Annotated in this window: 70 protein-coding genes and 1 tRNA gene; 46 read left to right on the top strand and 25 right to left on the bottom strand. The window is 66.0% G+C overall.

All coding sequences use genetic code 11. The features are described from left to right. Positions 1–262 precede the first annotated feature (262 nt). The 13 genes from E6K76_02695 to E6K76_02635 all read left to right on the top strand — a co-directional run bounded on the left by E6K76_02695 (position 263) and on the right by E6K76_02635 (position 15486). On the top strand, positions 263–871 hold the full coding sequence (locus E6K76_02695) for a sugar transferase (protein TMQ60251.1): 609 nt from the start codon (positions 263–265) through the stop codon (positions 869–871). A 41-nt stretch (positions 872–912) separates the two neighbouring features. Continuing rightward, positions 913–1983, top strand: coding sequence for a mannose-1-phosphate guanylyltransferase (locus E6K76_02690; protein TMQ60250.1), 1071 nt, complete (start codon positions 913–915; stop codon positions 1981–1983). Continuing rightward, positions 1970–2647, top strand: coding sequence for an SPOR domain-containing protein (locus E6K76_02685; GenBank protein TMQ60249.1), 678 nt, complete (start codon positions 1970–1972; stop codon positions 2645–2647). Before E6K76_02690 ends, E6K76_02685 begins: the two co-directional genes overlap by 14 nt. A gap of 67 nt (positions 2648–2714) precedes the next feature. Then, positions 2715–3716, top strand: coding sequence for a galactose-1-phosphate uridylyltransferase (galT, locus tag E6K76_02680; protein ID TMQ60248.1), 1002 nt, complete (start codon positions 2715–2717; stop codon positions 3714–3716). 25 nt (positions 3717–3741) lie between these two features. Continuing rightward, positions 3742–5289 (top strand): glycogen synthase, encoded by a 1548-nt coding sequence (locus E6K76_02675; GenBank protein TMQ60247.1) that lies wholly within the window; start codon positions 3742–3744, stop codon positions 5287–5289. A 67-nt stretch (positions 5290–5356) separates the two neighbouring features. Continuing rightward, positions 5357–5433, top strand: a tRNA-Gly gene (locus E6K76_02670). A gap of 31 nt (positions 5434–5464) precedes the next feature. Beyond that, a complete protein-coding gene (locus tag E6K76_02665) occupies positions 5465–5848 on the top strand; it encodes a hypothetical protein (GenBank protein ID TMQ60246.1) in 384 nt (127 codons plus the stop codon). Positions 5849–5999: 151 nt separating this feature from the next. After that, entirely contained in the window at positions 6000–8240 is a 2241-nt protein-coding gene (locus E6K76_02660) for a hypothetical protein (GenBank protein ID TMQ60245.1), read from the top strand. Beyond that, entirely contained in the window at positions 8000–10483 is a 2484-nt protein-coding gene (locus E6K76_02655; protein TMQ60244.1) for a hypothetical protein, read from the top strand. The genes E6K76_02660 and E6K76_02655 overlap by 241 nt, the downstream gene beginning before the upstream one ends. Further along, positions 10480–11289 carry a glycosyltransferase family 2 protein gene (locus E6K76_02650; GenBank protein ID TMQ60243.1) on the top strand — a complete coding sequence of 270 codons (810 nt, stop codon included), beginning with the start codon at positions 10480–10482 and terminating at the stop codon, positions 11287–11289. Before E6K76_02655 ends, E6K76_02650 begins: the two co-directional genes overlap by 4 nt. A gap of 114 nt (positions 11290–11403) precedes the next feature. After that, positions 11404–12990 carry a hypothetical protein gene (locus tag E6K76_02645; GenBank protein ID TMQ60242.1) on the top strand — a complete coding sequence of 529 codons (1587 nt, stop codon included), beginning with the start codon at positions 11404–11406 and terminating at the stop codon, positions 12988–12990. Between the two features lie 48 nt (positions 12991–13038). Further along, entirely contained in the window at positions 13039–14727 is a 1689-nt protein-coding gene (locus E6K76_02640) for a tetratricopeptide repeat protein (GenBank protein ID TMQ60241.1), read from the top strand. A gap of 267 nt (positions 14728–14994) precedes the next feature. Further along, the gene (locus E6K76_02635; GenBank protein ID TMQ60255.1) at positions 14995–15486 is read left to right on the top strand and encodes a DUF1579 domain-containing protein; all 492 of its coding nucleotides are present in this window, start codon (positions 14995–14997) and stop codon (positions 15484–15486) included. A gap of 4 nt (positions 15487–15490) precedes the next feature. Here E6K76_02635 and E6K76_02630 read toward each other — a convergent pair whose 3' ends face one another. The 5 genes from E6K76_02630 to E6K76_02610 are packed head-to-tail and all read right to left on the bottom strand — an operon-like array spanning position 15491 to position 20685. Beyond that, positions 15491–16690: a glycosyltransferase gene (locus tag E6K76_02630; GenBank protein TMQ60254.1), complete on the bottom strand. Its 1200-nt coding sequence runs from the start codon at positions 16688–16690 to the stop codon at positions 15491–15493. Positions 16691–16749: 59 nt separating this feature from the next. Further along, positions 16750–17508, bottom strand: a complete 759-nt coding sequence (locus E6K76_02625) for a hypothetical protein (GenBank protein ID TMQ60240.1) — start codon at positions 17506–17508, stop codon at positions 16750–16752. Next, entirely contained in the window at positions 17505–18206 is a 702-nt protein-coding gene (locus tag E6K76_02620; GenBank protein ID TMQ60239.1) for a hypothetical protein, read from the bottom strand. Before E6K76_02620 ends, E6K76_02625 begins: the two co-directional genes overlap by 4 nt. A 17-nt stretch (positions 18207–18223) precedes the next feature. Then, positions 18224–19087, bottom strand: a complete 864-nt coding sequence (otsB, locus tag E6K76_02615) for a trehalose-phosphatase (protein ID TMQ60238.1) — start codon at positions 19085–19087, stop codon at positions 18224–18226. Then, positions 19009–20685, bottom strand: a complete 1677-nt coding sequence (locus tag E6K76_02610; protein ID TMQ60237.1) for a trehalose-6-phosphate synthase — start codon at positions 20683–20685, stop codon at positions 19009–19011. Before E6K76_02610 ends, otsB begins: the two co-directional genes overlap by 79 nt. Between E6K76_02610 and E6K76_02605 the strand changes: the two genes are divergently transcribed. After that, positions 20654–22837, top strand: a complete 2184-nt coding sequence (locus E6K76_02605; GenBank protein TMQ60236.1) for an amylo-alpha-1,6-glucosidase — start codon at positions 20654–20656, stop codon at positions 22835–22837. The two genes, E6K76_02610 and E6K76_02605, sit on opposite strands and share 32 nt — an antisense overlap. On the opposite strand, the gene E6K76_02600 is transcribed toward E6K76_02605, so the two are convergent. Beyond that, positions 22619–25867 carry a glycosyl transferase family 51 gene (locus tag E6K76_02600; protein ID TMQ60235.1) on the bottom strand — a complete coding sequence of 1083 codons (3249 nt, stop codon included), beginning with the start codon at positions 25865–25867 and terminating at the stop codon, positions 22619–22621. The genes E6K76_02605 and E6K76_02600 overlap by 219 nt on opposite strands. Before the next feature lie 191 nt (positions 25868–26058). Between E6K76_02600 and E6K76_02595 the strand changes: the two genes are divergently transcribed. The 7 genes from E6K76_02595 to E6K76_02565 all read left to right on the top strand — a co-directional run bounded on the left by E6K76_02595 (position 26059) and on the right by E6K76_02565 (position 32957). Continuing rightward, the gene (locus tag E6K76_02595; protein ID TMQ60234.1) at positions 26059–26448 is read left to right on the top strand and encodes an ATP-binding protein; all 390 of its coding nucleotides are present in this window, start codon (positions 26059–26061) and stop codon (positions 26446–26448) included. After that, positions 26448–26732 (top strand): STAS domain-containing protein, encoded by a 285-nt coding sequence (locus tag E6K76_02590; GenBank protein ID TMQ60233.1) that lies wholly within the window; start codon positions 26448–26450, stop codon positions 26730–26732. Before E6K76_02595 ends, E6K76_02590 begins: the two co-directional genes overlap by 1 nt. Positions 26733–26816: 84 nt before the next feature. Next, a complete protein-coding gene (locus E6K76_02585; GenBank protein ID TMQ60232.1) occupies positions 26817–27362 on the top strand; it encodes a sigma-70 family RNA polymerase sigma factor in 546 nt (181 codons plus the stop codon). After that, positions 27359–28165, top strand: a complete 807-nt coding sequence (locus E6K76_02580) for a hypothetical protein (protein TMQ60231.1) — start codon at positions 27359–27361, stop codon at positions 28163–28165. Before E6K76_02585 ends, E6K76_02580 begins: the two co-directional genes overlap by 4 nt. A 126-nt stretch (positions 28166–28291) precedes the next feature. Continuing rightward, complete coding sequence (locus E6K76_02575; GenBank protein TMQ60230.1) at positions 28292–28885, top strand: hypothetical protein; 594 nt, start codon at positions 28292–28294, stop codon at positions 28883–28885. 84 nt (positions 28886–28969) lie between these two features. Continuing rightward, entirely contained in the window at positions 28970–31945 is a 2976-nt protein-coding gene (locus E6K76_02570; protein TMQ60229.1) for a hypothetical protein, read from the top strand. Positions 31946–31955: 10 nt separating this feature from the next. Next, positions 31956–32957: a PrsW family intramembrane metalloprotease gene (locus E6K76_02565; protein TMQ60228.1), complete on the top strand. Its 1002-nt coding sequence runs from the start codon at positions 31956–31958 to the stop codon at positions 32955–32957. 52 nt (positions 32958–33009) lie between these two features. Here the strand turns inward: E6K76_02565 and E6K76_02560 are convergent, their stop codons facing one another. After that, positions 33010–33471 (bottom strand): NUDIX domain-containing protein, encoded by a 462-nt coding sequence (locus tag E6K76_02560; protein TMQ60227.1) that lies wholly within the window; start codon positions 33469–33471, stop codon positions 33010–33012. A 114-nt stretch (positions 33472–33585) separates the two neighbouring features. On the opposite strand from E6K76_02560, the gene E6K76_02555 reads away from it, so the two are divergent. Further along, the gene (locus tag E6K76_02555; protein ID TMQ60226.1) at positions 33586–35475 is read left to right on the top strand and encodes a DUF393 domain-containing protein; all 1890 of its coding nucleotides are present in this window, start codon (positions 33586–33588) and stop codon (positions 35473–35475) included. Continuing rightward, positions 35472–36731, top strand: a complete 1260-nt coding sequence (locus E6K76_02550) for an FAD-dependent oxidoreductase (protein TMQ60225.1) — start codon at positions 35472–35474, stop codon at positions 36729–36731. Before E6K76_02555 ends, E6K76_02550 begins: the two co-directional genes overlap by 4 nt. Positions 36732–36753: 22 nt before the next feature. On the opposite strand, the gene E6K76_02545 is transcribed toward E6K76_02550, so the two are convergent. Together E6K76_02545 and E6K76_02540 are read right to left on the bottom strand one after the other, a co-directional pair. Next, complete coding sequence (locus E6K76_02545) at positions 36754–37281, bottom strand: SgcJ/EcaC family oxidoreductase (GenBank protein ID TMQ60224.1); 528 nt, start codon at positions 37279–37281, stop codon at positions 36754–36756. A 32-nt stretch (positions 37282–37313) separates the two neighbouring features. Beyond that, the gene (locus E6K76_02540) at positions 37314–38660 is read right to left on the bottom strand and encodes a DEAD/DEAH box helicase (protein ID TMQ60223.1); all 1347 of its coding nucleotides are present in this window, start codon (positions 38658–38660) and stop codon (positions 37314–37316) included. Positions 38661–38801: 141 nt separating this feature from the next. On the opposite strand from E6K76_02540, the gene E6K76_02535 reads away from it, so the two are divergent. Both E6K76_02535 and E6K76_02530 read left to right on the top strand, forming a co-directional pair. Continuing rightward, positions 38802–39962, top strand: a complete 1161-nt coding sequence (locus E6K76_02535; GenBank protein TMQ60253.1) for an aminotransferase class V-fold PLP-dependent enzyme — start codon at positions 38802–38804, stop codon at positions 39960–39962. Positions 39963–40076: 114 nt separating this feature from the next. After that, positions 40077–40688: a fatty acid hydroxylase gene (locus E6K76_02530; protein ID TMQ60222.1), complete on the top strand. Its 612-nt coding sequence runs from the start codon at positions 40077–40079 to the stop codon at positions 40686–40688. Between the two features lie 74 nt (positions 40689–40762). Here E6K76_02530 and E6K76_02525 read toward each other — a convergent pair whose 3' ends face one another. Continuing rightward, positions 40763–41182, bottom strand: coding sequence for a CBS domain-containing protein (locus E6K76_02525; protein ID TMQ60221.1), 420 nt, complete (start codon positions 41180–41182; stop codon positions 40763–40765). Between the two features lie 412 nt (positions 41183–41594). Here E6K76_02525 and E6K76_02520 point away from each other — a divergent pair, with 412 nt between their 5' ends. Beyond that, positions 41595–42230 carry a hypothetical protein gene (locus E6K76_02520; GenBank protein ID TMQ60220.1) on the top strand — a complete coding sequence of 212 codons (636 nt, stop codon included), beginning with the start codon at positions 41595–41597 and terminating at the stop codon, positions 42228–42230. A 197-nt stretch (positions 42231–42427) separates the two neighbouring features. On the opposite strand, the gene E6K76_02515 is transcribed toward E6K76_02520, so the two are convergent. Continuing rightward, on the bottom strand, positions 42428–42748 hold the full coding sequence (locus tag E6K76_02515) for a YtxH domain-containing protein (protein ID TMQ60219.1): 321 nt from the start codon (positions 42746–42748) through the stop codon (positions 42428–42430). A 369-nt stretch (positions 42749–43117) separates the two neighbouring features. Here E6K76_02515 and E6K76_02510 point away from each other — a divergent pair, with 369 nt between their 5' ends. After that, a complete protein-coding gene (locus E6K76_02510) occupies positions 43118–43909 on the top strand; it encodes a HAMP domain-containing histidine kinase (GenBank protein TMQ60218.1) in 792 nt (263 codons plus the stop codon). A gap of 8 nt (positions 43910–43917) precedes the next feature. Next, positions 43918–45267 carry a sigma-54-dependent Fis family transcriptional regulator gene (locus E6K76_02505; protein TMQ60217.1) on the top strand — a complete coding sequence of 450 codons (1350 nt, stop codon included), beginning with the start codon at positions 43918–43920 and terminating at the stop codon, positions 45265–45267. Positions 45268–45277: 10 nt separating this feature from the next. On the opposite strand, the gene E6K76_02500 is transcribed toward E6K76_02505, so the two are convergent. Together E6K76_02500 and E6K76_02495 are read right to left on the bottom strand one after the other, a co-directional pair. Continuing rightward, entirely contained in the window at positions 45278–46462 is a 1185-nt protein-coding gene (locus E6K76_02500; GenBank protein TMQ60216.1) for a glycosyltransferase family 4 protein, read from the bottom strand. A 587-nt stretch (positions 46463–47049) separates the two neighbouring features. Then, positions 47050–47484, bottom strand: coding sequence for a hypothetical protein (locus E6K76_02495; GenBank protein TMQ60215.1), 435 nt, complete (start codon positions 47482–47484; stop codon positions 47050–47052). A 396-nt stretch (positions 47485–47880) separates the two neighbouring features. Between E6K76_02495 and E6K76_02490 the strand changes: the two genes are divergently transcribed. After that, positions 47881–50487, top strand: a complete 2607-nt coding sequence (locus E6K76_02490) for a response regulator (protein ID TMQ60214.1) — start codon at positions 47881–47883, stop codon at positions 50485–50487. On the opposite strand, the gene E6K76_02485 is transcribed toward E6K76_02490, so the two are convergent. From E6K76_02485 to E6K76_02475, 3 genes are read right to left on the bottom strand one after another with little or no spacing between them, the layout of a single operon-like run. Beyond that, positions 50478–51701, bottom strand: a complete 1224-nt coding sequence (locus tag E6K76_02485; protein TMQ60213.1) for an FtsX-like permease family protein — start codon at positions 51699–51701, stop codon at positions 50478–50480. The two genes, E6K76_02490 and E6K76_02485, sit on opposite strands and share 10 nt — an antisense overlap. A gap of 1 nt (position 51702) precedes the next feature. Next, positions 51703–53136 carry an efflux RND transporter periplasmic adaptor subunit gene (locus tag E6K76_02480; protein ID TMQ60212.1) on the bottom strand — a complete coding sequence of 478 codons (1434 nt, stop codon included), beginning with the start codon at positions 53134–53136 and terminating at the stop codon, positions 51703–51705. A gap of 3 nt (positions 53137–53139) precedes the next feature. After that, positions 53140–54453: a hypothetical protein gene (locus tag E6K76_02475; protein ID TMQ60211.1), complete on the bottom strand. Its 1314-nt coding sequence runs from the start codon at positions 54451–54453 to the stop codon at positions 53140–53142. A gap of 232 nt (positions 54454–54685) precedes the next feature. Between E6K76_02475 and E6K76_02470 the strand changes: the two genes are divergently transcribed. The 8 genes from E6K76_02470 (at position 54686) to E6K76_02435 (ending at position 69869) form a co-directional block, all read left to right on the top strand. Then, on the top strand, positions 54686–55417 hold the full coding sequence (locus tag E6K76_02470; protein ID TMQ60210.1) for a response regulator transcription factor: 732 nt from the start codon (positions 54686–54688) through the stop codon (positions 55415–55417). Then, complete coding sequence (locus E6K76_02465) at positions 55414–56880, top strand: HAMP domain-containing histidine kinase (GenBank protein ID TMQ60209.1); 1467 nt, start codon at positions 55414–55416, stop codon at positions 56878–56880. Before E6K76_02470 ends, E6K76_02465 begins: the two co-directional genes overlap by 4 nt. 44 nt (positions 56881–56924) lie before the next feature. Then, positions 56925–59210: a heavy metal translocating P-type ATPase gene (locus E6K76_02460; GenBank protein ID TMQ60252.1), complete on the top strand. Its 2286-nt coding sequence runs from the start codon at positions 56925–56927 to the stop codon at positions 59208–59210. Positions 59211–59212: 2 nt separating this feature from the next. Further along, positions 59213–60328 carry an efflux RND transporter periplasmic adaptor subunit gene (locus tag E6K76_02455; GenBank protein ID TMQ60208.1) on the top strand — a complete coding sequence of 372 codons (1116 nt, stop codon included), beginning with the start codon at positions 59213–59215 and terminating at the stop codon, positions 60326–60328. Beyond that, the gene (locus tag E6K76_02450; protein ID TMQ60207.1) at positions 60325–63453 is read left to right on the top strand and encodes an efflux RND transporter permease subunit; all 3129 of its coding nucleotides are present in this window, start codon (positions 60325–60327) and stop codon (positions 63451–63453) included. The genes E6K76_02455 and E6K76_02450 overlap by 4 nt, the downstream gene beginning before the upstream one ends. A 123-nt stretch (positions 63454–63576) precedes the next feature. Continuing rightward, complete coding sequence (locus E6K76_02445; GenBank protein ID TMQ60206.1) at positions 63577–67515, top strand: tetratricopeptide repeat protein; 3939 nt, start codon at positions 63577–63579, stop codon at positions 67513–67515. A gap of 199 nt (positions 67516–67714) precedes the next feature. Further along, a complete protein-coding gene (locus E6K76_02440) occupies positions 67715–69079 on the top strand; it encodes a M20/M25/M40 family metallo-hydrolase (protein TMQ60205.1) in 1365 nt (454 codons plus the stop codon). A gap of 7 nt (positions 69080–69086) precedes the next feature. Next, positions 69087–69869 (top strand): FkbM family methyltransferase, encoded by a 783-nt coding sequence (locus tag E6K76_02435; GenBank protein ID TMQ60204.1) that lies wholly within the window; start codon positions 69087–69089, stop codon positions 69867–69869. Between the two features lie 6 nt (positions 69870–69875). On the opposite strand, the gene E6K76_02430 is transcribed toward E6K76_02435, so the two are convergent. Further along, positions 69876–73895 carry a DEAD/DEAH box helicase gene (locus tag E6K76_02430; protein ID TMQ60203.1) on the bottom strand — a complete coding sequence of 1340 codons (4020 nt, stop codon included), beginning with the start codon at positions 73893–73895 and terminating at the stop codon, positions 69876–69878. On the opposite strand from E6K76_02430, the gene E6K76_02425 reads away from it, so the two are divergent. The 3 genes from E6K76_02425 to E6K76_02415 all read left to right on the top strand — a co-directional run bounded on the left by E6K76_02425 (position 73777) and on the right by E6K76_02415 (position 80212). Continuing rightward, positions 73777–75312 (top strand): MFS transporter, encoded by a 1536-nt coding sequence (locus E6K76_02425; protein ID TMQ60202.1) that lies wholly within the window; start codon positions 73777–73779, stop codon positions 75310–75312. The genes E6K76_02430 and E6K76_02425 overlap by 119 nt on opposite strands. A gap of 308 nt (positions 75313–75620) precedes the next feature. Then, positions 75621–76583 (top strand): ATP-binding cassette domain-containing protein, encoded by a 963-nt coding sequence (locus tag E6K76_02420; protein TMQ60201.1) that lies wholly within the window; start codon positions 75621–75623, stop codon positions 76581–76583. Then, positions 76580–80212, top strand: a complete 3633-nt coding sequence (locus E6K76_02415) for a hypothetical protein (GenBank protein ID TMQ60200.1) — start codon at positions 76580–76582, stop codon at positions 80210–80212. The genes E6K76_02420 and E6K76_02415 overlap by 4 nt, the downstream gene beginning before the upstream one ends. A gap of 12 nt (positions 80213–80224) precedes the next feature. Here the strand turns inward: E6K76_02415 and E6K76_02410 are convergent, their stop codons facing one another. From E6K76_02410 to E6K76_02395, 4 genes are all read right to left on the bottom strand, one after another. Beyond that, positions 80225–80878 carry a peroxiredoxin gene (locus E6K76_02410; protein ID TMQ60199.1) on the bottom strand — a complete coding sequence of 218 codons (654 nt, stop codon included), beginning with the start codon at positions 80876–80878 and terminating at the stop codon, positions 80225–80227. A gap of 92 nt (positions 80879–80970) precedes the next feature. Continuing rightward, on the bottom strand, positions 80971–82311 hold the full coding sequence (locus E6K76_02405) for a sigma-54-dependent Fis family transcriptional regulator (GenBank protein ID TMQ60198.1): 1341 nt from the start codon (positions 82309–82311) through the stop codon (positions 80971–80973). Beyond that, positions 82308–84014 (bottom strand): HAMP domain-containing protein, encoded by a 1707-nt coding sequence (locus tag E6K76_02400; GenBank protein TMQ60197.1) that lies wholly within the window; start codon positions 84012–84014, stop codon positions 82308–82310. The genes E6K76_02405 and E6K76_02400 overlap by 4 nt, the downstream gene beginning before the upstream one ends. After that, positions 84011–85210 carry a hypothetical protein gene (locus E6K76_02395; protein ID TMQ60196.1) on the bottom strand — a complete coding sequence of 400 codons (1200 nt, stop codon included), beginning with the start codon at positions 85208–85210 and terminating at the stop codon, positions 84011–84013. The genes E6K76_02400 and E6K76_02395 overlap by 4 nt, the downstream gene beginning before the upstream one ends. A gap of 319 nt (positions 85211–85529) precedes the next feature. Between E6K76_02395 and E6K76_02390 the strand changes: the two genes are divergently transcribed. Continuing rightward, positions 85530–86075: a hypothetical protein gene (locus E6K76_02390; protein ID TMQ60195.1), complete on the top strand. Its 546-nt coding sequence runs from the start codon at positions 85530–85532 to the stop codon at positions 86073–86075. Between the two features lie 56 nt (positions 86076–86131). Here the strand turns inward: E6K76_02390 and E6K76_02385 are convergent, their stop codons facing one another. Beyond that, positions 86132–86572, bottom strand: coding sequence for a septal ring lytic transglycosylase RlpA family protein (locus tag E6K76_02385; protein TMQ60194.1), 441 nt, complete (start codon positions 86570–86572; stop codon positions 86132–86134). Between the two features lie 336 nt (positions 86573–86908). On the opposite strand from E6K76_02385, the gene rsgA reads away from it, so the two are divergent. From rsgA to lysA, 3 genes are all read left to right on the top strand, one after another. Continuing rightward, complete coding sequence (rsgA, locus tag E6K76_02380) at positions 86909–87991, top strand: ribosome small subunit-dependent GTPase A (protein TMQ60193.1); 1083 nt, start codon at positions 86909–86911, stop codon at positions 87989–87991. A gap of 75 nt (positions 87992–88066) precedes the next feature. Next, positions 88067–88717: a hypothetical protein gene (locus tag E6K76_02375; GenBank protein ID TMQ60192.1), complete on the top strand. Its 651-nt coding sequence runs from the start codon at positions 88067–88069 to the stop codon at positions 88715–88717. Next, positions 88659–90083 carry a diaminopimelate decarboxylase gene (gene lysA / locus E6K76_02370; protein ID TMQ60191.1) on the top strand — a complete coding sequence of 475 codons (1425 nt, stop codon included), beginning with the start codon at positions 88659–88661 and terminating at the stop codon, positions 90081–90083. The genes E6K76_02375 and lysA overlap by 59 nt, the downstream gene beginning before the upstream one ends. A 56-nt stretch (positions 90084–90139) precedes the next feature. On the opposite strand, the gene E6K76_02365 is transcribed toward lysA, so the two are convergent. Beyond that, the gene (locus E6K76_02365) at positions 90140–90616 is read right to left on the bottom strand and encodes a hypothetical protein (GenBank protein TMQ60190.1); all 477 of its coding nucleotides are present in this window, start codon (positions 90614–90616) and stop codon (positions 90140–90142) included. A 184-nt stretch (positions 90617–90800) separates the two neighbouring features. Here E6K76_02365 and E6K76_02360 point away from each other — a divergent pair, with 184 nt between their 5' ends. Further along, the gene (locus tag E6K76_02360; GenBank protein ID TMQ60189.1) at positions 90801–91520 is read left to right on the top strand and encodes a Crp/Fnr family transcriptional regulator; all 720 of its coding nucleotides are present in this window, start codon (positions 90801–90803) and stop codon (positions 91518–91520) included. Between the two features lie 214 nt (positions 91521–91734). On the opposite strand, the gene E6K76_02355 is transcribed toward E6K76_02360, so the two are convergent. Continuing rightward, on the bottom strand, positions 91735–94434 hold the full coding sequence (locus tag E6K76_02355) for a hypothetical protein (protein TMQ60188.1): 2700 nt from the start codon (positions 94432–94434) through the stop codon (positions 91735–91737). 235 nt (positions 94435–94669) lie between these two features. Then, positions 94670–95941: a hypothetical protein gene (locus E6K76_02350; protein ID TMQ60187.1), complete on the bottom strand. Its 1272-nt coding sequence runs from the start codon at positions 95939–95941 to the stop codon at positions 94670–94672. A gap of 405 nt (positions 95942–96346) precedes the next feature. On the opposite strand from E6K76_02350, the gene E6K76_02345 reads away from it, so the two are divergent. Next, a partial coding sequence (locus E6K76_02345; GenBank protein ID TMQ60186.1) for a bifunctional YncE family protein/alkaline phosphatase family protein occupies positions 96347–98196 on the top strand: 1850 nt, incomplete at its 3' end.

Genomic DNA, 98196 nt, shown 5'->3' with positions numbered 1-98196 from the left:
TGGTTCGGTCGATTCTCGATCCGGCCTACATGGCGGCGGGGTACCACGACGTGAGGATCGACGGCCGTGGCCAGAGCGGTGAGAGGCTGGCTTCCGGGGTCTACTTCGTGCGTGGGGTGACACCGGATGGGATCTTCAAGAATACGATCACGATCTTGAAGTAATCCCGCAGAGAGCAGCACGCAGCAGGGCCGACGGGGCCGCGGTGGAAACGCCGCGGCCCCGAGCCTTTTCCTCGACATGTGTGTGATACATTGGCGCGATGTCGCTCTACACACGCTTCGGGAAGCGCGCTCTGGATCTCGCGTTGGGCTCGATCGCATGCATGCCCGCGCTGCCCGTGATCGCGCTCGCGGCCGTCGCGATCAAGCTCGAGTCGAGGGGGCCGGTGTTCCACCGCGCGGTCCGGGTCGGAAGAGGCGGGCGGAAATTCACCTTCCTGAAGCTGCGCTCGATGCAGGTGGGGGCCGAGGAGCTGCGGGGGCTCCTGCTTCACCTGAACCAGGCTCGGGGCCCCGCGTTCAAGCTCCACAACGATCCGCGCGTGACGCGGGTCGGCCGGTGGCTGCGCAAGCTTAGTCTCGATGAGCTACCCCAACTCCTCCATGTGCTCCAAGGGCACATGAGTCTCGTGGGCCCGAGACCCCCGTTTCCGGAGGAGGTGGAGCGCTATGAGCCGTGGATGCTCCGCCGCCTCGCCGTGCGCCCGGGGCTGACATGCCTCTGGCAGGTACGAGGCCGCAGCAATTTGAGCTTCGAGGAGTGGATGCGGCTCGACATCGAATATGTGGACCGGCTCTCCTTTTGGCTGGACCTCAAGATCCTGGTCCTCACGCTGCCGGCGGTGGTCTCCGCGCGGGGCGCCTATTGACGGTTGCCGCACCCGATCCCGTGTGGTACCGCTAGCAGCCCATGCGCCTACATGCGGTCATCCTGGCCGGAGGACGGGGCGAGCGGTTCTGGCCCCTCTCGCGCCGGTCGAGGCCCAAACAGTTCCTGCCGCTCCTGGACGACCGCCCGATGCTGGCGCACACGCTCGCGCGGATTCGGGGCCTCATGGATCCGGGCGACGTTTGGATCATCACCGCGAAGGATCTGAAACGCGAAGCTGAGTCGATCGCGCCGGGCGTGCCGAACGCCCAGGTGATCGGCGAGCCGGTCGGAAAAAACACGGCGCCCGCGATCGCGCTCGCGGCGTGGTGGATCAAGGAAGCGGGGAGCGACTCGGTCCTCGCGGTGCTCCCATCGGATCATCGGATCGAGCCTGCCGAGCGCTTCCGCGATGAGCTCGCGCGCGCCGGGAGAATCGCGCTGGAGCGTGGCGCGATCGTTCTGTTTGGAATCCCCCCGACGCGCCCCGAGACGGGATATGGCTACATCGAGTCAGGCGACCCCATCGAGCCGGGCTCTCCCTTTCACCGGGTGAAGGGGTTTCGCGAAAAGCCGGACCATCGGGCCGCGGCGCGCTACCTCTCCCAGGGGCGTTTTCTATGGAACGCGGGGATGTTCGTTTTTCCGCCCGGGGCCATGCTGGAGGAGATCCACGCGCACCAGCCGGATATCGCGGCTTTGCTCGCGGATATGCCCGGGCCCCCAAGGGGAGGAACCGAGGACGCACTCCGGCGGTTTTACGGCGCGGCGCCTTCGATCTCGATTGACTATGCGATCATGGAGCATTCGGGGAAAACCCTCGTGGCCCGGGCGGGATTCTCGTGGGATGACCTGGGATCCTGGGACGCGATCGCCCCGCCCGAATCGCGCGATTCCCTCGGAAACGCCACCCGCGGCTCGGCGCTTCTACACGACTGCAAGAACGTCATCGCGTTCGCCCAGGGGGGCCTGGTTGCGGGCCTCGGGGTCGAAGACCTGGTGATCGTGCGAACGCCCGACGTGACGCTTGTTTGCCGGAGCGGGCGGGCGCAGGAGGTCCGTGCCATCGTCGAACAGCTGAAGGCGCGAAAGGATCTCGATGGCTATCTCTAGCGTGCCCCGTAAGCGTCCGCGGCCGCGCGCCGCGCTCCTCCTGCCGGCCGCCTTGGCGTTCGCCTTTGCGGCCGCGGCTGGCTGCGCGAGGCTCGCCCCGAGGCCTCCGGAGCCTCCCGCCCCGCGCAGGACGGTGACGGCGGCAGGGGTGGGGGCGCAGGCCCCCTCGGCCGGATCGACCGTCTCGGGGCCACCGACCGGCTCCGAAGTCCCAACGCCGTATCCGGCTGAGCAATCCCCCGGCCGCGACCCGAGCGAGGAGATCACTCCGGAGGAGCTGGCGGCCATTTCCGAGCCGGTTTCCCCCCCGGGAGGGGTCTCGCCCCGGGTCAAGGCGAAAACCCCGGCTGCGGGGTCGGGGAGGGGCTCCCAAGCGGGCTCTGCGCGGGCCGAAGCGGTGCGGCCAGGGTCGTCGTTTCTCTGGCGGGTGCAGGTCTTCGTGACTCAGGATCGTGCCCTGGCGGACCGAAAGGCGAGGGAGGCGGTTGAGCGACTCCAAGCGAGGGCGCATGTGGCCCACGAGGCGCCTTACTACAAGGTACGATTGGGGGACTACGCTTCGGAAGAGGAGGCCCAGCCGCTCCGCCTAAAGGCGCTTTTTTCGGGTTACCCAGGGGCGTTCAGGGTGCGCTGCTATTCGGACACAACTTATCAAACGGATTGAAGTTACGGTTTCATCAAGGCCGGCCCCGGATTGACCCGGGCAGGAATTCCCCATAAAATGGAGAGCTATGCCTGAGCTACGTAAAGACCCGGTCGTCGGCCGATGGGTCATCATCTCGACGGAGCGTGGCCGACGTCCCTCTGATTTTAACGGCTCCGTCCCGCCCCCGCCGAACGCCAAAGCCTGCCCCTTCTGCGTCGGGAACGAGGACAAGACCCCGGCCGAGATCCTGGCCTACCGCGAGCCGGGGACCCCGCCCAACACGCCGGGATGGACCACGCGCGTCGTGCCGAACAAATTCCCGGCGCTGCAGATCGAGGGGGGTCTCGATCGTCGCGGGGAAGGGCTCTACGACAAAATGAACGGCATCGGCGCACACGAGGTCATCATCGAGACGACCGACCACACCAAAGAGCTGAGCGAGCTGAGCGAGGCGCAGATCGAGAACGTCCTCTGGGCGTTCCGCGACCGCGTCGTCGATCTCAAGAACGACAACCGATTTCGATACATCCTCATCTTCAAGAATCACGGCGAGGCCGCCGGAGCCTCCCTGGAGCACAGCCACACGCAGCTCATCGCCACGCCGATCATTCCCAAGGTCGTGACGGAGGAGCTGGACGGGAGCCTCCAGCATTACAGGCTCAAGGAGAGGTGCGTCTTCTGCGACATGATCGAGCAGGAGCTTCGCGAGGGAAAGCGCATCGTCTCGAAAAACGAGCACTTCGTATCCTTCGAACCGTTCGCGCCACGCTTTCCGTTCGAGACCTGGGTCCTCCCTCGAAGCCACGTGTCCGCGTTCGAGGATTCCCAGAAGAGCGAGTTCGCGTCGCTCGCTCAGTCGCTCAAGGACACGCTTGGCCGGATCAACAAGGCGCTCAACCGACCGCACTACAACTTCATCGTCCACAGCGCCCCCTGTCGCGACCCGCGGCTCGATCATTATCACTGGCATATCGAAATCATGCCCAAGCTGACGAAAGTCGCCGGCTTCGAGTGGGGAACGGGCTTTTACATCAACCCAACGTCGCCCGAAGAGGCGGCCCAGTACCTCCGCGACATCGAGCTCTGATCCCGCGTTCCCACCGGAGAACCGCATGACCCAGCGTTTTCGCGTCGCGCTCCTCAGTGCCGAATCGGTTCCTTTCGCCAAGGTGGGGGGGCTCGCCGACGTCGTCGGCGCGCTGTCGAAATCGATCGCCGATCTCGGATGTGCGGTCGCGGTCTTCCTGCCGCGCTACGCCGGGCTGACGCTCCCCGAGGGGTCCTCGCTCGAGCTGGCCGCCGAGATCGAGGTCCCGGTGCGCGGGGAGGACACCCCCGCGCTCATCTACACGCTCCGGAGCGCGGAGCTACCACCGCACCTCTCCTATTATTTCATCGCCAACGACCGCTATTTCGGCCGTCCCGGGATCTACAACGATCCCGCGACCGGTGAGGCCTATCCCGACAACGCAGAGCGGTTCGCGTTCTATTCGCGCTCGTGTTTGGAGGCCATGCGCGCGCTCGCGTTCACCCCGGAGGTGATCCACGCGAACGATCACCAGACCGCCCTCGTCCCGGCCTTTTTGAAAACAACCTACGCCGAGGATCCCTTTTTCCAGATGACCGCGACGATCCTCTCCATCCACAACATGGGTTATCAAGGCGTCTACGATCCGGATTCCATAGCGATCGCGGGCTTCCCGCCCGAGTATTTCTATCCGCTCTCGCCGTTTGAGTTCTGGGGAAAGGTGAATTTTCTGAAGGCGGGGATCCATTTCGCGGACGTCATCACCACCGTGAGCGAACGTTACGCCGAGGAGATCCAATCGGGGGAGGAATTCGGGTTCGGGCTACAGGGCGTCCTGAATGCGCGTCACGAAGACTTGGTCGGCGTTCTGAATGGGATCGACGTTCGCATCTGGAATCCGCGAACCGATCGGGCGATCGCGGCTCGCTACGATGCGGAGAGCCTGGAGCTGAAGGGCGTCTGCAAGTCGGCGCTCCTCGATGAAATGGGGCTCCCATCCCAGCCGGACCAGCCTTTGTTCGGAATCATTTCGCGCTTGGCCGAGCAGAAGGGCTTCGATCTGATCGAGTCTGCGGCCCCGCAGCTGTTCTCGTTTCCCGCCAAGTGGGTCCTTCTCGGCAGCGGATCGAAACGCTACGAGGAGCTCTTCGCGGCACTGGAGAGGCGCTTCCCGGACCGGCTCCGATTCCGCAAAGGTTTTGACGATCCGCTGGCTCACCGGATCGAGGCGGGCAGTGATTTCTTTCTCATGCCCTCCCGCTACGAGCCGTGCGGTCTCAATCAGATGATGAGCATGCGGTACGGAACCGTGCCTGTCGTTCGCTGGACCGGGGGCCTCGCCGATACCGTCGAGCCGTATTCGCCGGGATCGGAAGGGGGCACGGGGATCGTCTTCGCGCCGTACACGCCCGAGGCGCTCGTGGGCGCGGTGGAGGCGGCGGTCCACCTTTACGGGGAGCCGCGCGCCCTCTTGCGCCTGCGGCGGAACGGCATGGCTCGCGATTTCTCTTGGGAAGCGTCGGCCCGGAAATATCTCCAGCTCTACCGGCAGGCGAACGCCTCCCGGCGGATGGGAACGGGATTTCACAAGTGGCTGGAGACGGTCCAGGAAACGGGGCCCGGGCGCGCCTAGGGTTGCTTGACGGGTCCCGGACCGGGGATTAAGATTCCCCGGTCCCATCGGACAATTTACCTCCAGAGCGGAAGTAGCTCAGCCCGGTAGAGCTCCACCTTGCCAAGGTGGCTGTCGCGGGTTCAAATCCCGTCTTCCGCTCCATTTTTTTTGCTGTTTTTGGGCCGGTTTACCTATGAAATATTGCCCTCTTCCCTCGCACGTGCTAGTTATTCCCCTCGGTGCCGACGGGTCCGGATCGGCGAGACGCTCACGAAAGGAGAGGTGCATGCCTGCCAAAAGCGCGAAGAAAAAGGTAGCGAAGAAGCGTCGTCCCAGCGCAGCGTTCATGAAGCCCATGCAGCCATCCGCCACCCTCTCCGAGGTGGTCGGATCGAAGGCGATCCCGAGGACCGAGGTGACGAAGAAGCTTTGGGCCTATATCAAGAGAAACAAGCTGCAGGACAAGAACAAGCGAACGATGATCAACGCAGACGAGAAGCTCCGCGCGGTTTTCGGCGGGAAACGCCAGGTGAGCATGTTCGAGATGACAAAGCTCGTCTCGAAGCATCTCAAGTAGACTCGATACACTTCGAAGTTCCTCCATCGGGACACCCCGTCGCCACCTCGCGATGGGGTGTCTCGCTCTCGGATCGCATGGGTACCCTCAAGGGAGTCGAAGCCCCCATCGCCACCATGCCCCCCGCCAGGACGGCCGCAAGGCCCTCTCGATGAAGCGAGGGTCCTCAGGAGTCCATTTCGAGGAGACCCTTCTTCTCGGCTTGCTCGCGCTCGTTCCAGTCGTTTTCTCGCGGCTGACGGCCGAGTGCTTCGAGATTCCCCAGACCGCGCTTCTCACCACCGGGATTCTGTGGCTCGCCTGGCGTGTTCTCGCGCGCGAGCTGGACGCGCTTCGAGCATCAGACCTCGGGGTCCGACTGGGCTCTCTGGGCCGGCGAGCCGGTTCGGCGCTCCGACAGGACCCGCTCGGCGCCTCGATCATCCTCTTCCTCCTCTCGGCGGCTGCCTCCACGCTGACTTCCTCCAATCCGGCCAAGAGCCTCCACGGCGCGCCGGATAGCACCGCCGGGCTGGTCGTCGCGTGCTCCACCGCGATCGTTTACTTCGTGTCGCGTTCCGTCTCCCGCGGACGCGCCGCCCTGTTGGTGCGCTACGCCCGGGCCGCGGGCTTTGCGAGCAGCATCGCCTCGTGTTACGCGCTCATCCAGCTGGCCGGCCTCGACCCGTTGTCCTGGGGCCGTACCGCGACTTTCGGCGGCGACGTGCGCATCTTCGGCACGCTCGGGCATCCCAACATGCTCGGCGCGTATCTGGGCATGACGGTCCCTCTCGTGTTGTGGCTGGCCATCCGCGCCCGAAGCGGAGCGGAGCGGGCGCTGTGGGCGTTTGTCGGGACGATTTCCGTCGTGGTCATCGCGGCCACGCTATCCCGGGGGGCGTGGCTCGGCCTCGGGGCGGGGATGATCGCGTGGGGGCTCTTGCGTCTCCGTGGGAGAAACGGCGGCTCCGCCGCCGGCGCCCGCGCAACGCGCGGAATGGCAAGGATCCCCGCCGCGGTCCTGGCGTCGCTCCTCGTGCTGGCCGCGGCCGCGTTTTTCATGGCGCGCTCCCCCATGGGTGCGAATCTGGCGACGCGGGTTCGCCAGATCACGAGCCTCAATGCGCCCACCACCCAGTCGCGGATTCACATCTGGCGCGCCGGGCTCCGCATGGCCCACGACCACCCGGTGCTCGGCGTGGGGCTCGACTCGTTCGGGACCGTATTCCCGAGATACCGCACCGCGGCGTACTGGCGGATCGAGTGGGGCAGCACCCCCAACAAGGCTCACAACGAGGCGATCCAGATCCTCGCCACCCAGGGGGTCGCCGGCGGCATCGCGGCCTTGCTGGTCCTGCTCTTCGCCGCGCGGGCGATATGGCGTGCCGCGGGTCGAAGCGACCCCGCAGGGCGCGCCGGGGCGGCCGCGGCCGGGGGAGCCCTGGTGGGATTCGCGGTGCAGGATTTGGCGAGCTTCACCGTCGTCGCGCTGGGGAGCCTCGCGGCGGCCCTCGCAGGGTGGCTTTCCGTCGGCGGCTCGGAGCCGGTTCCGGAACGAGGCGAGGCGGGATCGCGCCCTCGCCGGGGCGGCACGGCCGGCTGGGCGATTCTGGCCGCGGGCGTCCCCATTGCGATTCTGTTCGCGAACGTGGTCGTCGCCCCGATACGAGCCCAGGTGTATGAGAAGGCGGCGTCTCGGGCGCCCCAGGGCAGCCCGGACCGGGCCCGGTCGCTCGAGCGCGCCGCCGCGCTCGCTCGGTGGGACTCTCGGTACGAGAACTCCTTTGGGTCTTCGCTCCTGGAACAGGCCCTCCGTGAAGCTTCCGCGGCGGCGCGGCGCGAGGACTTGCGGCGCGCCCGGTCCGCAGAAGAACGGGCGATTCGGATCGAGCCCGAGAACGGCTACTATTACGCCGGATTGGGAAGGGTCCAGACCGCCCAGGCGAAACTTGGACCTCCCGAAGCTTCGGTCCAGGACGTCCGCGCGGCTTTTGCCGAAGCGATGGCGCGCGACACCGTGAACGCACAAATCATGGATCAGGCAAGCAACGCGCTCCTCGAGCTGGGGGAACGGGTCGAGGCACGATCGATCGCGCTCCATTCGGCCGCGCTCTACCCCGAGCTGGCGCAGCCTTTGGCGTTCCTCGGATACATGGGGCTGCTCGAAGGCCGATGGCAGCCCGCGGCCGACACGCTGGGGATCGCCTTGAGGCGCGAATGGTGGGGCGAGAAGACCGCGCGGGCGGCGGCGTGGAGCAATTTGTCCGCTGGATACCTGGCGTTGGGGCGCAACGAGGATGCGCGCCGCGCGGCGGAAGAGGCGCTCGAGCTCGACGCCTTGAACCGCGACGCAGAGGAAAACCGGAAGCTCGCGATTGCGCGAATCGGCGCAGGCTCGGTCCAGCACCCATGAAGCCAAGGGTCTCCCGAATTTCCTTCGAGGAGATCGTGCTTGTGGGTCTGCTCGCGCTCTCCCCGGTGGTCTTCTCGCGGAGGACGGCGGAAGTGTTCGAGGTTCCCAAAGCGGCGGTTCTCCTGACGGCGGCGCTGATCCTCCTCTGGCGAGGCCTCGCATCGCAGCTCGAGACCATTCGACGCCTGACCCCGGTCGCCTGGCTTCGAACCATGCCGTCGCGGGTCGTGTCCATGGCCCGCGGTGATCCGCTCGGCGCCTCGGTCGGGATCTTCCTGGCGTCCGCTGTGGCCTCCACCTTCGCCTCCCCGAACCCGGTTCAAAGCTTCTACGGAGCGCCGGACAGTTTCGCCGGGCTCAGCGTCGGGGTCGCGACCGCCATCGTCTACTTCGCCTCCCGCGCGGCTTCCGCGGGACGGCCCGATTCCCTGGTGCGGTTCGCGACGGCGGCGGGGCTCGCCGGCGCTGTCGCCGCGACCTATGGGCTCCTTCAGATCGCCGGGCTCGATCCGATGGCATGGAGTAGGACGGCTACGTTCGGTCGAGAAATGCGGATCTTCGCGACCCTCGGCCACCCCAACCATCTCGGGGCGTATCTGAGCATGACGATCCCCCTGATGATCTGGCTCGCCGCACGGGCGCGAGGTGGTTTGCGGAGGTGGGCCTGGATCCTCGTGGCGATGTCCTCCGTGATCGTGCTCGCGGCGACGCTCTCCCGTGGTGCGTGGATCGGGATCGCCGCGGCGGGAACCGCTTGGATTTTCCTCCACCTGCTGAGCCGGCGTCGGAGCCAAAGCCCCCCCAGGGGACGCCACCCTTCGCGCTCCGTTCGGATCGCCGCCCTAGCTGCCGTCGCGCTTCTCGTCTTCGGTGCTTCCGCGGTCCTTCTCCGACACTCTCCGATCGGAACGAATTTGCTGACGCGGGTGCGTCAAATCGCGAGCCTCCGCGCCCCGACCACCCAGTCACGAATCCTCATCTGGCAGGCGGGAATGCGCATGGCCCGGGATCACCCGGTCCGGGGCGTCGGTCTGGATGCTTTCGGCATCGCCTTCCCCCGATATCGGCCCTTGGAATACTGGAAGGTGGAGTGGGGATTCACGCCGACCAAAGCCCACAATGAGGCCATCCAGATTCTCGCCACCCAGGGTGTCCCAGGCGCCGTCGCAGGGCTCCTTGTCGTTCTTTGTGCCGGCTACGTCGTTTGGCGGTGCGTGCGTCGCGGGGAAGCCTCCGTGCGAGCCGCCGCTATTCCAGCGGGTGCGTCGCTGGTCGCATTCCTCATCCAGGACCTCACCAGCTTCACGGTCGCCGCTTTGGGCGCCCTCGCGGCGGCGCTCGCCGGGTGGCTGTCGGCTGCGAGTCCGCGGCTGCAGCCGGCGTTGGCCGAACCGCGGGTCCTCAAATCTGGTAGGAAGCCCTGGGCTCTTGGTATCGCCGGAATCCCCGTCCTGGTTCTATTCGCACAGGTCGTGATCGTCCCGATCCGTGCGCAAATCGCCGAGGCCGTCGCGTTGCATACACGCTCGGAGGGTGCCGCGCATTTCCAGGCGCTGCGGCGCGCGGCGTCCCTTGCCCCTTGGAATTCCACATACCAAAATTCCCTGGGCTTATCGCTCTTGACGCAGGCACTCGCCGAGCGGAATCAGACATTTCGGCGCGGCCTCTTGCGCGATGCCCGTGCCGCGGGGGAGCGGGCCATACAAATGGAACCTGAGAACGGCTACTACCGTTCCAACCTCGGGCAAATCGAGGCGGGCCAGGCAGCGTTGACGCCTCCGGACGCGTCCACCCAGGACGTTCGAGCTGCGTTCGCCCAGGCCGTGGCGCGGGACAGCGTCAATGCGGAGATTCTGGACCAGGCGGGTCAGACGCTCATCCAGCTGGGCTCGGTGGGCGAGGGCCGCGGCTTGATCCTCCGTTCCGCGCGTCTCTATCCAGGGCTTGCCCAACCCCTTGCCATCCTCGGCTCGCTCGCGCTGGCTCAGAATCGGTGGTCGGATGCGGCGGACACGCTGACCCTCGCGATTCGCGGCTTGTGGTGGGGTGACGACGCCGCACGGGCGGTCACGGCCACCAATCTCTCCGTGGCCAGCCTCGCGCTCGGCCGGAACGAGGAGGCGCGCCGCGCAGCGGAGATGGCGCTCGAAATCGAACCCGCGAACCGGGATGCCCAAGAGAATCTCAGGCTGGCGCTCGCCCGACTCCGCGATGGCGCCGGGTCGGCACGGGGGACGCCATGATCCACGGGAAACGGGTCGTCGTGGTGCTCCCGGCGTACAACGCGTCCAAGACCCTGCAACGTACGCACGAGGAGCTGCCGCACGAGATCGTGGATCGCGTGATTCTCGTTGACGACGCGAGCCAGGATGAAACCTCCGACCTCGCGCGCCGGCTGGGCATCACGACCTTCGTCCATTCCCAAAATCTTGGATACGGCGGGAATCAGAAGACCTGCTACCGGGAAGCGCTCCGAGCCGGGGCCGACGTGGTGATCATGGTCCACCCCGATTATCAGTACACTCCCGCCCTGGTCACCGCGATGGCGTCCATGGTGGGGAAGGGGATCTACGATGCGGTGCTCGGATCACGCATGCTGGGGAAGAGCGCCCTCAAGGGGGGGATGCCTCGGTACAAGTACGTCGCGAACCGGATTCTCACGCTGATCGAGAACGTGGCCCTCCAGCGAAAGCTCTCCGAGTACCACACAGGATATCGGGCCTTCAGCCGGCAGGTCCTGGAGACATTGCCCCTCGAGGAAAATTCGGACGACTTCGTCTTCGATAACGAGATGCTGGCTCAGATCGTCGCCTTCGGCTACAGCATCGGGGAGGTCAGCTGCCCGACGCGTTACTTCGGAGAGGCTTCCAGCATCTCCTTCACGCGATCCGTTCACTACGGCTTGGGCGTGCTCGGCGTTTGCGTCAAATTCCGCCTTCACATGTGGGGGCTCCGCCGGTCTCCGCTCTTCGATCGTGAGGGCCGCAAGCTCGGTGTGGATCTCCCGACCGTGGCGAGCCCCGCGGCCCCCCCGCGCGCGGACGGCTGATCGGGCCGGCGCGCTCGAGACGGCTTGAAAACCGCGACCTCCCGTACGCAGCGACGAACGCAACGCCGCAGGGAGAGCTCTCCCCCCCGGGCTTCTCTCGTCGTTCCCCGCCCCTTGATTCTCCTCCTCCTGGCGCTTGTTCTGGTATTCGCGGCCCTGATCCGCATCCGGATGCTGGGTTATCCCCTCGAGCGTGACGAAGGGGAGTATGCATACGCGGGGCAACTGATCTTGCAAGGCGTTCCTCCGTATCAATTGGCGTACAACATGAAGCTCCCCGGAATCTACGCGGCCTACGCCCTCATTCTGGCGGTGTTCGGCCAGTCCCCAGGCGGAATTCATTGGGGACTTCTCCTTGTGAACGCGGGAGCCATCGTGCTCGTGTTCGCGTTGGCCCGGCGGCTGTTCGGACCTGTCGCCGGCATCGCGGCCGCGGCGACGTATGCCCTCCTTTCGGCGAGTCAGTCGGTCCTGGGCACCGCCGCTCACGCCACCCACTTCGTCGTGCTTCCGGCCCTGGCCGGCCTGCTGCTCCTCCTCCAGGCGGACGAGACGCGGGCCCTCTGGGCGTATTTCTGGAGCGGCGTCCTTCTTGGCGTCGCGTTCTTGATGAAACAGCACGGAGCCGTATTCGTGTTGTTCGGCTTCGCCTTCTTGTTCTCCAGACTCCTTCGCCGGGGCCCCGAGCCCTCGACCGGCCACCTCGCGCGAACCTTCCTCTTTTGCGCCGGCGTGATTCTGCCTGTAGGGGTCACGTGCATTCTTCTCCTCCGAGCGGGTGTGTTCGACAAATTCTGGTTCTGGACCTTTTCCTACGCTCGGCAATATGCCGCCGAGGCTTCCCCTGCCGACGGGTGGAGGAATCTCGGCTTCGAGCTTCCGCACGTCCTCGCTTATTCCAAGCCGCTATGGGCGCTCGCGGGAGTCGGACTGCTCGCGGCGTGGTCGAGGAAAGAGCAGCGGGCAAGAGCGCTTTATGTCACGGGCTTTCTCGTCGCCTCGGTCCTCGGCGTCTGCCCGGGGCTCTACTTTCGGGGGCATTACTTCATTCTTCTCCTGCCGGCAATCGCGATCCTGGCCGGAGCTCCGGTAGGGTTGGCCATGAGGTTTCTGATCGAGAAGAGATCCCCTGCCGCGCTCTGCTACGTCCTGCCTGCGCTCCTCTTCGCGATACCTTGGGGACGGTGTCTCGCCCGCCAAGCGGAGGTCTTCTTCGAGCTCGCGCCCGCTCAGGTTTGCAAGCTCACCTATGGCGCCAATCCCTTTGTCGAGGCGCCGGCGATCGCGCGCTACATTGCAGCGCACTCAGGCTCGGACGAACGGGTGGCCATCCTGGGATCGGAGCCCGAGATCTACTTCTATTCGCGCCGCCGCTCCGCTTCGGGCCACATCTACATGTATGGGCTCATGGAGAAGCAGCCGTATGCGAAGCGAATGCAGCAGGAGATGATCCGCGAGATCGAGGCGGCGCGCCCTACGTTCCTCCTGGTCGTCGCCATTCCCACCTCCTGGCTCGCGCGTGAGGAGTCCGAAAAACTTCTATTCCACTGGTACCCGCGCTACCTGGCGGAGCATTATCGCCTCACCGGGCTCATCGATATCCCGCAGTCGGGCGAGGCCGTCTATCGCTGGGACGACGAAGCCGCCACCTATTCGCCTCGATCCCCGTACGTGGTCTACGTCCATCGAAGAAAGGCCTAGAAGACCGGTGCCGCGGACCCCGCGGCTGCCCGAGAGAGGCGGCACGCGATGAACCCGAGCGGACGGCGTCATTCCCGTCGGGTCCCCGACCTTGAAGCGGCTCCGCCCTCGAAACAGAGGACGGACCCCGAGCCTCCGAAAGCCGGGACCATCCTGGTCACCGCCGCGGTTTTTGCGACCGCTGTCCTGGTCTACTGGCCGACCCGCTTGCACGAATTTCTGAACTGGGACGACCCGATCTACGTCGTCAAGAATCCCTGGATTCGGGAGCTGTCCTGGCAAAACATCTCCTTCATCTTTTCCCATTCCTACTTCGCAAACTACCTGCCTGTCCATCTGCTTTCGTACCTCCTCGACCATTGCATTTGGGGCCTGAGCTCCTTCGGGTTCCATCTGGATTCGGTGCTCCTGCACGGAATCAACGCCGCGCTCTGCCTCGCCGTGGTGCGCCGAATCACGGGGAGCTTCCCGGTCGCGGCGATTTCGGCCCTTCTCTTCGCCGTCCACCCCTCGCACGTGGAATCGGTGGCTTGGGTCTCGAGTCGCAAGGATTTACTCTCCATGGCCTTTCTGCTCCTTTCGGTCGATGCGTACTTGCGCGCGGGAAGAGGCAAGGCTCCGCGATGGGTTCCATACGCCGCATCGGTTGCTTGGTTCACGCTGGGGCTCCTTTCCAAGGTCGCGATCGTCGTGCTGCCGGCATTCCTGCTCCTTCTCGACCGCTATCCCGACCCCCGCGCGCCTCGCGCGGCGCCGCTCCCCTGGGGCCGCGCCCTCGCGAGCAAGGTGCCCTTCGCGCTCGTGGGTGCGGTCTTGATGGCGGTGAACTCCCGCGTACAGGTCAAGGCCCAGGCTGCCTACGCGCATCATCCGCTTAGCTATCTCATGGTCAAGGGGCACGCGGTCTGGAACTACATCGCCCTGACAGCAGGTCTTCGAGCCGGAAATCCCGATTATGATTTGCCCAGGATGGGTCGTGGGTTTTTGGAGATCGCCTGGAACGTCGGGGGGCTCGTCGTGTTGCCGGCTCTGGCATGCCTCTTCTTCCGGTGGAGGCGCCGGACCGAGTTCCTCGGGGTCGCGTGGTTTTTTATCACGCTCCTTCCCGCGCTCCTCTTTCCGCTCGTGACGTACATGGCGGATCGATACCTCTACGCCCCCTCGCTGGGCTTTTGCTGGGTCGTCGCTGCCGCCGCCGTGGAGTGGAGCGGGATCCGCCATGGGCGGATGGCGTGGGTCCGGTTCGGGGCGGCGGTCGCGGTCCTCCTGATTCTGGTCGCAGGGTACACCATCCAAACATGGCGTTATTCCGGCGTGTGGAAGAACTCCGAGTCGCTCTGGACCTACGCGATCACGAAGAGCGGCGACTATCGAGTGTTCAATAACCTGGCCGACGTGAGGATGAGTCAGAAGCGATGGGAGGAGGCCGAAAGGTTGCTGAAGATCGGAGCCCAGTACGAGAACGTGACCTCCTACCAGAGTCTGGGGGTTCTCTATTACGACCGTCAACGGTTCGATGAAGCGTTGAGAGCGACCGACCGCGCCCTCGAAATCCTGTCGAAGAAAGGCCGCGACCCGGCCGTGTCGGCGGAGCTTCATTTCAATCGGGGGGCGATCCTCTGGTCGCAGGGAGACACCGCCCGCGCGGTCGCCGAGTGGGAGGCAGCGCTCCGAGAGAATCCGGCGCACGCGCAGGCGAGGGAGTGGCTCGCGGTCGCGAGACGACCGGCGCGCTAGATCCGCGGTCCCCGGACGGCACCCTTTCTCGCCGCGATCCGGTTGTGCTAGGCTCCAGCCCCTCGAAACGCGGCAGACGAACCGACGTCCATTTCCACGGGGGGGATCGAAATCATGAAACGACGCTTCACAGTGGTCGCGCTATCGGCCGTGCTCCTGCTGGGCTTGGGCTCCGGATCGGCATCGTTCGCGCTGGAGAAGGACGCCAAGGCCAAAGACGCTCCCAAGGCCAAGGACACATCCAAGACAGATTCGACCCATGACCAGATGATGGCCGAGATGCAGAAGTACGCCACGCCCGGCCCGATGCATGATCTTCTCAAGCCGATGGTGGGCACCTGGAAAGCCGTCACCAAGGCATGGATGTCTCCCGGGGATCCGACGGTGAATGCGGGGACGTGCGAGAACACGTGGATCCTCGGCGGACGGTTCTTGCAAACGACCTACAAGGGTGAATTCGGGGGGATGCCGTTCGAGGGGTTCGGTATCATGGGCTACGACAATCAGAAGAAGGAATTCGTCAGCACCTGGGCCGACAACATGGGAACCGGGATCGCGTTCAGCAACGGGACGGCCGACGCGTCCGGAAAGGTGCTGACGCTGAGCTCGACGATGACCGATCCGATGACCGGAAAGCCCGTGAATTACAAGATGGTCACGAAGGTCACGGACGAGAACCAGCACGCGATGTCGATGATCACCATGAAGGACGGCAAAGAGCACACGGACTTTGAGATCAGCTACACGCGGGTGAAGTGATCGGTCACAGCAGGGATGTGAACACCGCCAGGTAGTCGCGCACCTCCCGCGTGTGGAGGAAATTGTCGCGGACGTGCGCATGCCCCTCGGCGCCGAGCTCGTGTCGCAGGTCCGAATTGTCGAGAAGGCGGATCGTCTGGAGCGCGGCCCCTTCGATCGAGCGCGCGAGCAGCCCCGTGCGCTCATGCAGCACTTGCAGCGGGATGCCGCCGACCGCGCTCGCCACGACGGCGCGCCGCTTCCAGAGCGCTTCGGAGACCGTGAGCGCGAAGCCTTCCCGGAGCGATTTCTGCATCACGACGGTCGAGGCCCGCTGAAGCGCGTTGACCTCGACGTCCGACCCGGGCGGGAGCTCCAGCACGGTCACGTCCTTGGCCTTCTCCGCCCGCTCCCGCACTTCCGCGAGCACCTGGACGCCTTCCGGATCGTCGCTTGCGCCTCCCCCAGCGAGGAGGAGCCGGGCGCGCCGCCTCGCGCGGACCATCCGAAACGCCTCGATCACCCCGATCGGATCCTTGATGCGGTCGAACCGGGATATCTGGGTGACCCAGGGACCTCGCCGGGGCAGATCGAGGCGCTCCATGATGGACGAGACTTCCTCCTGCTCCATCTCGCGGTTTTTCGCGGAGAACGGATCGATGGACGGCGGCACGAGGTAGGTGGGGATCGGGAGCGGGGGGACAAACTCGATGGCGGAGAAAATCGACGCGTCGTACTGGCATACGGAAGGCCGCAGGAATTCCCAGTGGTCTGGATCGCGCGAGGATAGATCGATGTGGCACCGCCAGACCCAGCGCTGGCCGGGAGCGCGACGGAGCGATACGAGCCCCGCGGGCTGTGGGTCGTGAATCAGAATGAGGTCCCCGTCGAGCTCGAGCCGCCGCGCCTCATGGCGCGTCCGCTCCTCATAGATCTCGCGATCCTCCGCGGTGAGCGTCTCGGAGTGCCCGTGCAGCGCGTTGTGGATTTTCTTCGTCACGCCGAAGAAGAGGTCGTCCCCCTCCATCACCTCCCATGTGGTGGGGACGCCCAGCTCGTTCAGGATGACCACCAGGCGGTGCAGGATTTCCGCAACGCCGCCCCCCGTCTTGGTTGTATTCACCATGACGATACGATGCCCTTGGAGCCGACGCGCGATGGCTTCGAGCGCCCGGAGCGTGTCCGAACCAACGACCCGCTCGTAGCGATGGAGCCACCCGCTCATCGTGGGAAGGGTGGAATCGGGTTCGGGGAGGGCCGGCTCCACGCTCGGGACGGTTTCGTTCATCGCTTAGAATCCTGGGGAGTCTTGCGGAGGCGTCCCGCGAACCGCGCCACGACGGCGCGAGCCTCCTGAAGCCGCACCGATTCCGGCTCCTCGGTTCGCTGCACGAGGCGCGCCGGGATGAGCGCCCGGCGCCAGCGTGTGCCGATCTCGCGGTGCAGGCGTAAGAGCGGCATGCCTCCCATCGTCAGCGATTCGGCGACCGACGCCAGCCGGTGCCCGCCGCGGAGCTCGAGCCAAAGCGCCAGATCGTCCTCCCCGGGACCGAGCACCCTCGCTTCGATCAAGTGATAGAAGGCCGCGTAGCTGTCCACTCGCCCCCAGAGCTCACAGACCTGTTCCGGCTCCTCCGCCTCCAAGCCGAGCGGAGCCTTCACGCTGCGCGCGGTCACGAAATGGAAGGCGGCGGCCTGCGTGGCCCCGGCGTCCGTCCGTTTCCGGCTCGCGACGTCGTCGAGGATACGGAGCAGGGAGGCGCGCAGCTCTTCCATCGGAACGAGCGGTTGCGTTCCGGCGAAGGCGAGGCGCTCCGCGGTCTCCGGGTCTTGCAACGCCACCCCGGTCCACCGCGCGAAGTCATTGGGCGGGAGATCGCGCGCGCGCGGGTGGCGCACGACCATCCGGGTGATGTGGTGGAAGAGCGACTCGGGCGGAACTGCGGCGATCCCCTCCCGGAGGGTCGCGAGATCGGTCGCGACGGGACCGGCGGGATATTCGAGGTGCGCGACCGTTGAGAATCGGAAGCTGGTTTCCGTCATGGGCGATGTGTGGGAGCCTCGCTCTCGGTGGCGCGCAGGTACTCGACCACGAGATCGCGCGCCAAATCGCGGCATCCGAGGCCGAAAGCGAGCGCCAAGGCGAGACCCGCCGCGCCGACCGCGGCGATCCCGACCGCCATGACGAGCTGCGCAGCGAGCCCGAGCTGTTCCAGGGCCAGGAGCACCATGAAGACGACCAGCAAGGTCACGATCGCCTGGGAACGCAGCCGCCCCAACCGCACGCCGGTCGAGGACAGGAGGGTTCCGATGATCCGCCCGGCACCGGCGGCGATCGGAATTCCCAGTAGGAGGACGAGCGCGGACGTCAATACGCGGGGCACCACGTCCTGGAGCCTGGCCGTGATCGAAGGCGCCAGATCCATGCCCATGATCCGGAGCGAGACCATGATGGAGGCCAGGATGATGGACCAGAAGGTGATGTAGCCCGCGAACCGGCTCGGGGGGAACTCAGGAGCCGGACCGCCTGCCTCCCTCAGCCGCGCATAGGACACGTCGATACCGACCCACGAGACGAGCACCTGAACCAGGCGGGAGAGAAGCGTCGCGAGGAGATAGCCCAGCAGGAACACGCCGGCCGAGATCAGAAACAGGATCGCCCCTTCCGAGACGCTCGTCAGGATCAACTGAAGCTGCGTCCCGAAATCGGGGGGAAGGATGGAGCTCATTTCAACTCGCACGGTTCCACCTCCTTCGGTCACGCCGGGCCGGCCCGACACACCGCCACGGCATCCAGAAAACGGGTGACCCCCGCGAGGCCCGTCACCCGATATCGCGCGCGGGTTCTGCTGCGCCCGACCCGAACCGGAAAATCGGGGTGGCCGAGCACGGCAAACGCGGGCTCGTCCCCGAGGCTGTCGCCGAAATAGAACACGGACTCGGGTCTCAGCTTCGACTTGAGCGCGCGGAGCGCACGCCCTTTGTCGTGATCCCGCGGCACGAAATCCACCACGTGCGGCCCGGACACGGGGACGAAACCTTCGCGCCTCGCCTCCGTCAAGGCGAACCGACGCAGCCCTCGACGGAGCTCCCGGCGCCGCCCTGGGTCGCGGACGTTCCTGTCGTGCACCGCCACCGTGAGTCCCTTGTCCTCGAGCAGGGCGCCGCGGAACGGCGCGACGAGCGGTTTCAGGCCCCGGGTCACGCGTGCGCACGCGCGCCGCCGGCCCCTCAGCGCCTCCGCGGGCGGTCCCACCGGACCTTCGAGTCCGTATTGGCCGAGGAGCAGCACGTTTCGCACCGGCACCAGCCGCTTCATGTCCTTGAGCGGGCGCGCGCTCAGGATCGCGATCCGGACCGCCTCGGATCGCGCGCCGCGCGAGAGCGACCGAAGCGTTCGCCGGGGCACTCGCGCCCTATCGGGCCGCGGCCTGAAGGGAGCGATGGTACCGTCCAGGTCGAGCGCGATGAGCACCCGGCACCCCGGTTCGTCCAGGATCCGCCGGGCTCTCCGCCAAGCTGGGCCCTCGAAGAGCGGCCGCGTCAACGTGACGCGCCGGGGCGCGGGGCCCCCGACACGAGGTGCAGGCGCCGCGCGTCCCGGAGGATCTTGCGCGCCCAATCATAGATGTTCTGTCCGGCGACGACCTCGCGCATGGCCCGCATCCTTCGCGCCCGCTCCGCCGTGTCGAGGGTGAGCGCGCGGCCGATCGCGGCGGCGAGGGCTTCGGTGTCGTAGGGGCTCGCCTGGATGGCCTGATCCAGCTCCCGGGCAGCTCCTGTGAAAGGGCTCAGGACCAGCGCACCATCCAGCTGGACCTTCGCCGCGACGTACTCCTTCGCGACCAAATTCATTCCGTCGTGAAGCGCGCTCACGACCGCCACGTCGGCCAGCACGTAGTAGGGAATGAGATCGCGAAATCCCAAGTTCCGCGTGATGAGATGGATCGCGGGGCGATCCGCCGAACCGAACCGTCGGTTGAGCCGCGCGGTCAGCTCCTCGACCGTGACCGCCAGGGACTGATACTCGGGCAGGTCCACCCGGGAAGGAACCGCGATCTGGATGAACGCGACGCGCCCGCGCAGCTCGGGGTGGTTCTCGAGCAGATGCTCGTAGGCCGCGATCCGCTCCGGGATCCCCTTCGTGTAGTCGAGGCGGTCCACGCCAAGCACTACCTGCGCGTCTCCCAAGCGGAGTTGCTCGCGGACTTGCTCCGCGCCCCGCGCGGCCCACGGCTCGGAAGCCGCGAGCGAGATCTCGGCGGCGTCCGGGCTGATGGGGTAGGTCCGCACGAACGTCTTGCGGCCCCGGCGCCGGATTGCGAATCGCTCGTGGTCGATGTGCGACTCAAGCTCCTGGGCCACCGTATCCAGGAAATTGGTGGCGTGGTATTGAATGTGAAACCCCACCAGGTCGCAGGCGAGGAGACCTTCGAGAAGCTCCCGCCGCCAAGGGAAGGTTCGGAACACTTCCCGGTTGGGCCATGGGATGTGCCAGAACATCACGATCGAGAGATCGGGGCGCCGGGCCCGGAGGGCGGACGCGCAGAGCCCTAGATGATAATCTTGTAAAAGCACAAGCCCCGGTCTCGCTCCCAGCGAAGAGAGAATCGCCTCGGCGAACTGTTCGTTCACCTCCTGATAGGCGCGCCACCTGGGAGCCACGAAGTGGGGTCTCACGTAGACGATGTGACAGAGGGGCCAGAGGCAGCCGTTGCAGAACCGGCGATACTCGAGCGCGCGGGTCTCGGGCTCGAGCCAGAGCCGCTTGAGCGTGTAGCGCTCATTCCCCGGCGGGACCCGCACCCTTCCTTCTTCATCACACACGAGGCGGTCGGCGTCCGCGGCCCCCTGCGCGATCCAGGTGGCGCCGGTCGCGCGCGCCACGGAGTCGAGCGCGGAGGCAAGCCCTCCGGGACTCCGGACGACCTCGATCCCAGACGGTGTCTGGACGTGCTGGTAGGGCTCCCGGTTCGACGCGATCAAGATCTGCGCGTCACCCAAATAGCCGCGCGCGGCCCGTGCGAGGTCATCCGAAGTGGTCTGGTCCGAGACCTCGCTTCCCAGGGCTTGGCGGTTGGCCATCCGGGTGAGCGCCTGCCGCACTCGTCTTGCCACGTCGGTCTTTGCGGTACCCATAAGCTTTGAATTGTAAGAAGGACCCGCGGTTCCGGAAAGGAGATTCGGAATGCGATATGATGGTGCCATCATGGACATCATCCGGTTGCAGGACCAGTTTTATATCCTCGCGACCTCCTCACGCATCGATGACCGCACGCGTGTGTTGAAACACGGCGACACGTTCGCCGTGTTCGACCGTTTCGGCGATATGGCGCCCGTCGGAATGGGGGAGCTGGGCCTCTATCACGAGGGCACGCGGTTTCTGTCGCGCCTCGGCCTCTTCCTCGACCAGGACCGTCTCCTCCTGCTCAGCTCCCGAGTGAGCGACGACAACTCCGTCCTCTCGGTGGATCTGACCAACGCGGATGTGCGTTCCGACGGGCAGCTCGCGATTTCCCGCGGCACCATCCACGTCGCGAGGGAGCAGCTTCTGTGGGACGGGGTTTGCTACGAGCGCATCCGGGTCTCGAACTACGGGCTCGCGCCGATCCATGTGACCCTCCGGTGCCGGTGGGACGTCGACTACGCCGACATTTTCGAGGTCCGAGGAACGCGCCGCGAAGCCACGGGCCGAAAACTCGAGCCGGTCGTTCGAGAGTCCAGCGTGACGCTCTCGTACAAGGGTTTGGACGGCGTTGTGCGTCGGACCCGCATTTCGTGCGCGCCCACGCCAGCGGGAGCCTCGGAATCGGAGTTCGAGTTCGACATCGCGCTCCGGAGCCGCGAAGCGACGTCCTACGTCGTTACGTTCGCGTGCGAGGTTGGGCGCGGTGCCAAGGAACCGCTCCGTTACGAGGAGGCACACCGCGCGGCGTCGGAAGCGCTCGAGCGCGATCAGGCCGATCACTGTGTCGTGGGCTCCTCCAACGAGCAATTCAACGATTGGATGAACCGCTCGAGCGCCGACTTGCACATGATGCTGACCGAGACCGGATGTGGACCCTATCCCTACGCCGGCGTCCCCTGGTTCAGCACTCCCTTCGGGCGGGACGGAATCATCACCGCCCTGGAAGTTCTCTGGATGAATCCTGGCCTGGCGAAGGGCGTGCTCCGCTTCCTGGCAGAGACCCAGGCGCAAGAGCAGAACTCCGAGCGCGACGCGGAGCCCGGAAAGATTCTCCACGAGACGCGCCAGGGGGAGATGGCCGCATTGGGGGAGGTCCCGTTCCGCCGCTACTACGGGAGCGTGGACGCGACGCCGCTCTTCGTCATGCTGGCAGGCGCTTACGCGCGGACCACGGGGGATCTGAGCCTGATCCGCAGCATATGGCCGAGCATCGAGCTAGCGCTCGCCTGGATGGAGGCGTACGGGGACCGCGATCACGACGGGCTCATCGAATATTTCCGCCTCTCCCCGAAGGGCCTCGTCAATCAGGGGTGGAAGGATTCCGGCGACGCGATCTTCCACGAGGACGGGGAGCTTGCGACGGGCCCGATCGCGCTTTGCGAGGTGCAGGGCTACGCATACGCCGCCCGAAAGGAGGCGTCGGCGCTCGCCGCAACGCTCGGGTTGGGCGAGCTTGCGGGCCGCCTGAGAAACCAAGCGGAGGCCATCCAGGAGCGATTCGAGGAGACCTTCTGGTGTGACGAGCTCGAGAGCTATGCGCTCGCGCTCGACGGCAAGAAGCGCGCGTGCCGGGTGCTTGCCTCCAACGCGGGGCATTGCCTCTGGACCGGCATCGCCGATCGGTCCAGGGCGGAGCGTGTGGCGCGGCGCTTCGAGCGGGAGGATTTCCATAGCGGATGGGGGATTCGGACGCTCGCCGCGGGGCAGGTCCGCTACAACCCGATGTCCTACCACAACGGATCGGTTTGGCCGCACGACAACGCCATCATCGCGGCCGGGCTCGCCCGGTACGGCTTCAAGGAATCGGCGATTCGGATTCTCTCCGGGCTCTTCGACGCCACCCTGTTCCTCGATATGAGCCGATTGCCGGAGCTTTTCTGCGGTTTCGAGCGGGGCCCGGGCGCGGGACCGACGCCCTATCCTGTCGCGTGCGCGCCCCAGTCGTGGTCCTCGGGCTCCGTGTACCTACTCTTGCAATCGTGCCTCGGGCTCAGCGTGGATGGGATCCAGTCCCGAGTTTCCTTTGATCATCCGGCCCTGCCGCAGAGCCTGGAGGAGATCACGATCCGGAGGCTCCGGGTCGGGCAGGGCACTGTGGACCTCATCATTCGGCGCTACGAGCGTGACGTCGGGATCGACGTTCTGGACCGGGTGGGCAGCGTCCAGGTCGAGGTGCTCAAGTGAGGCCATCGGGTAGGGTGGGGGCGGCGGTCCGCCCAGGTGCCGCTCGAGGGAAGGAGCGAGAAGCTCCAAGACGCGAAGCGGCAGCGCGCTCGTAAACCGGTACCGACCCGCCTGGCGTCCGAACACCGATGCCGTCACGACACCGTAGTAGCGATCCCCGATGAAGAAGGTGAAGGCGGCCGTCCGGCTCACGACCTCCGAGGATACGAGCCTTCCCCCGGACGCGTAGGTGTCGAAGCGATTGTCGCCCGTTCCGGTCTTGCCGCCGACCGGAATCGGTTTGCCGCTCGCGTCGCGGAACAGATCCTTGATCCGGCGGGCGGTCCCGGTCTCGCTCTCCACGACTTGGGTGAGCACGCTCCGGGCCGTGCCGGCGACCGCGGGGGAGAGGAGGCGGCTGCTCGGCGGGGCCTCGGCCTCGAGCGCGGTGTGGTACGGCGTCCACGGCGCGAACACGACGCGATTGATCCGCTGCGCCGGACGGTCGAGTCCTTCGTTCACGATGATTCCCATGAGCTCTGCGAGGGCCGCGGGCCGATCCGCAGAGCTTCCGATGGCGGTTGCGTAGGATGGCACCAGCCGCTCGAACGGGAAGCCGAGCCGCCGCCAATACGGTGTCATTCGGGCGAACGCATCGCGCTCGATCCGGGCCCTGAGCCTCAGGTCCTGCGCGCGGCGATTCCTCGTGCGGAACAGCCACGCGGAGGCTTGGCGCCGTACCTCACGGCTCGCTCGGATCAGCCCCTCGCGTGAAATCCCGGGATCGCGTGCGAGGGTGCCCGCGCACCAGACTTCGAGCGGGTCCTTGCCGAGCCGGCGTGGCGACCGAGTTCCCGTGCCCCGGAGTCGGTCCAGCGATTCGCGGGGCGCGAGGCCCTGATAGTCGCGGTAGATCCGCGTGATGGCGGCCTCCGATTCGTCGTCCGCGATTTCGGTCAGCATGCTTTGACGCGTCAAGGAATCCTCGCCCGAGAGCACCTTCTCCGCGTCGTAGGGCAGGCGTGCCATGTGGTAGCGGACGATATCGCGCATCAATCGGACGAATACCAGGTTGGTTGAGTGGGCCGCCGCGGCGCGAATCGTGAGCTTCTTGCCGTTATCGCTCGGGTCGAAATTGACGAAGGTGTGGACCCCGCCTCCGGTATAAAAGAGCTCGGCGGGGCTTGCGGAATAGGTCCGGTCGACCGCGCGGGACAGAAAAGCCTCTGCGGGCATGGACGGATTTTCCCGCAGCGTCTGGCAGGCCCATCGTGTCAGGGGGTCGCGCGCCTGGCGCTCGTAGTCGCCGATCGCGAGGGGACCCCGGCCCGAGATCTCCTGATGAAGCTTTTCCATGATCTGCAGGTAATGGACGAGCGTGCGCACCTTCGCCGTGCTCCCGAGCGCCATCTTCATTCCTTCATTCACATCGAAGGGGCGGCGGAGGTTGTCGGCGTGCACCCGAATCTCGTTCCGCGCGGGGGTCCGCTCGCACAGTAGGACGCTGTAGATCACACGCTTGGGATCCCCCCGGGACAGCAGGTGTCCTCCCATGAGCCCGTGTCGGGCCAGGAACGTGGGGTCGGCGAGGCGGCCCATGAGCTCTTCGGTCTCGCGCTGCAGCCCGGCGTCGATCGTGGACTCCACGTCGAGGTGAAGTCGGTTCAAATCGTAGAGTCCGCCGACCGCGAGCGCCTGCTCGAGGTCGATCCGGATCCGGGTCGCGGCCTTGCTTGCCGGGGAGATCCGGTGGTTGCGGCGCGGGGCGGAGGCCGTTTCGGGCGCGAACGAGAGGGGGACGGCACGGACGCGCTCCGCGAAATCCGGATCGAAGACACCTTCGCGTGCCAGGAGCGAGGTGTACGCGTCGGCGCGCCGTTCCAGCGCGGCGGGGTCTTCGATGAGGTAACGGCTAGGCGCCCGGACCGCGCAGAGAAGCGCCAGGACATGTTTCATGGCGCGCGCTCGCTGGCCCACGGTCTTGCCGGTGCGGATCCGGGCCATCACTCGAGACGGCTCGAGTCCGAACCACGCCCGCAATCCCTGTTTCAAACCGAAGACCTCGCCGTGGCTCGGGGTGGCTCCAAGCGGAACGCTGTTCAGATAGTCGAGGATGATTTGTTGTCTTTCCTTGCGTGTGTCCGGGCCTTCCTGGTAGACACGCAGGCTCGCCGTCAGCACCTGGCGGAGCTTATCGACCGGTGAGGCCGTCCTGCCGTCTTCGGAGTGGCGGTATTTCTCGACCTGGACCGCGAGCGTGCTTCCACCCTCTACCCGGACGGGAAGGCCGAAGCGATTCGCGGCGTAAAAGAAAACCGCTTTCGCCCAGCGGCCCCAGTCGACGGCGGGATTGCTCCAGGGGCTCGTGTTCCTTTCGAGCTCACGGTTTTCTATGTACAGGAGCGATCTGAGGACGACCGGCGGGATGTCCTCGTACCGGGCGATGCCCTCCGTTCGATCCGGAGCCTCGAAGAGATCTCCACCATCCACCCCTTCGATCGAAAGTCCGGCCACGGCCGGCTCGCGATAGGGAGGCGAGATTCCGAGTCGGGCGGCTGCCACGAGCGCTGGGGAGAAACGGGCTTGCTCCGCGATCCGGAACCCGCGGGCCTCCAGACTCCGTGTGAATTCGGGGATACGGGTATAGCCGCGGCGGACATCCGCGGGGCCCCCCTTGGGAAAGACCACGCCGTTCGCAGGGCCGGGTTTAATGTAATACGTCAGGCCCTTCGCCCACTGCGCGAAGAGGCGTGATTCCAAAGTCCCGGTGTGGGTTTCCCAGTGCAGGGTGATGAGGAGCAGGGCCAGCCCCGACAGGGCCCACGCCCAACCGGGAAGCCTGCGGATTTGTCCCAGGATCCCGACCGCGTACGGCCAACCGATTCGAAGCCTCGGCACGTGGGTCAGGGCCCACGCGACGGCTTTGATCTCACGTCTCATTTTCTCTCTTACACACAAGTGCACCGGAAGGTGCGGCCCCAAGACCCGGAATCTCAATGTTCCCGGCACACGATCCGGGCATCCAGTCTGGCATCCGGCCGTGTAACACATTGCCTCCACTATCGTTACGCGCTAAACTCGGATGGTCGGATATCCGGCTTCATCCCATTCAAATTGCGCGCCAACCTTGAAACCCCGGCGGATAGGGAATAGATTGCAAACTCTGAGCCGATTCCAGCGGGAAGCGATCGGCACGCGCGTGTTGTCCGTCTGGAGACGCTTCCAATGAGGAGCGACCCCGCATGGTGGAGCGGCGCTTCCCCCGAGAGCTCGGTTCGCTCGAGCCGATGACCAGGTTCGTCGCCGCCTACCTCGACTCCAGGGGACTCGACCCTGAGCATGCCTTCACGGTGGATCTCCTCATCGAGGAGTTGTTCACGAACATGCTGAAGCACGGCAAAGGGGGCGGTCCTGAGGTGAGCCTTTGCCTCGCCGGAGAAGTGGCGGAGCTGTCCATCACGCTTCGCGATTTCGACGTTGAATCCTTTGACCCTACCTCCGCGCCGCCTGAGCCCACGCGCGGAGACCGCGGCCTGGGACTTCGACTCGTGAGGCAGCTTTCGGATTCCATTCGCTACGAGTACAAGGAACGGAGCGCCGTCATCACCGTCACCAAGAAGGTCGCCCTCTGATGTTCGATATCCAGATTCAGGACGGCGGCGTGATCAAGCTCTCGGGGCGCTTCGACGCTGCGCAGGCCGATCACGCCAAAGCGATGCTCCAATCGGTGAACCGGTCGGCCACGATCGATCTCACCGAGCTGGACTATGTCTCGAGCGCGGGCCTGGGCGTGCTCGTTCAGACCTATAAACGGCTCCATGATTCAGGTTACAGCTTGAGGCTCACGAACCTGAAACCCCGAATCCGGAGCGTTTTCGTCTACGCCGGGCTCGATAAGGTTCTGCAGCTTGAGTAGGCGAACCGCAGGAGCCGGAGCGCGCGGCTCCGGGAACGCGCAGACGGGACTCCCGACCAACCTTTATCCGGGATCATTGTAGTTATGGTTGAGCACGAGGAAGACGGCCTGCTGGATCGATGCCTCGCAGGAGATGGGGGGGCGTACGGGCAGCTCATCGACCGCTATCAGCGGGCCCTATTCAATGTGTCGCTTCGAATGGTGGGCAACCGGGAGGATGCGCGCGACATAACGCAAACGGTTTTCCTGAAAGCCTACGAGAACCTCGGCAAGTTCGACCGGAGGCACAGGTTCTTCAGCTGGGTGTATCGGATCATGATCAACGAATCTCTGAATCATCTGAGCCGAGCCAGGCGGACGGAGCCGCTGGATGAGACGATGGCATCCGGGCAAAGGGGTCCCGACGAGGATTGCGCCCGGCACCGGCTCCACGATTCGATCCAGTCGGCGCTCATGGACCTGTCGCCGGATTACCGGCAGGTGGTCGTACTCAGGCATTTCGCCCAGCTCTCCTATCACGAGATGAGCAGCGTGCTGGATGTGCCCGAGAAAACCGTGAAGTCGCGACTCCACACGGCGCGGCAGCTCCTGGGTGGAATCCTCACCAGGAGAGGGATCGTGCACTCATGAATGATAGAAAGTTGCAACGGCTCATGAATGACCAGCTGGACGGGATCGCAACACCCGCGGAATCCGAGCGACTTCGGCGAGAGCTCGCCTCCAGTGAGGACGCGCGAATCGAGTACAGGAACCTCGGCGGCGTTTTCGATGTTCTGAACCGCGCAGAAATGGAGGACCCGCCTCCGGATCTAAAACAGAACGTGATGCAGGCGATTCGTCACCGGGCGGTGACGGTGCCAGTGCCAGTGCGGAGGAGCTGGCTTGAATCGATCAAGGCCGCCTTCCGCACCAGGCCCGCGTTTGGGTACGCCTATTCGTTCGCGGCCGGTGCCGCCCTCGCGATCCTGACGTTCACCCTGCTGAGCGGGAACCTGCTCACGAAGTCGGGGGTGGAGTCGGGGCCGTTCACGGGAACGATGCTCCCGGCCTCGGGTCTGAGTCACCTTCGGCGAACCGACAGCCGGGAGTTCACCTTCCGGGGCGGACGGGTCCTTGCGGAGATGCTATCGGGCCGGGATGGGCTGGTCGCCCGGATCACCGCCAGGGCGCCCCAGGGGACCGAAGTTGAAGTCTCCTTTGATCCTGGCCAGCTCGACGCGGTGGCGCTGCGGCAGCACCCGGTGGCCCCGAACGATGTATTGCTTGGTTCCGGCCGCCTTTCCGTTAGGATTCGGCACATCGGCGAGAGCCAGTACCTCCTGTACTTGGCGCGGAGGGGACCGGCCGGGTCCCCGCTCCGAATCGCCATCCACTCCCCGGATGGTCTTGTCCAAGGCGAGCTCGAGACTCGGGCTCCCGGTTCCGGCAGCTAGGAGGGTTGGAAATCGGTGGGTGGGTCACCAACCTTTATCGGGTAGCGCGGTATTTCCGACAGGGCGGATGGCGGTGCACCAAGGGTCGTCAAGGGCCTGGGTAGTTTGTAGGCAAAGGAGGTTGCGATGAAGAAGTCGAGAATCATTGTGGGGTTGGTCGTGGTGGCGGTCGCGGGTATCGCGGTGGCGCGCTACGCGGGGGTCTTTCCGCCGAAATTCGGGTTCGAGGGCACGATCGGCGCCGCGAAGCGTTATCAGGCGACCCAAATCACCGACAAGGACGTTGTGCTTCAGGATCCTCAAATCCAGGCTCTGCTCCAAAGTGATCTGTTCCACAAAGTAATCGCGACACCGGAATTCAAAAAGCTTTCCCAGAGCGACGAGTTCTGGCAGCTGGTGACTACGGCTGACTTCAAGAAGATCATCCTGCTCCCGAACCCGGACGGTGCGCGTGAGACCAGGCTCCCGAACCCGGACGGTGCGCGTGAGACCAAGCTCCCGAACCCGGATGGTGCGCGTGAGACCAGGCTCCCGAACCCGGAGAGCCTGAGCCGGTTTGGGAAGGAGCACCCGGAATTCCACAAGCTCATCACCAATCATGACTTCTTGAATCTTGTCCAGAACACGAATTTTCTCCAGCTGGTAGCCAACGATCAATTCCAAAGGCTGGCGGGCGTGTCGGACGTTCAGAAAGTCGTGAGCGAGGCTTCTGGAGAGTAAAGTCAACTCGAGACATTACGAAGCCAAGGAGACCCCGGCGCGATCGCGTGGGGTCTCCTTGGCGTTCCAACGACGATCTCAACGGTGAACTTCGTTCCCTTGCGGCGGGTCGTATGCGTGGTTGGGCTCCTCCTCCTCTCCCTGCCGCGCCTCACCACCGCTCAACTCGCGACCATCGAGACGCGTGACCTCCGACTCGTCTACAACGGAGGCATGCTGTCTTTTCTCGCGCCTTACGCCGCCCAATGCTTCGAGAATTCACTGCGCTTCCACGAGCGCATATTCCACTACGCGCCGAGTGAAAAGGTGAACGTCATCCTCGACGACTTCTCGGATTTCGGCAACGCGGGCGTTTGGGTGAATCCAAGAAACAGCATGGTGATCCACATCGCCCCGGTGAATTTTGTGTACGAGACCGGGCCTTCGAACGAGCGGATCAATTTCACAATGAACCACGAAGTGGTCCACGTCGCGGCCCTCGATCAGGCCGCGGGAATGGACAAGTTTTTCCGCGGACTGTTCCACGGTAAGGTGCGCGAGACGAATGAGCATCCCGAGTCGATCGTGTATAGCTATCTCTGCGTGCCGCGCCGTGCCGCGCCGCGGTGGTATCACGAGGGCATCGCGGTCTTTCTCGAGACATGGATGGCCGGCGGACTCGGCCGGGCTCAAGGGCCCTACGATGAGATGGTGTTCCGCTCGATGGTGCGGGATGGGAGCAGGTTCTACGATCCGCTCGGACTTGAATCCGAGGGTACCAAGGTCGACTTTCAGGTCGGCGCGATTTCCTATTTGTACGGAACGCGCTTCCTCAGCTACCTGGCGTACCAGTACACGCCGGAGACTCTCATCCAATGGGTGTCGCGCGCACCGGAGAGCAGGCGCTACTTCGCGTCTCAATTCCGCCGCGTCTATGGCCTCTCTCTGGGCGAGGCGTGGCGAAATTGGGTCCAATGGGAACATCGGTTCCAGCAGGCGAACCTCGATTCCATCCGCCTCCATCAGACGACGCGGTATCACGACCTGTCCGAAAAGGCTCTGGGTTCCGTATCCCGCGCGATCTTCGATTCCGAGACGAGGACGATCTACGCCGCCGTCGATTATCCCGGCGCGGTGGCGTTCATTGCGGCCATCCCGCTCGACGGGGGTCCCATCCGCAATGTGCACGAAGTGAAGGGGCCGGCGCTCTATTTCGTCTCCTCACTTGCGTACGATCCCAAATCCAAGACTCTTTTCTACACCACCGACAACAACGAGTGGCGTGACGTCTGCGCGCTCGATCCCGTCTCCGGGAAATCACGCGTGCTCATCAAGGACGCGCGGATTGGGGACCTCGCCTTCAATCGGCAGGACCGCTCCCTCTGGGGAGTAAGGCACTTCAACGGGATCTCGACGCTGGTGCGCATGCCCTATCCCTACAACGATTGGGACCAGGTCTTCTCGTGGCCGTTCGGGCGCGATATATACGACATCGATATCTCTCCGGACGGGCAGCTCCTCTCCGGTTCGCTCGCCGAGATCAGCGGACGGCAGTCACTCCGGACGTGGAAGACCGGGGCGCTGCTTCAAGGGGACACGACGTCCACGACGCTCCACGATTTCGGAAGCTCGATTCCATCGAGCTTCGTCTTCACACCGGACGGAAAGAGTCTCTACGGAAGCTCCTACTATACGGGGGTTTCGAACGTCTTCCGCTGGGACTTCGACGCCGATTCCATGAGCATTGTGACAAACGGCGAGACCGGATTCTTCAGGCCCCTGCCGGTGTCCCAGGAATCCCTCATCGTTTTTCGGTACGCGGGGCAGGGCTTCGTGCCGGCCATCGTCGATCCCAAGCCGATTTCGGACGTCAGCGCGATCACGTTTCTCGGTCAGGTGATCGCGGAGAAGCACCCGATCGTGAAGGATTGGATCATGCCCTCGCCGCTCGGAGTGAACATCGATTCCCTCACGACGTATCGCGGTGCCTATCGAGGAGTCCGAGCGCTGGGGCTCGCTTCGATGTATCCGATTGTCCAGGGATACAAGGGCGCGACCGCTCTAGGAATGCGCATCGACTTCTCCGACCCCGTCTCCACAAACACCGTCGGTCTCTCCGCGACGTATTCGCCGTCCCGAGCCCTCGGCGGGGACGAGCGCGTTCACTTGAGCGCGGGCTATCAGCACTCCGATTGGAGCGTTCAGGCAAAGTGGAACAGCGCGAGCTTCTACGACCTCGTGGGTCCCACCAAGGTGGGGCGCAAGGGTTACTCCGCCGGCGCAACGTACAAGCATTCTCTGGTATACGACCCGCCCCGGAATCTGGATCTCACCGCGGGGGTCACCGGCTACGGCGGGCTCGAGCTTCTACCAGATGCGCAAAATGTCTCGACGTCGTCCGGTTTCGACAAGCTCGTGACTTGGACCGGACAACTGAGCTTTCGAAATGTGCGCGCGTCGCTGGGGGCTGTGGAAGTGGAGAAGGGATACAAGTGGCAGCTCCTGACCAGCACGAATGCCGTGCGTTTCAAGCACTCCGGGCATACGGCGTGGCGGGGATTTCCGTTGGGCGTCGGCACCGTCGACCTGGGCGCACCCCTTCCGGTCCGCCACTCCTCGCTCTGGCTGCGTTCTTCGGCAGGATTCTCGCCCGGCCGGAGGGAAGAGCCTTTCTCGAACTTCTACTTCGGCGGATTCGGGAACAACTGGGTGGACTACCAGGATCCGAAGCGCTACCGCGAGTACTCGAGCTTCCCCGGGGTGGATCTGGATGAAATCGGAGGAACGAACTTCGCGAAAGCGCTGCTCGACTGGAACCTTCCGCCCCTTCGGTTTCGACGGGTGGGGAAGCCGGCGTTCTACGCGACTTGGCTTCGCGCCTCACTCTTCGGCGGCGGCATCGTCACCAACATGGACGACCCCTCGGAACGGACCACGTTCGGAAACGCCGGGGCCCAAGCGGATCTGAGGCTCACGATGCTCGTTCAGCAGCCGCTCACGCTTTCGTGGGGTTATGCGAGGGCCTTCGGGCGCCACCGGCGCATGAGCGACGAGTGGATGGTCTCGCTCAAGATCCTGTGACGGGCGTCGGATGAGCGCGCTCAGCCTCCTCCTGGGCCTCCTCCCAGTCGTCCTCTTTCTTGCGGCGCTCATCCTGATGGACAGCTACAAGCTCGTGACGCGGAAATCGATTCTCGCCGGTCTCGCGATCGGCGCCGCGGCCGCCTTCATCTGCTTCCTCGCGAACCAACTCCTCATCGTGAGCTTTCGGCTGGACGAGAACGTGCTGCGCCGCTTTGTGGCTCCGGTCCTCGAGGAGAGCGTGAAGGCGACTTACCTCGTGTACCTGATCCGTTCGGCGCGGGTGGGGTTCCTGGTCGACGCCGGCATCCAGGGATTCGCGGTCGGCACCGGCTTCGCCCTCATGGAGAATCTCTACTACGCCGGCGCGATGCAGGAGCAAGGGCTGGGTCTCTGGATCGTCCGAGGATTGGGTACCGCCGTCATGCATGGCTCCACGACGGCGGTCGTCGGAATTCTGTCCAAATCGCTCACCGAACGACGGGGGTCCGGGTCGCTAAAACTCTTCCTGCCGGGAGTCGCGCTCGCCGCACTCGCCCATTCGCTTTTCAATCAGTTCCTCTTGAGCCCTCTCGTCTCCACCGCGGCCATGCTGATTACGATGCCCCCTCTCGTGGGGTTCGTGTACGAGTGGAGCGAGAAGTCCACGCGCGATTGGCTGGGGGCCGGGTTGGACAGCGATGTCGAGCTGCTCGAGCTGATCCAGGGAGGCGCGATCGCGGAGACGCCTGTGGGAGCCTATCTCTCCTCGCTGAACCGTCTCCCCGGTCCCGTCGTGGCGGACATGCTCTGCCTGCTGCGCATCCATCTCGAGCTATCGCTTCGGGCGAAGGGCATGCTGATCGCCCGCTCGGCCGGCGTTCACCTTCCTCTCGACGATCAGGTGCGCGCGAACTTCGAAGAGATGAAATACCTCGAGCGATCGATTGGAAAGACAGGGAAGATCGCGATCCTGCCCTTCATGCGGACCAGCGCCCGCGACCTGTGGCAGCTCTACGCCCTTAGGAAATGATGGAGAATCATGTACCGCAGATTGCCCAGGGAAGTCTCCTCCGGGGCTTTTTTCATGCGCTCGGCAGAGAGCGCTCGAGCGCCGTCAAGAACCCCCGTTGTCCCTTGATGATCCGCCGATGCGCCTCCTCGATGCCGAACCATCCAGCGCGATCGATCTCGGGAAAGTCCTGCCGGCGTCCCGAGCGGGGGGGCCACTCCATCGTGAATGTATTGCTCCGGACCGCATCCGGATCGCAATCTCCGGGCACCGCCCACGCTTCGATGATTTTCCCGCTGGGTTGTGGAAGCGCGCCCAGCGCCGTATAGGGCCCCTCCGGAGGGACGCAGCCCGTCTCCTCCCCAAACTCACGCTTCGCCGCGTCGAGGGGATCCTCCTCCGACCCGAATTCGCCCTTGGGGATCGACCACGCTCCGAGGTCCTTACCGACCCAGTAGGGACCGCCTGGATGGACCAGGAACACCTGACGCGCGCCATCGCGGGCGCGATAGAGCAATAATCCCGCGCTTCTCATCGATCCTCGGGACCCGCCCTCGAACGCGAAATCCTTCGTCTTCGGGACCCCGCATATTATCGTACCGCTTCCTGTGAGCCCGGGTGTTGTTCCGGCCGTGCGAGGGGGGAGACAGTGGAATCAGGAGATGGGAAACCGGCGAGGCCCGTTCTCATTTTCGACGGGGACTGCGGCTTTTGCCGGCGCTGGATCCAGCGATGGAAACGGGCCATCGGCGACCGTGTCGAGTTCGTCTCGTTTCAGGAAGCCGGGACGCGCTTCCCGCAAATTCCGAAGGCCGCGTTCGCGGAGTCCGTTCATCTCGTCGAGCCGGACGGGCGCTCGTCCCACGGTGCGGAAGCCGTCTTCCGCGCCCTCGCCCATGCGCCCGGCCGCGGGGGATGGCTGTGGGCGTACCGGCGCATTCCCGGGTTCGCCGTCGTGAGCGAATGGTGTTACGGGCTCGTCGCGAGGCACCGGTCCGCTTTCTCGCGCCTTACCGATCTGATCTGGGGGGAGCACCTGCTCCCACCCGGGGAGGGGCTCACGTGCTGGTTATTCATCCGGCTGCTCGCGATCGTCTACGGGGTCGCGATCATCTCGCTTTGGACGCAGATCCAGGGCCTGGTCGGGAGCGGGGGAATCCTGCCCGCAGGCACGTTCATGCGCGCTCTCGCTCAGGCGGAAAGCCTCGGAGCCAGCCGATACTTGCTGGCTCCGACCCTGTGTTGGCTCAGCTCGAGCGATGGGTTTCTGACCGCTCTCTGCGCGGGGGGCGTCGCGCTTGCCGCCGGGCTCGGGCTCGGGTTCGCCCCGATACCCTGCCTGTTGGGGCTTTGGGCGATCTATTTGTCGCTCGCCACGGTGTGCCGCGAGTTCCTGTGGTTCCAGTGGGACGGATTGCTGCTCGAGATCGGGTTCATCTCGATGTTCCTCGTCCCTCGCGCGTGGTGGTCGCGTCCGCGAATCGATCCGCCGCCCGAGCGAGGCGCCCTTCGGCTTTCGCGCTGGTTGCTCTTCCGGCTGCTCTTTGCATCCGCGGCCGTGAAACTTGCGAGCGGCGATCCGGCGTGGAGGAATCTCACCGCATTGGCCTACCACTACGAGACGCAGCCTTTGCCCCCATGGACCGCTTGGTACGCGCACCACCTGCCGCTCGGGGTCCAGCGCGCGACGACCGGTGCGACGCTCCTCGTGGAGGGGGTCGTGGCGTTTCTGATTTTCGCGCCGCGGAGGATTCGCATCGCCGGCGCGGCGCTGATCGCGGGGCACCAGCTTCTGATCGCCCTGACCGGGAACTACGGCTTCTTCAATGGGCTCGTGTTGGCACTCTGTATCCTTCTCCTCGACGACGGGGTCTGGCCCCGGGCCTTGACCGCACGGCTCGTGCCGGCTCCAGGCTCGGTACCGCGCGCCGGCCGCTGGCCCCGGTGGATTCTCCGGCCCGCGCTCGCGGGATTATTCCTTCTGAGCCTCGTGCCGCTGCTTGATTCCATAGGCGCCCCCACCGCCTGGCTCGGGCCCCTGCCGCGGGCGTACGAGGCGGTCGCGCCGTTTCGCACCGTGAATCATTACGGCCTCTTCGCAATCATGACGAAGGAGCGTCCCGAAATTCTGATCGAGGGGAGCGTCGACGGAGCGGATTGGAAGGTGTATGAATTCCGATACAAGCCGGGGGAGCCGACGAGGACGCCGGCGTTCGTCGCGCCCCACCAGCCCCGCTTGGATTGGCAGATGTGGTTCGCCGCCCTGAGCGACTTTCAGCATCAGGGGTGGCTCCTGAGCCTGTGTGACCGATTGCTACGGAATTCGGCGCCGGTCTTGAAGCTGTTCGCGGGAAATCCGTTCCCGGGCGCGCCGCCACGCTACATTCGCGCCGTGGTTTACCGATACCACTTCACGGATCCGGCCACCCGCCGATCCACCGGCGCCTGGTGGCGACGCGAACGTCTCGGCCTCTACTGTCCCGTTCTGACCCTTGAAGCCGGGCAACTCGTCGCGGCTCCTCCCGAGCTTCAGCGATGACGCGCGGACGGAACGTGGTGATTTGCGGCGCCGGCATCATCGGTCTCTCCTCGGCCTACTACCTGCTCGGCCAGGGTCACCGGGTGACGATTCTCGAGCGCGGAGCGCCTGAGCATGACTGCTGCTCGCTCGGGAACGCCGGCTTCATCTCCCCGAGCCACTTCCTGCCGTTGGCCGCTCCCGGGATGGTGCGGAAGGCGCTCCAGTGGATGTGGGATCCGGAGAGCCCGTTCTACGTTCATCCCCGCCTCGATCCGGGTCTGGTTGCATGGGGGGTTCGATTCTGGCGCGCGTCCAGAAGGAGCCGTGCGCACCGCGCGGGGCCGCTTCTGCGCGATCTGAACCTGGCCAGCCGCTCGCTCTACGAGGATCTGGCCGGGCGCAGCGACAACGAGTTCGGGCTCCGGTGCCAGGGCCTGCTCGTGCTGGTCCGCTCGCGGGGCGGGCTTGAGGAGGAGACCGAGCTCGCTTCGAGATCGCGCGAGCTCGGCATGCCCGCCGAGGTGCTCGGCGCTGGGGAGATCGCAGCGCTCGAACCCGGAGTCACGTTCGACGTCCTCGGCGGGGTCTTCTATCCCCTCGACGCCCACCTCGTGCCTCAGCGGTTGGCGGCGATGCTGACGCGACTGGTCGCGGAGCGGGGCGGCACCTTCCTATGGAAGGCGGAGGTGCGCGGCTGGCGGCGCCGAGGCGACGCCCTGAACGCCGCGGTTACCGAGGCGGGCGATATCGGGGGGGACGAGTTCGTTCTGTCGGCCGGCGCCTGGACGCCCCTTCTCGCGCGCGAGCTAGGCTTGGGAATCCCGATGCAGCCGGGCAAGGGCTACAGCCTGACCCTGGACTCGCCCCGCCAGCTGCCGCAGCGCTCCTTCATCCTGCAAGAGGCGAGGGTGGCGGTCACGCCGATGGGATCGTCGCTCCGTGTCGGGGGGACCATGGAGCTGGCGGGCTACGATCTTCGAATCAATCCGCCGCGTATTCGCGGCATGACCCGCTCGCTCTCGAGATACCTTCCCGCGTTTCTGCCCGAAGACTTCGTTCCCTGCCGGCCGTGGTGCGGGCTCCGTCCGTGCACGCCGGACGGCCTCCCCTATATCGGGCGTACGCGACGGTGGCGAAACCTGATCGTGGCCGCGGGCCACGCCATGATGGGCGTCAGCATGGGGCCGATCACGGGGAAGCTCGTTGCCGATATCGTCTCTGGACATGCGCCGACGGTCGAGATCGCGGCCCTGAAACCCGACCGGTGCGGCTGAGACACGAAGGCTCTGGTCACGCTCAACGCTTGGCGGGACGCTCCGCGGACGGCCCTCCAGGCGCGGGCGCCTGGGGTGGGCTGTTGGAGCTCCACATGTCCCGGTAGATTTTCCAACCGGCATCATCGTGCTTCCATACGACGATGTACTTTCCGGCGTCCATGGTGCTCCCGTCCTTTGCGATCAAGGTGTAGCGGCCGGTCTCCCACGCGGTGGACGGGTTGCCGTCGACCTCGACCGTCTCCAGCTGAACCCGCGCAACCGGAGAACCCAGCACCTCTTTCCAAAGCTCCTGGATCGCGATCCGACCCGCAACCGGAGCGGCGCCCGGCGGGAGCGCCTGAGCGTCCTCGGCGTAGAGCTGTCCGATCGCGGCGGGATCCCGATGCGAAAAAGCTTCGGAGAATCGCGCGTTCAGGGCCTCGATCGCCGATTTCAGAGGCGCGGGATCTTCCCGTTTCTCGGAAGCGCAACTGCTCGTGATGCCCATCAGCGTGAGAAGAGCAGCCGCCTGCAGGCTGAGTGTCCGGGTGACCCAATCTCGTGGCACGGCAATCCTCCCCTCTCTTCCGGCGGACCGGTTCAGATACGTCCCCGGTTGCGTCGATCCATCCCGTGGGATTTCCTGGGCCGTCTGCCATGGCTGGTTCGCTGCTCAGCCCCGGTCGGCCGCGGCGCAGGCTGAGGACGCGTCTGGGTCGCGCTTGCTGAGGCTCCATGCGGGCGCCCCCTTGGGTGAGGACCGTCCGACCGGGAGTTTCGCCCGTGTGGATGGGCGGGGGCGGGTCTCCGTTCTGCAGGACGCCGCTTGTAATCGAAATCGGGGAGGATCACTCGAGGCACGGAGCGCCCTAGGAAGCGCTCGATCGCGGTCAGCTGCTTCTGCTCCTCGGGCGCGATGAGCGTGAAGGCATCCCCGACCGCGTCGACGCGCCCCGTCCGTCCGATTCGGTGAACGTAATCCTCGGGCGCGTGCGGCACGTCGTAGTTGATGACATGGGTGATCCCCTCGACGTCGATGCCGCGGGATGCGATGTCGGTCGCGACCAGGACCTGCACCCGCCCGCGCCTCAAGTCTCCGAGGGCGCGCTCGCGCTGGCTCTGGCTCCGGTTTCCGTGGAGCGTGGCCACGGAATGGCCGCGACGTTGAAGGTCCCTCGCGAGCTTGTCGGCCCCGTGCTTCGTTCTCGCGAACACGATCACGCTGCTCAGCTCTGAACGCGACAACATGGAGTCGAGGAGGTCGGTCTTCAAGTGCCGCGGCACCGGATAGACCGCCTGCGTGATTCCCGCGGCCGGCCTCGTGGGCGGCGCCAGGTCGACGCGGGCCGGATGGCGGAGCGCCTCCTGCGCGACCCGGTTCAGGTCCGGCGGCATCGTGGCGGAGAACATGAGGGTCTGGCGTTCGCGGGGCATGAGGCGGAGGATCCGCTTCAGGTCGGGGGCGAAGCCCATGTCCACCATCCGGTCCGCCTCGTCGAGCACCAGCACTTCGATGTAGTCGAGGCGGAGCGCGAGGCGGTCGTGAAGGTCCAGGAGCCTCCCGGGCGTGGCGACGAGAAAGTCCACACCGCTCTGCTTCAGCAGCCTCTCCTGGGGCGGGATCGGAACACCGCCGTACACGACCCCGACTCGAAGATCCGTGAATCGCGCGTAATCGCGCGCGTTCGTTTCCACCTGAGCCGCGAGCTCCCTCGTCGGCGTCAGCACGAGCGCCCGGAGGCGCCGGGGGCCGCCGAGCAGTCGCGTCAGGATGGGGAGGACGAACGCGGCCGTCTTTCCGGTTCCGGTTTGGGCCGCGCCGATCACGTCCTTGCCCTCGAGAATGATCGGGATGGCCTTGCTCTGAATCGGCGTGGGCTCGATGTATCCCGCCGCCCGCACCCCTTTGACGACGAGCGGCGAGAGCCCGAGCGAGGCGAATGGCATGCCGGGGAGAATACGCGACTTCGGTCGACGCCGCTGCTAGAATCGGCGGCCTGAGACCCCGCTCGATCGACCGTGCAGCCGCACCGAGGGACCGGTTCCATCCACCTCCCGGTACATGACGTGACCCGGTTCGGCCATGCGATGGCGGATCACTGGTCCCTGGACCCCGACATCACGTACCTGAATCACGGGACGGTCGGAGCGCCGCCGCGCCGGGTGCTCGCGGCACAGCAGGCCATCCGGGACGAGATCGAAAAACAGCCCTCGCGGTTTCTTCTACGCGAGCTCTCCGCGGTGGCGGTCGGCGTGCCACGAGCGGCTGAGCCGCGGATGCGGGCGGCCGCGGATCGGGTGGCCGCGTTTCTGGGGGCGCGCGGGAACGATCTTGTCTTCGTGGACAACGCGACGACCGGGGTCAACGCGGTGCTCCGTTCGTTCCCCTTCGGGAAAGGGGACGAGATCGTCATCACCGACCACGCCTACGGGGCCATCGCGAATGCCGTCGCGTTCCACGCGAACGAGCGGCGTGCGCTCGTGCGCACGGTCGAGCTGCCGGATCCGTCGCACGGCCCGAACGCGTTCATCGAGTCCATGCTTCGGGCGATCGGCTCCCGGACGCGCCTGGCCATCGTCGACCACATCACGTCGGAGAGCGCGCTGGTCCTGCCGATCACGGAGATTGTCGCGCGTTGCCACAACAAGGGGGTGGCCGTCCTGATCGACGGCGCCCACGCGCCCGGCATGCTTCCCCTCGACCTCCCGGCCATCGGTGCGGACTGGTACGTGGGCAATCTCCACAAGTGGGCCTACGCTCCCCGCAGCTGCGCGTTTCTATGGGCGGCCCCCGGACTTCAGGAGGGCCTTCATCCGACGGTAATCTCCTGGGGTCTCGGGAGAGGGTTCGCGACCGAGTTCGATTGGGTCGGGACCCGGGACCCTTCCGCCTATCTCGCCGCCCCCGAGGGGATCGCATTCATGCGGGAGTTGGGCATCGAAGCGGTTCGATCCTACAACCACCGCCTCGCCTGGGAGGGCGCGCGCCTCTTGAGCGAGCGCCTGCGGACGAGCTTCGATCCAATCGAGTCGATGATCGGCTCGATGGCAACGGTCCCTCTTCCCGAGCGCATGGGACACACGAAGGAGGACGCCGCCCGGCTTCGCGACGCGCTCCTCTTCGAGGACCGGATCGAGGTACAGCTCCACGCATGGCGTGGCAGGCTATGGGTGCGGCTTTCCGCCCAGATCTACAATGAAGTCGCCGATGTGGAACGGCTCGCAACGGCCATCGCGACCCGAGGTTGAGCCACGCGGGCTCGCATTTTGCCCGGCCCTCAGAAATGCTCGAAATCGTTTGAGTTTCCCCCCAGCAGGGCCGATAGTCCGGGTAACAGTTCCCATCTCACCCGAGGGTTCCATTTGTTCGCCATCGCGATTCTCACCGGCTGTCTCGTCTCCGTCGTTCAATCCAGCTTTTTCGAGTGGGCGTTTCATCGCTATTGGCTGCACCGTCCTTGGCTCCCGAAGGGCTGCTTCACGACGCATACGCTCATTCACCATCAGTTATGCAAGTTCGACGATACGTTTCACGTGGTGGAGGAAGAGCAGGAAGAAGCTCTTCACTTCCAGTGGTGGGGAGGTCCCATCCTCATCGCGATCAACACCGCTCCCTGGGTGCTGGCGGCCTGGGCGCTCGCGGCCCTGGGTGTCCGGCTGCCCTACGCGGCGTTTCTCGTGTCGTTCGGGGTGACCCTCGCGACCTACTACGCCGGGTACGAGAGCCTTCACTATTTCATGCACAAGCCGCGTCTCCAATTCATCGAACGATCGAGATACTTTCAGTTCCTGAAGCGACACCACCGCATTCACCACGTCCACATGAACCGCAATCTCAATGTGCTGCTCCCGCTCGCGGATCTCCTGCTGGGAACCCTCGTCACAAAAATGCCGGCCCCGGTCCCGACGCCTCCATCGGCGCGCATGGTGGCGCGCCGGCACAGCCACTTCGGGAAGCGCGCGCAGGACCGCTGAAGCGCACGCGCGGCCGGGTGGGCCGGCGCGGTGTGGGCCGGCGCCGTGTGGGACTCATTCTGAACTAGAGAATCTTAGAACCGATGCTGGGGGGCGTTGCGTTCGCCGGGAATGTCCTTGAGGGCCAGGACACCCACCACCCTCTTGCTCCGGCTGAGCACGGGCAGCAGCGGAACTCGATTTTCCTTCATCAACTTCGCCGCCTCGGTCACCTCGGTGGTCTCAAAGCAGAACAGGATATCGGGCGCGATCAGGTCGGAAACCCGGATGGGCTCGGTGCGACGCCTCTCAGGGGCGGCCCGCACCGCGATTTCCCGGTGGCTGATCAGACCGACCAGGAGCCCGTCCTTGCACACCGGTAGGGGATCGATGCCGCTGGATTCCATCTTGCGAGCGACCTCCTCGAGCGATGCGTCTGCGTGGATGACTTCGAATTTGCGTTTCATAAGCTCACGAGCGGTCATGGGCGTTCCCCTCAAGGCGGGCCGGTGCATTCTGCGGGGCCGAGAACGATAGGCACAGACCTCCACCTAAAACCCACTTGCCCCAACAAGTCTCATGCCAGGAGATTACGGAGTTTGTCTGGGGTCTCCCTTAATCCTCGAGCGCATCGAGAATTGCGGGCGGCGCGTGCGCCGGAGCTTGACAGCATGCGGGCTCACCGACGCGTGCTCCCGCCCGGACCATGAAGAAAAGGGAGCCTCGACTTGTAATTACTTCCCGGCGCGAGGCGGGCGAACGTCCCGGGCGCGACCCGAACCCCCTTGATTTCGGTCGGAAGCGCCGCACCGACCCGAGCTGGCGCGCCCTCTGCTCGTGGCGCGGAAGGGTCCTGTCCGTTTCCCGAGAATGGAGTTCCGATCCATGCGAGGCCGCATGTCGGTCGAGAAAGAGAGCGCCTAGGCCGTGTCGCTCGGTGCCTACCGGCGCAAGCGGGATTTCCGCCTCACACCGGAACCACGCGGCGGCTCCGCCAGGCCCTCACCAAGGCCTCTGTTCGTCATCCAGAAGCACGAGGCGTCCCGGCTGCATTACGATTTCCGCCTGGAATTGGACGGTGTGCTGAAGAGTTGGGCTGTCCCCAAGGGCCCGAGCCTCGATCCGGGGGAAAAGCGGCTCGCCGTTCAGGTGGAGGACCATCCGCTCGAATACGGCTCCTTCGAGGGGACGATTCCGAAGGGGCAATACGGCGCCGGATCCGTGCACATCTGGGATCGCGGTGCGTGGACGCCGGTGGGCGACCCGCACGAGGGGCTCAAGCGCGGGCACCTCGTCTTCGACCTCCGCGGCGAGAAGCTCGGCGGGAGGTGGGCCCTGATCAGGATCCGCGGTCGGGCCGACAAGAGCGGCGGGAAGAACTGGCTGCTCATCAAGGAGCATGATCCCCAGGTCAAGGCAGAGTCCGGAAGGGAGTCCCTCGCCCAGCCGGAGGGCTGGGGCGGGCGAGGCTCAAAAAATCGGCGACCGGGGACGGGCAACTCTGCGGATCCCCGCGAGCCGCGTGATCACCCGCCATCCGGTCGCCATTCTCACCGAGCTTGACCGCAGAGGGCCAGCGCGAGGCGCCCCCGCGCCTGCGACGGCCGGGGTCTCCTCCATATGGCCCACGCCGGCGGTCGACGGTGGGGGCAGGGGAGTCGGAACCCTCGCCTTCCCGGACCGGCGCCTCTCTTGGGCCGGTCACAAGAGCGACCCTGCCCCTCCCCGGGTGGCTCGCAGCATCGCAATGCCGGCCGCATTCAGGGGCCCGGCGAGTGAGAGGTACGCGCGCCCTGGTCCTCTTGGGTCATTCGGCTGCGCAGGTACTCCTCGCGTCCCGTGTCGATCGCCGACCGCGCATCCTTCTTGAGCTCGTTCAGACTGTCCCGTGTCCGCTTCACCGCCTGGCGAGCCCCGTCGCTCCAGCGGCGAACCGTGGAGCCGACACGCCGTCGCGTGTCTCTCCCCAGGGCGGGCGCCAAGAGCAAGGCGATTCCGGCTCCCACCACGACCCCGAGAACGAAGGGCGCGATGTTCGTCGCGTCGCGCCCGTCCTCGTTGATGTTGGGATACACTTCCATGGATCGACTCCCTGTTGCGCCTTGCGGTGTGAACCTAGGCGAACGCGTCGAACCCCAATTGTTACAATCACAGCTCCACGTCCCGGAGCCCCTTGACCCCGCTGACGGATGAAGCCGCCGTTACTTGGAGAGGCCGATAGGTCCCGGCCTCGAACCGGCAGCCGGTCATCGTGAGGTACATCTAGCAATATCAAGGCCTGGCAATATCAAGGCTTGCAACGGCTGGGGGGGACCTTCACAATGTACGTAGTGTTACGGTGAGTTTGCGGTCCGTTCTTTTCCTAGGCCGGCTGCGCATGGATCGCGCTCTGGAGCGTACACGGCCCCCGGCCTGCATCTCGGCGCATCGAACCCGATAGCCACTGACCCATGGATCCTGGCATGCTAGAAGGTTCCCCGTTCGTCTTGGATCCGGACTTGGTGGCCGACGACGAGACGACGCGGGCGCTCGAAGCCGATTTGCGCCTCGCCGCCCACCTGCGCGCCCTGTCTCGGGTGTCGGCGGTGACCGCCCACGACATTCGAACTCCTCTTCACACGGTCATCCTCTACTTGGAGCTCCTGCGCAACACCATCGAGGGTAAATCCAAGGATGATGCGTCCCTTCGCCAGGAGCGCTACGTGGAGGTCATCGGCTCGGAAATTCGGCGGCTCGAGCGGATGCTGGATGGCCTGCTGGGCCAGACGCGGGTAACCGAGGATTCGAGGGAGCGGTTCGACCTTGCCGATACCGCCCGCGACCTGCATTCGTTTCTCGACCCCTATTGCCGCCGCTCGAGAGTGCAGGTCCTTCTCAGCCTGCCCGAGGCGCCGGTCGTAGTCGACGGCAATCGAGACTCGATCAAGCACGCTCTGATCCACATTCTCCTCACGGCGCTCGAAGGACTTCCGGACGGCGGGGAATTGGGCATATCCCTCGCCGCCGGCCGCGGGAAGGCGCTGTTCACGCTGACAGGCGCGGCGCCGGGAGCGCAACCGGCGATTCTCGACAGCTCGGGCGGCCCGCCCCAGCCGGGCCGTGCCCTCGGCGTCGAGCGGGGTCTCTATGCGGCGCGGCGCGCGGTGGAACGTCACGGCGGCAGCATCAAAGTGAGATCCCGCGGCCGGCGGGGCCCCGCGGGCTTGGAAATCCAGCTCCCTCTGGCCCCGGCCGGGGCCTGAGCACCGTCATGCCTATCGCGCTGATCGTCGACGATGAAGCCAACAGCCTCTCGGCGATGATGGAGCTCGTGGAGAAGGAGGGCTTCTCCACGCTGTCCGCCGCGACTCTCGCGGAAGCCCGCGATCGGCTCGCGCAGACGCGGCCCGATGTCGTGCTCGCCGATCTGATGCTCCCGGACGGAAAAGGGCTCGAGCTGCTCCCAGACATGAACTCGACGCCCCGCCCGGAGTTCATCTTGATTACCGGATACGCGTCGGTGGACTCCGCCGTGGCGGCGCTCCGCGTAGGGGTGCTCGATTACCTCACCAAGCCGGTCGATATTCGTCGGCTCAAGACCGCGCTGGCGAACGTCTCGCGCACGCTGGCGCTCAAGCAAGAGATCGGCTGCTTGCGCGAGGAGCTGCGCGAGCTGGGACGCTTTGGCCGGCTGATCGGGAACTCCCCGATCATGCAGAAGGTCTACGACCTGGTCGTCAAGGTCGCCCCGACGGACGCAACGGTGCTCCTCGTTGGCGAGAGCGGCACTGGAAAGGAAGAAGTGGCGGCCACCATCCACGAGCTCGGACGCCGCCGCAGCCAGCCTTTCCTTCCCGTCAATTGCGGCGCGGTCCCGGCCAACCTCATTGAGAGCGAGCTGTTCGGCCACGAGCGGGGCAGCTTCACCGGGGCGACACAGCTCCATCGGGGATACTTCGAGCGCGTGTCGCGCGGGACGCTTTTCCTCGACGAAATCACGGAGATGCCGATCGAGCTCCAGGTGAAGCTCCTGCGCGTCCTGGAAACCGGGACCCTGATTCGCGTCGGCGGGGATGAGCCGATCGCGGTGGACGTTCGCGTGATCGCCGCGAGCAACCGGCCCCCCGAGATCGCCGTCAAGGAAGGCAAGTTCCGCGAGGACCTTCTCTACCGGCTGAATGTTTTTCCGATCGTGCTGCCGCCTTTGCGCGACCGGAGCGACGACGTCGTTCTCCTGGCGGAGCACTTTCTGGCTCAGATCAACCGCGAGGAGGGCGCCTCCAAGAAATTCAGCGCCGCCGCTCTCCAGAGGCTTGCCGCCTACAGCTGGCCGGGGAATGTGCGGGAGCTCAAGAACATGATCCGGCGGGCGTTCATCCTGAGCGAGGATGTTATCGAGATGGATGCCCTCCCGATCGGCCCCGCCGCGCCGGCACCCCAGGCGGCGGCTTCCACCCACGACGCGATGCGCGTGGGGATGTCGCTCGCGGAGATCGAGCGGCATTTCATCCTCGCCACCCTCGAGCATTTCGGAGGTGACAAGAGGAAGGCCGCCGAGATCCTGGGCATCAGCCTGAAGACAATCTATAACCGCCTGAACAACTACTCCGCGACGGTGTAGAGGCTCGCCGCTAGGCCGCCCGGCTGCTCTCGACCGAGCGAGGCGCCGGCCCCGAGGCGCGACCGACCGCCCGGCGGATCAGCGACCGATAGGTCTTCACGTAGTCTTGGGCCATTCGCTTCGAAGTAAACCGCCGCTCGAAAACGGAGCGGCAGGCAGCGCCGCTCAGGCCGCCGATTCGCTGCACCGCCCTCACAGCCTCGCCGATGGATCCCACAACGTACCCGGTCACGCCGTCGTCGATCACCTCGGGAACGGAGCCGCGTCGGTAGGCGATCACCGGGGTTCCGCACGCCATGGCCTCGATCATCACAAGTCCGAACGGCTCGGGCCAGTCGATCGGGAAAAGCAGGGCATAGGCCTCGCTCAGGAACGGGATCTTCTCGTTTTCTCCTATTTCACCCAGGAATTCGACCCTCCGGTCGGTGAGGAGCGGTCGGATCACCTCGTCGAAATAGACGCGGTCCGCCGCATCGACCTTGGCGGCAATCTTGATCTCCATGCCGGTCCGCCGGGCGATCTCGATCGCGCGATCGACCCGCTTTTCGGGGGAGATTCGTCCCAGAAAGGCGAGGTAGGTCCCGGGCTTGGATGGAGCGGCGCCGAAGCTTGAAGGAAGACCGTGGTGAATCGTGGCCTGCCAATTCGCCCATGGAAGCGGTGTCCGCTGAGCGTCCGAAACGGACACGAGAGGCGCGTCCGAGTACTCGCGATAGACAGGAACCAGGTCCGCAAGATCCAGACGGCCGTGGAGAGTCGTGAGGCTGGGAACGGGGAGCCGCCGCGAGAGCGGGAAATGAAGATAGTCGCAGTGGAAGTGGATGATGTCGAACCGACGCGACTCCTGCACGACCCGTTCGAGCATGAGCAGATGGTGAGCGAGCGGATCCGCGCGGTGCTCGTCAAGCCGCAGGGACCGAGGGCGGACGGGGACCAGCCTCGCCTTGGTCCTCGAATCGCCGCTCGCGAAGAGCGTCACATCATGCCCCGCCGATACCAACTCCTCCGTCAGGTACGAGACGATCCGTTCGGTGCCGCCATAAAGTTTCGGAGGGACGGACTCGTAGAGGGGAGCCACTTGGGCAATCGCGAGCGACCCTTCCCGCTCTGGAAGCGAAGGGTGTGAGCCGGCTCCGCCATTGTCGAAGGCCTTCGTTGCGGCAGAGCTCCCTTCCAAATCGACAATGGTTTCCATGGCCGTATCTCTCTTTTCTTCCGGGTCCCCGGGAACGGCCAGTTTACACCAAATAGACGGTGTGTTCGGCTCTCATGATCGGAACCGATGCGGGCTCATTCCAAGGGCTCGCGTTGCGCCGGAAACGTTCGAGGCCGGGCGTCTCCTTGTAGCTTCTACAAGCGCGTAGGAATCCGTACATAGCTCCTGATGCCTGTGACGACACGTGAGGCACTGCAAATAGCGGAGTTACGTCTCAACGCCGGTGGCACGATTGCTGCGTAACTTGCCGGCAGATGATGCGGTCGAGCGTGGCGAGCGCTCATGAGGTTTCGAGCGAGCAGGTGCTGGGGGTCCGGACGTCAAAGACCTGGACCTAGACCGAAAAGGCAGAGTCTTCGGTCCGATCCTCCGGCCTTGCTCGCGTGAAAATGTATCCAGGGGCCCTCCACTGGCCTTCCGACCGGGACCGGGCGGTTCCCCACCCAACCCTCTCCCCTTAATGGAGGGCCCCTTTTCTTTCTTCAGCTCTCCTGGCCCCGATGTTGCTCAATGCGAGCCGTGCACCGGGAGGGCGCGCGGCTTCGCTCCTCAAGTGCAGGAGCCCATCAGGTAAGTCGGGGCAAACGATGTCGACGGTTCTCCAGATTTGCTTTGTAATTGTAACAATTGCGGTGGTTGCCATCGCGATTACGGTCATTCGGGAGATGCGGCATTTTCGAAGGACCTCGGACGAATTCTTCAAGCTCGCCGAGGAAACCCGACAGTGGATCGATCAGCTCGGGAACGTTGCGCGCGATGCGGGCGAGCTCGTGCGATCCATTCGTGATGTCGTCCCACGGCTGCGACGCGCGGTGGATCGCTTCGAATCGATCGGAGAGCGCACGGCTTGCCTTTCGGACACCTTGCTTGACGAGGTGGAAGTTCCGGTCCGGGCCGCTGTGGCGTTGGCGCGAGGTGTCAGACTCGGGACGCAGCGATTCCTCGATGGCTTGGCTCGACGACTCACCAGTCGCCCCTCGAGCAACGGAGGAGCGAATCATGAATGACCGTTCGGACCTCAAGGGTGCGGCGTGTTCAGGGTCCCCGGGGCCGAGCGCCACCCGAATCTCCCGCCAACCCGCCAGAGCATCACGGAAACGAGTTCCCCGGTGGGGCAGCGCACACCCGAGGCGCAGTATTCGCCCGGCTCGGAGCGGCCTCTGGACCTGAATCGACACCTCGCGCGCCGCATTCCCGGGCTATAGAGGGGTCACACGGGCGCTGCCCGCCGGGGTCTATAATTCGCAGGGTCACGGTCCCACCGTTTCCGTAGTCACACGCCGCGGCGCGCCCTTCGGCGCCTGGAATTCCGGCGGCGATGTTGCGCCAGACCCGGTTCTTCCATAAGCTCCCCCTCCGCGCACCCCCTCGATCTCGTTCCGGAGCCCCTGCGTCCAATGCCGAATCCCCGATTGCTCAAGGGCGTCGTGGCCAGCCTCGCGGTCGCCGTGGTTTACCTGATCGCGGGAAAGATCGGGTTGAGCCTCGCGTTCGTGAACGCGAGCGCTACGGCGGTTTGGCCCCCCACCGGCATCGCGCTCGCGGCGTTCCTCATCCTGGGTTACCGCGTCTGGCCCGGCGTCCTGCTCGGGGCTTTCTTGGCCAACCTTACGACCGCGGGGAACGCGGCGACATCGGCCGGCATCGGCGTCGGGAACACGCTGGAAGGGCTTCTCGGGAGCTATCTCGTTCAGCGATTCGCCGGTGGTCGGCGCGTCTTCGAGCAACCAAATAATATCTTCAAGTTCGCGGGCCTGGCGGGGATCGTGAGCACCGCGGTGAGCGCTACGATCGGCGTCACGACGCTTTCTCTGGGAGGATTCGCGCCATGGAAGGACTTCGGGGTGATCTGGTGGACTTGGTGGCTTGGAGACGCGTCGGGGGCGCTCGTGGTAGCGCCCCTCGCGGTGCTGTGGTGGCTCAAGCCTAAGGCGCTCTGGTCACGGCGGCAGATCGTGGAAGCGGGCTTGCTCTTGTTCACGCTGGCCGCGCTCGCGCTGTTCGTGTTCCATGGCATGACCCCCTTCGAAGATACGCGTTACCCCCTGCAATATTTCTGTCTCCCGCCTTTGGTTTGGGTCGCCTTTCGGTTCGGACCGCGTGAGTCCACGACGGCCATCGCCCTGCTCTCCACGATCGCCACCCTAGGCACGCTCCAAGGGTTCGGGCCCTTCTCCGGCAGACCTCCGAACGAGTCGCTCCTCCTGCTCCAGGGTTTCATGGCCGTCGTCTCGATCATGATCCTCGCGATGAGCGCTGCGGTCACCGGCCGCCGGCGGATCGAGAATTCCGTGCGCCGCCTCAACGAAGAGCTGGAGCAGCGGGTTCTGGAGCGGACGGGGCAGCTCTGGATCTCCAATCAGGAGCTTCATAGCCAGGTCGCCAAGCGTGCGCGGGCCCAGGAGAAACTGGAGAAGAGCGAGGCGCGTCTTCGCGAAGCTCAGAGGGCCGCGCGGATGGGGAGTTGGGAATGGGACATCGACCGGAACGTCGTCTGGTGGTCGGATGAGCTCTGCTCGATCTACGGGCTCGACCCGACCACCTTCGGCGCTACCTATGAAGGATTTCTCGAGCGGGTCCATCCCGACGATCGCGAGCACGCCCGCACCGTGGTATCCACCGCCGTCCGCGAGAAACACGCCTTCAGCTTCGAGCACCGGATCGTTCGGCCGGACGGCAGCGTCCGGGTCCTCCTGGATCAGGGAGGCGTCCTCACGGACGGGCGTGGGAAACCCATACGGATGATCGGGACCGGCCAGGACATCACCGAGCACAAGAGGGCGGAGAACGCGCGGGCTTCGCTGGCTCGGGAGCAGGCCGCTCGTCGCGAGGCCGAGGAGGCGAACCGCCTCAAGGACGAGTTCCTCGCCACGCTCTCGCATGAGCTCCGCACCCCGCTCAACGCCATCGCCGGCTGGGCGAACTTACTGCGGGAAGGGCAGCTCGATCCGGCGACGACGGCGCGGGCCGTGGAAACGATCAACCGAAATGTGAGGATCCAGAGCCACCTGATCTCGGACATCCTGGATATTTCCCGAATGGCCGTCGGCCGGCTGGAGCTCAAAGTCCATGCGGTCAACCTGGTCACGGTCGTCGAGGGCGCGATCGACACGATGAGGCCGATGGCTCAGACCAAGAACGTCGTCTTGAGTCTGGAGCTTGTGCACCCGACCAAACCGGTCCTAGGAGATCCGGATCGGCTTCACCAGGTTGCCTCGAATCTGCTTTCAAACGCGATCAAGTTCAGCCCCGAAGGCGGACGCGTCACCGTCTTCCTCGAGCAAGAGCGTTTCTTCGCGTCCATCCGAGTGGAGGACGACGGTCCCGGCATCGATCCGGAATTCCTCCCTTACGTATTCGACCGTTTCCGCCAGAGGGACTCCTCGGGCACCCGCAAGCACGGAGGTCTCGGGTTGGGCCTCGCGATCGTGAGGCACATCGTGGATCTCCATCGAGGGACCGTCTCGGCTTCGAATCGAGTGGAGGAGGGCGGGGCCGTTTTCGTTGTGACGTTGCCGCTCGCTGAGGTGCCCGCGCTACGCGGGATCGAGGGTCGGACGAATTCCGGGAGCTTGGAGCCGGCGGGGAAAGGCGACGACCACTCCATTCAATCGCTCGGTGGAACGCGGATTCTCCTGGTTGAGGACGATCCCGACTCGAGGGAGCTGCTCGCGATGGTTCTCTCGCGCTGCGGAGCCGACATTGTCACTGTGAGCTCCTGCCGCGACGCGTTGTCGGCGGTCGCCTCCCGGCGTCCCGACTTGCTGATCAGCGACATCGCGATGCCCGGCGAAAGCGGGTATGACCTGATCGGCAAACTGCGCTCGCTTTCCGCCGAGCATGGCGGAACGACGCCCGCGGTCGCCCTCAGCGCCTACGCAGGCGCGGAGGATGCCAGCCGGGCTCTGCGGGCCGGCTTCGACGTGCACGTCGCGAAACCGGTCGAAATGGCGGACCTGGTACGGATTGTGAAAGAGCTCATGGGCGACCGGGATCATTCGTAGCGCAGCGACTCCATCGCGTCCAACGAAGCCGCACGTCGGGCCGGCCAGACCCCGAAGAGAATGCCCACGGCGGCCGCGAACACGAACGCGATCACGACCGACGAGGCCCCCACCGATGTGCTCCATTGAAACGCGCTCCGCGCGATCATCGCGGAGCCCGCTCCGAGGATGATTCCGATCGTGCCGCCCAGGAGGCAGAGGACCACCGCCTCGATCAGGAACTGGAGGAGGATGGTTCTTTGTGTGGCGCCGAGCGCTTTTCGGATGCCGATCTCGCGGGTCCGCTCCGTCACCGAAACGAGCATGATGTTCATGATTCCGATTCCGCCCACGAGCAGACTCACCGCCGCGATCCCCGCGAGCAAATATGTGAACACGCGGGTGGTTTCGCCCAGGGTGGTCAGGAAATCGGCCTGGTTGCGGATCACGAAGTCGTCATCCTGGCCCGGCCTCAGGCGGTGCTCGCGCCGAAGGATCCTCTGGACCTCCGCCATCGTCACCGGGATGTCGTCCTCCGAGGGGGCCAGGACGCTGATGGAGCGAAGCCGGTCGTTCCCGATCAGCCGGTAGCGTGCCGTCTGGATCGGGACCAAGACCTGGTCGTCGGGGTTCGCGAACCCCCCGCCCTGGCCTTTCGGCGCGAGCACGCCGATGACTTCGAATTGAATTCCGTTGATCCGGACCTCCGCGCCGACCAGCGCCTCGCCTGATCCCAGCCCCAGATCGGTGAGAACCTGCTGCCCGAGCACCGCGACCCGCCTGCGCGCCGCGTCCTCGGCGCCCCTGAACATGCGCCCGGATTCGATCGCGAACTTCCTGACCTCGAGATAGTTCGCGGTCGTTCCGACAATCGAAGTATTCACGTTCCGGTTCTCGTACTGCACCTGGAGCGAGCGCGACATCTCCGGTTGGACCGCCGCCACCAGCGTGGACCGGTCCTCGATCGCTTTGGCGTCGTCGATCGCGAGCGGCGCGCGCTCGCTGGAGGAGGCGACGCCGCCCGCGCCGCGCGCCTGTGCCGGGAACACGCTCAGGAGCGTGGTTCCAAGGGAGGCGATGCGGTCCCGAACCGATTGCTGCGCCCCCCGACCGAGCGCCACCATGGCGATCACCGCCCCCACCCCGATCACGATGCCGAGCATGGTCAGAAACGAGCGCAGCTTGTTCGCGCGGAGCGCTTCGAGCGCGACGGTGATGGTCTCGCCGATCCGCATCCTAAGGCCCCCCGCCGGGGCCGCCCCGGCCTCCGCCGGGACCGCCGCCGCGGGCGCTCCCGCCGCCTGTCCCCGGGACGCCCGGCACTCCACTCCCGAGCCGCTGGCGGATCCGGTTTTGGGTTTCGGCCCTAGACGCCTGGGCTTCGGCGACCCCCAGGAGGACGACCTGTTCTCCTGCTTCGACCCCGTCCAGGACCTCGGCGTAATCAAAATCGCTCAGCCCGAGCCGCACGACACGGGGCTCAAGCCCGGCCGCGGTCTTCACGAACGCAACCTGCGCCCGGCTGGCGCGCCCCGCGCCGCCCGCGCGCGTGCCCTGCGCGGCCGCCCGGAACCCGCGTCCGGGGCTCGAGTCCGAGGCGCCGGAACGTGTCGCCCGCCCGGCCGCCCGCGGCCTCAACTGCTCGTCGACCTGCGCCCGAACGCGGGCGGCATCCAAGCCGAGCGCGGCCGCGACGACCGGCATCTCGCGCGCGCCGCGGACGGCGTCGACCGGGATCGCCGGGACGTTTTCCCGCTGGTCGACGAGCATCGACACCTCGCCGTTCATCCCGGGCAGAAGCAGACGGCTCTCGTTCGAGACGGAGATGAGCACCGGGAACATGGTGACCGATTGCTGTACGACCGCCTGGGGCTCGATTTTTTCGACCCGGCCCGTGAAGGTGCGTTGTGGGAAAGCGTCGACGGTAACCGTGGCGGTTTGCCCCGGTCGCACGCTTCCGATGTCGGTCTCCCCGACCAACGCGCGCAGGCGTATCTTGGCCAAGTCGGCCATATGGAGAAGCGTGGTTCCGCCACTGGCGGAAGAGGTGGCCGACGAGATCACCTGTCCGGAGGAGACGGCTTGGTCCAGGATGGTTCCTCCGATGGGGGCGCGCACGGTCGCATCTTCCCGGCGCTGTTTCGCGAGATCGAGGTCCGCCGCCGCCTTCACGAGCGCGGCCTGGGCGTTCGCGTAATCGAGGATGGCGCTCTCGTGCTCCTCGGCGGTGATGACCTGTGTCGCGAAGAGATCGTCCGAACGCTTCTTCTGCGTCCCTGAGATTTCCGCCTTGGCTCGGGCCGCGTCGAGGGCCGCCAGGGACTGGCTGTACTGATTCTGGACGTCCCGGGGATCGATCTGCGCCAGCAAATCGCCTCTGCGGACGGTGGAGCCGACCTGCACGGGCATCCGGACGATCTGTCCGGAGGCTTTCGATTTCACCTCAACGAGATCGATCGGCTCGACGGCCCCGGTCGCTTCGATCGTGACCGCGATGTCGCGTCGCTCGACGGGAACGGCCAGGACCTCCTGCGCGCCGGACCGGTGCCGCGCTCCGCGGACCAGGAGGATCGCGGCGATCGAGGCCAGCGCGACGAGCGCCAGGACCAGGGGACGCTGGGCGGCCCGGCGCAAACCCACGGGTTTTTCGGCGCGGCCCACGCTCGCCATGGCTTACAGCTCCCTTCCCACCAACGCCTCGAGCTCCGCCTTCGCGACGCGCTGGTCGTAACGCGCCCGGATGAGGTCCCGGCGCGCCTCGTTCAGCTGCGTCTGGGAAGTCAGGACGTCGAGCAGGGTCGATCCGCCGACGGCGTATCGCTGTTGCTGCACGCGGAGATCTTCTTCGGCGGCCGCCACCGAAGCGGCCTGCGACGCCACGCGTTCCCCGGCCGACCGGAACGCGCCGAGCTGCCGCGTCAAGGTCTCGACCGCGGCGAGGCGCGCGTCGCGCAGGGCCGCCTCGGCGTTCTCCTGCGCGACCTTGGCCTGGGTGATCCGCTCCTCGCGCTGCCATTGATTGAAGAGCGGGAGGGATGCCGAGAATCGGAGCGCGCCCGAATAGCTGAAATCATTTCCCGCGAGAACCGGTGCGTTTCCGGTACCGCTTCCGGTGCGCGAGTAGCTCGCGGCGAGGGAGGGGAGGTAATCGGTCCAAGCGCTACGCTGCGCGGCCTTCGCGGCGTCCAGCCCGGCTTTTGCCTGCCGCACGGCCGGACCGTTCTCCGCCAGCTGGCGCAGCGACGTCTCGTCGATTGCCAAGCCGGGGTGCTCGAGAGAGTCGACCTGCACGGCGGTGACCGGCTGCGGAGACCCCACGACCCGCGCCAAGGAGGCGTTCGCCGATTCGAGCCCGTTCTGCGCGTCGGTCACCGCGAGCTGCGCGGTCCGATACTGGATCTCCGCCCGAAGCGAATCCGAGCGGGTCGCCACCCTGGCCAGGGTCCGTGCGATGGCGCTCTTCCTTTGCTGCTCGGCCTGCTCGAGCTGGGCGGCCGCCGCTCCTTGCGACTCACGAGCAGCGAGCACGTTGAAGAACTGTTGCTTCGCGGCGAGGGCCGCGTCGTATTGCTGCATCGTCTCGTTCCCTTCGGCGGCGATCTGAATCGCCTGGGCCTGCCGCAAATCAAAGAAGCGCTGGCCCCCCGTGAATAGATCCACGTTCGCTCCGAGGCCGACGCTCGAGGACCACGGGTCCGATGGGAGCGTGATCACTTGCCCGTTTTCAATCCGCGTTCGGCCGCCGGAGACGAACTGGCGCGTGGCTCCGGCCGTGAGGCTCACGCTCGGGAGGAACGCGGAGTAGGCCGCGCGGACTCCGGCCGCGGCGCTGCGCGACTGACCCCGTGCCTGGACCGCTTGCGGCGCGTTGCGCTGCGCGAGCGCGACCGCCTCTTCGAGTGAGATGGGACGCGGCTCCGCGGCCGCCCCACCGAACGCAGAACCGAGCGCGATCACAAGCAAGGGACCCATGATCCGGCGAACCATTTGAACCTCCGTGCCGCCAAAGCTGTTAGGACAGAGACCCGCGCATCCGGCTCCGCGTTTCGCGCGACCTGGAACCTCCCGGGCCACGGGCCGCTCATCTACGGAGAAGATACGCCGGGGTTATGGCAGAGATGTGGCGCTCGATTGGCATTTTCTCGGACAACCCGAGGCCATAAATGGGCACGCTCGCGCCACATCTCTGCAAAACTTTACGCGTACAGTAGGATGTGCGATGCCCACGGCGTCCGGACCCGAAGCCCCTGGAGCGAAGACGGTGGCGAATCCAAGAATCCTCGTCGTCGAAGACGACGCCCGAATCGCGGACCTGATCGCGAAGAATCTCGAAGCGGCAGGCTACGAGTGTCACCAGGCCGCCGACGGTGGTCGGGCGCTCGCGGAGTTCGCGCGCCTGAAGCCGGCGCTCGTGGTCCTGGATCTGGGCCTGGCCGGCATGGACGGGCTCGAGGTGACCCGGCGGATCCGAAAGGACAGCGACGTCCCGATCCTCATGGTCACCGCGCGCTCGGGCGAGGGGGACAAACTTCTCGGGCTCGAGCTCGGCGCGGACGATTACGTTACGAAGCCGTTCAGCACGGGGGAGCTCACGGCCCGGGTCCGGGCGCTTCTGCGCCGCTCGAGCGGGACCCTCGCCGATCGGATTCTCGAGATCGGAGCCCTTCGAGTCGATCCGGCCCGGCGGGCGGTGGAGCGCGAGGGAGAGCCGGTGCCGCTCACGACCCTCGAGTTCGATCTGCTCTATTTCCTCGCGTCGCGCCCCGGGCGGGTGTTCAGCCGGGAAGCTTTGATGGAGCAGGTCTGGGGAAGCGACCGCGTCGTGGATGACCGATCGATCGACAGCCTGGTCAGTCGGGTTCGCCGCAAGCTCGAGAAGAACCCCTCGAACCCGAGCTATCTCCAAACAGTCTGGGGCGCGGGATATCGATTCGCGGAGCCGTCCCCGTGAAGGGATTCGGGCGCGGGAGGAGCCTGTTCTGGACGATCGCGGCGATCTTCCTGCTCACGACGGTTGTGGGAACCCTGCTCCAGGCCCTGGTGGCGACCGCCGTGCTTCAGCCTCTCGAGGCGAGAGAGGCCAGAGCGCGGGCGGAGCTCGCCGCCTCGGCCGTGGCGGGCGCCATCGCGACGGGTCCAAACCTGGCAACGGGGGCGGATCTCGATTCGCTGCTCGAGCGCCACCGCGAAGCCGTGAGGCCGGCGTGGATCGTGTTCCGGGGAAGCGACGGGAGCGTCGCCAGCGCGCCTCCGTGGCGATTCATCGCGCACGCCCTCGCCGATCGCTCGGGTCGCGACTCCTCCTCGTTCCCGCCGGCCCGACCGGACCCGAGGGGTCCCCTCGAGGTCGTCGCGCGCCGGGGGGTGATGCGGGGCCCCACCGTGCTCGGGGAGGTCCAGGTGGTGCGCCGGACCCGGCCGCGCGGGGCGATGGGAATCGTCGGATCGCAAAATTCCATTCTCCTCTTTCCCATCGCGATCGTGGTGTCGGCGTTTGGAGGGCTCGTGCTGGTCCGCCTGCTGGTTCGCCGCCTGCGCGCCATGGAGCTTCTCGCCACGAGGGTCGCCGAAGGGGACCTCACGGTCCGGCTCGCGGACAGGAGCGGCGACGAGATCGGGAGGCTCGCGCAGCAGCTCAACCGCATGACGGAGCGGCTCGCGGTCGCCCGCGCCCAAATCGAAGCGACCGAGCTCGAACGGCGGCAGCTCTTCGCCGATATCACGCACGAGCTGGCCACGCCCCTCACCTCGATCCGGGGGTATGCTGAGACGCTGCTCGACCCGCGGGTGCCGGTCTCGCAGGAAGAGCGCACGCAATACGTGCGCGGTCTCTTGGATGAGTCGCGGCGGATGGATCTCTTGATCCGGGATCTCTTCGAGCTCGCGCGACTCGAGGCCGGGGCGGCTCCGCTTTCCAAAGAGCCGCTCGATTGGGCGTCTCTCTGCCGCAATACGATCGAACGATTCGAGCCACGATTTCGGCGGGCCGGTCTGAGCCTCTCGTGGCATCAGTCCGTGGACGAGGCGTGGATCGACGCCGACGGGCACCGCATGGAACAGGTGCTCGAGAACCTGCTCGTGAACGCGCTCCGCTACGTCCCCGAAGGAGGCTCGGTCCAGCTCGACCTCGCGGCCGGGAAAGGCGAGCGATTCCTTCTCGTGGTGGGGGACAATGGACCCGGGATTCCGGCCGCGGAGCTTCCGCTCGTCTTCAAGCGGTTCTATCGAGGTGCGGGGTCGGGCGGCGGACCGGCGCCCGATCACGGGGGCTCCGGTCTGGGACTCGCGATCGTCAGGGAGATCGTCGAGCGGCACGGAGGAACCGTGCGCGCCCAAGGAAATGGGCCCCGTGGCCTCGCGATCACGGTCGAGCTGCCGCGACGGCGGGCCGAAGCGGGAGGGAGGGTTTCGTGAACCAGGTGTCGGCACCCGGAGAAACGGTGGACGTCGTTTGCGGCATGCGGGTCCCGCCCGGCTCGCCGTATTCGACGACGCACGGTGGCCGGACGTTTCATTTCTGCGGCGCGCACTGCCTCGAGGCGTTCCGGGCATCTCCGGAAGCCTATTCGTCGACGCATCCCGCCCCCAAACTTCGCCTGACCGGCCCCTCGCCCGCCCCCTCGTCGCGGGCGGGCGGTTGGACCTGCCCCATGCATCCCCAGATCGTCCGCGATCGCCCGGGCGCCTGCCCCATTTGTGGAATGGCGCTCGAGCCGATGGGGCCGGACGGCGTGGAAGACGATTCCGAGCTCCGCGACATGTCGCGCCGGTTCTGGATCGCGGTCGCGCTGGCGCTGCCGCTCCTCCTCCTCGCCATGGAAGAGATGCTCGGGGAGGCGGCGCGCGGTCGCCTGATGCCCATGCGCGCGCGCACGCTGTTCGAGCTCGTGCTGGCGACCCCGATCTGCACGTGGGCCGCGTGGCCCTTCTACGCCCGGGCGATCGACTCGATCAAGAACAAGAGCCTCAACATGTTCACGCTGATCGGAATGGGGGTGCTCGCGGCGTATGCCTACAGCGTCGTGGCCGCGCTGGTTCCGGGGATGTTCCCCTCATCATTCCGTGACGCCTCCGGCGAGGTCGGTGTCTATTTCGAAGCGGCGGGGGCTATCGTCGCCCTCGTTCTGCTCGGCCAGGTGCTGGAGCTTCGCGCGCGGCGGCGGACCCGCGTGGCGATCCGCAAGCTCCTCGACCTCGCCCCGGCAACGGCCCGGCGTGTCGCGGAGGGGGGCATCGAGGAGGACGTGCCCCTCGAAGTCGTGCGCATGGGGGACCGTCTCCGCGTCCGCCCGGGGGAGAAAGTTCCCGTCGACGGTGTCGTGCTCGAAGGCGCGAGCGCCGTGGATGAGTCCATGGTTTCGGGGGAAGCGATCCCGGTGGAGAAGCACCCTGGCGACCGCGTGATCGGCGCCACGATCAACCGGACCGGGACGTTCGTCATGCGCGCGGAAAGAGTCGGCAGCGAGACGCTGCTCGCGCGCATCGTCGCGATGGTGGCGGAGGCCCAGCGTAGCCGGGCGCCCATCCAGGGGCTCGCGGACCTGGTCTCCGCGTACTTCGTGCCGGTCGTGATCGGGATCGCCGCGGCCACGTTCGGGGTCTGGGCCCTGCTCGGTCCCGAGCCACGCATGACGCACGCGATCGTCAACGCAGTCGCCGTGCTCATCATTGCCTGCCCGTGCGCCCTGGGGCTGGCGACGCCGATGTCCATCATGGTGGCGGCCGGGAGGGGGGCCGCGATGGGCATCCTGTTTCGAAACGCCGAGGCCATCCAGCTCATGGGCCGGGTCGATACGCTCGTGATCGACAAGACCGGTACGCTCACCGAGGGCAAGCCACGGCTCGTCACCGTGAAGGCGCTCCCCCCCGTCGACGATTCCGAGCTGCTGCGCCTGGCGTCGACCCTGGAGCGCGGGAGCGAGCATCCCCTGGCGGCCGCAATCCTCCTGGGCGCGAACGAGCGGGGCATCACGCCCGCCGAGGCGAGCGGGTTCGAGGGGATTCCGGGGAAGGGCGTCCGGGGATATGTCGGCGGCCGCAAGGTCGCTCTCGGCAACCGCGCGCTCATGGATGAGACGGGGGCGGACGTCACACCCTGGAGCGCGGCCGCGGAGGCGCTTCGCGGGGAGGGGCAGACGGTGATGTTCGTGGCCGTCGACGGGGCGCTCGCCGGGCTGGTGGGGATCGCGGATCCGATCAAGCAGGGCGCGCCCGAAGCGGTCCGGGCGCTCCGTAAGGAAGGAATCCGCGTGATCATGGCGACGGGAGACGGCCGCACGACCGCACAGGCGGTGGCCAGCGCGCTCGGAATCGATGAGGTCATCGCCGAAGTGCTCCCCGACCGGAAGATCGAGATCGTGAGGAGTCTCCAAGCCGAGGGCCGCGTGGTCGCGATGGCGGGGGACGGAATCAACGACGCGCCGGCTCTGGCGCAGGCGGACGTCGGGATCGCGATGGGCACCGGAACCGACGTGGCGATGGAGAGCGCCTCCGTCACCCTCATCAAGGGAGATCTGCGCGGGATCGCCCGCGCGCGGCGGCTGAGCCGGCGAACGATGGACAACATCCGGCAAAATCTCTTTTTCGCGTTCGTCTACAACATCATCGGCGTTCCCATCGCGGCGGGAGCCCTGTATCCGGCGTTCGGTCTGCTCTTGAGTCCGGTGATTGCCGCCGCCGCGATGAGCCTGAGCTCGGTCTCGGTCATCGGGAATGCCCTGCGCCTGAGAAAGGTCGCGATCTGACCATGCGGGATCCCGCGCGGCCTCCTTCCTGGCGGTCCTTCGCGTGCCTCGTTCTCGTGCTGGTTTCGGCCGGCTGTGGCGAGAAGGACGCCCAACGGAATCCGCGGATCGCGGTCAGCCTGGCAAGCGCCGTCGAGCGCGATATGCCGTTCGCCCTCGAGGCGACCGGAACCGTCGAGGCCCTTCAGACGGCGGCGATCGGCTCCCAGGTGGGCGGGGTCGTGACCCGTGTCGCGTTCCGCGAGGGAGACAACGTCCGAGAGGGGCAGGTGCTGTTTCAGCTCGACCCACGCCCTTTCCAGGAAGCCTGGGATCAGGCGCTGGCCGCGCTCGCGCGCGATCGCGCCCAGGCGGAGACCGCGCGCAGCGAAGCCGGGCGGTCGCAGACGCTTTTCGAGCAGAACATCCTCTCGCAGTCGGAGTGGGACCAGACGCGGGGGAACGCCGAGGCCCTTGCCGCGACCGTGCGCGCCGACTCGGCCGCCGCGAACACCGCTCGATTGAATCTCGAGTACGCGGCGATTCGGGCGCCGATCTCCGGGCGGACGGGACGGCTCCTGGTGCACGTCGGAGACTACGTCCGGGCCTCCACGAGCGACCCCCTGGTGACGATCATTCAGCCGTATCCCGTGCGGGTTGCATTCAAGGTGGCCGAGCGGGATGTGCCGCTGCTCCAGCGCTACCGCCGCTCGAATCCTCGAGTCCTGGTCCAGCCCGACAGCGGCGGCACGACGCTCCAAGGGAAGCTGGTCTTCGTGGACAACACGGTCGACCCGGCGAGCGGCACCCTTCTCCTCAAGGGGGAATTCCCGAACCGGGACGGCCGCCTCGTCCCAGGCCAGTTCGTCGACGTCCGGCTCGTTCTCTACGTCGCGCCGCGCGCCGTGGTGGTTCCGGCGCTGGCCGTGTCCTCGGGACAGCAGGGATCCTATGTCTACGTGGTGAACGCCGACTCCACCGTCTCGCCTCGTCCCGTGGAAGTCGAGCGCACCGTCGATGAGCTCGCGATCGTCGCGCGCGGGCTTCGCGCGGGGGAGCCGGTTGTGACCGAGGGGCAAATGAGGCTGTCGCCCGGCGCCAAGGTGCTGGTCCGAAAATCCGTCGGGAGTCCCGGATGAACCTCTCCGGAATGTTCATCCAGCGCCCCGTGATGACGACGCTGGTCATGGCCGGCGTGCTCATCTTCGGAATCGTGGGATACAGGCTGCTGCCGGTGAGCGATCTGCCGAACGTGGACTATCCGACGATCTCCGTGAACGCGAGCCTGCCGGGCGCAAGCCCCGAGACCATGGCATCGGCGGTCGCGACCCCGCTCGAGAAGCAGTTCTCGACGATCGCGGGCATCGACGCCATGACCTCGTCGAGCGCGCAGGGGAGCACATCGATCACCCTCCAGTTCGCGCTCGAGCGGAATATCGACGCGGCCGCCCAGGACGTCCAGGCCGCGATCGCAAAAACCCTCCGCGCGCTCCCCACGGGGATCACGCCGCCCTCGTATCAAAAGGTCAATCCCGCCGACCAGCCGATCCTCTTTCTCGTGGTGACCTCGAAGCTGCTCTCGCTGTCCCAGCTGGATGAATACGCGGAGAACGTGCTCGCGCAGCATATCTCGATGGTCCAGGGGGTGGCGCAGGTGTCCGTGTTCGGCTCGCAGAAGTACGCGGTCCGGATCCGCCTGGACCCGCGGGCACTTGCTTCGAGAGGGATCCCGATCGGCGCCGTGAGCGACGCGGTCCAGTCGGCGAATGTGAACCTTCCGACGGGTATCTTGTACGGCCCCACCCGGACCGCCACGGTGATGGCGAGCGGCCAGCTGAGGAACGCCCGGGAGTTCGGGAGCCTGGTCGTGGCGACCAAGGACGGCGCGCCGGTCCGGCTGCGCGATCTCGGAGACGTGCTCGACGACGTGCAGAACAACAGGGTCGCGAGCTGGTATCAGGACCAGCGGAGCATCACCCTCGCCGTGCAACGCCAGCCCGGAGTCAACACGGTGGAGGTGGCGGGCGCGGTGCAAAGGCTGGTCGAGCGGGAGCGGGCCCAGCTTCCCGCCTCCGTCGAGGTCCATACCCTCTACGACAGATCGGTTTCGATCCGCCGATCGGTGCTGGACGTTCAGTTCACGTTGCTTCTCACGCTGGCGCTGGTCGTGATGGTGATCTTCCTGTTCCTGCGCAATGTTCCGGCGACGATCATCCCGAGCCTCTCCCTGCCGCTCTCGGTTGTCGGCACGTTCGCCGTGATGCATCAGGTGGGCTACAGCCTCGACAATCTGTCCCTGATGGCGCTCACGCTCTCGGTCGGATTCGTCGTGGACGATGCCATCGTCATGCTCGAGAACATCCATCGCCACATGGAGCAGGGCAAGGGCGCCCTCCGCGCGGCTCTCGACGGCTCCAGGGAGATCGGCTTCACCATCGTGTCGATGACGCTTTCCCTGGTGGCGGTGTTCATCCCCGTGCTCCTGATGGGGGGCCTCCTGGGAAGGCTCTTCCACGAGTTCGCGGTGACCATCAGCGCGGCCATCCTGGTCTCGGGACTCGTCTCGCTGACCCTCACGCCGATGCTTTGCAGCCGCTTCCTCAAGCTCGACCCTGTCCGCGAGCACGGCCGCGCGTATCGGGCCGTGGAGCATCTCTACGAGCGCGCGCTCGCCTTCTACGCCCGGACCCTGGCCTGGGTCATGCGCCACCGCCGCGCCACGATGGTTTTTTCGCTCGGCATTCTCATCGGCACCTTCGTGCTCTTCCGGCTCGTGCCGAAAGGATTCATTCCGAGCGAGGACACGGGGCGTTTGATCGCGAGCACGGAGACGGCGGAGGGCACGTCGTTCGAGTCGATGGTGCAACATCAGCGAGCGGTCGCGGCGATCATCGGGCGGGATCCGAATGCGGAGTCATTCACCTCCTCGGTGGGCTCGGGGGGAGGGGTTTCTTCCTCGAACCAGGGGCGCATCATCATCCGGCTGAAGCCGCGCGCCGAGCGGGACCGCTCGGCGGACGAAATCATCCGGGAGCTTCAGCCCCAGCTCGCCCGCGTTCCGGGAATCCGGGTCTTCCTTCAGAACCCTCCGGTGATCAACGTCGGCGGTCGGCTGGCGAAGAGCCAGTACCAGTTCACGCTCCAGAGCACGGACCTGGCGACGCTCTACAGCGGCGTCAACGATCTCGTCGATCGACTTAAAGATTTACCCAGCCTGCAGGATGTGACCAGCGATCTGCAGATCGCGAACCCTCAGGTGAGCGTGGAGATCGACCGCGACCGCGCCGCGGCGCTGGGCGTGAGCGCGCAGCAGATCGAAGAGACGCTGTACGATGCATTCGGATCGCGGCAGGTCTCGACCATCTTCACTTCGACCGACCAGTACTGGGTGATCATGGAGCTTCGTCCGGAGTTCCAGCGCGACATCTCGGCCTTGCAGAACCTCTACATTGGCACAAGCAACGGCTCCCTGGTGCCGCTTGGCGCCGTCGCCCGGCTTTCCCCGGGGGTGGGTCCGCTCAGCGTGGCGCACATGGGTCAGATTCCGGCCGTCACGATTTCCTTCAATCTCCGGCCCGGCACTTCGCTCGGTGACGCGGTGGACGAAGTGCAACGCGTCGCGCGCGCGACGCTGCCTTCGAGCATCACGACGAGCTTCTTCGGGACCGCCCAGGTGTTCCAGTCGAGCCAGAAGGGGCTTCTCGTGCTGCTGGCCGTGGCCGTGCTCGTCATCTACCTCGTGCTGGGCATTCTCTACGAAAGCTTCATCCACCCCCTCACGATTCTCTCGGGGCTCCCGTTTGCGGGCTTCGGCGCCCTGCTCACCTTGCTGCTGTTCCGCACGGAGCTGAGCATCTACGCGTTCGTCGGGATCATCATGCTCGTGGGGCTCGTGAAGAAGAACGCGATCATGATGATCGACTTCGCGCTCGACGCCGAGCGAAGGGAGGGCAAGCCGGCGCGCGAGGCGATCGTCGAGGCGTGCCTGATCCGCTTCCGTCCCATCATGATGACCACGATGGCGGCGCTGATGGGGACGCTTCCGATCGCGATCGGCTTCGGCTCCGGCTCCGAGGCGCGCCGGCCGCTGGGGATCGCGGTGGTCGGCGGTTTGGCCTTCTCCCAGCTCGTGACGCTCTACGTGACCCCGGTGATTTACACCTACCTCGACGCCTTCCAACGCCGATGGGGCGGCCGGAAGGCCGCCGAGGGGGACCGGCCGGAACAGACGGGGGCTCGGGAGCACGCCGCGGCCGCTTCGTAAACGGATCGCCGGGCCGCCACCCGGCCCGTACCTTCGTCTGGAAATGCGGGACCGGAACCGCTATACTCCGCGCCGTCGGCTCTACGAACGCGTCCGCTCGTCACCCGATTGAGGTTTGGACCGATGGAGCCCCGCCCGCCGCACGTATCGCATTACAAAATCGAGTCCACGCTGGGGCAAGGTGGGATGGGAGTCGTCTACCTTGCCACGGACGATCTCCTCCAACGCCGCGCCGCCCTCAAGTTCCTTCCCCCCGAGCTGTCCCAGGATCCGGAAGCGCGCCGACGCTTCCTCAACGAAGGACGCGCGGCAGCCACCCTCAGCCATCCCAACGCCGCGGTCCTCTTCGAAGTCGGCACGGAAGGGAACGAGATGTTCCTCGCGATGGAATACGTGCCCGGCGCCACCCTCCGCGAGCTGGTCGCGAGCGGACCGCTTTCGTGGAACGAGGTTCTCGAAATGAGCCTCCAGATCCTGGGAGCGCTCCGCGAGGCCCACGCCAAGGGAATCGTCCACCGCGACATCAAGGGCGCGAACATCAAGCGCACCCCCGAAGGACGCATCAAGGTCATGGATTTCGGGCTCGCGAAGATCATCGGCGGCAGCACGATGACGCGCAGCGACGCGATCCTGGGAACGGCGTCCTACATGTCGCCGCAGCAGATCGTGGGGCAGGAAGTGGACGGGAGATCCGACCTCTTCTCCCTCGGCGTCGTCATGTACGAGCTCCTCACCGGCCGCCTGCCGTTCGTGGGGGACCAGTCCGTCGCGGTGGCGCACGCGATCCTGCACGAGGACCCGATCACGATTCGGGAGCTTATGCCCGAAGTTCCCGCGGACCTGGAGCACATCGTCTTCAAGGCGATGATGAAGAATCCCCGGGAGCGCTACCAAAGCGCTGAAGAGATGGCCGAGGATCTCGCCCGCTTCCGCGAGCACGATCGCCGCCGGCGCGCCGGGGTCCACGAGGAGCTGGATCTTGTGGCGACCCGTGAGGTCGTCTCCGCCCGGCGCGAGCGGTTCCTGGCGCCGATGGTCGGTCGCGAGCGTCCGATGGAGCGTCTGAAGGCGCTTCATCAGGAGGTGCGGGTCGGGGAAGGGGCCGCGGTATGCGTCGCGGGCGAGGCGGGGATCGGGAAGAGCCGCCTCGTCGACGAGTTCTGCCGACACTGTCGTCGCGAAGGGACCCGAGTCCTGGTCGCTTCTTCTCTCTTCGGCGGGAGCGCCAGCTCGTATCAGCTGTTCGCCGAGGCGATCAAACAGTACTTCGCCCTGCGCGGCGTGGATTCCGCTCAGTCCCTCCAGAGATTCCTCTTCGACCGCGCGCCGAGGATTGCGGGATCCATCCCCGTTCTGAGCCGGTTCCTACGCTTCGCGTTTGCCACGAACGGACCGACCAGCGAGGAAGAGCTGTGGGAGGTGCTGGATCAGGTGATCTGCTTCATCTCCGAGGAGCGCCCGCTGGTTCTCGTGCTCGAGGATCTGCAGTGGGCGGACGAAGGCTCGGTGCGCCTCTTCCATTTTCTCACCCGCCGCGCCTCGGGGCGCCGGATGTTTCTCCTCGGCACGTACCGCCCCGAGGAAGCGATCTCGGAATCCGACGGCCGCCAGCACCCTCTTCAGACCATGCTCCGGATGCTCGGCCGCGAGGATCGCTTCGAGCGGATCGAGCTCGCGCGTTTGAGCCGTGAGGAAGTGATGGAGGTGCTCGCTCGGCTCTACCCGGGGAACGATTGGGGGGAAGAGTTCGGGTCGCTTCTCTACCGCGAGGCGGAGGGAAATCCTTTCTTCATGGTGGAGATCTTGAAACTGCTCACCGCCGAGAAGATCCTCGCGAAGAGGGACGGGACCTGGACCCTGGCGACCACCGCGGACAAGATCTCCATCCCCGAGAAGGTCTACGACGTCGTGATGCGGCGGCTGAGCCGCCTGGGTCCCCGCGAGCGGGAAATCTTGGAATTGGGCGCGGTCGAAGGGGACATCTTTCACTCCGGGACGATTTTGCGTGGATTGGGCCTCGAGCGCATGCCGTTGCTCAAGACGCTTCAGTTTCTCGAGCAGATCCACCACCTGATCCACGCGGCGGGTCCCCAGTATCACTTCGATCATTCCAAGATCCGCGAAATCCTCTACGACAGCATTCCCCCGGAGCTGCGGATCGAATACCACACCGTGGTTGGCCAATTCCTGGCGGAGAGCTTCGGCGCATCGGAGGAGCACGCCGGGGTCATCGCGCACAACCTGCTCGCGGCCGGGCTCAAATCGGAAGCGCTCCCTTACCTGATGCTCTCCGCGAGCGCGGCGGCGCGGCTTTTCGCCCATGCGGACGCCATCCGGTACCTGGAACGCGCCGAGAGCCTGCTCCACGATCTCCACCCGCACCACCCGCCCGTCGAGCGCGTGAGGGAGCTTGCCGAAGTCCGGCAGCGGCGCGGCGACCAGGAATACGCCGCAGGGCGATACCGGGCCGCCCTCGTGAGCTACGAGGCCGCCCTGGAGCTTACCCGCTCCGCCCCGGATGCGAGGCGGGAGGCCGACATCGTGCGTGCCATCGGGAGAATGCAATACCTCCTGGGACATCCCGCCGAGTCCCAGCGCACCTACGAAGAGGCGATCGGACGCTACGCCTCGCTCGCGGAGGAGGCGAGGGCCGCGGGGGACGATGCTCGGCTGAATTCCGCGGTCCGGGAGCTGGGGAAGCTCTATTTCTTCAAGGGCGACATGGAGGTGGCGGAGCAACACATGCGCGAAGCCATCGCCCTGGCGGAGAAGCGGGGAGATGAGAGAATTCACGCCGCGGCGCTCAACAACCTGAGCGGGATCCACTACGTCCGAGGCGATCTGGAAGAAGCGCTCGCCTGCCACCGCACCTGTCTCGACATCCGCGAGCGGTTGCACGACGAGCCCGGGCTGGCCCAGTCGCACAAGAACCTCGGGATCATCCATTACCAGCTTGGTGAGCCGCAGGAAGCCGAGGACCATTTGAACGAGGGGCTCGCGCTCTATCGCAAGGCCGTGGACCGCCGCGGCGAGGCCGTCACGCTCCGGCACCTGGGCAACCTTCACCATCAAAGCGGGGACCACGTCGGCGCCCAGCGCCATTGGGAGGCGTCGCTCTCCCTGTGCCGGGAGCTCGGGAATACCGAGGACCTTTGTGCGTGCCTCAATAATCTCGGGGTCTTGCACTTCGAGCAGGGCCACTACGCGAGCGCGGAGCGATCGTATCGCGAGGGCCTCGAGATCCGGGCATCGTTGCGTCAGAAGAATCGGTCGGTGGCGATCCTCCATGACAACCTTGCGGAGCTCTACATCGACTTGCATCAGCTCGACCGGGCCGAGGTAGAGATCCGCCTATCGGAGCAGATTGCGTCCGATCTGGACGCGGCGACCCTCCTGGCGGCTCTCTTCGCGAAGCGCGCGCTGATCGCGTCCGAGCGTGGAGATCTCGACACCGCCCGCGATCACGCGCGGCAGGCGATTTCCCTCGGGGAGCCCACGGGGCACGTCGCAAGCCTCGTCACCGCCCTTCTCGCATCGGCCGAAGTGGAGCTCCGCGCCGGCAGCCACGCGGAGGCGAAGCGTTCGGCACGGCAGGCGCGGGATATCGCGCGTTGGTCCAAGATGGCGCATTTGGAGCTCCACGCCACTTTGATGGCGGCGCGCGCCGGCTGCAGGGCGGGGACTGGATCGGATTCCCTTGAGGAGCTCGCCGAGGTTGTGCGGCGGGCGAACGAGCGGGGATACCGCCCCCTGGCGGCCCGGGGCTCCGACCTGATCGGCGAGATTTGCGCGAAGTCGGGTGACCTGGCCGCCGCGGCCACGGAGTTCACGCGTGCGGCCGATCAGATGAAGGAGATCCTCGCCTCGCTAAGCGACGAGGATCGAAGGTCCCTGGTGCATCACCCCGATTGGAAAGAAATGATCGGGAACCTCCTCGACACCCTCGTCCGGACCGGACGCCGCGACGATGCGCTCGGCTATCTGGTCGCCTTCGGGGTCGCGAGCTGCGACGTGGAGCCCGCCCGGGAAGGCACGCTCGCCGCGGTCGAGACCGGCGCGTAGCGCGACAGGCGCGCTACCTCGCGCGCCACGGGAAGACCGACGCCTCGCCGGCCGGGGCTAGCTGACTCCAGCACACCGCGAACTTTCCGCGTCAACCCCTTCATTCCAAGAGACTTGTGTAGGCTGTCCGCTCGCGACTCGCCGAGACGGCAGGTTCCGCGCGCTAGAATACTCTTCCGGCCTTACCTGGAGGTCTCGGATGAAGAATTTCGCAGCGATCGATCTCTACGTGGAGAAACACCTGGATGAGAGCGTGTCCGAGCTCTGCCGCTACGCCGCTCAACCCAGCGTCGCGGCCCAGAATCTCGGGATGGAGAAATGCGCCGGGCTCGTGGCCGGGATGCTCCGCGCGCGCGGGTTTGAAGTGGAAACGGCACCCTCGGGCGGATATCCGGTCGTGCTTGCCGAGCGGGGCGGCCGGAGCGAACGCACGTTGCTCATCTACAACCACTACGACGTGCAGCCACCCGAGCCGCTCGAGCTCTGGACGAACCCCCCGTTCACTCCGACTCTCCGGGACGGGCGGCTGTACGGACGCGGCGTGAGCGACGACAAAGGCCACTTGACGGCACGCCTGCTCGCGATCGACGCATTGCTTTCCGCGGCGAACGAGCTCCCCTGCCGGATCAAGTTCGTGGTCGAGGGGGAAGAGGAGGTCGGAAGCGTCCATCTTCCCGAGTTCGTCCGGCGAAACCGCGGGCGCCTCGCCGGCGACGCGTGCCTTTGGGAGTTCGGGTACGTGGATCATCGGGACGTACCGCTTCAATTCGCGGGGTTGCGCGGTATTTGCTACGTCGAGCTGTCCGTAGAGACCGCGACGCGTGACGTTCATTCCGGAATCGGGGGCTCGATCTTCCCGAATGCCGCGTGGAGGCTCACCTGGGCGCTTGGAACCCTCAAGGGCAGGGACGAGCATGTGCGCATTCCCGGCTTCTACGACGCGGTGCGACCGCCGACCGCGCGCGATCGCGAGCTGATGGCCGAAGCGCCCGACATGGCCGACGACTACCGCGCCCGATACGGCGTGAGGGAATTCTTGCGGGGCATGACCGGGGGTGTGGAGCTGCGCATCGCGGAAGTCTTCGAACCGACGTGCACCCTATGCGGGATCACCGCGGGGTATCAAGGCCCCGGCTCCAAGACCGTGCTTCCGGCGCGGGCGTCGGCAAAGGTCGACTTCCGACTCGTGCCCGACATGACCCCGGATCTTGTCCTCAAGCAGCTGCGAGCGCACCTCGACGCCGAGGGCTTCTCCGATGTCCGCGTCCAATTTCTCGGGGGGAATCCGGCCGGGCGCACCGATCCGGACGATCCCTTCATTCGGCTCGTGTCCAAGACCGCCGAGCCGGTGTACGGTGTGCCGATGCAGGTGGTGCCGATGGTCGGGGGCTCGGGTCCGAATCATGCGTTCATCCACGAGCTCGGCGTCCCCGTGGCGACCGCGGGGTTCGGAAACCCGGACACCCGCGCCCACGCGCCGGACGAGAACCTGCGCCTCGATCTGTACCTCAAGCACGCCAGACACGTGGCGCGACTCATTCACGCGTTCGCGGAGGGCGGTTGAGAGCTCCATGAAGCTCGGCAAGCGCGACGGAAGCGTCCTGTTCCAGCGGTTGACCGAGGGGCATTCCTACGCGGCGGCGCTGCGGATGCTTCTCCTCTACACCCGGCCGCTCGATATCTTCTATCGCGAGCTGTTCTCGAAGGGCGGGTATCCGACCACGGTCGTGATCCGGACGCCGATCGGCCCGCGCACGGTCCACCTGTATCACTACGAGGACCTGTCGACGCTGAATTCGATCTTCTGCCGGCACGACTACGCCGCGCCGCGGCCGCTCGAGACGGTGGTCGATTTCGGGGCCAACATCGGGCTCTCGTGCCTCTATTGGCTTACCCGCAATCCGCGGAGCCGCGTTTACCTCTACGAGCCGGTTCCCGCCAACTTCGAGCACCTCAAGCTGAACCTAAGCGGGCTCGAGAGCCGCTACGAGCCGGAACAGGTGGCGGTGTCCGACTCCCGGGGCACGGTCGAGTTCGGCATCGAGCCGACCGGGAGGCTCGGCAGCATCGGCGCCCAGACCGGGCGGACGATCCAGGTGAGGCGCGTCCATGTGATGGACGCCATCGGCCCCGTGCTGGAGCGGCATGGCGCCATCGACTGCTTGAAGGTCGACATCGAGGGCCACGAGCGTGCCGTGCTCGGCGGGATCGAGCCGAAGTGCTTCGAGAAGATCCGCTACATCAATGTCGAGGACATCGCCGGAAAGACGCGACCGCTCGTTCCCCCCTACTTTACGTGTAAGAGGCACATGTCGATCCAGCGGTACGCGAACACTCGGCTGAACGGACGGTAAGCCCGATCAAGCCACGAGCACCCGGTGGCGCGCTTGCGGCGGGATGCGAGTCTCCGGGGTCAGGATGCCGGCGAGGTTGAGGGGGTCGGCCGCGGAGAGTGGCAGTCCCCGACCGGCCGGGCGATTCGTCCGGCGGAGCCGCCGCATCAGCTCGACGGCCTCGGGTAGGGCGTACTGCTCTCCCGCGAAACGCTGGACGAACCGCCCCCCGCGCGCCTCGCCCCGAAGCTCCCAGAGCCGATACACACGCACGAGATCCCTCCAGGAAACCGGAATTCGTTCGCGATCGAGAAGCCGCCTGAAAATCACGCCGTAACGGGCCAGGAGCCTGCGCGCGGCGAACTCCACCGCGGCATCGGACGCCGGTTGGGCCCGGGACTCCCGAGCGAAGCCCTCCCCGCGGGTTGCCTCGGTGCCCCGGAAGCTCGTCCATCGCCCGGCCGGCGCGAACGCAGCCCGCCTCATGACGCCGCGGCGGCGGCTCGGCGCCGTGATCAGCCGGCGGAGGCCGCTGAAGGAATCGCACGTGACGACCCCGCGCCCGATCAGCTGTGCCAGCCCCATCTCCACGTGGGAAGGGAGGAGCCCGGATTCGCGCTGAAGCTCCTGCGTGAACGAGGCGCCGCGCGAACGGAGCAGATCGAGCAGGATCTCCGCGTAGCTCGAGAGCGGCTCGCGCGGGTCCGCCGCATCGGAGGCCACGCTCGGCGCGGCCAGCGCGAGCCAGGAATCCAGGTCCTCGCGAGGAAGAAGGCAGACCGGCGTGGAACGGACCGGGGTGTTTCCCACGCCCCAGAGCCGGCCCCAGACCAGCTCGCCGGAGAGGGTGACCTGGTCGAGCCACTCCTGCCGGTATCCCGTGACCCGGGCCGGGAGCACCTCCGATTCCCACGCGGCGGCCGCGATCTCGAATCCGGCGAGCCGGCGCGCGACCTCGATGACGCCGCGCGGGCCTTCGAGCCGGTAGCCCTCGCCGGCGTGCTGCCAGCAGGCGAGAAAGCGCCAGAACTCCGCCGCGGTGACAGGCTCGATTTCACGGCGCAGGCGCTCGAGGGTGTCGCGGTGAATTCGGGAGAGCAGCCGGCGATCGCACCAGGCTTGGCGTCCCTCGAGACGGCAGCGAAGGACCGAGCCCTCCGCTTCCAGCTGGAGGAGGAGGTGTTCCTCGGATTCCGACACCCCGGCCGCCTGCCGGGTCCCCTCACCGATCACGACCGGGCCGAGCGCCTCGAGACGGCCGCGCAGGATCGACTTCGCATCCTGCGGCGCCTCGACGGCGCGCCAGCGCATCTCTCCGTCGGAACCCGGGACCGCCAGGACGCGCCCGGCGTCGCGCAGCTCCTCGAGCCATGTCACCCAGTCCGAGGCAGCGGCCTCCGCGTGCGTCACATATCCCATCCAGAGGAGCGACTCGTGCACTTCCTCGGCGTTTTCAGGTTGCGGCCACGCCTGCTCGCGCACGCGGGCCACGGACTCCGGATCGAGCGCCCCGAGCGTGTCGGCGGTCTCCGGATCGAGCCTTCGCCGTGCGGTCACCGCCTGGGTCCGCCGCTCCTCTAGTGGAGCGTCGTCGAGGAATCCGTAGGGCATTACGTTCAGAATCCCGCGCGCGAACACCGAAGGCTCGCGCGTGTCCACGGCGACACGGCGGATCCGGCCGTCACGAATCCGGTGCAGCACGTCTAGGAATCCATCGACGTCCATCGCTTCGGTCAGACAGTCTTCGATCGTTTGACGGACCATCGGGTGCTCCCACGGCACCGGAAGGTCCCCGGGCGGGAGTGTCTCGCCGCACGCGAGCGCCTGCGGGAAGGCCTTCACGAGCTCGTCCTCGGCGCGCATTCTCAAGAGCGGCGTTGGGACACGCTTTCCGCCGTTCTGCGTTCGTGGAACGAGCAGGGCGCGGGCCAAGTTCCACCGCCACCGGGTGCCAAACATCGGCGCGTCGAGGAGGGCCTGGACCAGCAGGTCCTTTGCCACGTCGGGGTGGAGATACTGGAAGACCTCCTCGAGCGGGAAGCTGTGCTGCGGGCCCAGCGAGAGAACGATCGCCTCGTCGTTGGCCGCGGCCTGAAGCTCGAACCCGAAGCCGCGGCAGAAGCGCTTCCGGAGGGCGAGTCCCCAGGCGCGATTGATCCGTCCGCCGAAGGGCGCATGGATCACAAGCTGCATCCCGCCCGACTCATCGAAGAATCGCTCGAGGACCACGCAGGTGGGCGTCGGGACCGCGCCCAACGCGCGCTCCCCGTCGTTCAGGTATTCCGCGAGCTCGACCGCGGCCGGGCGGGACACCCCGACCTCCCGCTCGAGCCATTCCGTGCTCCGCCCGCCCACGCGGACGCGCCCGACCGCCTCCGAAAGCTCGCGCGTGCGAGACGGGGCTTCTCCCAGCCAGAAGGGAATCGTCGGGGGCGCTCCCTGCGCATCGGCCACCCGCACGACACCGGGCTCGACCCGGAGAATGCGCCAGGAAGCGTTGCCCAGCTGGAAAATATCTCCGCCGTTCGCCTCCACCGCGAAGTCTTCGTCCAGCGAGCCCACCAGGGTGCCTTCCGGCTCGATCACGACGCGGTACTGGCCCGTGTCCGCGATCGCCCCGCCCGAGGTGAGGGCGGTGATGGAGGCGCGCCGCGTCGCGCGCAGCCGCCCGTGGACGCCGTCCCGGTGAAGCAACGCGCCACGCCCCACGGTATGAAGCCGGACCACGTCGTCGAATTCGTCGCGCGCGAGCGCACGGTACGGCCAGGCCCTCCGGAGGACGTCGTAGAGGCGCGCTTCTTCCCAGGTCTCGGGCACGCAGGCGGCGACGATCTGCTGCGCCAGAATGTCGAGGGCCCGGCCGGGAGACGGGGTGCGGTCCAGGTCGCCTCGGCGCACGGACTCGAGCAGCGCCGTTGCGGTGACAAGCTCATCCTGCGTGAGCGGGAAGATGCGTCCCTTCGGGACACCGGCGAGGGCGTGTCCGCTCCGGCCGACCCGCTGAAGGAGAACCGAGATCGAGTACGTCGCTCCGATCTGGATGACCAGGTCCACGTCGCCGATGTCGATTCCCAGCTCGAGCGATGCGGTCGCGACGAGCGCGCGCAGCGCTCCCTCCTTGAGCCGCCGCTCGGCATCGAGCCGACGCTCGCGCGCGAGGCTCCCGTGATGGCTCGTGACCTGGCCCTCGCCGAGCATGGAGGTCAAGCGGGCCGCGATGCGCTCGGCAAGCTTTCGGGTATTCACGAATACGAGCGTGGTCCGGTGCCCTCGGATGAGCTCTGCCATGCGGCGAACGATCTCCTCCCACGTCTCGTGGGAGCAGACCGTGGCGAGCGGGGAGTCGGGAAGCTCGATCGCTACGTCCAGGTCGCGGCGGTGTCCGATGTCCACCAGCGCGCATTCGCGCCCGACCCCCACGAGCAGGTCGGCGATCTCCGAGATCGGCTTCTGGGTGGCCGAGAGCCCGATTCGCTGGAGCGGCCGCCCGACCAGGGCCTCGAGCCGCTCCAAGGAGAGCGCCAAATGCGCGCCGCGTTTGTTTCCCGCGACCGCATGGATCTCGTCCACGATCACCGTGCGTACCGTGCGGAGGATCGTGCGTCCGCCGCCGCTCGTGAGCAGGATGTAGAGCGACTCGGGCGTGGTCACGAGGATGTGCGGCGGCTTCCTGCCCATGGACGCGCGCTCGCTCGGCCGCGTGTCGCCGGTCCGCACGAGCACCCGCACGGTGGGGAAGTCGGGCATGAGCCCGGAAAGCTCGGCGAGCGGCCTCTGGAGATTTTTCTGAACGTCGTTCCCGAGCGCCTTGAGCGGGGAAACGTAGAGCACCTGGGTCTGGTCGGGGAGGTCTCCACCCTGACGAAGCAGCCCGTCGATCGCCCAGAGGAAGGCGGCAAGGGTCTTCCCGCTCCCCGTCGGGGCGGCGATCAGGGTGTTCTCGCCGGATCGGATCTTGGGCCAGCCCTCGACCTGGGGCGGCGAAGGGGCGCCGATCCGCTCCGTGAACCAACGCGCGACGGTGGGATGGAAGTGTTGCAACGGCATTCGGAATGGACCTCGGGAAGACACGCTCGGGATCGCCCCCAGTATATACCGGGTACATACCGGGCGGCTTGACATCGCCCCGGTCGGAACGCACCTTTCTGCGGTGCGACTGCCCAACCTGCTCGCTTCCCGCCGCGGACGATTGGCCGCTTTCTTCCTCCTCTATCTTACCGAGGGCATTCCGGCGGGGTTCACCGCGACCGCCGTCGCGACGCAGATGCGCCGCCAGGGGCTCGAGCCGGCCGCGATCGGCGCCTTCATCGGCGCGCTTTGGGTTCCGTGGGCCGTGAAGTGGGCGTTCGGCCCGTTCGTAGATGTCCTCTCGAGCGATCGCTGGGGGAGGAGGCGGACGTGGATTCTCCTCACCCAAACCATGATGGTCGTAACCCTTCTCGCCGCGATGCCCGTGAGCTTCACCACCCGCCTCGGGCTTTTCACGGCGATCATCCTAATCCACAACGTGTTCAGCGCCACCCAGGACGTGGCCATCGACGCGCTCGCGGTAAACGTCCTTCGAGGGGATGAACGAGGATTGGCCAACGGCCTCATGTTCGGCGGCAACTACGTCGGCAACGCGATCGGCGGCTCGGGGGTGCTCCTCCTCACGCCCCTGATCGGGTTCAAGGCCACGTTCCTCTTCGTCGCCGGCGCCATCGCGCTCGTCACGCTGCTCGTGCCGGCGCCGATGCGCGAGCTGCCCGGGCCACCGCGTCTCGCCGCGAGCGGGTCTCGCCTGAGGGCCGTCGGAAAGGAGCTGGCGCGGTTCGTTCGCGAGACCGGAAAGGCTTTCGTAGGAAGCCGGGCCGCGTTCGTCGCGATTTTCCTCGCGTTGCTTCCCATGGGAGGCTATGCGCTTTCGCTCTCGCTTCAGTCCAATCTGGCGGTGGAGCTCGGTCTCGACGACCGGCGGATCGGACTGCTCGGCCTCGGGAGCACCGCGCTCTCGGCCGGATTCTGCGTCCTCGGCGGGTGGCTGTCCGATCGCTTTGGGCGAAGACGGACGTTGGCGCTCTTCATCGTTGGGACGACCTTACCGACGTTCGCCATGGCGGTCGCCATGCACCGATTCGGCTGGACCATGCCGATCAGCCCGCAGGCTCCCGATCGTCCGATTCCACCCCAGGACCTCGTCACGATCTTCTGGGTCTTGACGCTCTCGTACGCGGTCTTCCAGGGGCTGATGTATGGGGTGGGGACTGCGATCTACATGGACGTCACGACACCCGCGGTGGCGGCGACCCAGTTCACGGCGTACATGGCCCTGTGCAACGTGGTGTACTCCTACACCTCCACGTGGCAGGGGCATGCGCTCCAGCGGTGGGGCTATCCCGCGACCCTGGCGCTCGACGGGGCGTTCGGGCTTGTCTCGGTGTTCCTGCTACCCTTCATGCGGCTGCGACGCGCTGCTCCGCGCTGACCGGACGCACCTTGGCGGCGCACAGCTTGGCGCGCCGGCGCGCGTCCGCGACGTCGGGGCCGTACGCGACGCGCCTCCTCGATGCCCTCGAAGGCGATGCCCTTCGCGCTCCGGGCCCGGCGCAAGCTGGGCTGAGCCTGGGGAGTGGGTCGACCCACTACCTGCTGCTCGCGAAACCTTGCGGCGGGCGGGGGCGTACGTAATCCTGTACCCAGGCTCGCCGGGCCAGGTGGGCCCGGGGCGCCCCTTTCCCTCGGCACGCGCGGGTAGCGCCAGCGCCATTTTGTCCCGTTCTGGAGGAGGTCTCCATGCTCAGCACGCGCGGTCTCGTCAAGGTCTACCCGGGCCCGGTCACGGCGCTGAACGGCATCGACCTCGATGTCCCGGCGGGGATGTTCGGGCTCCTGGGTCCGAACGGGGCGGGGAAATCCACCTTCATGAAAATCCTCGCGGGGCTGTTGGAGCCCACTTCCGGGACGGTGACCCTGGACGGTGCGGACATCCTCGAAGACCCAAGGACTCTCTGGCCACGCCTCGGATACCTGCCCCAGGAATTCGGGTTCTACCCGCACCTGAGCGGAGAGGCGATGCTCTCGCACCTTCTGACGCTCAAGGGAGTCGACGCGCCCCAAGGGCGGAAGAGGCTCGTCGCGGACCTCCTGGACCGCGTCAATCTCTCGTTTGCCGCCAAGCGCGCTGTGAAGGGCTACTCCGGAGGCATGAGGCAGCGGCTGGGCATCGCGCAGGCGCTCGCGGGGGATCCCCGTCTCATAATCGTGGATGAACCCACCGCGGGGCTCGATCCGGAGGAGCGCCTGCGCTTCTACCACCTGCTTTCCGAGCTGGCGGTCGACCGCATCGTGCTGCTCTCGACCCACATCGTCGAGGACGTCGCCGTGCTGTGCCCGCGCTTCGCCCTCATCCGCGACGGCCGCCTCCTGGCCGTGACGTCCCCGAGCGAGGCTCGCGCCTCGATCGACGGGCACATGTTCGAGGGGACCGTCCACGTGGAGGATCTCCCGCGCCTGCGCGCCGAGCGGACGGTGACCCAGGCGCTCCTCGTGGAAGGGCGCAATCGAGCCCGCATCTACGATCCCTCCGAAGCGCCCCCCGACGGATTCATCCCCGCGCCGGTCACCTTGGAGGACGCCTATCTCGTGCTCATGCGCCTGGGGGCGCTGCCGGCGCGCGGGAATGGGAGCGCGGGGCGCCCCCCTCTCGGAGAGGGCGCGCGTTCGCTGGGGCCCGCGGCGGCGGGTGTGGCGGGATGAGCGCTCGGCGAATCGCTGCGACGTTCGGCGTCGAGTTCTGGCACTCCTTCCGCCGCCCGCTCTTCATCACCTTGGCGGCGATTCTTCTCTTGAGCGCCTTCGGATTGTCGAGCGGGAAGATGTCGATCTCCTCGGGAGACAGCTCGGTGGGGGGCACCAAGGCATGGATCACGTCCGAGTTCGCCCAGACTCAGATGATGACCTTCATCACGCTGCTCTACTACGCGTTCTTCATCGCCGCCGCGGCGGGATTGTCCCTTCTTCGCGACCGCGAAGCGAGGGTCGACGTCCTGTTGCATTCCACCCCGTTGACTCCGGGCGAGTATGTCTGGGGCCGCTTTTTGGCCGTGACCGGAGGCTTCGTCGTGCTGATGGGCTGGCAAATGGCCACGAACGCCTTCTTCAATCACGTCGTGCCGAACGCCGGCGCGCAGGAAATACGCGGTCCTTTTGCGGCGATGAACTACCTTATGCCGGTTCTGACGATCGGGCTGCCCTTTCTCATCTTCTATGCCGGCCTTTCCATGTACGTCGGCGAGAAGACGGGGAACGCGGTCCTGGTTTTCGTGCTGCCGGTCGCCACGCTCCTCGTGTGCGGGTTCTTCCTATGGACCTGGGCGCCATCCTGGCTCGACCTGCGCGTGAACAAGCTCCTTCAAGGGATCGAGCCCTCGGGGTACCGCTGGCTCAACGAGACGCATCTCAAGGTCGACCGTGGGGTGCAGTTCTATAACAAACAAGCCGTGCCATACGACGCGCTCTTTTGGCTGAACCGGGCATGGCTGATCGCGCTCGGGCTCGGCGCGGTTCTCCTGACGCAGCGATCGGTAGCCCGGTCGCTGCGCGGTGTCGTGGCATCGAAGAAGACCCTCCGGGGCCGGGCCCAATCCCAGCATGCGGCCGCCGCGACGCCGTGGGAGGGGGCGCCGCCGGGCGGCGCGTTCGCCACGCTCGGCATGAGAAGGAAGCCGCCGTCGTTCCTCGGGAGCGTAGGGGCGGTCGCGGGCGCAGAGCTTCGGGAGCTCCTGCGTCAGGCGGGGCTCTACATCTTCGTGCCGCTCATCCTGATTCAGGTACTGGGGAACTCGCTGCTCGCGGTGGGGGCGTTCGACACGCCCGTTCTCCTCACGCCCGGCACGAGCGCGGTGGCGATCGCGGGCCAGGCCACGACGCTCGTGCTCCTCCTGCTCCTCTTCTACACGGTGGAGTCGCTCGAGCGCGAGCGCTCCACGGGTCTGTCCCAGATTCTCTACGCGACGCCGCTGCGCACAGGGGCACTCCTCTTCGGAAAGGCCCTCGCGAACAGCGCGGTGGGAGCGGTCATCCTCCTCGCGTCCTTGCTCGCGAGCTTCATTGCCTTGGCGGTTCAGCACACCGTGCCGTTCTCTTTGGCGCCCTACGCCCTTGTGTGGGGGCTGCTCCTGATTCCCACCTTCCTGGCATGGACGGCGTTCGTCACGGCGGTGTATGCCGCGGTAGGGAACCGGTACGCGGCGTATTCCGTGGCCCTCGCGGCGCTCGTCTACAGCGGTTTCCGCGCGCTCACGCGCCAGATCAGCTGGGCCGGCAACTGGCCCCTCTGGGGATCCCTGCGGTGGAGCGATATCGGATTCTTCGAGACCGACCGCGTGGCCCTGATTTGGAACCGAATCATGGTCCTGGGCCTCGCCGTGCTGTTCACCGTGTTGGCCGTGCGGCTCTTCGGCCGTCGCGGCGCGGATGCCGTGCGCACCATGCACCGGATCGCGCCGCGGCAGGTTGCCTCTTCGGCGCTCCGCCTCGCGCCGTTCGCCCTGGTGCCGGTGGCTGCCTGGGTGATCCTCGTGTTCCAGGTGAGCCAAGGCGTGGAAGGGGGAGCGGCCAAGAAGGCGAGGAAGGACTACTGGGCGAAGAATCTCAAGACGTGGCTCGACGCCCCGCTGCCGGACATCGCGCGTGCGGACGTGAGGTTGAAGCTGAATCCTCCCAAACACTGGCTGGCGAGCGCGGGCACGTTCACGCTCGTGAACAGCTTGGATACGACGCTCGCCCAGATCCCGCTGACGGGGGGTCTGCACTGGAACCATCTCGCCTGGACGATGAACGGGCGGGCGTACAACCCGGAGGACCGCCAGCATCTCTATGTGTTCACGCCGCCTCGTCCGCTCGCGAAGGGGGACAAGGTTGTCATCGGGTGGAGTTGGGACGGCCGCTTACCCAATGGCGTAACCAAGAACGGCGGCAACACCGACGAGTTCGTGTTGCCTTCGGGGGTCGTGCTGACCGGCTTCACGCCCAGCTTCTTGCCGGTTCTCGGATTTATGGAGGACGTCGGGGAGACCAAGGAAAACAAGACCGAGGCGCGCCGATACCCGCGCGACTACTGGAAGGGCATCACGCGCGCGGGCTACGGCGCGACAGCATGGTTTCCCGCGCGCGTCATCGTTACAGCTCCGGCGATCTACACGCTCAACTCGGACGGGATCTGCACGAGCAATACCGTGAAGGACGGGTGGCGGACGCAGGTGTGGGAAACGGACCACCCGGTCAAGATTCTCAATGTGGTGTGCGGCAGGTGGAAGGTGAAGCAAGGGGAGGCCACGACGATCTTCTACAGTCCCGCCCACCCCTACAATCTCGAGGAGATGTCCTCGACCTTGGATGCAGCGCGCCGCTGGTATTCCGAGTGGTTCCTGCCCTACCCCTGGCGCGAGCTAAAGCTCTCGGAGTTTCCCGCGCTCGCGGGCTACGCGCAGGGCTTCGGCACGAACATTACGTTCAGCGAGAGCATCGGCTTCCTCACGAAGAATGACGCGAAGACCGACGCGACGTTCCTGGTCACCGCACACGAGGCGGCGCATCAGTGGTGGGGAAACATTCTGACCCCCGCGAACGGGCCCAACGGTGATTTCCTGAGCGAGGGCATGGCGCATTTCTCGACCCTCTTGCTCTTCGAGAAGGTGAAAGGGCCGCGAGCGCGCATGGAATTCGCGAAGGGCCTCGAGGCGCGCTATGGCGACCGCCGCCGGGTGGACGACGAGAGGCCGATGTACGACGTCGACGGAAAGAGGGAGTCGGACGAAACCGTCCTCTACGACCGCGGAGGGTGGGTGTTCTGGATGCTCTACGACTTCATGGGGCATGACCGGGCGCTCGACGGCCTCCGCCATTTCATCCGAACGTGGAGCGAAAGCCGCGATCACCCCGCCTTGCAGGATTTCGTGGCCTCGATGCGGGGGTACGCAAAGGATCCTGTCGCCTACGACGCCTTCGCGAAGGAGTGGTTCGAGGATCGGGCGATGCCCGAATACCGTGTCACGAATGCGAAGAAAGTGAAGCGTGGCGGCGGCTACGATGTGACCGCGACGGTGCAGAACGCGGGAACGGGAACCATGCCGGTGGAGGTTGCCGCGGCCGCCGGGGAGCGCTGGCCTGAACCTGGTCAGAACGCCTCGAGGCGGTCGGAGACGCGGCCCGCCTCTCCGGGACAGAGCCCATCCTACCGTGAAGCGCGCACGACCGTGAGGCTCGGCGCCGGCGAATCGAAGACGGTCACCATCCACTGCGCCTTTTCGCCGCGGAGGATCGTGGTGGATCCGGATGTGCGCGTGCTGCAGCTGAAGCGCAAGCAGGCTGCCGCGACCTTGTAGGCGCCGATCCGGTCAGACCGCGGCGCCCGCCTGTTCCTTGCTCGGCTGCGGAACGATTCTCAGATAGGGCTTCTTCGCCTTGAAGCCCGGGAACTTCTTGCGGGCCTCCTCGTCCGTGACCGTGGAAGCGATGATCACGTCCTCGCCATGCTTCCAGTCCACCGGCGTCGCGACGGAGTAATTCGCGGTGAGCTGAAGGGAATCGATCGAGCGGAGAAGCTCGTCGAAATTCCGCCCTGTGCTTGCCGGGTAGGTGAGCGTGAGCTTCACCTTGTTGTCCGGAGCCATTACGAAGACCGAGCGCACCGTCAGCGTGTCGTTCGCGTTCGGATGGATCATGTCGTAGAGGTCGGAAACCTTCCGGTCGGAGTCCGCGATGAGCGGGAAGTTGAGCTTGTGCCCGGTCACGTCCTCGATGTCCTGCATCCAGCCTTTGTGGCTCTCGAGGGGGTCGACGCTCAGGCCGATCACCTTGATGTTCCGCTTTTCGAATTCCTTCTTCAGCGCGGCCACCCGGCCCAGCTCGGTCGTGCAGACGGGGGTGAAATCTTTCGGATGGGAGAAAAGCACCGCCCAGCTATCCCCCTTCCAGCGATAGAAGTCGATCGTTCCCTCGGTTGTCTCGGCGGCAAAGTTCGGTGCGGTGTCTCCCAATCGGATCGGCATATCAACCTCCTGCGGCAAAAGAACGAATGTGGGGTGAGTCTCGAGGCGAGAAGGTATCAGACGCGGGCGGCTGAGTCCACGCTACGAATCCGCTACGGATTCCACGTCTCGGGTCGCCAGCCCAGCTTCCTCATCTTCTTGTATAGGTGGCTGCGCTCGAGCCCCAGGCGCGACGCCGCCTTCGTCATGCTGCCCCCCGCGGCGAGGAGCGCGGCTTCGATCTCCTTCCTCTCGAACTCGCGCACGGAGTCGCTCAAGCGAATCCCCCCGGACGACTCGCTCTCCACGGGCGGCAGGACGGCGTGAACCTGTTCGGGGCCGATGCTCGGTCCGCGGCTCATGATGAGCAGCCGCTCGACGATATTCCGAAGCTCGCGGACGTTTCCCGGGAATGAGTAGCGCTGGAGACGCTCGATCGCGCCGGGGCCGAACTTCCTCGGCTTCCCGCCGGTTTCTTTCGAAAGCTGCGCCGCAAAATGCTCCACAAGAATCGGGATATCCTCGGGCCGCTCCCGCAGCGGAGGCACCGTGATCGGGATGACCGCGAGCCGAAAGTAGAGATCCTCACGGAACCGGTCGGACCGGACCCGCTCGGCCAGATCGTGATTCGTGGCGGCGATCGCCCGGACGTCGACCTTGATGGCGCGATTTCCTCCGACGCGGGTGATCTCTCCCTCCTGAAGCACGCGCAGGAGCTTGGTCTGGGCCCGTGGGCTCATGTCGCCGATCTCATCGAGGAAGAGCGTTCCATGATGCGCCTCCTCGAACCTGCCTCTCCGCGACTGGGTGGCGCCGGTGAAGGCGCCCCTCTCGTGGCCGAAAAGCTCCGACTCGATCAGCTCCTCCGGGACCGCCGAGCAGTTCATCGCCACGAAGGGCATCTCCCGGCGTGGGCCGGCGGCGTGCAGCGCCCGCGCGACCAGCTCCTTCCCGGTCCCGTTCTCCCCCTGGATCAGCACGCGCGCGGAAGCGGATCCCGCGAGCTGGATCTCGTGCAGGAGCTTCTGAATCGCCTCGGAGCGGCCCACGATGGGAAACGACCAGGGTCGCGGTAGGCGGCGGTTTTCGGCCTTGAGCTCGAGCGTGTTCGTGGCGTTCCGAAGAAGAACCAGCAGGCGCTCCAGCGAGATCGGCTTCTCGAGGAAGTCGAACGCGCCGAGTCGCGTTGCCCTCACGGCGGCGTCGACCGTCGCGTGCCCCGACATCATGATGACGATGGAGTCCGGGGTGTTGGCCATGATCTCTGCGAGGAGATCCAATCCGCTGCCTTCCTCGAACCAGACATCCAGCAGCACGATGTCGTAAGCCTCGCGGAGCTTCGCTCTGCCCTCGCCGATCGACGCCGCGCAATCGACCTGATACCCCTCGCGGCCGAGGGCGCCCTCCAGGCTCGATCGGATGTTGGCCTCGTCGTCCACGATGAGAACGGTCATGCTTCGGCCCTCGGGCCCAGCGGCATCCGTATCCGGAACGTGGTTCCGCTCCCCGGACCGGAGTCGACCGCGATCGTTCCCTCATGATCGTTCACGATCCGCTGGACGATGGTCAATCCCAGCCCGCTCCCTTGGGATTTGGTCGTGAAACCCGGCACGAAGAGGTTGGCTCTCTGTTCGGCATTCAAACCGGCGCCCGTATCGGAAACCGCGATCTCGAGGACCCCGCCGTCGACACGGGCCGACACCACCACGCGGCCGTCGCTGTTCAAGGTCTCGAGTCCATTCTTGATCAGGTTGATGAGGGCCTGGCGCATCTGGCCGTGATCGCACGGGAAGGTGACCTCCGGGCCGGAACGCGGGAGCACCAGGCGGCCGGCCGCGACATCGCGGCCGTAGAGCGTCTCGAGATCCCGCATCAGGCTCGACAGGCGGCACGGTGCGAGCTCGGGCTTCGGAAGCCGGGCGAAATCGGAGAATTCCTGCAAGAGATGGCGCAGCGTTTCGACCTCGGCGGCGACGGTTTGGGCGGCCTGATCCAGGATTTCCGGGAAATCCGCCCGCTTCTGGTCGTAGCTTCGTTTCAGATCGGCAACCGAGATCGCGATGGGCGTGAGCGGGTTCGTGACCTCGTGGGCGACCTTGCGGGCCATTTGGCTCCACGCCGCCTGACGCTCGCTCGTGACGAGCTTGTCGCGATAGGCCTGCAGGTCCTTCCGCATCCGGTCGAGCGCCGCCACGAGCGTCTGCAGCTCGCGCACGCTGTGGAGCGTCAAGGGCTCCTCCCACTCTCCCTGCGCGAGCTTGTGGGAGAACGCGGCGAGCCGCTCGACGGGGCGGGAGATCTGGGAGGACCAAAAAATCCCGAGCAACGCCGCGATCCCGAGGCCCAGAAGACCCAGGATCGCCGAGGCGATTTGAAGCGACGCGATCGTCCGGTCGGCTGCGGCGGTGGAGGCCAGCCCGGTAAGGATCGCGTGGGGGGGCGCGCCCACGCTGAGCGGAACGCTCCGGCTGAGATAAGGACGTCCTCGCAGCTCGACGCGCTCGACACCATCGTGATAGGGCAGCGCTGAAGCCGGCAGGCCGGCGAGAGTCGTGGCGCCGACGCGGCTCTCCTCGTCGCGCAACGCCAATTCGACGCCCCCGGCCTTGCTGAGGCGTCGCAGAAACTCAGCGTCGAACATCAAGCCGCCTTGTACGAAGCCGGCTATGTCGTTCTGGTAGCGAATCGGCGCCCTGGCGACCATCGCGAGACCCGGCGCGCCTGGAAGGGCTTCGATGACCGGACCGTCGGAGCCCGTCCGCGCCGCCGGGATTCCCGAGGCGTCGGGGCGGCCCTCTCCTGGGGCAGCCGCCGCGACCACGCTCCCGCTCGTATCGGCAACGCTCAGGAAGTCGAGCCCGAGCAGGAATCGCCGTTCCCCCAAGTACTCGGACAGGTCCCGGGTACTGCCGGATTGAAGCAGAAACAGCCGCTTGAGGAGGGGATCCCTTCCGAGGATTTGGAGCTTCTCCGCCACATGCTGGGCGTCGGATGCCACCTGCGTCTGGATCCCCCGGAGCGCGGCGCTCAACCGTTCCGCCGCCTGGGCGCGGACCATGGTCTCGATCCGCTCGGTCAGGAGATACATGGCGATCGCCAACGGAACGATGGTGACCAGAGAGAAGGCGAGGATCAGGCGCCCGCGCAGGGAGGTCATGGCTCGCGGCGAGCCGGCCGGCAGTCGGGCACGTCGACGAACGCGTCCGCTCCGAGCGCGCCCACGTAGGCGCGGAGCTTCCGCGGGCAGACCACGGGGCAGCGGATGGCGAAGAGGAACTTCACGCGGCCCTCCGCTCCTTCCCGAATCGCGGAAGGCAGCGCGCTCCGGCGCACGTATTCGGCGCTGGCAGACGAGAGCGAATCCGGCGAATCGATGGGCGCGTCGAGGTAGGTCAACCGCGAGGTGCTCCACTCGTCCGGAACCCCCGACCTTCCTCGATTGAGGGAGAGCTCAAGCGCTTGCCAGCCCGGGCAGGATCGGTCGACCTCGAACCGCCTCGCCACGTGAGATCGCACCGTCCACACGGTCTCGGGAAATTGCGCGCGGCCGAAGGGCGGGCTCCAGGGCTGGAGATCGCCGCGAAAAACCTCCTCGTTGAGGGATGCGACCGCGCTGCTGTCGCGCGGAATCGATGTGCTTCCCGGGTCCCTGTCCGACGTTGTCAGCGCCGCGAGAACGCCTCGGGAACGGGTGCCTCGAAGGTAATCGCGCCACTGTGGATTCTCCCGCATGTGGGAGGAGAGCTCGCCGGGCCAAAAAACCGCGACGTCCAGATCGCCGCGCTCCAGGGCTATCTCCTCATCCGCGGCCTCGTCGAAGAGGCGGATCAGGAGCGTGTCGGGCCAGGGCGATTGAGCCGGGATCGCGGAATCGCGCACCAGCCGGTAGGAGCGCCCGCCCGACGGCTCCATGCGATAGGCGCCGGCCCGCAGGGGAGCGCGGATTGTCATTGGCTCGCACGTGAAGATCAGATTGGGCCGGTTGGAGGAGGGGTACCCGACCCGCAACGAGGGCAGAGGCCGGACCGGCGGGCGTTCGGCCATGATTCTCAGGTCCTGAAGCTTCTTCACCCGCTTCAGAGATCCGGATGCCAGCGTGGCGACCGCCAAGCCATCGTAGACGGCGGATACGACCGCCGTGGCCACCGTCTTTTTACGCGATAGGAACGACAGGACATAGCCCTCCTCGACCGCCAGGGAATCGGTCGCGGCGAGAACCACGCGCGACTCATGCGCCCAGATGGCCTTCGCGTTGAGGGGGATGGGCTGGGCCAAAGCGTCGGCGCTCATGACCAGAAACAGGAAAACCGACGCGACGGCCGTTCCGAATGCGGCCCCCTCCGTGTCCGTCACGCCACGCTCCCTGGAATGGTTGGATCGATAGTGAATCAAGGGCTTACCGGGTCACGGCACTGTGGGCCGCATTGGAGTCCGTGTCAAGCTTGACACATAAGTGCCTCCGCCGGGTGGACATCAAATCACGCAAGTCGTTCACATGAAGTGACTTATTCCTGAGGCACGGGGATTGATCTAGCTGGACCACGGAGCGGCGGCCGTCCAGCGAGCCGCCCGCGGTCCTGGCGCTGGGGCGCGTGCCCATCACCAGGCGATCCGTGGTAGCGCCGGCGATCCGGCCACAGATCGGACAACGGAGCCGGATGGGAGAAAGGCAATGAAGACGAAGGACCCAGGAACGAAGAGGCGCGCGATCGTGGTGGCATCCGCCGCGCTCGCATTTCTCGCTCTGGGATGCGGCGAGCACAAGGAGCAGGCCTCGGTCGCGGCCGACGCCGGGCAGACGACCGCCGGCCAGGAAACCCCGAAGATGGTCGCGGCTTCGGCCACCGGTGCGACCACGCCGGAGGCTGGGGCTTTGGCGGAGGGGGACGCGACCGCTTTGGCCGACTCGCTTCCGCCCGACGTCACCGTGTTCGCTCCGGACTCGCTGGTCGTCCCAGGAAGCGTGGTCGAGATCACGGCACAGGCATCCCCCGACGTCACCGCAATGACGCTCACGGATCGCCTGGGGCAGAAACACGGGTTCCTCTACGATGCCGGGGCAAAGGCCTGGCGCGTCTACTATCGGATCCCGATTCGGACGGATTCCGAGCAGCTGGGCCTGTCGGTCACGGCGACGAACGGCGCCAATCGGTGGAAGCGGGTGTGGGTATTTCTGAAAATTCAGGGCGCCGAGGTCAAGGAATCTGAAGGGCTATAGGGGAGGGATGGGCGACCGAGAGAGCCCTCGGGCCTTCGGCCCGGGGGCTCGCTTCTCTACCGCCCGAGGACCTCGAGGGTCACTTCCGCCGTGCCGTCAGCGAGAAATCCAAGCCTCCGCGCGGCGACGCGCGAGACGTCGATCACTCGACCGCGGGCGAAGGGGCCGCGATCCGCGATCGTGACCACCACGCTGCGGCCATTGCCGAGGTTGGTCACCCGCACGCGTGTCCCGAAGGGAAGGGTGCGGTGGGCGGCCGTGAGCTTCGTCTCGTCATAACGTTCGCCGCTCGCGGTCCTGCTCCCCTGGAAACGGGAGTGGTAGTACGAGGCTCGTCCCGTCTCGCGGTCCAGGGCGGGGGCGACCGGGCCGCGGCCAGGGGGCGCGCCGACTGTGGCGCATCCGACCGACAGGAGCAGGGACGATGTTACGATCCAGGCGACGTATCTCACGGGGGCCACGGTCCATAAGTCGGCAGCCGGATCCCCGGTCTTCATGCAAAACTGCTCCCGAACCGGCCGCATTCTCCGTTGACCAGGGGTTGCCAAGATACCTTGATTCGAGTCGGGCGCCTGCCCGGTCAAAGCATGTCCCCCGATTCAAGGAGGGTGCATATGACGACGGCCATTGAAGCCCAAGGAGCCGCTCCCGGCCGCTAGGCCGCGTCTCAGCGCCCGCCTTCCGGCCGACGGTCCCGTCGGCTTTCCCGCCAGCTAGTATCGCCGGAGCGCCTTCCGTCACCCCCCGTTGAGGTGCCGGCTCTCTCTATGCTCCTGGGCGGGCTCGCCGCATTTCCATTCATCCATGGCCCGTGAGGGCAGAGGTGGACGAACGTGCCAAGCCTGGAAGCGCTGGGGTGGAGCCCCTTTTTCGAGCAGCAGGTCCAACGGATCAACGAAATCGGTTTGATCCCTTTGAGGGTGGTTGAAGAGCAGCGAGGAAGTTATCGAGTCCTCGGCGAGGGGGGCCTCTGGTACGCCGAGGTCGTCGGGCGTCTCCGTCATGAGGCCTCGGAGGTGGCGGCCGACCTCCCGTGTGTGGGCGATTGGGTCATGGCCCGCGCCCCGAGAGGCAATGCAGGGGAGGGTACGGCCCTCATCCACTTCGTGATTGCGCGGCGCACCAAGTTCTCACGCAAACAGGCAGGGGAAAAAACGGCGGAGCAGGTGGTCGCCGCGAACATCGACACGGTTTTCCTGGTGCAGTCTCTCAACCGCGACTTGAATCCACGCCGACTCGAGCGTTACCTGACCCTGCTTTGGGAGAGCGGGGCCGAGCCGGTCGTCGTGCTGAGCAAGGCGGACCTGTGCGCCGATGTGGAGTCTCTCATGGAGGCGGTCGAGCGCGCGGCAATGGGTGCGGCCGTCCATGTGACGAGCGCATTCTCGCCGGGCGGGCTGGACGCCCTTTCGCCCTATCTCACGCCCGGGCGGACCGTCGCGCTGGTCGGCTCCTCCGGCGTGGGCAAATCCACGATGGTAAACCGGCTCGTCGGCGAGGATCTGATGGACGTGCGGGATATTCGAGCGGACGGCCGGGGGCGTCATACGACGACGGCGCGCCGCCTCGTGGTGCTTCCTTGCGGCGGCATGCTCCTCGACACGCCGGGAATGCGCACGGTTCTCATGTGGGGGGGTGAAGAAGGGGTCGCGCAAGCGTTCGAGGATATCGCGGAGCTGGCCGGGCGCTGCCGTTTCCGGGATTGCACCCACGCGTCCGAGCCGGGCTGCGCGGTTCACGCCGCGCTCGAAGACGGGTCCCTCGAAGCCGGGCGTTTCCAGAGCTATTTGAAACTCCAGCGGGAGGTCCTTCATCAGGCCGTGAAATCGGATCTCAGGCTGCGCTTGGCGGAGCAGCGTAGGTGGAGGCGGATCCACCTCGAGGCAAGGCGCCGGCCGGACAAACGCCGAATTTGACGGCTCGCCTCGGAGGACCCGGTACAAATCTTGCGCCTCCCATCCCATCCGGCGGGGGATCACCCATGATCCAAAATGCCGCAGTTCCCTGCGGCGATGTCGCCTGAGACCGTGGAGGGGCTGATGCAGAAACTACTCGTTGCTTTGACCGTCCTCGTGTTTTGCAGCATGGCGTCGCAAAATGCACTGGCGCGTACGAATCTCGGGTTGCGAAGCCTCGGCGGCAACGTCGGCCTCGTCGATCCCGAGAATGCCAGCAGCACGCTGGGCCTGGGAGTCTTCGCGAACATGGGAAATCTCTCGCCCGCGATTAGGCTGGCCCCGCATCTGGGCTACTGGTCGAAATCGGAGGACTTTGGCGGAGCCGAGGCTTCGGTTCACGATTTCTCGCTCGGCACTCGGTGCGAGTACATGTTCCACGTGTCCTCGCCTAAATTCCAACCCTACATGGGGGCAGGGCTCGGCCTCCACTTCCTCGGCGCCAAGGCGTCGGTCCCAGGGTTTCCGACCATCAAGGATTCTTCGACGAAGCTCGGTCTGGACATGGGGGGTGGGTTCATCACACCCCTGAGCCCGAAGACCGACTTGGTGGTCGATGCGTGGTATGGAATCGTTCAGGACATGAACCAGTTCACGATGAAGGTCGGTGTGTCCTTCGATCTTCCCAATGGGTCGGAGAGCCGGGCTCCAAGCCGGCCGTCGGCCCGGCACCGCCCGCGGCGCTGATTCGGAAAGAGTGAGGGGAGGCTCGTCACGAGCCTCCCCATTTTTTTTTGCCCTCTACGCTCTCCGCGAATCGGTACTCTTCGGTCCCATGCTGGACCTCGCACGTTATCCGCTCGACCGCCTGGCCTCTCGAGTCGGCACGCCCTTCTACCTCTACGACGGCGACGAGCTGCGCAGCTCCGTGACCCGGTTCGCGGAGATCGTGGGCCGGCCAGGCCTGGCGGGACGCTATGCCATGAAGGCCAATTCGTGCCGGAAGATCCTCGACGTCGTGCTGGAGGCGGGCCTCTGGATCGATGCCGTGAGCGGGAACGAAGTATTGCGCGCGAGACGCGCCGGCTTTCCGGGAGGATCGGAGCCACCCGTGATCCTCCTCACGACTGACGTCTTTCGCGATAACGCGCTCGAGACGGTCCTCGAGCATCGGGTCATGCCCAATGTGGGATCCCCGGGAATGATCGGCGAGCTGCGCGCGGGGGGGTACCGCGGGCCCATCGCGGTGCGGGTGAACCCCGGTTTTGGCCAGGGGCATGTGGAATCGTGCGACACCGGCGGGCCCTCCTCGAAACATGGGGTATGGCCCGATCGATTGGCCGATGTGCGGAGACTCGCGGCCGAGGCGCGGCTCCCGATCACGACGTTGCACGTCCACGTTGGGACCGGGCCCGAGCTGCGGGAGTTCGACACGAACGTGGGGAGGCTGGTCGAGTTCTTGAAGGGGTTGCTCCCCGACTTTCCCGATACCGAGTCGGTAAACCTCGGCGGGGGGATTCCCCACCCGTATCATCCAGATGGCTCCTCCTACGATCTGGCTTCGCTCCGCGCCCTCCTCGACGAGGCCGGCGGAATTTTCTCCGACACCGCGGGTCGGGCGATCCGGGTGGAGGTGGAGCCGGGACGTTGCTTGGTCGCGGGCGGCGCCGTGCTCGTAGCCCGGGTCAGGGATGTGAAGGAGACGCGGGCCAACGCCAGGGGACAGGGGCATACCTTCGTGATGGTGGACGCCGGCTTTTGCGACCTCCTCCGGCCCGCTCTCTACGGCTCCTATCACCACATCCAGGTCTGGGGGCCGGGCGCGGAGGCTCCCGATGAGCCGTGCATCGTGGCCGGGCCCCTGTGTGAGAGCGGCGACATCTTCACCCGAGGGGACCGGGAGCTGGTCCGGCCACGGCTCATGCCCCGGCCCGGACCGGGCGCCCTGCTCGTCCTGCAGGACGCGGGCGCCTATGGCTCCGCGATGAGCTCGAACTACCTCTCCATCGGAAGGGCCGCCGAGGTTTGGTGGGAGACGGGGCGCGGCACACTCATCGCGCGGCGAGAGACCGTCGAGGATATCGTCTCGGTGGAGTGCGATGTTCCTCTCTGAGGCGCTTCCGTGCTAGTCCCCCCGCGTCGCACCCCTTAGAAAGACAGAAGGCCGGTCTAGCGGAACGTGACCCCGAACAGAAACTTCCAATCCGGCATCTCGTCGGTGAGGCCCACCTTCGCCTCGATGAACATCGGCCGGCGTGCTCTTCGGCCGAAGAAAATGCCCCCGAGGATGTTGACGCCCAGCTGCGTGTCGCTTCCGCCGAAATCGGAGTCCACGAAGTAGAGCGAGAGGCCGCCGCCGGCGTAGGGGCGGACCTCACTGCGCACCTTGAATCGGTACTGCAGGTCGCCATTGAAGGAGAGGGTGAACAGGTCGTCTCCGAACCCTGCTTCCGCGCTCGGCACGACGTAGAGGCGGTCCGCGATGCGAGGGAATTCGAGGTGGCCGCCGAAGAGGACCTGATCGGGATCGACGCTGAGCCCGCCGCGCACTCCGGCGGAAACATCCGCTCGAGCGGCTGAAGCCGAGGCGAAGAGGAGCAAGATTGTAGCCGCGAAGACGAGGCCGGCACCGCTGTGAATCCGCATCGCTCACCTCCTTGATCCAGGGCGAACCGAACGAAGGGCGCGCAAGAGCCTACCCTATCCTCCGCGTAACCGCTGCCAGAATCGGGGGGTGCCCGCCCGCGCTCGAAGGACCGTTGTCGCGCGGACAGGCCTGTGCGATGGTACTCGCCTCGGGGATCGGAAGGCCCCGGCTCGGGAGGACCTCATGGCTGGTACCGTCGCGAGCGGTCGAGTCTCCGCCGACGACAAGCGCGAAGCTCTGGATCGAATCCCTTTCTTCACCCACGCCCCGCTCGACCTACAACGCGCGCTCACGGAGGCGGCAACGGTCGTTCGTCTCGAGGCGGGCGCCTACTTCCTTCGAGAGGGTGATTCGTGCGCCCACTTCGCGATCATCGTCAGCGGCAAGATGCGGGTCTTCAAGCTGGCGGAGAGCGGTCAGGAGATCACGCTCTACCACGTCGGGGCCGGTGAGGTGTGCCCCCTGAACGTGTCGTGCATCCTCTCGGACAGTCGGGTCCCGGCCATGGCCAGGGTCGAGGAGGACGTCCAAGCGATTGTCGTTCCGGCCGCCGCGTTCCGCCTCTGGATGGCGGAACACGAGTCGCTTCGAACGTTCGTCTTCGAGATGTTCTCGAGGCGCCTCAGCGAGGTGATGTCGCTGGTAGAGGAGGTGGCCTTCCGCCGGATGGATCAGAGGCTCGCGAGCCGCCTGGAGGAGCTCCTCCTCGAGGCAGACGGCACCCATGGCAGCATCGAAATCACGCACGCCGTGATCGCGGCCGACCTCGGCACGGCGCGGGAAGTGGTCAGCAGGCTGCTCAAGGAGTTCGAGCGGCTCGGGGCGATCAGCCTCTCGCGCGGCAGGATCAGACTGCGGCACCCCGCGCTGCTTCATAAGATCGCATCACGCGAGGCGGAATAGAAGCACCGGCGGCACCGCGACGATCCGTGGCGAGCAGCCTCAACCCTCGAAGGTAAGCATGGTCATAGTAGCGAGAGGGCCCGGCTGCAAAACGGAGAGCGCCGCGCACCGCCGGCACTTCCATAATGCCTCGAAGGGCGCCGGCCGTCCGTGACTCCGGTCACCGAGCCCGTTGTTTTCTTGAGAGGCTTGGTGACCCAGGACGGGGAACCGCCTACCGGATGACCACGAATCTTCCGACCTCGTGCCCGAGCTCGGTGTCCACGGAGAAAAGGTAGATCCCGGTCACGATCTTCTGCCCATTCCGCGAGATCATGTTCCAGGGGACCGAGCCCTGGCCCGACGTTACGGGGTCCTTCCCGTACTGAAGATCCCCGGGCGGCCTCCCGTCGAAGGGGATATCCCTCACGAGATCGCCCGCCACGGTGAAAATATGGATGGTCCCCCTGGTGCGGGGCAGGTTCATGAATGTGACCTTCGTTCCCGATGGATCGTCTCCCTGGGGCACGAGATCCCACTCTGCTCCTCCCTTGTAGGGGTTGGGCACGACGAACACATGCTTCTGGTCGTTCCGCGAATCCCCCCGCGGATACACGACCTGCGCGTTCGACGCGCTCGGGTTCCCCTGCAAGGTCACGTCCGAGCCTGCCGAGTCGCCCGGCACCAGCGAAAGCGGAATGATCGCATAGAAGTACGGGAAGCCGTTCAGCACGTGCGCGTCCACGTAGCTGTACCGCCCCACCGCGAACAGCGTATCGATTTCCGTGTAGGTCGTATCGTTGCGAACCAGGCGCCGGTTCGGGTCCCAATGGACCTCGACGGGATTGCTGGTGATGATGGGAACGGATGGGTCAATCAGCTCCGACAAGGACCTCGCGGAGGTACCCCCGGGCCTCGGCCGCCATTCGCCCAGGAGGGACCACAGGTCCCGGGAAGGCGCGTTCGTCCCCAGAGGACGCGTCCACCCGGCCGCGCGATAGATCCGGTAGCCGACGAACGTCTTGAGGTTCCCGTGCTGGACGTCGCGCACCTGCTCGGCGAAGTTGTTCCACTTGAGGGTGACTTTCCGGTCCCCGGGGAAAAACCAGGCGGAGGTGCGAGTGCTCGAGTAGTTGCGCAGGTAGTCCGCGACCTCGCCCTGCCCGTTCTCTCCGCCGTAAAAGGGCAAGGGCAAGGGTGCCGCGGCGACCCAGTTCACCAGATGCTCCCGACCGCCTTGGCCCGTGCTCGCGTCGCAGTCGAAGTCCACGTACGTACAGGTGGGCGCGACGATCACCGTGGCGAGCGTGTCCTCGCTCGCGCAGTGCGCCCCGCCGTTCGGGATCGTTCCCCCGAGGCGGTCCTGGCACACGTATTTCCCGTCCTGCTGGTTCTCGCACGGCGTGTTCGGATCCCACGGTGTCACATCTGCGAACTGGGGCACGGTGTGTACGTCGGTGTGAAACCGCAGGCGGCATAGCGAGGACTCGGGGATCTGGTAGACGAAGCGCCCCCCGACTTGTGTGTTGAGGAGGCATGTCTCCTTCCCACAGGTCCCCGTGAGGGCGTTGCCATCCAGGTCGGTGTACAGCCCGTCGAAGACCTGCTGGGCCCGGATCGCGTTGTCGATCAAGGTTCCGCCGGCCTGGCTCGGCCCTCGCCCCAGTCCCATCACCCAGGCCACGGAAATCGTCAAGGATGAGTCGGGAAGAATGGACCGGAACGGCCCGGTCGTCATGGTGAATCGATAGTCGAGCGGTCTCGACGAGGTGATCTGCCCCACGACATCGGGGTTCAGCATCGGATCGGACATGAGAATGTAACGCTGGGAATCGTTCCTGGGATCCCCTCCGGACGCAAACGACGCGTCTCCCGAAAAGAACTTGAACGAGGTGATGCCCACTCTTCGGGGAGCCGACGCCCCGCTCGGGTCGGTCGTGTGATTCAGGAACATGCACCCGATGTATCCGGGTGCGTCGCCCCCTTTGTTGTCCTGCGTCCGAGCCGGATCGTCCGGATTGTCCCACATGTACCCCATCTGGATCCTTCGCTTCACGATATCGCCGGCGGATCCCACGTAGATTACCGTCGAATCAAAGAGCCCGGCCTCGTCGTCCAGGTAGTAGCAGTCGGGACACGCGGCACGGCTTCCAATGTCCATATCGGCGAAGATCCCGACGAAGACGTTCCGCAATGTGGAGCCGCTGCGGTTGATGATCTTGTAGTCCATGCCGACGAAATCGTTCTGCCCGGGAGTTGCCCACGCGTAGGAGGTCTGCTGGATCTTGAGCCCGAGTGGAACGTGCTCGGGGCTCCCGGCCCGGATGTTCTCGAGGTCGTCGAAGTACTCGCAGGCCAGCATCTGCTGGCCGATGGCCGAATAATCCTCGTCGCACCGCCCGTCCCCGTCATCGTCCTCCCCGTTCGGAAAGTCCTCGTCGATCAGCCCGTCTCCGTCATCGTCGGCGTTCACGCTGGCCGAGATGATCCGGTTTCCGCCGGGCGCCCCCTCGTAGGATTCCCGCACGTCGGCGACCTTGTCGGGTGGAAGGGATACGCATGGATTCCTTGGCTGAAACGTCGGGGACATCTCGAAGTCAAACCGGGTGCGCCCGATGCTGGTGGTGACGTGCGGAATTCCGCTCGCGTCGAGCGCCCCGACCCACAGGCCGGCGGCGTACATGTAGTCATTTCCCGAGCCAGGAGGCCACTCGGCCCCCGGCACGTTCGAGAAGGCCCCGTAGAAGGGCGCGCCCGTAACCCCGTAATTGCTGATCTGCAGCAGCAGCTGGCCGACGTTGTGGACGAATTTGCCGTCGTTGCGAATCAGGAGGTGCTGGTCCGGACGGCCGGGTGCCGCCGGGTCGGGCGACTGGAATGCGCAGACGGAAGCCCAGAGTGCGAGGATGCCCAGGAGCGAGAGCCCGGATCTCATTCCACCAATCCCCCTGATACCTTCCCGGCTCGATCGAATGCGGAAGAAAAGAACCTCCAACCGGTCTGGGGCGCCCGGTTGGGACATCCATCACGTCACATGGGATTCGTCGCCGGCTGTTGGGGAATGGTTGGAGCGGCAGGGGGGAGACGTGTTTCCAATCTGCGGCGAACGGGCGCGGCTGTCAAGGGGATTTCGGAGCCCGGGGCGTCGCGTTCTTAGAAAGGAGGGGGCCTCACTCCTTCCCGATCAGTCTGTTCGCGATGCCGCGCCCGAGCTGCACCACCGGCGCAAACTGCCGCGACTCCCTCATGAACTGCGCGGTCCAGGCATTCCCGCTCAGATACTTGCTGTCGCCGCGGAGCCATTCCCGCCACGCGATGGGACATCCCACCCGGGTCAGCGGGATCTCGTCCGCGACGAAGCCTTCCGTATCGCCGTTTCGCACAAGGAGGCGGCGCCCCACCCAGATGCGCCGTTCGTCGGGCTCGGATGGGGCGACCCCATACCAGGCGAGCGTGCCGAAGTACCGCATGCGCTCCACGCCCCGGGGCGGGGTCGACCTGTACGCCCAGTGCCCGCGGCGGTCGAGCAGGTTCGCCCAATTCTCGATCGCGGCAAAGTCGATGCTCGCGAGATCGCATGTGTCCTGGGTCGCACAATGGACCGCCTGCGCGAAGGCGCGCATCGTGCGTGATTCGTAGGGACATCCGGCCGAGTCCAGACGGGCGGTCTCATGGGGGATAAAGTCATTGCTGTCGGCGAGGGCGAGCCGGAAGAAGTTGGTGTAGATGCGCTGTGTTCCGCGAACCGAGGCGAATCGTCCGGCGTCGCTCTCCTGGTCCATGACGACCGGCTCGAGGAGAACCCGCCGCCAGGCCTCCCGCGCGATCACGCGGCCGATGCCCGGAACGGCGAGTACGCGCTCCTGCACCTTCGGGTTGGACAACGAGGTGCTCCATGTGCCCATGCGGTAGCCCATCGAGTACCCCGAGAGCGTTCCGAGCACGACAGCCGCCGCCGAAAGCGGTTTCACGAAGTTGAGGGTCGTCTGGTAGAGCTCGTCGAACTGCCCGGGGAGGAGAGCGTGGTCGGAAGAATCGGGAAGCTCGAGCCAGAAGCCGCGGTTCACGTGACCGCGCACTTTGATGGGAGGGTAGCGCGTGATGCTGATCGAGCGCCGATAGTCATGCCCGCGCATCGGCGCCTCGAATCGCCGCGCATCGATGTCGTACTGCCGGAATACTCGGCCGCGGGTCGAGAGCTCGACCACAAAGTGGGCGGTCGAGTCGGATGGCGTCTCGCGGTACGAAACCACGCTCAGATTCTCGAACAGCTCCTCGAAGGGCACGGCTTTGGGGTCGGGGTGCACCTGCTTCCCCACGACGAAGCCCAAAGCGCAAAGCCCCAGCAAGAGCGTCATGAGCTGGCTCTTGAGAAGGAACTTGGAAACGCGCAGGAGAAACTGGACAACTTGCGTCTTGCGCAGCAGTCGGCGCTTCTTCACGAAATGCGCTCCATGGCTCTGGCTTTGGCGATAAGGGAACCGGCGCCCGGACCAGCCCGGGCAGCGCGAGTGCCAAGTAGTTATCGGCGTGGAGGGGGCGCTTCTTCAGCCGCGGCGAGGGTGGTCTAAGCGAAGACCGCCCAACGGGCTGGCGGATCGGCCCCCGGTATCGCGCCGGGCACGACCGTGCTAGGATACCAGTCTCTTTCCGGTTCGCGAGTCTACACACACCATTACGTGAGGTTGGCTCTGAGAGCAACATCCAGGATCCTAACTTCCGTCGCCCGCGTGCCGGTCCTTGCGGTTATCGCGATCGCCTCGTGCTCGCGCCTGGCCGTCGAACCGATTCGGCTTCCAACCGGCGTCGTCTTGGACCCGGCTGGCTCCTCGATCGAACTCGGGTCGATGCCGCTCGCGATGGCTTTCAGTCCTGATTCCGCCCGGGTGGTCGCGCTCTTGAGTGGACACCGCGAGCAGAGCCTCCAGGTCGTTGATCCGACGAGTCGGAGGGTCACTCAGACCCTTGTCCAGCCCGCGGCCTTTCTCGGTCTCGCATTCTCCCGCGACGGGCGGACGCTCTATGCGTCCGGAGGCAGCCAGGACGTGGTTTATCGGTACACCTGGGAGGGGGATTCGGCCGCGCTCTCGGACAGCATCCGGCTCGATCCCAAGGGCTCCGTCGGCCTCGGGATCCGCTACCCATCGGGCATGGCGATTTCGCCGGATGGGCGGTGGCTCTACGTCGCCGAGAACCTCGCGGACTCGCTCGCCGTCGTCGACCTGAGCGCCGGTCGTGTCGTCCAGCGCCTGGCGACCGGCCGATATCCGTACGGGGTCGTGGCGGGTCCGGACGGCCGCGTGTACGTTTCGGCGTGGGGAGGCTCCTGGCTCGCGACGTTCGCGCCGCACACCGCCGGGCTCGAGGCGGGCCCGCGCGTGCCGGTCGGCCGGCATCCGTCGGCTCTGGTGCTCAACACGCGGGGGACTCGTCTTTTCGTCGCACGCGCGAGCTTCGACCGGATTGCTGTCGTTGACACCCGTCGCGGGGCGGTAATCGGAGAGCTGAACGACGGGGCGGCAAAGGGTCCTCCCGAGGGTGCCACGCCCAATGGGCTCGCGCTCTCACGGGACAACCGCCGCCTCTACGTGGCCGAGGCGGACAACAACGCGACGGCGGTGTTCGAGCTGAGCGCCGCGACAGCGGACGCACCGGGGACGGAGGGCCGGGACGCCCTTCTCGGGCGCGTTCCGGTCGAGTGGTATCCGACCGCGGTGCTGGCGGACGGCAACACGTTGCTGGTGTTGAACGGCAAGGGTCGCGGAACCGGCCCGAATCCGAGGCGGCGTCAGCCGGGGAAGAAGGCCGAACCCGACGAGCGCTCCTACACGCTGGGCCAGACTTCGGGATCGCTCACGACGGTGTCCCTTCCCACAGGGCGCGGCCTCGACGCGCTGTCCCGCCGCGTCGCGCGCGCCGAGGGCTGGGACAGGACGCGGGCACGGCCGACGTACCCTCCGTTCACGCACGTGATCTATGTCATCAAAGAGAATCGCACCTACGATCAGATGTTCGGGGACATGAGCGCGGGCGACGGCGACACATCGCTCGTCTATTTCCCGCGCGACGTGAGCCCCAATCATCACGCGCTCGCCGAGCGTTTCGGCCTGTTCGACCGCTTCTTCGTAAACGCCGAAGTCAGTGCGGACGGCCACGACTGGTCGACGGCCGCCTACGCGCCGGACTACGTTGAGAAGACCGTTCCGAGCCTCTACTCCGACCGCGGAAGAACCTACGATTACGAGGGGGAGAATCGCGACACGATTCCCGACGACGACGTGAATGAGCCGGGCACCGGATACCTATGGGACTCTGCGGCCCGAGCCGGGGTCACGATACGCAATTACGGCGAGTTCGCGATCCGGGATCGCTCCGGACGTTGGACCGCCACGAAGGCGCCTCTCGCTGCGAACACCTCGCCCGACTTTCCGGGTTGGGACCTCGAGACGACGGACCAAAAGCGGGTCGACGCATGGCTAGGGGAATTCCGCCGTTTCGTGGCTGCCGACACGATGCCGGCACTGACCTTCCTGCGACTGCCGAACGACCATACGGCGGGTGCCAAGGCGGGCGCGCCGACGCCGCGCGCGTACGTCGCGGACAACGACCTGGCCCTGGGACGCGTTATCGACGCGCTCTCCCATTCACCATTCTGGAATAATACGGTCGTGTTCGTGCTCGAGGACGACGCGCAGGA

It is taken from the genome of Candidatus Eisenbacteria bacterium, from assembly GCA_005893275.1.
Classification (GTDB): Bacteria; Eisenbacteria; RBG-16-71-46; order SZUA-252; family SZUA-252; genus WS-7.
This window is presented reverse-complemented; position numbering and strand designations above follow the sequence as displayed.

What these genes read in the sequence shown, in the direction of transcription:
- E6K76_02695 (TMQ60251.1), top strand. Translation starts at nt 263, where the DNA reads ATGTCGCTCTACACACGCTTCGGGAAGCGCGCTCTGGATCTCGCGTTG.
- E6K76_02690 (TMQ60250.1), top strand. Translation starts at nt 913, where the DNA reads ATGCGCCTACATGCGGTCATCCTGGCCGGAGGACGGGGCGAGCGGTTC.
- E6K76_02685 (TMQ60249.1), top strand. Translation starts at nt 1,970, where the DNA reads ATGGCTATCTCTAGCGTGCCCCGTAAGCGTCCGCGGCCGCGCGCCGCG.
- galT (TMQ60248.1), top strand. Translation starts at nt 2,715, where the DNA reads ATGCCTGAGCTACGTAAAGACCCGGTCGTCGGCCGATGGGTCATCATC.
- E6K76_02675 (TMQ60247.1), top strand. Translation starts at nt 3,742, where the DNA reads ATGACCCAGCGTTTTCGCGTCGCGCTCCTCAGTGCCGAATCGGTTCCT.
- E6K76_02665 (TMQ60246.1), top strand. Translation starts at nt 5,465, where the DNA reads ATGAAATATTGCCCTCTTCCCTCGCACGTGCTAGTTATTCCCCTCGGT.
- E6K76_02660 (TMQ60245.1), top strand. Translation starts at nt 6,000, where the DNA reads ATGAAGCGAGGGTCCTCAGGAGTCCATTTCGAGGAGACCCTTCTTCTC.
- E6K76_02655 (TMQ60244.1), top strand. Translation starts at nt 8,000, where the DNA reads ATGGCAGCCCGCGGCCGACACGCTGGGGATCGCCTTGAGGCGCGAATG.
- E6K76_02650 (TMQ60243.1), top strand. Translation starts at nt 10,480, where the DNA reads ATGATCCACGGGAAACGGGTCGTCGTGGTGCTCCCGGCGTACAACGCG.
- E6K76_02640 (TMQ60241.1), top strand. Translation starts at nt 13,039, where the DNA reads ATGAACCCGAGCGGACGGCGTCATTCCCGTCGGGTCCCCGACCTTGAA.
- E6K76_02635 (TMQ60255.1), top strand. Translation starts at nt 14,995, where the DNA reads ATGATGGCCGAGATGCAGAAGTACGCCACGCCCGGCCCGATGCATGAT.
- E6K76_02630 (TMQ60254.1), bottom strand. Translation starts at nt 16,690, where the DNA reads ATGAGCGGGTGGCTCCATCGCTACGAGCGGGTCGTTGGTTCGGACACG.
- E6K76_02625 (TMQ60240.1), bottom strand. Translation starts at nt 17,508, where the DNA reads ATGACGGAAACCAGCTTCCGATTCTCAACGGTCGCGCACCTCGAATAT.
- E6K76_02605 (TMQ60236.1), top strand. Translation starts at nt 20,654, where the DNA reads ATGCGATATGATGGTGCCATCATGGACATCATCCGGTTGCAGGACCAG.
- E6K76_02610 (TMQ60237.1), bottom strand. Translation starts at nt 20,685, where the DNA reads ATGATGTCCATGATGGCACCATCATATCGCATTCCGAATCTCCTTTCC.
- E6K76_02600 (TMQ60235.1), bottom strand. Translation starts at nt 25,867, where the DNA reads ATGTGTTACACGGCCGGATGCCAGACTGGATGCCCGGATCGTGTGCCG.
- E6K76_02595 (TMQ60234.1), top strand. Translation starts at nt 26,059, where the DNA reads ATGGTGGAGCGGCGCTTCCCCCGAGAGCTCGGTTCGCTCGAGCCGATG.
- E6K76_02590 (TMQ60233.1), top strand. Translation starts at nt 26,448, where the DNA reads ATGTTCGATATCCAGATTCAGGACGGCGGCGTGATCAAGCTCTCGGGG.
- E6K76_02585 (TMQ60232.1), top strand. Translation starts at nt 26,817, where the DNA reads ATGGTTGAGCACGAGGAAGACGGCCTGCTGGATCGATGCCTCGCAGGA.
- E6K76_02580 (TMQ60231.1), top strand. Translation starts at nt 27,359, where the DNA reads ATGAATGATAGAAAGTTGCAACGGCTCATGAATGACCAGCTGGACGGG.
- E6K76_02575 (TMQ60230.1), top strand. Translation starts at nt 28,292, where the DNA reads ATGAAGAAGTCGAGAATCATTGTGGGGTTGGTCGTGGTGGCGGTCGCG.
- E6K76_02565 (TMQ60228.1), top strand. Translation starts at nt 31,956, where the DNA reads ATGAGCGCGCTCAGCCTCCTCCTGGGCCTCCTCCCAGTCGTCCTCTTT.
- E6K76_02560 (TMQ60227.1), bottom strand. Translation starts at nt 33,471, where the DNA reads ATGAGAAGCGCGGGATTATTGCTCTATCGCGCCCGCGATGGCGCGCGT.
- E6K76_02550 (TMQ60225.1), top strand. Translation starts at nt 35,472, where the DNA reads ATGACGCGCGGACGGAACGTGGTGATTTGCGGCGCCGGCATCATCGGT.
- E6K76_02540 (TMQ60223.1), bottom strand. Translation starts at nt 38,660, where the DNA reads ATGCCATTCGCCTCGCTCGGGCTCTCGCCGCTCGTCGTCAAAGGGGTG.
- E6K76_02535 (TMQ60253.1), top strand. Translation starts at nt 38,802, where the DNA reads ATGGCGGATCACTGGTCCCTGGACCCCGACATCACGTACCTGAATCAC.
- E6K76_02525 (TMQ60221.1), bottom strand. Translation starts at nt 41,182, where the DNA reads ATGCACCGGCCCGCCTTGAGGGGAACGCCCATGACCGCTCGTGAGCTT.
- E6K76_02515 (TMQ60219.1), bottom strand. Translation starts at nt 42,748, where the DNA reads ATGGAAGTGTATCCCAACATCAACGAGGACGGGCGCGACGCGACGAAC.
- E6K76_02510 (TMQ60218.1), top strand. Translation starts at nt 43,118, where the DNA reads ATGGATCCTGGCATGCTAGAAGGTTCCCCGTTCGTCTTGGATCCGGAC.
- E6K76_02505 (TMQ60217.1), top strand. Translation starts at nt 43,918, where the DNA reads ATGCCTATCGCGCTGATCGTCGACGATGAAGCCAACAGCCTCTCGGCG.
- E6K76_02500 (TMQ60216.1), bottom strand. Translation starts at nt 46,462, where the DNA reads ATGGAAACCATTGTCGATTTGGAAGGGAGCTCTGCCGCAACGAAGGCC.
- E6K76_02495 (TMQ60215.1), bottom strand. Translation starts at nt 47,484, where the DNA reads ATGATTCGCTCCTCCGTTGCTCGAGGGGCGACTGGTGAGTCGTCGAGC.
- E6K76_02490 (TMQ60214.1), top strand. Translation starts at nt 47,881, where the DNA reads ATGCCGAATCCCCGATTGCTCAAGGGCGTCGTGGCCAGCCTCGCGGTC.
- E6K76_02485 (TMQ60213.1), bottom strand. Translation starts at nt 51,701, where the DNA reads ATGCGGATCGGCGAGACCATCACCGTCGCGCTCGAAGCGCTCCGCGCG.
- E6K76_02480 (TMQ60212.1), bottom strand. Translation starts at nt 53,136, where the DNA reads ATGGCGAGCGTGGGCCGCGCCGAAAAACCCGTGGGTTTGCGCCGGGCC.
- E6K76_02475 (TMQ60211.1), bottom strand. Translation starts at nt 54,453, where the DNA reads ATGGTTCGCCGGATCATGGGTCCCTTGCTTGTGATCGCGCTCGGTTCT.
- E6K76_02470 (TMQ60210.1), top strand. Translation starts at nt 54,686, where the DNA reads ATGCCCACGGCGTCCGGACCCGAAGCCCCTGGAGCGAAGACGGTGGCG.
- E6K76_02460 (TMQ60252.1), top strand. Translation starts at nt 56,925, where the DNA reads ATGCGGGTCCCGCCCGGCTCGCCGTATTCGACGACGCACGGTGGCCGG.
- E6K76_02455 (TMQ60208.1), top strand. Translation starts at nt 59,213, where the DNA reads ATGCGGGATCCCGCGCGGCCTCCTTCCTGGCGGTCCTTCGCGTGCCTC.
- E6K76_02450 (TMQ60207.1), top strand. Translation starts at nt 60,325, where the DNA reads ATGAACCTCTCCGGAATGTTCATCCAGCGCCCCGTGATGACGACGCTG.
- E6K76_02445 (TMQ60206.1), top strand. Translation starts at nt 63,577, where the DNA reads ATGGAGCCCCGCCCGCCGCACGTATCGCATTACAAAATCGAGTCCACG.
- E6K76_02440 (TMQ60205.1), top strand. Translation starts at nt 67,715, where the DNA reads ATGAAGAATTTCGCAGCGATCGATCTCTACGTGGAGAAACACCTGGAT.
- E6K76_02435 (TMQ60204.1), top strand. Translation starts at nt 69,087, where the DNA reads ATGAAGCTCGGCAAGCGCGACGGAAGCGTCCTGTTCCAGCGGTTGACC.
- E6K76_02430 (TMQ60203.1), bottom strand. Translation starts at nt 73,895, where the DNA reads ATGCCGTTGCAACACTTCCATCCCACCGTCGCGCGTTGGTTCACGGAG.
- E6K76_02420 (TMQ60201.1), top strand. Translation starts at nt 75,621, where the DNA reads ATGCTCAGCACGCGCGGTCTCGTCAAGGTCTACCCGGGCCCGGTCACG.
- E6K76_02415 (TMQ60200.1), top strand. Translation starts at nt 76,580, where the DNA reads ATGAGCGCTCGGCGAATCGCTGCGACGTTCGGCGTCGAGTTCTGGCAC.
- E6K76_02410 (TMQ60199.1), bottom strand. Translation starts at nt 80,878, where the DNA reads ATGCCGATCCGATTGGGAGACACCGCACCGAACTTTGCCGCCGAGACA.
- E6K76_02405 (TMQ60198.1), bottom strand. Translation starts at nt 82,311, where the DNA reads ATGACCGTTCTCATCGTGGACGACGAGGCCAACATCCGATCGAGCCTG.
- E6K76_02400 (TMQ60197.1), bottom strand. Translation starts at nt 84,014, where the DNA reads ATGACCTCCCTGCGCGGGCGCCTGATCCTCGCCTTCTCTCTGGTCACC.
- E6K76_02390 (TMQ60195.1), top strand. Translation starts at nt 85,530, where the DNA reads ATGAAGACGAAGGACCCAGGAACGAAGAGGCGCGCGATCGTGGTGGCA.
- E6K76_02385 (TMQ60194.1), bottom strand. Translation starts at nt 86,572, where the DNA reads ATGAAGACCGGGGATCCGGCTGCCGACTTATGGACCGTGGCCCCCGTG.
- E6K76_02375 (TMQ60192.1), top strand. Translation starts at nt 88,067, where the DNA reads ATGCCGCAGTTCCCTGCGGCGATGTCGCCTGAGACCGTGGAGGGGCTG.
- lysA (TMQ60191.1), top strand. Translation starts at nt 88,659, where the DNA reads ATGGGTCGGAGAGCCGGGCTCCAAGCCGGCCGTCGGCCCGGCACCGCC.
- E6K76_02365 (TMQ60190.1), bottom strand. Translation starts at nt 90,616, where the DNA reads ATGCGGATTCACAGCGGTGCCGGCCTCGTCTTCGCGGCTACAATCTTG.
- E6K76_02360 (TMQ60189.1), top strand. Translation starts at nt 90,801, where the DNA reads ATGGCTGGTACCGTCGCGAGCGGTCGAGTCTCCGCCGACGACAAGCGC.
- E6K76_02355 (TMQ60188.1), bottom strand. Translation starts at nt 94,434, where the DNA reads ATGAGATCCGGGCTCTCGCTCCTGGGCATCCTCGCACTCTGGGCTTCC.